We start from the raw sequence: 115,343 nt of genomic DNA, 5'->3' as shown, positions 1-115,343 counted from the left end.
GTTCTTTTTCCGGGATCTGTACATAGACACTGCCTGTTTCTTCTCCTTCCACGGATACCATAAATTTTTCTTCATAAGCATTTTCCTCCTTTTTCAACTCATAACCGTCTTCAAATACCTGTCCGCCACCTTTTGTCCAAGTCAGCAGTCCTCCTGTTATATTTCCTGCCAGAGCAACCACAAGAAACATCTTTCTGCCTTTTACCGTACCAATGTTTTCCACATGGATCCAACCTAAAGTACTGCATACGGTCAAAAGCAATAATATAACAAAAATGACAATATGGAGCCACATCAACTACACCTCGATTTCCACAATTCTTTTCCCCATCCAGTAAGCAGCTCCATATACTGTAAGACAGACTGTCATTGCACAGATTCCAAATGGATTTCCGTAGAGAATATCCAGAAATCCCGGTGATGCCAGCTGCAGATAAAGAATAATTCCTGCCGGCATAAGACTCATGATCATCTGTTCCGACTTCTTCGCAGCCAGAGTCGCTTCAATTTCTTTTTTTACATCAATCTTATCGCCCAGCATTCGAGCCACTTTCTGAATTACATTTCCAAGATCACCACCGCTTCTTTTTGCTGTATACAAAACTGAAGCAAAGTTTTCAATATCCTCAACCTTACAGCGCTGCCCAAGATCCAGAAATAATTCTTCTACCGGCACACTCACTCTCTGTTGTGTCTCTATATAACGAAATTCAGCTACAATATCTTCATTCTTCGGATATAGCTGCTCTAGATCACGCACACAGGCAGAAACTGCATTTTCCACAGAATATCCAGCCTGTACCGCCACACTCATAGAATTCAATGCATCCCGAAACTGATAATTAAGGCGCCGTTTTCTTTCTCTGATCATCTGTTTCTTCTTCCACTTCAGAAAGAACACAGAAACCGGAACCACAAGTAACATTACCCAAGGTGTTTGATAGAACAAATAATCTACAGCACCACACAATGCTGCACTTTCTCCTATATATTTTAAAATTTCTTTCTGAGAATATCTGTATTTTCCATAATCAACTTTCTGCCTGATCATAATTTCACCCCCGCCCGTTCCAGTTTTTCTCTGTGCAGGAGAGGCTCCACAGGCACCAGACCACACCCATCCTGCCATTGATACAATGGTTGTATCCTGATTTCACCATCCGCATACGCACATACTTCTGAAACTTCCAGAAGTTTTCTTGATTTATCGCGCATACGTCCCAGATGCACCAGAATATCTACGCCAGAGGCGATCTGCCTTCTTACCGCCTGAAGCGGCAGATCCAGTTCCGCCATCAATGTCATTATTTCCAGTCTGGCCAGCATATCACGGCAACTGTTTGCATGAGCTGTTCCAAGACTGCCTTCATGCCCGGTGTTCAGTGCCTGAAGCATATCCATAGCTTCCCCACCCCGTACTTCTCCTACGATTATTCGATCCGGTCTCATACGAAGTGCAGACTTAATAAGATCTCTTATACTTACTCCCGGTGCTCCGTTTATGGTCGCTGTCCGGGCTTCAAGGCGCACCAGATTTGCAATCCCTTGAAGCTTCAGTTCTGCATTGTCCTCAATAGTGATAATCCGTTCATCTTTTGGTATGTACTCTGACAAAGCCCCCAGGAATGTGGTCTTCCCACTTCCCGTTCCTCCGCCAATTACAATTGAATACCGGGCCCTTACCAGTTTTTCCAAAAAGGACGCGCACTCTGGAGTTATACTTCCCAGTTCAATCAGCTTTTCCATTGTAATTGGAGTATCCGGAAAACGTCTTATTGTCAGAATTGGACCATTTAATGCTACCGGAGCCACAACCACATTGACTCTGGCGCCATTTTCCAGTCTGGCATCTACTATAGGAGATGATTCATTCACAATGCGATTGCATTTTCCCACTATCTGTTGTATCACATCCTCCAGCTTTTCCTGATCTGTAAAAGACTTCGGCCACCTTGTCAGTTTTCCTTTTCGTTCTACAAAAATAGAATCCGGACCATTCACCATAATCTCAGTTACAGTTTCATCTTCGATCAATTCCTGTAATACATCAAGCTTCCTGACGGAATAAAACAGTTCCTGGCGAAGCTGCACTTTTTCTTTCAGGCTCACTCCTGATTCCCGCAGAGTGTTTACGATCAGCTCATCAATCGTTTCCAGAATTTCCTGGTCTGTAAGTTCCCGGTAAACATCCAGCTTCTCCATGAGCATTTGTCTCAGTTTGCGAAAGATTTCCTGACTCATTCCTTTTCCTTTCTCAGAATTTCCCTGACATAATCTCCAAGTTCACTCCACAGCAGCCCTTCAATATAATTCTCCGGTGCCACGTTTCCTCCATGAAAAGGCGGGCGTACCTTTACAGTTCTGGTAAGAATCTGCGGATAATCCCAGATTCTTATCAGGTTTTCGAATTGGGCAATCTTGGATATGGATACCGGATCAGACAGCACTGGCATATAAATTCTCCGGCACATATCCAGAACTTGAAAAGTCCCATCTACAGCCCCTCCAATATCCAGAATCACAAATTCGTAATTACTGTGAAGTACAATCTCCTGTATCAGTTTTTCCCAGTCTTCCCATGCAGTTCCTCGTATGTCCTCTGGCGTACGTACAGGCGGAATGAAATCCAGATTGTTTATTGTCTGTACCATACTGTTCATCTTATAAATCAGATTTCCATTTTCCTGCCGTACAAAATAAAGAAGATCACTTAAATTCTGTGCGAACCCTTTTCCCAACATTTCTTCAAAGCCGGAGTATTCCTCCAGATTCAGATAAAGAACAGCTCTTTCTTTTGCCAGAATCTGTCCTAATGTAAGTGCAAACGATGTTTTCAGGCAGCGCCCCAAAGGAGAATATACTGCATAAATTTCCGTGGTCTTTTTCAGTACAGGAAAAACAGCCGGAGCTACTGCTTTCTCGGCTCCGTAACACGCCATCACTTCCCGCACAACATCTGAAGAGGCCTGATATTTATACACACTTGGATAACGGTCCAGATCCGGTGGGTGCACGCCTTCCGAAAGTATAACAATTTTACCAATTTCCAATTCCTGCACCTGACGGCACATAGCCTTCTGGGAAATCAGCAGCAACTCTATGTGATTCATTTTCCCATAGGCGATCAGACTCTCTACGTTGGTAAATGCCTGAATCTCAAATGGGATATTTTTCTTATGATTAAGATAATCCATAAAATTCAAGGCATAATCCACCTCAAGATCACAGACAGCAAAAATATTCTTCTTCAATAGACACCTCCCGCATAAAGCAATGCACTTAAAAATATAGGAACTGTGAAATGAAAGTTTTCCAACGGCATACCGCTTTTGTAATAGGGTTCTCTTTTTCCTGTTTTGAAATAAACACTGATGTAATGTAATAAGTAAAGAATTCGCTGGCAGACAATGCCGCTTGAAATCATAAGAGCAGCTGATATGACAGCTCCAATCAGAAAGGAATAGGAAATGCAATTGAGAATTTTCGTCGGTCCGATCATGCTTCCAATAACACTCAAGAGCTTGATGTCTCCGGCTCCCAGCATTCTGAATATGAATAAAATCCCCAGAATCAGTATCGGTACCAGCAGACCGCATATCCAAGATCCGAGACTGCTAACATCCATTTTCCATATTCGCGTAAACAAACTGACCAATACACAAAAAAGCAGCCAGCCATTGTCTACCTTCGCTCTCTGAATATCCATCAGAGCGGCGCAGCCTGCCGCTATAGCAGGAAATATTCTGCAAAAAAGCATAGACGTACCATCCCTTCTTTTACATAGGTTTACTAATAACAGGAGGCTATCTTGAAGTATTTTAGAGCCTGTTTGAGAAAGGCTTTCTGTATTTTATCTTTCGTAGAATAGGGAATAGTCGATCTGAAAAGATGACCTTCGATACCAGATGACTTCTGGTGAGTCTTATTATAGGTTCTCTATCTCCATTTGTCCAGTCTTTTTTTTACAAATTTTTCTAAAAAAACTATAAACCTTTTTGTTCTTGCAGTATAATATTAACGGAGGTAAAATTATGACAATATTAACATGTCTTGGTGACAGCATCACCGATTGTGAACACTGCTTTTCCAGAGATTTCCTTGGCAATGGCTATGTAAAAATGCTGTCAGACTGTCTTAAAAGGGACGGCTCAGACTATCAGGTACGCAATTATGGCACTGACGGCTTTACTATAAACAGACTTCTGCAGAGAATTCAGGGTGATTCTGATTTTACAAGTGATATTATAACAATTTTAATCGGAATTAATGATATTGGATTAATAATGAATACGGACAGAACACCGTTTCAGCAGAGGAATATGCTTTTTTCTTTTTACAAATGCTATGCAGATCTTATAACAATATTAGCAAAATCGAACTCGCGCATTATTTTAATGGAGCCTTTTCTTTTTCCCTGGCCTGCCTGTTATAGAACCTGGCTTCCTTTTCGCCAGAAAATATCACAAATGATCCACCAGCTATCAGAACAGTTTCAAATTTCTTATCTTACATTGCATGAGGAATTGAATGAAAAGGCGCGTCGTTATGGATATTCAGAAATTACTACAGATGGGATTCACCTTACTGAGCAGGGACAAAAATTTCTGGCAGACAGATTGTATAAATTAATTTGCGGCTATTCACCGTACTAGTACATCGTTTTCGAAATAACTATACCACTCACTTGTCTGTGAATCCGATTGCACAGGTATAAAAGCCTCGGCGTAGCCCGCTACGCCTGCGTTTTTATACCTGCACACTCGAATTCACATCCTACGCGATTGGTATAGTTATTTACGAAACGATGTACTAGAGCGTGTTTGAAAAAGGCTTTCTGCAAGATGTGTAAAAAGCAATCTGTCTTATAACAGACTATTTTCAGTTGCATTGCTGGATACAATTATGTATAATGACCCTAAACTTATAAAAGAAGGTTTTTTTATGGATAAAATCATTAAAGAAATTGAAGATATGTCACTAAATGCATGGCCCTCCCATAAAATGGAGCTTTATGATGGATGGATTCTCCGTTTTTCCTATTTTTATACACATAGAACAAACAGTGTGGAGCAGTTCGGAACTTCTACCCTTTCCTGGAGGGAAAAGGTTTCTTTCTGCGAAGCAGAGTATGCCCGACTGGGCAGCCCTGCAATTTTTAAGATCAGTCCTCTGGTTTCTCCGGATTTTGATTATCTTCTGGAAAACCGCAACTACGAAATCCAGCATACAACAAATGTTATGGCAGCCTCACTGGATGGAGCAGATCTTTCTGCGCCTTGCGATCTGGTAACTCTTACTGACGATATTCCAGATATTTGGATTGAAAGTCTTTTTGATCTGAAAGGCACCATTAATCCTGTTCACCGTGCTGTAGTTCCATCCATGTATCATGCCATCGTAAAAGACACCGTATGCGCCTCCATCTGGAGTAACGGAAAAATTATTGCAACCGGGCTTGGCATTCTGGATCGAAATTATATTGGATTGTACGCTATCCATGTTCGCGAAGATTTCAGACACAAGGGTTATGCTCGTCAGATTTGTACTGCACTTCTAAAAGAAGGAAAAAAGAAAGGCGCAACTAAGGCCTATCTTCAGGTAGTAGAGGGAAACACTCCAGCACGTAATCTTTATGAATCACTTGGACTTCATTATCTCTACACCTATTGGTTCCGGGTTCAGACACATACAAACTGAAAACTTTTCAGAACATGTTTAAAAAAGGCTGCGATCAGTGTTTATCCTGATCACAGCCTTTTATTTGGGAATCGTATTTTTTGACTTATTCAACAAGTTGATTTCTCAAACAATCAACTTTCCAGTAAGTGCATTGCTTCATAATCCATCTTATGCCATATTATTTAATTTGGGGTTTTGTATATAATTCAGCTCCTGGACTGCTGCCATTTATACGGTCTTCTTCTCCAGCTTAGCAGGTCTTATGTTTCCTACAACCATGCCTGTAAGCGGGCTGAAATAAAGAAGACTGGTAAGTACGCAGTAGATTGGAGTCATGATTGCAAACTGTACAAGACGTCCTGGCATAATTGCATAGAAGTTTGCTCCGATCATTACCAGTCCTGCAGTGGTCAGTCCAAGTGTTCCCACTACGCCAGAGACTGCAATTGCGACACACATAACAACAGTCTTTACTTTTCTGTTCTTTTCAGCCATTAGTTTTCCAGCCAGTCCGGGGATCACACCCCAGGCAACTGCTGATAAAGTAATCAGTGGATTAACTCCATAGCCTTTCATAAAACATCCAATGATATCGGCAACAGCACCTTCTACACCACCAGCTACAGGTCCCATCCAAAGACCTGCCAATACAGTGGCGACAGTTCCCAATGTAATTCGATATACACCAAGATCAATTACCAGAACGCGTGACAGCACAAGCTGGATTGCTACCAGCAGTGCAAGGAATACAAGAGTCTTAACACTCCATGTCTGTTTGTTTTTACGCATAAAAAAAACACCTCCATAATGATTAAAATAACAGAGTAGTTACCATAAATAATAATCCCTCCACATTATGAGATGTTCTCACATGTAGCAACGGGTGCGGAAAATATATCGTAAACAGTCCTGCTGCTTTTCGTTTCACGGCGACTCCCCAGCCAATGAACACTTGACGCATAAATTCCTACTTCGCTATTATTTATTTAAAATGATTATAGCACAAAATATAGAAATTTCAATATGTATTTGTTATAATATTCACATAAATAAATTAGTCGTTACTGTTTACTGGTAATGTTCCGCGAGTGTTTTTTGTGAACAAAGTTCACAGAAAACCCGAGAATCTTAGCGCGAAATCATGCGAATGCATGATTTCTGTGCATCGCGAAGCGCGTTACTGTTCACTGACAAATGTTTGTGCATACTCTCCTCTTTTTCGCATATTCTAAGAATATCTTCCCTTATATAGGAAAAATATTTGACAAAAAGGAGTGTTTCTATGAATATAAAATCCACAAACAAATCATCCTGCCAAAAACAGTCGCCACTACAGAATCCTTACAATGTTTTTTATAATAATTACATGAATACAAATGCTACTACAGAATGTACAGGACTTGGCTATCGTATGCCAGATAACTCGGAGGAATGGAATGCATGCCGAGAGGTTTTCGATTTTCTTCCTGTACCATTTCCGGATTCGGAGGATACAAAGCAACAATGAAAAATTTCACAAAACTATTACTTGGCTCTTTGGTACTGTTCTCTCTGTCAGGATGTACTGCCGGTGATATAATCACCAGCTATACTTCTACTTCTGATCAGAGTGAAACCACCTTACAGAACACTTCAGAAACGCCCAAACAGCGTGTTTATATGGATGAAATCAAAGGAACCCTTAAGGATTTCACCGGTGCCACCCTGACTATGGAAAGTCAGGAACAAACTTACGTTTTTGATCTTTCTGAAGCAACTTTGGAATGCGAAGATGGCATGATCACTGGAGATGAAATCAGTGTCATTTATGAGGGTCAGCTCTCTAACAAGGATACCAGCACTGTAAAAGCATTGAAAGTAGTAGACGACTTTCACAAAAAGCATCAGCTGGAAGTACGAAAGGCCTATGGGGAAGTACAGAGTCTGACTCCAAATACCATTACCATAAAAAATAAAAAAGGCAAAACAGCCACCTATCCAATCACTGGAACTGAACAATATTATCAGAATGGCATCCGCACCGGTGTATGGGTATACATTCATTTTAAAGGCAAGTTTGCTTCCAGTCAGGATACCCAAAGTTCTTCTCTTAATGCCAGTCATCTGAAAGTACTAAGCATTTCAGATATTGATCCGCTTACACTTCCAGATCCAACACCAACACCAGATCCTGCACAAGTTTCTGCCGATGACTCAGCAAAAGAACAGCAGATTCATGCAGAAATTCAGAATATTTCCCTGAATACGCTCACAGTTCTTCCCTCTGGCTCTGACAGCACAATAAATGTGGACTTGTCTCAGATTCCTTCTTACTTTAAAGGTGGAACAGCACCAGGCTCCTATGTAACCATAACTTGCACTGGACAATTTCAGGGAAATTCACTGGATGGTGTTACTGTTACAGCAGTCACCGGTGATGATCCGGATTCTCTTGGAAGCCGGGAAATTACCAGCTCAGTCAGCGGTACAATTATAGGCCATACAGCAAATACCGTCACACTTCAAACTGGCGATGGCGCAACCATAACCTGCTTTACAGAAGGGGCAAAGGATACCTCCACCAGTAATATGGAATCCGGCGCAGGTATCTGCATTACCTTTGATCCTACAAAATCCAAAAATTCCAACATTTATACATCTATCAAGATTCAGGACGCCTGAAGGTGTCCTGAATCCTTTTCTCTCCATCTACCAGCCAGGCTCTCACATCCCCGGATTCTCCCAGAATGTCCATAAATGCCTGGTATTCATCCATTAAGCCCTTCCCATGTAAGACCATATAAGCTCCTGCATCACTTCCAAGAGCCACCTTTGCTCGGTACTTGTATGCCAGACGAAGGTTCTTTGCGGCCAGTTCTATAATAGGATCAAGCACTGATTCCTTATATCTTCCACATCCACGAAGATTTCGAATTGTCACAAGAGTAGGAACCCATACACTATCACTGTCAGCTAATTCTCTGATTGTTTCCGGATCAATATAATTTCCATGTTCTACTGAATCCACACCAGCTTCCACAGCTGCCTGTACACCATAAATTCCATTGGTATGGCTCATCACCGCCATCCCTTCTTCATGGGCAATATGTACCATCTCGCAGACTTCCTTCCTGTCTAAAGGCGTTCCGGTAATCTGTCCATGGTTATTAAAATCCAGAAGTCCTGTGGTCATAATTTTAATAAAATCTGCCCCTTTGTTTTTCGCTTCTTTCAAAAGGACATGGTATTCTTTCATAGTGTCAAAACCTTTTCCCACGATAGAGCCATAGTGTCCATTTTTATGGATGGCAAAAATAGGAGTACGATAATCAATTCCATATTCTGGTGCCAGTTTCCTGGCTCTTTCCGATACTCCTAATGCATCTCCACCATCTCTTACAAAGACAATCCCCAGCTCTTCATAAGCTTTCAAATGTTTCCGTATCACTTCATCGTTTACATGATCCTTATGAATAGAAATTGCATCTTTATAATTCAGTCCATCCATGATCAGGTGCGCATGACACTCTCCAAACATTTCTTCCTATAACACTGATTATCTTGAAAAATAATTCAGCTTTTCCTTTCTTCCGCAGAGCGTGTTTGAAAAAAGGACTTCTGCAAGATGTGCGTCACAATTTGTGGGAGATTTTGTCCGGAGGAGGGCATCGTAGCGGGCTATGACAACCGAATTCGGGCAAAATATACCGCAAAGTGGGGCGTACAGATTGTGGGAATGCTTTTTCAAACACGCTCTAATACGGATTTTTTTCAATCCTCTTTTATTATTTATTGCAACTATTCAGCGGGTGCTATTCCGCAAGGTGCTTTTGCGAAGGAACTGAACAACTGCTATTTATTTTCGAAAAAGGCTCGAATTTCTTTCTCGGAAGCCTGCACAGACCCCTGTACAAAGAAAGGCTTACCGCCTCCCCTGCCATTCAATACTGCATTCATCTCTTTTGTAAACTGACGTAAGTCTCCGTCTTTTTCTCCCATAGCATACTTATAGCTTCCATCTGCATTCCTGGAGAATACTGCACAACGCCCCTTACAAACCTGTAAAATTGCATCTGCAAGCTTCTGAACGCTTCCTGCTTCCATTCCTTCCTGGAATAAAAGCACATTCTCTTTTTCTTTCCATTTAGCAGCTTCGCCAACGATAAATTCTTCTTCTAACGCATGTACTCTTCCCTTCAGAGCAAAATTTTCATCCTGAATCCTTGCTACCGCTGACGCTGTTTTGTCCATTTTCGCAGACAGCTTCACGGAAATCTGACGATTCTGTTCATTTATCATGTTCAGATAATCAAGCACTCGCTTACCTGACAGCATTTCCATACGAACCCCCTCACGGAATTTCACTACAGAAAGCAGCTTCACCATTCCAATTTCTCCAGTACGCGTCACATGAGTTCCACAGCATGCGCAGGTATCTGCTCCCGGGAAGCGCACAATACGAACCCATCCGGAAAGCTCTTTCTTACTTCTGTAATCCAGATTTTTAAGTTCCTGCTCTGTAGGATAAAAAATCTCAACTTCCTGATTTTCCCAGATAATCTGATTCGCTTTCGCTTCGATTTCGGCCATTTGTTCTTCATCCAGCATTCCGCTGAAATCGATGGTGATCACATCGCTTCCCATGTGGAATCCCACATTGTCATATCCAAATGCTTCATGTACCAGCCCACTTACAATATGCTCTCCGGAATGCTGCTGCATAAGGTCAAATCTTCTGCCCCAGTTAATTTTTCCTATTACATCCATACCAACTTCCAAAGGCCCATCTGTATAATGAACTAACTCTCCATCCTTCTCATGAACTTCCTTAACATTTATTCCGCCTAATATACCGGTGTCACTGGGCTGTCCGCCTCCTTCTGGATAAAAAGCTGTCTGGTTTAAAATTATTTCATAGCCTTTCTTGCTCTCACGACACTCCAACACCTTGGCGGTAAATTCTTTTTTATATACATCTTCATAATATAACTTTTTTGTATCGTACATAAATGCTCCTTCTTTCATAAATTAAACAGCAGGATTTATTTCTATCTTTTATTCACGAAACTGATTATAGTCTATTTATGCTCTTCCCGCAATTTTTATTTTTTCTTTGTATTTAGTCATTTCAGGACGTGTTCAAATATACCGCAATCTCCCACAAAGTGGGGCGTGCAGATTGCGGGAATGATTTTTCAAACACGCTCTAGCCCATCCGATATCTATGAATTCTCTCATGCAAGCATGGCTCATTCATGGTTTCCATCCGGGACTTTTATAGTAAAAACACCTTGCAAAATAGTACCAGCTGAATAATTACAAAATTTTTATTTATTTTTGAAGAACTTTATCAGGCAGTCGCGTTATAATTAGAGAACGGACAGGAAGGAGGCTGATAACATTTCACAGGAAGAATATCTGGAATATCTGATTGACCAATACCAGAATCTGATATATTCCATATGTCTGAAATCAGTAGGTAATCCTTTCGATGCAGAAGACCTCACTCAAGAGGTATTCCTGTCTGCCTACAAAAGTCTCGCCCACTTCGATGGGCTTTATGAAAAAGCCTGGCTTAGCAAAATTGCAGTACGCAAATGCCTTGATTTCCTAAAAGCTGCCGGACGCCGTTCAATTCCAACGGAAGATATTTATTTCTCACAGCTTCCTGATCTGGAGAATCATTCTTCCCCAGAGGAACAGTATCTGCAGTCTGATTCGGAACAGCAGGTATTTCGGATATGCAGCGGCCTGAAAAGTCCTTACAAGGAAATTGCCATTGCTCATTTCTGTAAACAGATGTCCGTAACAGAAATATCGCAAAAAGAAGGCAAAAACCCTAAGACCATTCAGACACAGCTATATCGTGCAAAAAACATGTTGAAAAAAATGTTGGCAGAAAGGAGCGATTAAATGCATATCAATAGTAATGACCTGAATAATTTTCAAAATGAAGAGATGAACACTGATGAAATCATTGCATTTCTGGAACATATGAAGCACTGCGACTACTGTCTTAACCAGCTTGCGGACGAATATACAGATCATGCATCCTCAGCTCCCGCCTATCTGAAAGAAACAATTATGGAACGTGTTACAGCTCCTGATATTCAGATACAGAAAACAGCAGCGGATGCTACCTATAAAATGCGGTTTTTCTATGAGGGGCTCCGCACTGTAGTCGGAGTCGTACTTGCACTGGTTATGTTGTTCAGCCTTGGGCAAATGGACTTCGTCTCGCCTCAGCTTCCGCAGTCCACAGCCAAATCATCTGAAACGCGCCGGGAAATTAGAACTTCATTACGTAATTTTTCAAATGGAATTACAGATGGAATCTCTGATGCTCCCCAGAAAGTTGTCAACTACATTAATTCTATTTCAAATACAATAACAAACGGAGGTAACTAACATGCAAAAACAAAAAAAAGGATTCCTGCTTTTTATCTCTTCCCTGATTCCTGGTGCGGGAGAAATGTATATGGGATTCTTTAAGCAGGGAATCAGCATTATGACTCTATTCTGGGCTATTATCGCAATTGCCGGAGGGCTTAATATCTCCTCTCTGGTTATCTTTCTTCCTGTATTATGGTTCTACAGTTTCTTCCATGTTCATAACTTGAAAGAACTGCCGGAAGAAGAATTTTACGCGATAGAGGATAACTATATTCTGCATCTTGACCGTATATTTCAGAATAATATCAGGCTCTCGCAAAAACATATTAAAATTGCGGCAATTCTCCTGATTGTTTTCGGAGTTGCTGTTTTCTGGAATGGTTTCCGTGATCTGCTCTTCTGGATTTTACCAAATTCTCTGGCTATTATTATACAGGATATCATGTACCAGATTCCTTCTGTTATCATTGGAATTCTGATCATCGTTGCCGGTTATCAGCTTCTTACAGGAAAAATCAAAAGCATCTCTCCTGACGAAAAAGCTGATTGTAAAAAAGATGTGTCAGAACATTATTGGCAGCCATATCGTCCTTATCAACAGCCTGTTGATAACAGCGCTCCACAAATGAATACAAAATCAGCACCTACCTCAACAGTGTCTTCAACAACACAGCCAGATCAGAATGCGGATAATGTAATAAAGAATACCGATATCAAAATTTCGGATACTACTTCAGTTCAACCATTCATTACTGCTGAGCCAGACAATAATTCTGCAAAATAGAGTAACTATTCCAATAAAAGTCAGGTATCTGCCACATAATATTTCTAATAACTTTACCGCCGATAAATTTATTTTATCGGCGGTATTTTTATTGAGATTTCTCCAAAAGCCAGCTTACTCTGAGTGCCATCAGTCTCCTGAACCAGCAATTTCCCATCTGGACAAATCGCTAATGCTCTGGCACTTCTGCTGCTTTTATTATCTGTAATTGTAATTTCATTTCCTGGAACAATATTATGTTCCACGTATTCTTCCGACAATTTCAATTCCCGGTTTTCTTCCAGAAGATAGTTCACAATCTGCGCTGCAAGGCGGTTCCTGTCCGCAGTTCTGGAGGATTGTTCATCTTCATAGATTCCTCCGGCAATTTCCTGAAGCTCTTTGGGGAATTGTTCCTGCTCAACGTACAGGTTCAGCCCAATTCCTACAATTGCAAATTCTATATTTCCACTTTCAAAATCTGTGACCGCCTCTGTAAGAATACCACAAACCTTACGGTTATCCTTGTACAGGTCATTTACCCATTTAATTCCAAGTTTTACACCGCATACTTCTTTCACAGCCTTATACACTGCAGTAGCTGCTGCAGTAGTGATCAGAAGACTGCCCTCCAGTGTCCCCTTCGGTTCCAGAATAACACTGAGATAAATCCCACTGCCTTTAGGAGAATAAAACTCCCTGCCTCTTCGTCCTCTTCCTGCTGTCTGCTCCATGGCAACAACAAAAGAGCCGTGTCCAGCCATTCCGCTCACAGCCAGCTGCCTGGCCTCCAGATTGGTAGAGCTGATTGCATCAAATATTTTTATCTCAACCTGTGGATCCTCCAGAAAAAGTCTGATTCCCTCTGCTGAAATCAGATTACTCTCTCTTGCAAGCATATATCCCTTATTCGGTCCGGCCTCAATGGGGTATCCTTCCTGGCGCAGACTGTTCACAGCTTTCCAAACTGCGGCTCGTGTACAGGAAAGCTCCCTGCCAATATCCTCACCAGATAAAGTTTCACCTTTATGCTGTTCTAATAACTCCAAAAGTCTGGATTTAACCGTCATGCTTTTATCCTTCATAATTCTCCAGGGCTTTTCTTAAAAAATCCCGGTATTCTTTTCGCACATTCTCCGGTGAAATCACTCTCACGCTATTTCCAAGGGCAGCAAGCCAGCCATAAAACTGTGTACTTACATTCACCTGTACCCTGGTGACGGAGTGCTCATTGTCCTTGGACATAATCATAATATCCTGACCAAATCGATCAATCATTACACCAACAAGATGGTTCTCAAATTCCAGATTAACTTTCTCTTCACGGCCTCCAAACATTCCAAAAGTACCGGCAGCAAATCTGGCACTGTCAAATTTCCGGAAGAGTTCGGCACCATTTCTTGCTTCATTCTCTGTAAGGATCTTCAACATTTTATCTACGCGGTAATGCTTCACAATGCCACTCTTCTCATCGACTCCTATCAGATAATAATTACCATCCTGCCATATCATCTGCCATGGACTGATCTGATAGCGAGCTCCACCTTTCTTCAGATGTCTCTCCTTGGACACTGTCCATTCTGTATACTGAAAGCTGATCTGTCTGTTCTGTGAAATTGCTCTGTGTATCTCATCTACATTATAATAAATGCTCTCGTTTGTATTCTTCACCTGATCCAGTACGATTGCCTGCCGCTGCAGGTCTTTGGCCTGATAAATACTGGTAAAGTGCTCCAGTTTCTGGATCAACTGCCGCGATTTCCCAACAGTAAGAAATCTGGAAAACTGAACAGCATCTACAAGAAGCTTCAGCTCTGCAGTCTCAAACTCACGGCTTGCAAGATAAAAACCTGACGGTCTCTCTCTTCGATTCATAATATCCATTCCGAACACACGCAAAGTCTCTATATCGTCATATATCGTCTTCCGCTCTGCATGAATTCCCAGACTCTCCAGATAGGAAATCAGATCTTTCACACTCATGGGATGTGCCTCATCTGTTTTCTCAGAAAAGACTCGCATAAGATATAAAATTTTCAGTTTCTGCTGGAAAGATTTTGGCATATCCTTACTCCTATTTATCTGTCAATACTGCTACGACTCCAGAATATAATACCATAAAAGCAAAGAGCAGAGCAATAAGATCTGCACCATGAAAATCATAATTAAAGATCATAGCTCCCCCGATCATGAGCTCCAACGTAATAAAAAGTCCCAGTATCATGGCTGTGCTCCCGGAAAATTTCCTGCCGCGGCTCTCCTGTGTATCCTCCATATATCCCTCTGCAAGGGCAGCTCTTCTGCTGTTAATATTTCTGCCTGATTTCCACATAATATCTCCTCCGTTTCCCAAACTCCAATATCATCCGCCATCAAATACCGAACGTATTTTCCGAACATATTTTCTTTATGAGACTAGTCTACCACAATATAAGTCCTATAAAACGGTACGAATCAGTAATTTCCGAATATCTGTTCGTTTTTAAGTGATAAAAAAACGTCTGAACCTGTTTCAAACAGAATCAGACGTTTTACTTTTTACAAAATCTAAATGAACATGTCTACAGGCTTATTTATTCGCTATACTTTCATAGTAGTTAATCCACAAACATGTTTTTACATAAATCCAGCGAACACAGAAGCGGCAATAACAGTAAGAAGTCCGGCAACGGCAATTGCCAGGCTGCTCATAGCACCTTCTACAGGACCCAGTTCCATTGCCTTAGATGTACCTATGGCATGGGCTGAAGTTCCAAGTGCCAGACCTTTCGCGATAGGCTCCTCAATTTTTGCCACTTTAAGGACTGCCTCCGCAATCACATTTCCCAGCACACCAGTGATAATAATAACTGCAACAGTGATCGTAACAAGTCCGCCAAGTTCTTCCGATACACCCATTCCAATGGCTGTAGTAATGGATTTCGGAAGCAGAGTAACATACTCCGAATGGGAAAGTCCAAACAGCTTTGCAAAAATCAAGACACTGACCATACTTGCAAGTACACCGGAAACAATTCCTATAACGACAGCTTTCAGATTCTTACGAAGCAGAGTAAGCTGTCTGTAAAGCGGTACCGCAAGACATACTGTAGCAGGAGTAAGCAGATAACTGATATACTGACCGCCTGCATTGTAGGTCTTATAATCCACCTGCATAAACTGAAGCATTCCCATTACACATAGAATTGCAATCAAAAGAGGATTAAACAGCGCCATTTTAAACTTTTTCTTCAGCAAAAGACCGACCTCATATCCAGCCAGACTTAATGCCGCCCCGAAAAACAGGGAATTTTCTATAAAATTTATCATTTCTTATCTTTCCCCCTGTCCTTTCTGATCACAAACTGAGTACTGCGTCCAGTAACTACCATTACAATGACGGTTGTCAGAATTGTTATGAGCACAACAGGAAGCCAGATTGGTTGCAGATCACCCCACGCTTCCAAAAGTCCCACACCTGCAGGAACGAACATAACCGGCATAATTTCAACCAGAAAATCTGCTGCTTCCTCTACCTGCTCAAGTTTCAGAATTCCGCTTGCAAGTGCTCCAAGCATCAGCACAAGACCATATACACTGGCCGGTACCGGAAGAGGCAAAAGGATATGTAATCCCTCACCCAACGCTGAAACCAGCAAAATAATACAAAATTGCCTCAGATACTTCACTTTTTGTCTTCCTCCTCGCTGTCTCCACAAAGAAGTTCATTTGCAATTTCCAGATAAGGCTGAAGCTCCTCAAGAGAAGCCCTGCCATTTCGCTTCATCTTTGTAATCCCTGGATACTGTGCAGGGATGGATCTTGTCATATTTCTGTCACCGTAGATTTTCACCATATCTCCATTTTCCAAGGTATCCCCGGCAATTAATTTATCATTTTTGTTATAAATTCCTTCCTTGGGAATCGCTGCCTTGAAAACAGTTTTTTTATCCATATCTACGAATACCATTTCCTTCAGTATATCTCCGGCTTCCACATAAATAGCTCTTATGGCTTCATTTTCCAGACGGGCTTCCTCCTGTTTGTCTTTCTGTGCCTGTCTGGCAACCAGATTCCAGAACGAGCCGCCTACTACGCCAAAGATCACCAGAAGAATGACAATTCCTACAATGAATTTTACATCGATTTCTTTTTTCTCCACTGCAAATCCTCATTTCTTTCATGGCTTTTTCTTCTGCCCTATTATACATTATCTTGTTAAAATTGCAATGTCATCTTTCGACAATTCTCTCCCCTGTTTTTCCCAATTTTTCTACAACATAATTGTAAAACTGTGTTCTGGATATTCCTTTTTTCCACATTGCAACTGTTCAGAGCACGATTTTTTCCACCTGCCAGCTGCCGTTTTCCACGGTCATAACTGCCATGGTCACGTCTCCACCAAAGCGGCTTCTGCCGCAGCTTCCAGGGTTCAGCCACAGCCTTCCGCCAATTTCTTTTGCAAAATACTGATGACTGTGTCCAAAAATCACCACCTGGGTATCCCCTAACTCCCAGGCAACATCTTTCCTGTCATGAACCATAAAGAATTTCACATTTCCAACTGTAAAGTTCAAGCTTCTTCGCAGATTCTGTGCCCAGTATCCATCATTGTTTCCTCGCACTACATATAAAGCGCCCAATGATCTTATAGTATCCAGAAGCTCCGGTCTGTCCACATCTCCAGCATGAAAAATGCAGTCACAGGACTGTAATATGTCCAGAACTTCTGTCCGTAAAAGACCATGTGTATCTGAAATAATTCCAATTTTAATTCTCTTATTTTCTATCATTTCACCGTTCCTTATACCACATTCATCTATATTTTTTCAAAAAACAGCCTTTTCCTCAAAACAGACAGATTTTCCCATACTCGCCGTCAAATCCAGGTTTACAGATTACTTCTCTGTTTCTAAGTTTCCGAATGCCTGAAGCAATCATGTGACTACTTTCTTTCTCAATATCCGCAATGGGAATTTCCCTTAAAATATCAAATTCATTTCCCAGTTTCTGAAGCATCTTTTCATATTCACCAGTGACTATTTTGGTGGTTACAGCCTTTCCAACACAGGCAGAAATCACCTCAGGAAGAGGTACAATGCTCTCAAAAGGTCTGGCATTTTTTCTCACAAACCCATTTTCTCTATCAGCCAGATCCATAATTCTGTGATTCACTCCCATAGTCAGTTTTTTCCCACATATAGGACATATTCCATGATACTTTTCTGCTTCTTCCGGACTCAGACAGATGTGACATTTTCTGTGTCCATCATAGTGATATTTTCCCTCTTCCGGGAAAAATTCCAGTGTTCCAAGAAAACCTTTTCCATATTGGACAGCACCATAAAGTCCCTGATAGGACAATTCAATGTCCAGTAAGTTAGCCTCTCTTCCAAGCTTTGATGGAGAATGTGCATCTGAGTTTGAGATCAGCTGAAGTCCATCAAGTGCAGATAAACGCCAGTTCATAGGTGGATCTGAAGATAATCCCGTTTCCACAGCATGAACATATGAAGTAAGATCTTCAAAACATTCTTCCATGGTATCAAACCCTGATGCGGCACCAAAAAGCCCGAAGTGGGGAGTCCAGATATGTGCCGGAACCAGCATTCCATCGGCACAGTTTTCCAGTAAAATTTCCAGAAGATCGTGACAATCAAGTCCCAGTATTGGCCTTCCGTCTGAGTGAATATTTCCAATCTTTTCCAGTCTCCCAGCTATTTTATCTGCTTCTTCAAGGCCGGATAAAAGAAGTACATTATGCACCTTGCGGCACTTTCCATTCTTCTTATAGATAGAACTGATCTCCCCTGTAATTACGAAACGGGGAGCTCCCCCAGGAAGCATTTTCGCCTCTTCCAGCACATATTCATCTCTTAACCGATACAGTCCACTTTCTGCCGGAACCAGCTTTTCTTTCAGTTCCTCCCGCCAGGCAGGATGGGTAAAATCACCGGTTCCCACTAAAGAAATTCCTTTTTTTCTTGCCCACAGATCCAGATATTCCGGGGTTCCAAGCTTGCTTGTTGCCATGGAATATCTGGAATGAATGTGAAGATCTGCGATTATTTCCACTTAATTAACTCCATTTCAGTCATTTATATTTTGATTTGCAACTGCTCAAAATTCTCAAAACTATAGAAAAAAACACTTTCCAATGTGTTCTTTTTATTTCTTTTTATTTCTTTTTATACCAGTTTGTAATCCATTTTCCTGCTGCTGTCAGATTCTTTGAGGACCATTTTCCTGTATTACTGCAGCCGGATTTTATAAATGCAGAGCTTTCTGCCTTATTTGACAGGCTCCATGCCATATAGCTGATATTGTTTTTATCCAGGAAAGTCAGCCACTTTTTTGCTTCAGCTTTATCAAGTCCACCATTTCCAGAAGCATCACAAATACTAAACTCGGATACAAATAACGGCAGTCCTTTATCAAGGGCAGCCTGTGCTTTATCTCTCAGCCATTCCTTATGTGTTGCTGCGTAAAAGTGCAGGGTGTACATTACGTTTTTCCTGTATTTCTTACTAACCGGGGAAAGCGCAGCCTGATCTACATCCTGTGACCAGTTGGGCGTTCCTACCAGAATCACAGCTTTTTTGTCATAGGTGCGGATACCTTTTATAATCTTTTCAGCGTATTTTTTTATTGTACTCCAGGATGTTCCTCCATTTGGCTCATTACAGATTTCGTAGATCACATTGGTATTATTTTTGTATTTTTTTGCCATTTTTTTGAAAAACTTCAAAGCTTCTTTCTGATTTTGCTGAGGGTTTCCATCACTTAAAATATGCCAGTCAATAATCACATACATACCTGCATTTGTGGCATATTTTACACCGTTATCAATACACGCTTCCAGCTTACGCCGATTGGATGCATCCCCGGTACAATAGCCGTTATATTCAGCAGTATACATGGCAAGACGCACTGCATTTACCTTCCAGTTTTTCTTCATAAAAGTAAATGCACTTTGATTTACATACTCTGGATACCAGGACAGACCATGGGTGCTGATACCTCTAAGCTGTACTTTTTTCCCACTGCTGTTTACAAGCTGTGTGCCTTTTACCTGTAATCTGGGAAGCTTGGACGCAGCCGCTACCGGTACACAGAATGCACATAAAAATACGATTGCAATAAGCAAACCGAACCATTTTTTTCCTTTTTTTCTCATTAAAAACCCTCCTCCATTAATCTCCAGCCGTTGTCTTTCAGCCACTTTTGTCTTTCCCGGTAATCTGGAAGGATCTTCTCAACTTCTTTCCAGAATGCCTGGGAATGGTTCATTTCCCTACGGTGGCAAAGCTCATGGACCACCACATAATCCAGCACCTCAGGAGGTGCCAGAATTAACAGCCAGTTAAAATTCAGATTTCCATTTGCGGCACAGCTTCCCCATCTTGTTTTCTGTTGACGCAGGGTAATTTTCCCATAGCTTACCCCTAACTTTTCTGCATAATATGCCACTCGCCTTGGAATTACCACGCAGGCTTTATTCTGCAGATGCTGTCTTTCCAGGGCAGACAGCTTTTGTACGTTCTCCTTCTGTGCATCTCTTTTCTGGATTTTTTCCAGATTTTTCAGGATCCATTCTTGTTTTTCTTCCACAAATTTCTGAATTTTTGCTTCGGAAAGACGGAGAGGCGCGCGTACAACAACACTGCCATCAGCCTTAATTTCCAGGCTCATAGTTTTGCGGCTGCTGCGGATGATCTGGTAGGAAATCTGAGAGCTCAGCATAGGATTTTCTCCATGTAAGCGTTCATTTGCTGCTCCAGTATTTCCATCTTTTCCCTGGTGTCTTTCTCCTTATATTCCAACCGCTTTATAATCCTGGAAATGTAATCCTTTTCTTTCATGATCCGCCATGTTTCCTTAAAATTCAGGTCATAATACTGCGCTGCATAGGATACCCAGTAATCTACGGATGTAATCCTGTCAGGAGATGAAACTGCCTCTTTTCTCAGGCAGGATTCCCATACCTTTGGAGATATTTTGCCTTCTCCGGCATGCTCCTGAGGGACACCGATCATAGCCTCCACAGAATCCACCAGCTTCACTCTGCAATTGTCCAGCTTGTCTGCATCGCGGATCATTTTTGCGTGGAAAAGAGTTCTTTCGTCCTGAATTCCTTCCAGCCTGAAATCACTGTGTCTGGCAATTGCCACGCGAATGAGCTCATCATAGCTTCGGTCTTCTATGAATCTGCTGATCATCGGATTTTCTCCCTCAAATAACAGTTGTACACCGAATGCAGCGTGATCCATAGTGTCCGGTGAAAAGCTGTTATAAAGACGAAGCTGTTGGAATCTTCCAATATCGTGAAGCAGGGCAATAAGCTCCGCAAGCTGTTGGTCTTCCTCATTCAAATGCATTCTGTGACCAATTTCACGAGCACTTTTTACCACCCCATATGTGTGAATGATTTTTAATTTTATCTTTTCATCTTCTCTGTCATATCCATTTAAATAATCCTCGAAAACGCCTCTTGCATGTTTAAAATCTATCTTCAAAATGCCTTCCTTTCCGCTGTATCTTTTGCACATCCAGAGCGAATATTAAGTAACCGCTTTTGTCAATGTGCAGATACTGAACAGCAGCTCTTTTAATCCTTATTATAAACCACCTGGTTTTCTTTTCCAATAAAAGCGTCAGATTTTCGAAAATTTCTACAGACTTGCGAAGGTTTGACGCATAACGTATAATACAAGACAATGATAACATATATTAATTATAAGCAAACAAATTTCGCTATTGTTTACATTTCGTTACGGTTCACTGGTAACGTTCCGCGAGGCGTTTTTGTGAACAAAGTTCATAGATAACACAATTCTGCATGCTTCGTGAAGCTTGTGGATAATACTCATTTTCAGGGAGGATGCCATGGCAGATAAAATACCTGATATTTCACCAAACGTAGACGAAACCATGAAGGAGCTTGAAACCCATGGTTCTTTTGAGCTGCCAGTAGAAACTTATACAGATAATTGTGAGATTTTCCGCTCCTTATACAACCACTGGCATAAAGAAATGGAGATCATCTGTATTGACAAGGGAAACGGGCTTGCAAGGCTTAACCGGGAAACACTGCGTCTGAAAGAGGGAGATCTTCTCATTGTCAACAGCGGTGTTCTGCATGGAATCAAGTCAGATTCCAGACATATTTTATATTACAGAAGCGTGGTGTTTGACCTTAGCTTTCTGGCGGGTCCTGCAGGGGATCTCTGTCAGGAAAAAGTAATCTCCCTGCTTATGGAGAACCGGGCAGAATTCACCCATCTGATCACTCCTGCCAATGAAAATTATAATAATATTTTCCATCTTTTCTGCGAGATCCATAAATGCCACAAGGAAAAACCGCCCTTCTATTATATGAAGCTGAAAGGACTTTTCTATGGGCTTTTTTATGAAATGCTGGCAGGAAATTACATCATTACTACAGATGCCGAACAGAACAGGAATCTTTTATCTGTAAAAAAGGTCCTGGACTATATCAGTGCCCATTACCGTGAGCCTCTGTCTGTAAAGGAACTGTCCGGTCTTTCCAATTACAGTGAATTCTATTTTATGAAGCTGTTCAAACAGTATACCGGAAAAACAGCAGCAGCCTACCTGAATGACTACAGACTTGAAAAGGCAAAGTCCCTGCTTTTGCATACAGATGCATCTGTGACGGACATTGCTCTAGATGTAGGTTTTAACAATACCAGTTATTTTATAAAAAAATTTCAGGAAGCCAATCAGCTGTCCCCTCACAAATTCCGCAAAAAAATGTCATAACAGAACAGTTTTGTTGTATTTTTCTAAGAGATGCATATGCTAATATAACACCATCGAACAAAGGTGATGTCCACGGCATCAGGCATACCGGTGGATTTCAGACGAGCATCATTCACACGCTCTCGAAAGGAGAAAATAATTATGAAAGCTTTAGAAACTATGATCCAGAACATGTTCCACAAAGACTGCGCAGCATGTACCGACCAGGAAGTATACGAAGCACTTCTCACCTATACAAAAGAGCAGTTAGCTGCAAAAGGCTATCACGATGGCAAGAAAAAAATTTACTATATTTCTGCCGAATTTCTCATTGGTAAGCTTCTTTCCAACAATCTGATCAATCTTGGAATCTACGATGAGGTTGCAGAATTTCTGAAAAAAAATGGCAAATCTCTTGCAGAAATTGAATCCGTTGAGCCGGAACCATCTCTTGGAAATGGTGGTCTTGGACGTCTGGCTGCATGTTTCCTGGATTCTATTGCAACACTTGGACTTCCTGGAGAAGGTATTGGTCTGAATTACCATCTTGGACTTTTCAAACAGGTTTTTGAAGACAATCTTCAGCATGAAGTACCGAATCCATGGATCACTCCTGATTCCTGGCTGACTGCTACAAATGTAACTTATATGGTTCCTTTCAGAGGTTTTTCCCTGAAATCTACCATGTATAGTATTGATGTTGCAGGCTATGAAAACAAAGCGATCCACCTTAATCTTTTTGACATTGATCTGGCAGATGAGTCCATGGTTCATGATGGAATTACCTTTAACAAAAAGGATATTCTCCACAATCTGACACTGTTCCTGTATCCGGATGACAGTGATGAAGATGGACGTAAGCTTCGTGTTTACCAGCAGTATTTCATGGTCAGCAATGCCGCTCAGCTGATTCTGGATGAGGCAGTTTCCAAGGGAAGCAACCTTCATGATCTGGCTGATTATGCTGTTGTTCAGATCAATGACACTCACCCAAGTATGATCATTCCTGAGTTCATCCGCCTTCTTGGTGAGCGTGGAATTGACTTTGATGAAGCTGCTGAAATCGTTTCCAATGTATGTGCATATACCAATCATACAATTCTGGCTGAGGCGCTTGAAAAATGGCCAATCCATTATCTGGAAGACATTGTTCCACAGCTGGTTCCGATTATCCGCAAGCTGGATGAAAAGGTAAAAGCCAAATATCCGGCTGAAAATCTTGCTATTATTGACAGCAATAATCTGGTTCATATGGCACATATGGACATTCATTATGGCTTCTCAATCAATGGTGTTGCAGCCCTTCATACAGAGATTCTGAAGAACTCCGAGCTGCATCAGTTTTATGAAATTTATCCTGAAAAATTCAATAATAAGACCAATGGTATTACTTTCCGCCGCTGGTTAATGTATTGCAACCAGCCACTGACCAAGTTTATTTCTTCACTTATTGGAGAGGGTTATAAAAAAGATGCCGATGAACTGAAGAAGCTTCTTGCTTACAAGGATGATCAGAAGGTTCTGGATCAGCTGCTTGAGATCAAGACAAATGCAAAGAAAATCTGCAAGGATTTTGTTCTGGAAAATACTGGTATCGAGATCGATGAAAACAGTGTTTTTGATATCCAGATCAAGAGACTTCATGAGTATAAACGTCAGCAGTTAAATGCTCTTTATATTATTTATAAATATCTGGAAATCAAAGACGGAAAGAAACCGGAACGACCGATTACTTTCATCTTTGGTGCAAAAGCAGCTCCTGCTTATTACATTGCAAAGGATATCATTCATCTGCTTCTGACTCTAGAAACCCTGATTCAGAATGACCCAGACGTAGCACCTTATATGAAGCTTGTTATGGTGGAAAACTACAATGTAAGTGCTGCTGAAAAACTGATCCCTGCTTGCGATATTTCCGAGCAGATTTCCCTGGCTTCCAAGGAGGCAAGCGGTACTGGAAACATGAAGTTTATGCTGAATGGTGCTATTACTCTTGGTACTATGGACGGAGCAAATGTGGAGATCAGTGATCTGGTTGGCAAGGATAATATTTATATCTTTGGTGAGTCCAGTGATGAAATTATCAAGCATTATGAGAAGATGGATTACAATTCCAGAGCAATTTATGAGGGAGATGCTGATATTAAAAAGTATGTAGATTTTATTGTCAGCGAGCCGATGCTGAAGCTTGGTAAAGAGGAACATCTGAGAAACTTCTATAACGAACTTTTGAATAAAGACTGGTTTATGACTTTGCTGGATCTCAAAGATTATATTAAAGTTAAAGATCAGGTATTTGCGGATTATGAAGACCGCAACAGCTGGGCAAAGAAAATGCTCGTAAATATGGGAGAAGCCGGATTCTTCTCTTCTGACAGAACCATTGAGCAGTATAATAAAGATATCTGGCATTTAAACTAAAAAGTGCATCCCGCGGCAGTATATATAGCTGTCGCGGGATTTTTTTTAACAATATTCACATTTTCACTCTGAAGTATTACTTTTTTCCGTTACTGTCCGCAGAGTCAACAGTGATCTTTTTCCCATTACTGTTCCCCTAAGTTCGTACAAAATAAAGCAGCATAACCTTGCAAAATCGAGGATTTCCAATTACAATGAATACATCATTCATGAAAGGATTTTACAAAATGACAAAGGAAGAACTCGCTCTTGAAGTAATAGATCGATTAAAGAAAGAATACCCCCTGGCAGATTGCACTCTTGATTACGACGAAGCCTGGAAACTGTTGGTTAGCGTACGGCTGGCAGCACAGTGTACAGATGCCAGAGTCAATGTTGTAGTGCAGGATCTGTATGCCAGATATCCGGACGTAGCCGCACTTGCAGCAGCTACCCCTGAAGAAATTGAAGCGATTGTAAAGCCTTGCGGACTGGGAAAAAGTAAAGCCAGAGACATCAGCGCATGCATGAAAATCCTGCATGAAAAATACCATGACAATGTTCCATGTGACTTTGACGCTCTTCTCGCCCTCCCCGGTGTAGGACGCAAAAGTGCCAATCTGATCATGGGCGATGTATTCGGTAAACCAGCTATTGTCACTGATACACACTGCATTCGTCTCACCAACCGGATTGGCCTTGTGGATGGAATCAAGGATCCTAAGAAAGTTGAAATGGCACTGTGGAAAATCATTCCGCCGGAAGAGGGAAATGACTTCTGTCACCGCCTGGTAAACCACGGACGGGAAGTCTGTACTGCCAGAACCAGGCCTTATTGTGACAGATGCTGTCTCGCTGATATCTGCGCAAAAAACGGAGTAGACTAAAGCAAAGGCTTTCTGCAGGATATGCAGGTTTTAAAGCTCCCTATAAAAAGGAAGCATTTTCGCCCGGATATTTTCTCGAAAATGCTTCCTTTTACGGTTATTCTCCCACACTTCTTCTCAACGCAAACATAAAAATCTTCTCAAATCCCACACTCACTGCAATAATGACAATTGTCCATGCAAACAGGTCTGGTGTCTCCAGATACACCTTGGCTTTGTATAATTTTTCACCGATGGAACCAGCAGGAATGCCGATTACTTCAGCCGCAATTCCCGCTTTCCAACAGAGACCAAGTCCCAGTTTACAGGCAGTAACTGCATATGGCATAACCTGGGAAAGATAGATAAATTGTAATTTTTTTCCCACTCCCGCTCCAAAGGAATCTGCCATCTCCAGAAGCTGTTTGTCCGTCTGCCTGATTCCTTCCAGAATATTTGTATATACCACTGGAAAAACCATGAGAAACGAAATAAAAACGGATAAGTTTCTGGATGGGATCCAAATCAGGCACAGAATGATAAAAGAAGCAACTGGCGTAGCTTTTATCACCATGATCAATGGCTCCATCAGCACTTCCACAGCAAAAAAAGCAGAAGAAAGCGCCGCCAGAACCGTTCCCAGGATCAAAGCCAGAGAAAATCCCAGTATAATCCTTACGAAACTGAACACCACAGATTTCCAGAAATCTCCCATTACAATCAATTCGGTAAGTCTCTTTATAACAGAAACAGGAGATGCCAGAAGGATCTCCTGTTTCAGCCACATACTGGTCAGCTGCCATACCATAATCCATACAGCAGCTGCCACAATTTTATAAAATATCCGATATTTTTTTGCCTTATCAGCGTTTATAATAGAAGTCCTCATCTGGTAACTGACCTCCGATTGTTTCCGGATTCTGCTCATTTAGTGTGTTCAGATAGCCGGAAAGAATGGTCTGCATTTCGTCGCCCTCCATGAATACAATACTGCATTCCGGAATGGCTTTTGCTGCAACTTCTGCCGGAATAATATCATGGTTTCCAATGATCTGGGCAGCTGCTTCTGTATCAGAATTTACAAATTCTACAGAGTCCTTATATGCATCCATAAACGCATCAATATCTGCTTCATGCTCTTTCAGATAATCATTTCTGGCAATTACAACACCTGTTACCAGCCTGCTTCCATCTGTTGCAGAAGACTCCCAAAGCTCATTCAGGTCAAGGGCCACACGAAGGTTCTCATTCTTCATAAGTGCAGTGGTTACAAAAGGCTGTGGAAGAAGTCCAACTGCTGTCTGGTCTTCTGCAAGCGCTGCTACAACCTCTGCATGCTCAGACTTGTACTCAATGGTCACATCCTTCTCCGGATCCAGTCCATTAGACTTCAGAACAGAGTTTAACGCATACTCCGGAGTCGCACCTTTACCACTGGCATAGATCGTTTTTCCCTTTAAATCATCTACAGACTGGATGGAATCACCATTCTCCACCAGATAAAGAACACCAAGAGTATTTACTGCCAGAACGCTGACGTTTTTATCTGTTTTCTGATATAAAACGGAGGCTAAATTGGATGGAACAGCTGCTACATCTACCTGTCCCTGAACGATCATTGGAACAATTTCATCTGGAGATGCAGCAAGGGAAAACTCGTAATTCTCATCGTCCAGAAGCTGTGCCATTCCCATTGCAGTAGGTCCCTTCAGTGCCCCAATTTTCATTACAGAACTGTCTGAATCCGTCTCATCAGCCGGCTCTTCTGATGTCTCATCTGCCGCTTCCGTTTCTTCATTCTGTTCTTCTGCCAATACAATATTTGCGCTTCCAATACCTCCAGCCATTGTTCCAACACCAAGTGCAGCGGCCATAAACCATGATAATGCTCTTCTCTTCATAGAATGTCCTTTCCGGATCTTTACCTGATCCCATCAGTTCGTAATAGGTTACTGTTCACTGGTAACATTCCGCGAGGTGTTTTTTGTGAACAAAGTTCACAGAAAACCCGAGAGTTGCGGCGCGAAATCATGCAAAGCATGATTTCTGTGCATCGCGAAGCGTGTTACTGTGAACGGAGTGAACAGTAACCGTAATAGAAAATATACTGCTGCAACAGTCAGATATTTGTCTCTTGGATTTATAGTCAAACTATATGCGTCATAATCATTATCCAGATCAAAATATGGGCTTCAAAAAAGAGAAGTTCAGCTTTATCACAGTCAAAATGCCCTGGTTCTACCGATATTATGATTTATACTGTCTAAAGAAAAGGGTCAGACTGTCCAGGGCCTTGGCAAGGACAAGCGCTTCCTTCTCGTCCAGTACATCAAGCACTGCATCTGTCATTTTGCGGTGAAATTCCGCATGGTGATGATATGCCTTTCTTCCTTTCAGGGTGAGATGGATAAATACCACACGGCGATCCTGCTCACTTCGCTCCCTTGTGGCGTATCCCTTTTTTACAAGGCTGTTCATGGAAGTAGTCAGGGAACCTACGGTGATATTCAGTTTGGCCGCAATGTCGGACATTTTGTTCCCGCCAAGGCCTACAGCTTCAATAATATGCATATCATTATTCGTGATATCCTTATATTCTTCCGTAATGATCGCCTGCTCTTCCAGCTCCATAATCTCGTTGAACAGATGTACCAGTACATCATTAATAACTTCCCTGTTCTCCACTCTTTTCTCTCCTATAATGTGACAACATTATTTTCTATAAAACATTCAAGCAAATATTTACGGTAAGTATATCACAATTTGATATGTTTTTCTACAATTTTACAAATTTCTAAAACGAGTATAGCGCTTATTCAGTAATTTTTCCGGATCAAGCAACTGATAAGTTTCCAGGAATTCTTCTATTCTGTTTTTCAACTCTTCCATGGTATCTGCCATATTTTCTCTGGTAAGAGGCTGATTCTCAGGGATTACCTGCTCAATAATTCCAAGCTCCTTCAGATCTGCGGCTGTCAGCTTCATTACTTCTGCGGCTTCCTTTGCCCGTGTGCTGTCTTTCCACAAAATAGATGCAAAGCCTTCTGGTGAAAGAATTGAATAAATGGAATTCTCCATCATCCAGACCTGATCACCTACGGCAAGAGCAAGGGCTCCACCGCTGCCGCCTTCTCCGATTACAATAGAAAGCACCGGAACTTTAAGGCTGGAGAGCTCATACAGATTTCGGGCAATTGCCTCTCCCTGGCCTCGTTCTTCCGCCTCCAGTCCACAGAATGCCCCAGGTGTATCCACAAGGCAGATCACTGGTCTGTGGAACTTTTCTGCCTGCTTCATAAGCCGTAGGGATTTTCGGTAACCTTCCGGAGAAACCATGCCAAAATTATGGGCAATATTCTCTTTTGTACCATTTCCTTTTTCCTGGACAATCACAGTTACAGGCTTTCCTGCCAGGTATGCAATACCGCCAACCAGAGCCGGGTCATCACCAAAAAGTCTGTCTCCATGAAGCTCTGTAAAATAATCAAACAACCATGGAAGATAATCTTTTCCTGTTGGGCGTTCTTTGCTTCGTGCAAGAGAAACATGCTCCCAGGCAGATTTTTTTGCTGTGATTTTCGTCGTAAAATCCACATTCAATTTGCTGTTTACAGACATGCTATCAGCTGAATCAGATTTTTTTACAGAAATATTCTCTGCATTTTCCTGCCCGTCCAGACTTTCTGCGCAGTCATTTTTACAGTGCATTTTCAAGAGTCTGGCCAGTGTTTCTTTCATGTTCTTTCGTTCTGCAATCTGATCAATAAATCCATGTTCCAACAGAAATTCTGAACTCTGAAATCCTTTAGGAAGCTTCTGCCGGATCGTTTGTTCTATCACTCTGGGACCTGCAAAACCAATTAATGCACCTGGTTCTGCCAGGATAATATCTCCCAACATGGCAAAGCTTGCTGTCACACCACCGGTAGTTGGATTCGTAAGGACACTGATATAAAGAAGCCCGGAATCGCTGTGTCTTTTTAAAGCTGCGGAAGTCTTTGCCATCTGCATCAGGGATACAATTCCTTCCTGCATTCTGGCACCTCCTGAGCAGGCAAAAAGCACTACAGGCAGACGTTCCTGTGTTGCCCTTTCCACTGCTCTGGCAATTTTTTCTCCCACATTTTCTCCCATACTAGCCATGAGAAAACGGCTGTCACACACTCCAAGCACTACAGATATTCCGCCTATTTTTGCCTTTCCTGTGACAATTGCTTCGTCCAGGTTTGTCTTTTCCTGAAGCTTTTTTACCTTCTCTTCGTACCCTTTATAGGACAAAGGATTACTTATTGGCATTACCCTATCCCACTCTTCAAAGGTTCCTTCATCTGCCAGCATTTCGATTCTTCTCCTTGCATGAACACGGAAATAATTGCCGCAATGCGGACAGATATAGGCATTCTTTTTCACCTCATCTACAAATACAGCGGCCTTGCAGGCATTGCATTTCTTCAGCATACCATCCGGCACTTCTGGTTTCAGTTCTTTATCTGCACCTGCAGATTTGTTTGCAATTGTACGTTTAAAGGCATATCTAAGCTTCATTTACCTTCACTCCTCCGATCTGATGACTCTCCAGAAAGCCGATATCAAATACACCTTTCTGATAGTCCGGATCGTTCATAATTTCAAACTGATAGTCTACATTTGTATCAACACCCTGAATGATCATTTCTCCCAGAGCGCTTTTCATTTTTGCAATTGCTTCCTCACGGTTATTGCCGTGTACGATCAGCTTTGCAAGCATGGAATCATAATACGGTGGAATCTGATAACCATTGTAAATTCCTGTATCTACCCGGATTCCCTGGCCTCCGGGAAGATGAAGATCCGTGATTGTTCCAGGTGACGGGCGAAAATTTTTCCATGGATTTTCGGCATTAATACGACATTCTATAGCATGTCCCTGAATATGAATATCTTCCTGGGAAAAAGGCAGAGCTTCCCCGGAAGCAATCCTTAACTGCTCCTTAACCAGATCCAGACCGGTAACCCATTCTGTCACAGGATGCTCAACCTGAATACGGGTATTCATCTCCATAAAATAAAATTTCCCTGTCTTTTCAAGGAGAAATTCAATAGTTCCGGCATTTACATAATGTGCTGCTTTCGCCGCTTTTACTGCTGCAATTCCCATCTCTTTCCGCAGCTCTTCTGACACTGCCATAGAAGGAGATTCTTCAATCATTTTCTGATGATTTCGCTGAATCGAACAGTCCCTTTCTCCAAGGTGTACTACATTTCCATGACTGTCTGCAAGGATCTGAAATTCAATATGTCTGGGATGTTCCACAAAATGCTCGATATACATGGTTCCATCTCCAAATGCGATCTGAGATTCCTTCTGGGCTGTAAGAAATGCCAGTTCAAAGTCCTCCGGAGAGAAGGCAGTTCTCATACCTTTTCCACCGCCTCCAAGAGCTGCTTTTATGATGACCGGATAGCCAATCTGACTGGCCTCTCTTGCTCCTGTTTCCACATCCAGAATAGCTTTTGTAGTGCCGGGGATTACTGGAACTCCTGCTGCTTCCATGGTATTTCTGGCAATCTGTTTGTTTCCCAGATTCTGGATTACCTGTGATGGAGGTCCCACAAAAGTGATGCCGCACTGCTCACAAATCTGGGCAAATCTGGCATTTTCAGATAAGAAGCCAAATCCAGGATGTATTGCATCTGCACCGGATACTATGGCGGCACTGATAATACTTTCCATATTCAGATAACTTTTAACAGAAGGTCCCGGTCCAATACAGATGGCTTCGTCTGCAAGCTGCGTATGCAGGCTTTCTTTGTCTGCCTCAGAATACACTGCAACTGCTTCTATTCCCATTTCCCGACAGGCGCGGATGATCCTTACGGCAATTTCTCCGCGATTGGCAATTAATAACTTTCTGATCATAATTTCACCCTTCCGAGTATCGTTATATATATCTATCTAGCCCACCATAAAAGTAAGTTCCGCTTTCACTACAACCTTTCCATCCACAGTTGCCACAGCCTCTCCAACACCCATAGGCCCTTTCTGTTTCATGACTTTCATTTCCAGTTTTAGCTTATCTCCAGGCTGAACTTTCCCTTTAAACCGGCACTTATCAATGCCGCCAAAGTAAGCAATCCTGCCTTTGTTTTCAGGCTTGGAAAGAATCGCGACCGCACCTGTCTGTGCCAGTGCCTCCACGATCAGAACGCCTGGCATTACCGGCTCCTGGGGAAAATGTCCTTTAAAAAAATCCTCCCGGAATGTGACACATTTATAGCCAACAGCAAATTCTCCCGGTTCATAATCTTCGATGTAGTCAACCAAAAGGAACGGGTGACGATGAGGAAGGATTTCCTCAATTTGTTTTATATTTAAGTGATTCATATCTGCTCCTATTTCATTGAAAAACAAATGTATTTATCCTATTTTTGATAAAATGGTCTGCGTGTCAAAAGGGATTCTGACCTTTTAACATGGATATTATAAAATTTAGCTTCTTTCCATATCAACGGATTACAAATAACGGCTGTCCATACTCTACAGGCTGACCGTTTTCAACCAGAATTTCTGCAACTTCTCCATCAAAATCGCTTTCAATATCGTTCATCAGTTTCATAGCTTCTACAATAGCAAGAATCTGTCCTTTTTTTACTATATCTCCCACTTTTACAAAGGCAGGAGCATCCTCAGATGGAGCTGCATAGAATGTTCCTACCAGAGGAGATTTCACAGTATTTCCTGTTGGTTCTCCGTTGGAAATCATTGTATCTGAAGCCTGTTTTTTCTCACTTGCAGAAAGTTCTTTATCCGCCATTTTTCTATCTGGAGCCTGTTCTGAAATGCTATACTTTTCTCCATATACGAAACCTTTTTCTCCTGTTTCAGCACCAGATAATATGTTATTTTGCATGGTTCCAGGTATGATCACAGGTGCAATTTTATTATTTAAAGTCAGTTTCACTCCATCACTTTCATAGCAGAAAGACTCCAGATGAGAAGCTGATACATGGTCAACCAACTTTAATATCTGTTCAAATTCCATGATTTTTTCTCCTTATTTACAGCAATTTCTGCAGCAATTCATACTTTAAATGTAGCTGTTCAGTACCTTCAAAGTTACAGGCTTCGCAAACTGATATTACTCACTTTTACCTGTATTTTTTCATTAAAAGTACTGCGTTATGTCCACCAAATCCAAGAGAATTACTCATAGCATAATTTACTTCCTGCCGTGTTGGTCCGCCGATACAATAATCGAGATCCAACTCTTCTTCTGTCTCCTTTGTGCCTACAGTCTGATGAATAAAACCTTCCTCAATGGACTTCACACAGACAACAGCTTCCACACCTCCGGCGGCTCCTAAAAGATGTCCGATCATAGATTTAGTAGAATTGATTTTTACCTTCTTTGCCGCATCTCCAAGTGCTGCTTTAATGGCTCTTGTCTCAAAGAGATCGTTGTGATGTGTACCGGTTCCGTGCGCATTAATGTAGTCGATTTCTTCAGGTTGTACACCAGCTTCTTTCATGGCATCCGTCATAGCATGCGCCGCTCCGCTGCCGTCTTCAATCGGAGAAGTAATGTGGTAGGCATCGGCAGTTGCGCCATATCCCACTACCTCAGCATAGATCCTCGCACCACGTGCTTTTGCATGCTCAAGTTCCTCCAGAACAACAACTCCGGCTCCTTCTCCAATTACGAAACCGCCTCTTTCTTTATCGAATGGAATGGATGCACGATATGGATCCTGACTGGTGCTAAGAGCGGTCAGATTCGTAAATCCAGCCACACCAACCGGGCTGATCGCACCTTCCGTTCCCCCTGCGATCATAACTTCTGCATCGCCATACTGGATTGCACGAAATGCATCTCCGATACAATGTGTTCCAGACGCACAGGCAGTCACTACGTTGGTGCATTTTCCCCTTGCACCAAGCGCAATGGATACGTTTCCAGCGGCCATATTGCTGATCATTTTGGGAACAAGAAGAGGGTCAACCTTGGATGGTCCGCGCTGGATCAGTCTCTGATCTGCTGCCTCCATTGCAGGAAGGCTTCCAATGCCAGAACCCACAATTACCCCGATGCGGAAAGGATCTTCTTTTTCCATTTCAATTCCTGCATCTGCCATAGCTTCCTTTGATGCAGCCACTGCATACTGGGAAAACAACTCCATTCGTTTGGCAGCTTTAAAATCCATATAATCTTTTGCATTAAAATTTTTTACTTCTGCAGCAAGCTTCACCTTAAAATCTGCAGTATCAAATCTGGTAATTTCTCCGATTCCTACCTTACCTGTTTTTACACTTTCCCAGAAGGCCTGCACATTATTTCCCACAGGTGTTACTGCTCCAAGTCCAGTCACCACTACACGTCTTTTACTCATAACATTCCTCCGTCTACGCACAAAACCTGCCCTGTAATATATCTGGCTTCCGGTGATGCCAGGAATGCTACTGCCTTGGCTACATCCTCCGGTTCACCATAAGTTCCCATAGGAATATTCTTCAAGGTTTCTTCTTTTACCTTATCAGAAAGTACATCTGTCATGTCCGTTCTGATAAAGCCAGGAGCAACGGCATTTACGGTAATTCCTCTTGATGCAAGTTCCTTTGCTGCAGTCTTTGTGAGACCGATCACACCTGCTTTTGAGGCTGCATAATTAGCCTGTCCGGGGTTTCCGCCGATGCCAACAATGGATGCCATATTTACAATGCGTCCGCTTTTCTGCTTCAACATCTGTCTGGTCACATGACGAATGCAGTTAAAAGTTCCTTTAAGATTTGTATCTATAACCCTGCAGAAATCTTCCTCACTCATTGCCATCAGAAGCCCGTCTTTTGTAATTCCTGCATTATTCACCAAGATATCTATCTGTCCATATTTTTTTACTGTTTCTTTAATAAAAGCACCGCAGGCATCAAAGTCAGATACGTTGCACTGACTGGTTTCAGCCGAACCTCCGGCAGCAATAATCTCTGCTTTCACTGCCTCTGCTTTTTCTTTTGAACCATTATAATTTATAACTACAAATGCTCCCTTAGCAGCAAGTTCAAGAGCAATTGCTCTTCCGATTCCACGGGAAGCACCTGTTACAACTGCAATCTTTTTTTCTGCATTCATTCCTTGTTTTACTCCTGTAAAGTCAGGTGAATATCATATTTTTCCAGCACGACAAACATTAACTTTTCCTTTGTTAACCACTTCTGAATTTCTCCGTATCGGCTGCTTCTGATAATACCTGTATTATTTTAATTAACTGTTTTTGATCTTATTTTCTACTGTGTATAAGATCTGAAATCTGTTCAAGATCTTCCACATTCTGAATATTATAGGTCTTCATTTCCGGCGCTATTTTCTTCATAAAACCAGCCAAAGTCTTTCCGGGACCAATTTCTACGAAAGTATCCACACCCTCCTGAATCATCTTTTCCACACTCTGCAGCCAGAGAACAGAGGAAGAAATCTGCCTTGCAAGAAGATTTTTTGTCTCGCTGATGTCTGTCACATACTGGGCGGTTACATTGGTCACATAAGGAATCTTCAGACCGGAAAACTCTACTTTTGACAGTTCTTTTTCCAGTTCTTTTCCTGCATTTTGAAGCAAAGAGGAATGAAAAGGACCACTTACTGCAAGGGAAAGTACACGCCTTGCACCGGCTTCTTTCAGCTTCACAGAAGCTTCTTCTACAGCGGGTTTTGGTCCTGTGATAACAATCTGTCCAGGGCAATTATAATTGGCAATTTCAGCCTTTGTTCCTGCAATTGCGGTCTGGATCTTATCTGCATCAAGACCTATAACAGCTGCCATAGAGCCTTCTCCTGCCGGCACTGCGTGTTCCATAAGAATTCCTCTTTTTCGCACAGTTACTATGGCATCTTTCACACTCATTCCACCTGAAACAGCGATGGCACAGTACTCTCCAAGGCTTAATCCGGCAGTTATATCCGGATGAAGCCCACACTCCTCCACCACTTTTTCCATTGCAAGACAAGTGGTTACCAGTGCTGCCTGCGTATATTCTGTAAGGTTTAATCTGTCATTTTTTTCAAAGCAAAGAGCTTTCATATCCAGAGAAAGCCATTGACTTGCCTGGTCAAAAATCTGTCTGGCAGAGGGATACTTTTCATAAAAATCCTGTCCCATTCCAGCCTTCTGTGCTCCCTGTCCAGGGAAAAGAAATGCGATCTTACTCATAAATTCCAGTTCCTTTCAACAACGCATCCGTCTCTTTTACCAGCTTTCTGATCAGTTCCTGACAGCTCATCTGCTCCTTCACAAGTCCTGCACTCTGACCAGCCATAACGCTTCCCATTTTCACATCTCCGTCTACAACAGCACGGCGCAGGCTGCCAAGTGTCATCTGCTCCAGTTCCTCAAACGGAACTCCTTCTGCCTCTTTTTTCAAGTATTCTTTTGTCATCTGATTGCGGAGAGCACGTACCGGATGACCGGTGGAGCGACCGGTTACTTTTGTGTCAATGTCCTTTGCTTTCAGTATCATATCTTTGTAATTCTGATGTGCCCAGCACTCTGTGGTTGCCACAAAATGAGTTCCCATCTGAACGGCTTTTGCACCAAGCATGAAGGCTGCTGCAATCCCTCTTCCGTCTGCGATTCCACCAGCTGCAATAACCGGAATGTTCACTGCATCTACGACCTGAGGCACCAGAACCATTGTGGTTGTCTCACCGATATGGCCGCCGGATTCACATCCTTCTGCCACTACGGCATCCGCTCCGCATCGCTCCATTCTCTTTGCGTGAGCCACAGAAGCAATAACCGGAATGATCTTTACTCCTGCTTCCTTCCACATTTTCATGTATTTCTCAGGGTTTCCTGCACCGGTTGTAACCACTGGAACTTTTTCTTCCACAATTACCTGTGCAATCTCATCTGCGTATGGACTCATCAGCATAATATTCACACCAAAAGGTTTATCGGTCAGTTTTTTTACCTCCCGTACCTGCTGACGAACCCAGTCTGCAGGAGCGCTTGCGGCTCCAATCAGCCCCAGTCCGCCAGCTGCTGAAACAGCTGCTGCCAGATGATATTCTGCCACCCAGGCCATGCCGCCCTGAATGATCGGGTATTCAATTCCAAGTAATTCTGTAACTTCTGTTTTCATGAAATTCTCCATTCTGTAATTCCGTTATACCATGCCCGCCTATGGCAAATACATGCCGGAATCATCCTTTAAATAACTTATATTTCCTGACATTCCGGCTGATTATTTCTGTATACTGCCAAAGTCTGAATACAAAATTTTCAAATTACTGGCGACTCTGAAGATAGCTTTCCACATCACCGATGGTCTTAATATTCTCAAGATCTTCAGTAGGAATCTCTACCTCAAACTCTTCCTCCAGTGCCATTACCATCTCAAAAAGATCAAGGGAATCTGCTCCGAGATCTTCTTTGAAAGATGTTTCTGCTGTCATTGTACTTACGTCTGCTCCTAATGAATCTGCTGCGATTTCTTTGATTTTTTCTAACATTTTTTTGTTCTCCTTATTTTGTTTTTTAGATTTTCAAATCCATTTTCAACTTTTTATGATTCAAAGCTTTACTTGGTTGCTGTTCACTTTATATGACCCGAGTGTGTTGAAAAAGACATTCTGCAAAATATACTGCAAAATAGGCGCGCAAATTGCGGAAATGATTTTCAAAGCGCTCTCTAACAACCTGTATTTATCAGCCTGAATTACCTGATTTCCATGGCAAAGCAGCCTTTTTTATCTGCTATAGTTTTATTTTTCAAAGCCCTGATACACATTTTTACCACTGAAGCAGGCTGGCTCCATAGGTAAGTCCACCGCCAAATCCTGAAAGGATAATCCAGTCTTCTGAATTTAATCTGCCTTTTTTATTCCACTCATCCAGGAGAAGCGGAATGCTTGCGGAGGATGTATTTCCTAAATTTTCTATGTTCATCGGATACTTTTCCAAAGGTTCGTTCATGTGTTTTGCCACTGAAGCAACGATCCTTTTATTCGCCTGATGAAGCATGTAAAAGCGGATTTCTTCTTTTGTTTTTCCTGCTTTTTCCAAAACCTCCATAATCACTTCCGGAACTTTGGAAACTGCAAATTTGAATACTTCTTTTCCATCCATCTGCATGTAAGTTGAAGAAATATCTGCGTCTTTTTCTATAAATTGCTGCTGATTGCGGCTGACACAGGTAAGGGCTTCGCCTCTGCTTCCAATAGAATGAACAGCCTGGGTATAGACTGCATTTTCTTCCGCTTCCAGCACCACCGCACCGGCGCCATCGCCAAACAATACGCAGGTACTTCTGTCCTTCCAGTTTGTAAGATGGGAAAGAGTTTCTGAACCGATTACCAATGCCCTGCGATAAATCTGCTGCCCCAGATAGGCTTGAGCTGTATTCAATGCCAACAGAAATCCTGTGCATGCACCGTTCAGATCAAAGCAGGCTGCGTTCACTGCACCGATCAGTTTCTGCACTTCACAGGCAGCACATGGCATAATCCTTTCAGATGACATGGTAGACACCAGGAGCAAGTCAATCTCTTCCGGTCGCATTCCTGCATCTGAAAGAGCTTCCTCAGCCGCACGAGCCGCCATATAAGCAACGTTCTCTCCACCGCTTGCAATGTGTCTCTGACCGATTCCGGTTCGCCCACGAATCCACTCATCACTTGTATCCATCATGTGGGACAGTTTGTCATTGTCCCACACCTGAACCGGCCTGTAGGAACCGGTTCCCTTTATTTTTCCAACCATAATACCCTCCAGGTATGTTGTGTAGTTTCTTGTTTTTATTTTAAAATAGTTTGATTATCAAAGTATATCATATTTTTGGGCTTTGTCAATAAAAAAATACTGTCAAAACCAAAACTTTATTTTGTTTCGGTTCTGACAGTATTTTGGGGTTATTTCTTTACTTTGACTTTGCAGGTAATTTTTTTGTTTCCTGACTTCACTGTAATTGTAGCTGTTCCTTTCTTTTTCGCAACTATTTTTCCTTTTGAATTTACTGCTGCTACTTTGGAATTGGAACTTTTATAAGTTACTTTTTGCTGGCTGGTGACTGGTGTGCGAGTAACTTTCAGCTGAAAGCTTTTTCCTTTTCTGGCAAGGATTATATTCCGTTTATTCACGGAAACAGCCGTTGTTTTTACAATGCCTTTCTGCACTTTTACCCGGAAAATCCTGCGGCTTCCGTTGGTATAGGTGATGGTTACCGTTGCTTTTCCGGCTTTTTTCCCAGTGATTTTGCCCTTCTTATCCACTTTGACAATCTTCTTATTGGTGGTGCGGACTGACTTTATTTTACCACCTGACTTGTAGGTTTGTTTTACCCGTAAGGTAAGTATGGTGGTAGTTGGTATAGGTGTCGCAGTCGGTATTGGAGCCACGCTTACAGTTGGTATCGGGGCTACACTCGCGGTGGGTGTCGTTTTCGCACTTGCCGTTGGCGCCGGTTTCACGCTTACAGTCGGTGCCGGTTCCGCACTTGCAGTCGGGGTCGGAGCCACACTTACGGTTGGCGCCGGTTTCACGCTTACGGTCGGGGTCGGTTCCGCACTTGCAGTCGGAGGCGGAGCCACACTTACGGTCGGCGCCGGTTTCACGCTTACGGTCGGGGTCGGTTCCGCACTTGCAGTCGGAGGCGGAGCCACACTTACGGTTGGCGCCGGTTTTACGCTTACGGTCGGGGTCGGTTCCGCACTTGCAGTCGGAGTCGGAGCCACACTTACGGTTGGCGCTGGTTTCACGCTTACGGTCGGGGTCGGTTCCGCACTTGCAGTCGGGGGCGGTCCCGCACTTACCGCCGCAGTTGGTGTCACTGTAGGCGCAGATGTAACTGCGGGCTCATTTTTCCCCTTATTATCCGCATAACTCTCTTCTGCCAGAACCGGCAAAATAAACACAGGACCAGCCGTTTCTGCTGAAGTAGTAGAAAAACTAGTATACTCCACACGTTCCTCACCAATGGTAATATATTGCCCCTTTGTAGCCCTTCCTACCAGCAAATACCGTGAAGATGGAGGGGTTCCCACATCATCCCATGTGGCATCCACCAGATACCAGTTTCCATCATCCATCTGTACATAATTCCACATGTGCGCTCCAGGAATTCCTGAAGAAGTTCCCCTGGCTGTTCCGCTGATACATGCACAATTTATTCCCATATAATAGCAGAAAATTTTCATGGATTTCGCATAGCCCTCACAGACAAATGCAGGATCTGCATCCAGAAACAACGAGGCGGCAGAATGCACCCACAAAGTATTATCGTTCCTGTAAGTAACTCTCTGACAGATATAATCATGAATCCGCTTTATTTTCTGCTCCATATCCATGCCCAAAGTCTGCTCATTCAGCTCTGCAACAGCATTCTGAACACCATCCATAAAATCCCCCATTCGAGTATGGGCATTCTCACTGATTTCCCTGTTCGCCGGTTTAAAGGTGAAATTCTTAAAGGTTCCCCTGTATCCGGTAGAAGAGGACCCATCCCGAACACAGCTGACCCGGTATCCATAGTTGCTGCCCCTGAACCAGAAAGCTTGTGGATAATCATAGGAAAAAGCATCTGAAGCTGCCTGAATTGCTGTTTTCACATCATCGGTAGCCTGTACATAGCTTTCTCCTTTTCTCTGAAAACTGCCATCCTCAACAACTGCTTCAAATGTAATGGTATCAGGAAATTCAAAAGGAAAATCAACGCTGTCCAGATACTGGCTGTAATCCACCACATAATTCTGCACCAGAAGATCGTACAAGGCCTTTGCATTTCCATCCAACTGAGCACCATAGCTGTCCGTGTAATAGTCCAGAGAAAAAAGGCTGATGCCGCTGTCAACGGAATCTCCTGCAATAGCACCGGAGATGATCTCACCAGATTCTTCTGCCTCAATCCTGTCATTTTCCTCTGTGGAAATTTCAGCCTGAAAGCCATTTAAATCCTCATTCCCCACTTCAGGAGCAGCTGAAAATTCCTCCTCGTTCTCCTCGTCAGCCCATATTTCTTCTACTGCCCCAAAGCCTTCTGCATCCTGCATTTCTGCGGCAACGCACAGGGGCTGAGCAGCCATGACAAATGTTGAAAGTATAACCAGTAAGCGCTTCCGTTTCTTCATTTATCCCTCTCTTTTCTTATAAATCATTGCATATTTATTTCCGATTCGTTATAATATTTTAACATGAAATTTTATTTTTGTGTGAATAGCAGAGCATATTTCACAAATATTTTTTACACAGGAGATTCTATATATGAATAAAGAAAAGAAAATACCAGGACATATCCTCTCGCTTTTTATCATTCTTCTCTCTATCAGTGGTGTATGTCTTCTTATGTATAAAGCCCAGTTTCGTTTTAACCTTCATCAGCCCATTGAGTACGTTATGATGACAACTCATAAACCTACAGGTACCATAACCTTGTCCTCGGATTCCCCCGTTCTTACAGAGACGTTTACCTGTACAGTTCCTGAGTTAAAGATGTTTACACTTGAGGGCACTGCAAAAAATAAAAATTCCAATGCCCGCCTTTTCATCACTCTGGCAAATGCAGATTCTGGAGAAATTTATTATCAGGCAGAACACGCACTTTCCGTTTTCCGAGCAACAAAAAAGAAAGAACTGACCTGCGATCTGCCCCAGCCAGTAAGTGCCTCTGAAAATGCACATTTACAATTAAAACTGGAATTAATAAATGGGGACAAAACGGTTCTTTCTTTTACATCAAATGAAAAACAGGCCCTGGTTCAGGAGTTTAACAACGATACAAACAGTCATACAAATATTATTTATTCCTTCACTTACGGCGACAATAATTTCATGCTTTATTTTTATATTGCGCTGTGTGTGATCTTGCTTTTATTTATAATAATGACATTTTATCTGATCATTATCCGCCAGATGACTGTGCAGAAATTTTATGTTCCTGTAGCTTTATTTCTGGGACTGATTTTCCAATGCCTGGTTACTGTTCACGGAGTTCCGGATGAACCAACGCATTTTGATGCAGCTTACAGCCTTTCTAACAAAATGCTGTTTGTAAAAAATACGGAAACCCCAGGCAGCACCATATATAAACGGCGTTGTGACGCTCAGTTAAGCGATATGTTAAGCAATGGACTGGAGACGAACTCCTACTACCAGCTTCTGTTTCACAGCCTTGAGTTTGCTTCGGATACGGATCTGATCGAGATTTCCTATGTAAGCACATCAAGTCTGGTTCCTGCAGTCGTTTATGTTCCGGCTGCGATAGGACTTAGTATAGGCAGGCTGCTACACCTTTCCCCCATGCTTACTTTCCAGCTGGCAAGAATCTGCAGTCTTTTGGTATTTATTCTTCTGGTCTATTTAGCCATTTGCATTGCACCATTTGGAAAAAATCTTCTGGGAGCACTTGGGCTTTTGCCTATCACACTGCAGCAGGCAGCTTCTGCTTCCTATGATTCTGTGATAAATGGGTTCATTTTTTTGTTTACGGCGCTGTGTTTTTACAGTTTACATAACCCCAGACGAAAAAAAAGTTACCTGATTGCTCTTGGATTTCTGGCACTGTTCATTGCAATTGTGAAAGGCGGGGTTTACCTTCCACTTTTGTTATTGTTGCTCATGTGTTTTTCCCATGTGCCCCATCATCACATGCATAAAAAGATGCGCTGGATCGTTCCTTTATGTATCTGCGTGGGAGCTGTCCTTTTAATTGCAGTTACTTTAATTAAATTTATGCCTATGTTTTCTGCAATGTTTGCCACAGATATTTCTGCGGATCCGGAAAATACTATTTATCCGATTTCATATGTATTCCAGCACCCGCTCCAAACCATTTATATTTTATGGAATACGGTCATCCAGTGCAGTGACACCATTCTACGAGGCTTATTAGGTGGAAAATTATCCTGGCTGGATATTAATATCAACTGGTCCCTTTTAATAGTATTCCTGATCATTCTTTTACTGCTTGTAAACGTAAAAGGAGACGCCCCGGTTTTCACCAGGAAAAACCGGACATTTATCGCCTTTAGCTGTCTGGGATCTTTGCTGCTGATCATGTTTTCCATGATGGTCGGTTATACCACAATGGATTGTGATCATATACAGGGCATTCAGGGACGTTATTTTCTTCCTCTTGCTCCAGCGCTGTTTTCCCTGTTCTCTACAGCTATGGTGTCTGTGGATCATAACCGCAGCTGTAAAATATGGGAAACTATGATGGTGATTGAAAGTCTTGTTGTTGTACAGGCTATAACAATGATCATATAACAAAAAGTGGAAGCCTTTTTTGTGCTTCCACTTTTTATTATTTCTCCAGGCAGACATATCTTCTCTAGAGCGTGTTTGAAAAGGGCTTTCTGCAAGATGTGCGTCACAATTTGTGGGAGATTTTGTCCGGATGAGGGCGCCGTAGCGGGCTACGACAATCGAATTCGGGCAAAATATACCGCAAAGTGGGGCATGCAGATTGCGGGAATGATTTTTCAAACAGGCTCTAGCGTTACTACCATATATGAACGTTCGTGCTTCGCACTGCTGTCCAGAACTTTCATAATAATTTGTTATACTGCTCCTGTATTCTCTGCAGTTCCATTTCAAAGTCCTGCCGGTTCTTCTGAACCATTGTCTGCAGGACCAGTCCGGAAAACAATGACTGAATTGCTCCCAAAACAGCAAAACCACATACGATCAGAGTAGGAATTTTTCCCACGCGTCCGGTTTCAAGGAAGGTTACAAATACCGGGATAAAGAATCCAATTCCAAGGATCAAAAGCACTGCTGCCACCAGTCCGAAGAATGCCATTGGCTTATAATTGCGGTATAATTTGGCTATGGTTTTCAGTACCCGGAAGCCATCTGAATATGTATTCAGTTTGGATTCACTGCCTTCGGGACGATCTCTGTACTCAATCACTTCATTTTCGATATACATGTTCTTATCAACTGCGTGAATGCTCATTTCAGTCTCAATCTCAAACCCCTTGGATAATACAGGGAAGGACTTTACAAACTGGTAGCTGAATGCTCTGTAGCCTGTCATGATGTCGTTTATCTGGGTTTTAAACATAATGTTAATGCATTTACGCACCAGACTGTTTCCAAAATTATGGAATGGCCGCTTATTCTCTGTAAAATAAGTAGATGACAGACGATCTCCCACTACCATATCAACCTTTTTATTCAATACCTTCTCAACCATTGAGGGGGCAAACTCTGCGGGATAAGTATCATCTCCGTCTGCCATGATATAGCACTGTGCATCAATTTCACGAAACATCCTGCGAATAACGTTTCCTTTGCCCTGCTGATATTCATATCTGACTACAGCACCTGCTCTGCGGGCAATTTCATCTGTATGGTCAGTGGAATTATTATCGTATACATATATTACCGCTTCCGGCAATACTTTCTTGAAATCTGTTACAACCTTTTCTATGGTTTTGCTCTCGTTGTAACAGGGGATTAGTACTGCTATTTTATCCATTTTAAATGTTTTCCTTTCCGGTGATTCTTAAGTAAGTTTTCTTTACGCAAAAAATCCGTCGATTGTCTTGTAGCTTTATTTTACTACATAGGCAATCGGCGGGCAAGGGGATTGTTCCCCAAACTATCCGATCAATACTTTTTTCCCCTCAATGTGAACCTCCAGAAATTTTCCGCCTAAAACTCGCACCACAGCCGCAGTTGTGGTGCATTCCTTGTCTATTCCTTTGTTTCTCTCTCAGTTTCTTCCACATTCAGGAAGTTCATTATCTCCTCATAAGACCGTCCACTCTTTACAATTGCTGACAGGATTTCATCTTTCCTTATCGTATCCCGCTTGTCCAATAGCTCTTTCAAAACTGCGGTTGCATGGTCATATCTTTTCTTCGCTGCGATCACATCCGCTTCCACTTTGTAAAGCGTACATTCGCAATCCGCTTCTCTACTTGCTCATGAACGCAGTCGCTTCGCGATCTGTCAGTGGGAGCTTTCAATTCCCACTGACAGAAGCATCCCCCTCACCTGCTGCTTAGTGCTCCGCACACTTGAAGCGGGGGAATGCTTATCTGCGTTCAATCTTTTCATCCAGGGCTTGATCTCCTACTTTTTACTGTAAGCTTTTCCGTCACTGTAATAAATATGAAAGTTCCTTTTTTTCGTGTCTCCCTCGCATAAAAAACGCTTCACTATCATACCGTATACATCATACCTGTCAACATATTTCCCCCGGCTGTTCTCAAAACCGCCCTGATTTTCCTCTATGATTCCACGGATAAAGTCCTTCATTCCCTTCTTTTTCCGACGTGTGATTTTTCGTAAGTGACTCAAAACCACTATATTACATTATATCAGGAGAAACGTCTGGAGTCACTACACCATGTTTTAAGACACTTACAATCATTTACACTGTAACAACATTTTAACTAAAGAAGAAGTTTCATTTTGCAATTTTTCTATAATTAATTTTTCAGATGGCATTAACAATTTTTCTACAAGACATAATAGCAAAAAGCAATATATGTATGCTTGAATTGTAGTACTTATAGTTATTGAAATGTTGAATATACCAAGAATCTGCGGAACCAATTCCTTTATTATAAATTCATTTCCACACAAATACAAAGATGCTCTTCCTAATCGTTCCAATATTTCTACACCCGATAGAAAATACGAAACTCTAAGAACTAAAAATATAGAAGGAAGCGGAGTGATAATTTCAAACATCTTTCCAATTATATCATTTAATCCAATTATTTTAGACAATAAATTATTTTTCCAAAATAGGGAAAACGAATATATAAAACATAATAGCAGAGCAATATTTGAAATCCATTTTACAAGTGATTTCTTACTTCTAAAAAGTTTAAGGACCGGCTCATATGTAATAAATCCTATACAATAAAAAATAGTATAGTATAATGCACTATCAATATTCCAATACCAACTTGGTTGTACGGTGGGAGGTGGAGAAATCAAAAACTGTGAGAACATAAATAAAATTAAGCATGTAATAAATATAATAATTTTTTTATTCATTTTCTTTATAAAAGAAAATAATATTTCAATAACAAACAGACAAGAAAGAAACCATAATCCGCCCCCAAAATTTATATGATTTCGAATATCCCCTTTTAATAAAAGCATTAAATTCTCGTGTATATAAACATTTGTATTTCTCAATACAGCATTATATAGAATGCCTAATATAGCAAAAAAGAAAAAAGGAATTAAAATATTAATAACCTTTTTTTGAATATTTTCTAATATTGTTTTATGATTAAAATTTTCAAGGCATCCAGACAAATAAAAAAATAAACATACGTGAAAACTAAAAACCCAATTATATGCATTTCCTGTCACAACTCCATAGTGTCCTAAATAAATAAAAAACATTCCAAAACATTTTGCAACATCAATTCATTGAATACGTTGCATATAATAAATTTGTGACTATAAATAGTAAGTGCAGTCTGAAACGCGTTATTGCCAAGATTTACAAATCTGCCCATGAAATAACCCCTCCATAATAACAAACCGCCGATTACCATGTAGGTTTATTTTACTACATTGGTAATCGGCGGGCAAGAGTGGAAAAATGTTCTTTGGGATGATATTCTCTATACGAGTTGATATTCACCAGCATATCGGGATCAAATGTCAAATTACATTCTTCAATTATCATTCCAACCCCTATCGTATAATTAATCAAATTATTCCATATCAGCATTGTATTCTAATTCATGTAAACATAGGAAAAAGTGTACTACTTTCAAGATTTACAGAGCTATCCATAATAACCAGCGTCGATTACTAAATAGTTTTTACATAAATAATCGACGAACAAAAGTCTAATATAATTATGCATTTTCTATAATCTGACCAATATTTTCTTGCTTAACTGCTGCATCGGCTTTTCTACGCATAAAAAAGAAAGCAGCGCTATTATGCATGTAATGCCAATACAAAATACCAATAACCAAATTTCTCCTATTACAATGCTGCTTTTATTAAACAGATATACTACGATCTGCTGCACAAAAAAACCATATAAATATAATCCATATGATATATCAGCCTGCGAAAAGCATTTTGCAAAGGTCGGTTTTTCCACCAATGCAAAGGAGAATATTGTATATGAAAATGTCACATATTTTAATATACAAAAGGTAAGCGATCCTGGGTTCAGACAGGACAACAGGAAGACTGCCAAAATACTTACCTGAATATTTAACAATTTCTGCATACATGGAAAAGTGAATAACACTCCAATCAGATACCACGGAATCAGTTCCATCGCAGCCCATATATCTGTCCCATATATGACACAACGCCATTCAGGATGATACAAAAGTTTTACCATTTGTAGACAACATAATACAACGGTAATCACAGAAACAAAAGCAAAAGAATATCTCTTCTCCTTTTTTTTTCCTGCAAGAATCAAAATAATCGGAACCAAAATATACATTGCGAATTCTATAGGCAGAGTCCATAATGAACCATTTACTGCATTGGGATATGGATTTGTTTCAAACACTCCTGGCAGTGAATATGCTGGAAATAACAATATATTTCGCAGATAATTTCTAACCAGTGGTGACTGAAAATATTCGTTGATTGTAAGTGTTGACAGGATTGGTCCAATCACATAAGCAGCAACTAATGTAAATGCAATAAGCGCAGGAAAAATTCTAAAAACTCTTTTCGTCATATACCGTACCGGATTAGAATCTGATTCCCAGCTTTTCGCAATAAGAAATCCACCAATCAAAAAGAAGATTTTTACTCCGAGCGCCTGAATTCCTTCTCCCCATAATGTAGGAAGGGTATAGCCACCAATATATGCCATATGTCCAGCCATAACCATTATTGCAGCAACAAACCTAATGATATTAAAATTATTGTCTCTTTTCTCCCTCGCCATTAAATAATTTCTTTCTCCATTTCCTCTTATATTTCACTTATGTGGATACATCACTTTGATTTTCTTTCCTGTTCTAATGCATCCGCACATTCTTTCCAGCCTTTTTTCGCACTTTCTAACGCTTCCGCACATTCTTTCCAGCCTTTTTTCGCATTTTCTAATGCTTCCGCGCATTCTCCCCAGCCTTTTTTCGCATTTTCCAATGCTTCCGCACATTCTTTCCATTCGGTACGGGTTTCTTCCAATGCCCCTGCACACTTTTTCCACTCAACACGAGTTTCTTCCAGTGCGGCTGTACTTTGCGCCAATTTATCCTCTACATTTTTAAGCTCCGCATTTTTTTCACTCACCATTTGCTGCGATTGCTCTAATGCTTGCTTTAATTCATCAATGTCTCTCTGATTTTTTTCCTCAAAGGCTTTCGCTTTCTTTAACTCATCTGCACACTTTTTCCATCCTTCTTCTGATACAAAGACTTGCTCTTTTAAAGTTCTTCTCTCATTTGGAAGCATTGAAAAATCCTTTTCCTGCAAATCTGCACCTGAAAAATCAAGCACCTGATTCAGCTTTCCTACAAGATTATTACCCTTTTCCTGTAAAAGTCCTTCTAGATGATTGGTGTTTGCCTCTTTTTTGTTTTTATAATAGGTCAGTACAAACAAATGCTGAATCGCATTAAACCATGGATTTAACTGAATCAGTTCATACACGTTTGGATACTTTTTCTCCACTTCCTGCATAAACTCGGTTTCCCCGAAAGTACTTCCTATATATTCACAATCCAGTGCAAAGTCTGCTGTACTATTAATATCTTCGATCCACTCAATAAAAGAATGTCTGGTAAAATATTTCGTGTGTGTATTATCCAGCACACCCGCTTCGCGATAATTAAAATGATCATTAAGCAAATTTAAAAATATATCTGCATTATTCACATTTGGAACACTGATCAGGATTTTCCCTTTATCTTTCAAGTATCTGACTGAGTTTTCAATAACCCTTGTAGGATTTATTACATGTTCAAGAATGTCGATCAAGGCAATATAGTCAAATTCAAAAGACAGACTTTCTAATTCTGCAAATCCTTCATCCGCATAATCAGGCGCTTCAATATTTGTGCAGAATATCTTATTATATTTATATTTTTCCGATGCATTTCGACATGCTTCTGAATCAATATCGATTCCATATAATTGGCATTTTTTATTCAGTAGCATAGCACCAAATTTGCCCTCACCGCAGCCAATATCAAGCACTGTACTTTCTGCATTTACCTGGCGTGCAAGTATCGCAACATTTACATTGTCATTATCTTCATTCACTTTGAATTCCTCATTATGATATCTGTTTTCAGACGAGCGCCATACTAACTGATTCTTTTTTCCATTTCCGAATTCCACACGATCACATCCTTTTATAATGTTATTTCCCTGTTGTCATTAAAATTTTATTTATTTTCGTGCTATCGCCATAAATAATCTTGGAATCATAAGGTCTGTCAGGAAATGCTCCATATTTCAATTTAATCGGAAGTCCCTTTTCTTTAATGAATGCTTCCACCTTATCTTTCAGAGCAACTGGATTTCCTGTGCAGACATTTATAATTCCAGTAATTTCATCCTGTGTGCTTGCAGCTACGATTTCCATTGCAAGATCTTTTATGTCAATGAAATCATATTTGTTTTCACCTGAAGTAAATGGAAATTCTTCTTTTCCATCTTCTACTGCCTGAAGCAGCTTTGTGAAAATAGAACTGTTTCGTCTGTCATCTCCCAGAATGTAATATGCTCTTAACCAGTAAATCTTCACATCTGAATTCTGGGTTAGCAGTAAAAGAGACTGTCTCAATGCATTTTTTGCAATACCATACTGTGATAATGGATTACACGGAGTATTTTCATCCACTGCACCTTCCCAGAATCCAATCTCATGCATGGTTCCCATAACTGCGATTCTTTTGCAGCCGCCATCAATTAAATTCTTCAGAAATGTAAAATGCTTTGATAAGTTTTCCATATGCTTTGGTGAATTATGCACAAATCCATCCTGCCATGCTAAATGAATACATAAATCAGGACATTTTACCTTTTCATAAATTCTGTCATCACCGGAAAATATATCCACATCCAGAATTTCAGCTCTTGAGTCAATTTCCTTATGGTTAAAGTCAATTGCATAAACCTCATGACCTTTTCCCAACAATTCTTTTACTACATATTTTCCCATATAGCCAGCAGCACCAGTTACCAATACTTTCATTATCTTACCCTCCTGATCTAAAAATACCCTTTGTTATGTAGTTTTCTCTTTTTAAAACATTTTTTCAATGGGAAAATATTCAGCAGCGTATTCACCCATCCTTTGGTTTTCACCCGCCGTTCAAATTCCCCTTTCACATTCACAACATCGAGCAGTCTTTCATCTTTAAGTTCCCACACGATTTCCGGATCTGAGTTAATGAAAAATACTCCCTCTTTCGTCTCCAGGCCGTTATGTACACAATCCTCTAACGTAAGTACTTTTTTCTCTCCGTTTGTAAACCAGATATCCACACTGAAATTTTTCAGCATAAACAGTCCTTCTTCACATAAATCGAATCGCATTGCTGTTAAATCATTTGTTTTTTCTTCAAATAGAAACCAGATGTCAAATTGCGGTGCTTCTGCCTTATTCACGGCCTGAATCACCTGATTATTGCTAAACCTTTCACCTTTACTGAAGAAAAGTTGACTTACCATTTCGCCATTGGCATTTACAAGATTCTGAGCTGCACCAGCTGTTGACAGCTCTATGATTCTTCTGATATTTCCTGCCGGCAGAATAATATTCTGACTGTTGTAAGTCTCTTGTACAGAATGATACGTTGCATCCCAATTTTCCTGATCATGCAAGGTGGCAGATGTTTCAATGTTTTTCCAGAATCTGTAGATTGCTGTCGGTGCTTCAATATCGGAAACGCCGCATAAAAAAGCGGTTCTCATAAAATATTCCCAATCTTCTGTCACATTAAGGCTTTCGTTGAATATAATTCCTGCCTTCTGAAAAATATTTACAGGAAACGCCAGAGTCATCAATGGGCATCTGTTAACAGATAACTGATTGATCAAATTAAAGGGAACACAGTAGTTTGCAGACGGAGCAGCCACTGCACAATATCCCAGTTTTTCCAGATTTTCCCAGTCCTGTGCAAATGCAAAAGAATGAAGAATACGGCCCTCGTTTTCTTCTGCACACTTTTTAAATTCCTCTACCCAGTTTGAGAAAAGAATATCATCATCATCAAAAACAGCTGCATACTTGCCCCACGCATGGGAAAAACCATAATTCAGCGGAGTTGTTCTGGTTCCTTCATTCAGACGAAAGAATCTTATTTTCTTTCTGAATTCCTCTTCCTGATCTTCCAGAATTTCTTCGATCAACTTACCATGTTCTTCATCAGCTTTATGCGCAATCAATAATATTTCAAAGTCCTGGCATTCCTGCGCCTGCAGACACAGCAGGGCTTCGCGCAATCCCTGCTCTCTCTTTCCCTGCGTACGGATAATAACGCTTAAAAAAGGAGAATTTTCCTTTTTTTCACCTTGAATGACAGGAAGATATTTCTCTTCGTATAATTTCTGGTTTTCTTCTGTATTTAAATGCTCTAATCCTTTTAAATACAGCCCAACATTACTGTTCGCTGAAAATTCACCAATAATATCTTTCCAACTATTATTATTTTTATTATTCATACTCATTTCCTCAAAGCAATTAGTGATTAAACTTAAATCGCATCTTACAATATTCATCCCCTAAAAATCTTCCGATTTTATGTTCTGGATCTATCATTTGGGGTAAAGTACCCTCTTTTTCTCTTTTACGATATTCCTGCGCTGCTTTTTTTTCGCTTTCACCACCATGAGTCAGATACTGCTGGCAAAGCTTTTCTGCCCTTTCCGGATTTGACCATTTATAGGCAAGAAGCATGGCTGCTTCTGCAGAATAATATATTTCTGCGGATGTAGGCTGCCAGGTTCCTGATAAGGACAGATTTTTAGCATGATATACAATAGCGGATGGCATATAAATGATTTTATAACCAGCCAAGCGCACACGCCAGGAAAAATCCAGGTCATCACAATATAAAAAGAAGGTTTCTGCATCAAAACCATTTATTTTATTGTATACCTCTGTTTTAAACACAGTACAGGCAGTAGATGCCCATTCCGTTTCTCCTGTTTTTGTATTATATTCCTTTGCATGCTCCAGCGGAGTCTGTCTTGCCTCCACCATTCCAACCTCTTTCAGTTTAAGAGGTTCCATCAGCTTACACAGACAGGTTGGCTCCAAAATAACATCTGGATTCATGATCATCATAATATCAGCATCTGTATTCTCAGCCATCAGATTATGACCTTTGGCAGTTCCGGAATTAAATCCAAATACTTTATATTCAAATTCAATTTCCGCCTTCAGCATTTCACGGATATCTTTCTGTGTTTTTTCATCCAGAACAGGAGTTGGTGTAGAGTCACCATAAATAAGCCTCACCTGCAGATCTCCCACGCGTCTGTGATAGACTTTTACAGCCTGCTGAAGGGCTTTCATTGCTTTCACCAAAGCGTCTACCTGATTTCCATAAATTACAGATTGAATTTGTAATTTCATTATTATTTCTCCCATATTCGTTTTTTTCCATATACAGCCAGTCTTGCTGCACTCACAGGAATCTCATAGGATTCGTGTTTTTTTCGTACTGTTTTTAATGCCTCGTCTAATTGATGCTGTCGTTCTTTCTGAATCTTCTGTTCAAAAGGAACTCTATACAAAGATGTTGTTTTTTCCACACAAATATACTTTGTCCTTTGTGCATACCTTACCCATAAATCCCAGTCCTCCAGATAATCCAGTGAGCTGTCAAAGCCCCCAAATTCTTCATAAAGACGTCTCGAGAACATAATGCATTGTATTGGTATAAAATTATGATAACACAGCTCTACTTCATCAAATGCAGTCGTATATCGCTTATTATAAGCTTTAATATGGTATTTGTACGGAGAGGTGCTTTCTACAACAACCGGAGTCTCAAATCCAAATGCATATGCTGCAAGATATTTTCTGTTCTGCGCCAAAGCCTGTACCAGGGTTTCTACATGATCCGCAAAAAAGATATCATCATCGTCCAGAAAATTAATATATTCCCCGGCTGCTTTCGATAATGCAAGATTTCCCGCTTCTGAACGTCCGGCTTTCTTTCCGGTGGAATAATATCGGATATTCAAATCTGAAAATTCTTCTACGATCATTTTTTCAGCAGAAGCCTCACCATCTTCCACCACTATAACCTCTATATTGGAATACGTCTGATTTCGGATGCTGATCAACGCTTCTCTTAAAACTTCTGCACGCTGACAGGTTCGCACAATAATGGAAACCAAAGGACAAAATTCACAATCCTTCTGTGTTTGGATTTTATTGTCACGCGTAATTTCATAATCCCACTCCAGGAACTGTCCCACCTGCGCCCTGGCATAACTTTTATTATTAAAAGAAGAGATACATGAAAAATGTGCCGCAAAAGCCTGAAGCAATTGTTTTTTTGCTCCCGGATAGGGGGCCCGATGTAAAAAAAACACTATTGCAAACTGAAAATAGCCTCTCATCACATCGGAAAAGCTGCCAAAACGATATCGCAGCAGCAGATTATTAATCAGAGAATTTACATACTGCGCCGGCTTCACCGCTCCAATGCTTTCGTACGAATAATGCATTATTTTCACAGTCGGACAATATTTAATTTTGTAATCGGATGCTCTCAGACGCCAACTGAAATCCACGTCCTCCGCATACATAAAAATATTTTTATCAAACCCCTGAAGTTTTTCAAAAATTTCTCTGCGTACTGCAAATGCTGCTCCGGACATCCAACTTGTAATGCCAGTAACAGGATCATAAATTTTGGGATGCTCATATGGCAGCTGTCTGAATTCCCAGGCTCCGATTTCTTTCGATGACTCTGCAATTATCTCTTCCAGCCGCTTAAAAGTATCTTCGAATACCTCTGTATCAACGTTCAAAAAGCAAACAATTTCATCCTTTCCAAAGGATGCTCCTAGATTGTTAGCATTTCCAAAACCCTGATTCTGTTCCTGCTGAATAATCTCAAAACGGCTGAAGTCGTCTTTCTTTTCATAAGCAGTCAGCAATTCTACCGTCTGATCACTGGAATGATTATCCACAAAAAACAACTTCAGATCTGAAGAAAGTGCCTTTGCCTTCAGCAGAGAATCCAGGCACCTTTTTATCCATTTTTCAGAATTATATGTAACAATTACAATATCCATATTTTACCCACAAATTCTATAGAAACATTACATTTTCCTGTCGATTGGAAAAGGCTCTGATCTTGCTTGGAATTTCAATATAAGAAGAATTGTAACCTTGATTTACGACTTCCAGTTCCATAATACCATGAAGCCAGGTAAGCATTTCATGCTTAGACTGTGTACCCTGACCTACCGCTGCTCCTACCAGATAAACACCATTCATGATACGCGGCAATGTATATTCGTACACGATCTCAATAATGTCATTTTTCTTTCCGTTGACCACTTCGCCCTGATTAATAAAATTGTTAATATCAAACAGAGGAAGTCCTTTATTATTCTCCAACACAAATCCAACAATCAGGCTTGGTGCATCTTTCATACACTCAATTACTACATGAGTTCGATAAGTTTTATCAACGTACAGTCGATTTACCGCTTTATCTTCGGAATCTGTAAAAAACAGAGAACGGATTGCCACACTGTCATTGTGAAAACGATCCTCCACAAAACTGATCTTGGGATATTTTCTCTCTTCATCAATTTTTTCCATGAAGACATTCCCTGCAACTTCATCCTGAATATGTCCGGCCACATATTCTGCTGATTTTCGCTTTTCGTCCATATACATATCACAAATATGCGCAGCTTCGCCAAAGGCTCTGACCGTACCATGATCAAGCCATAAAACTCTGGAACACATCTGGCGTACACTTCCGATATCATGAGATACAAAAAGAATCGTAACGCCATTTCGTTTTAACTCATCAAATTTTTTAAAACACTTGTTCTGGAAGAAAATGTCTCCAACACTCAGTGCTTCATCTACAATAAGAATATCTGGTTCCACATTAATCGCAACTGCGAAAGCCAAACGTGCAAACATACCGCTTGAGTAAGTTTTCACCGGCTGATTGATAAAGTCTCCAATATCCGCAAATTCTACGATTCCGTTAAGGCGCTCATCCATTTCCTTACGTGAATAACCCATCATACGGCCATTCAAATATATATTTTCTATTCCAGAATATTCTTCATTAAAGCCAGCTCCAAGTTCCAATAAAGCAGAAACCTTACCTTCTATCTGAATATTTCCTGCTGTCGGACTTAAAACTCCGGTTACAATTTTCAGCAAAGTAGATTTACCGGCACCATTCGTTCCGATAATCCCCACTGTCTCGCCTTTTTTCACATTGAAGCTTACATCCTTAAGCGCCTCAAAAGTTTTACTCTGCTTCTTGCCAAAGCCTAACGCTTCCTTTACACGATCAGACGGTTTATTATATAAGCGATATGTTTTATTCAAATTTTCTATATTCACTGCATAATTTTGCATTCCTAATATCCTCACTTCTATAATACGTCAGCAAAATGCTGTTTTAATTTTTTGAAGCAGCTCATTCCTATTAAACAAAAAGCCAACGCAATCAGCCAATAATACAAATTCCATCCGAATCCATATTCCCAAAAGCATTTTCCACTCATCAATGCGTCACGATAGCCTCGTACCGGATAAAACAAAGGATTAAAGTTCAGTGCCCACTGTACCTTTTCATCAAAAATACTCATCTGCCATACAATCGGTGTTATCCAGAAAACAATCTGTAGAACAATGGATACGATTTGAACGACATCCCTAAAAAAAACAAAAAGTGATGCAGTGAAATACGATATTCCAATGCATACAAGAAGCATGTAGACAATATAATAAACTAACTGTAACCAATACACACTTGGCATCTGTCCATATACGATAAATAATATCGCTGTAAAACCAATTAAAAATAATTGTACAAAAAACACAGATACAACTCTTGCAACTGGCAATATATTAATATTAAACAAAACCTTTTTTACAAGATAACTGTATTCTACTAAGCTTGAAGTTGCATTTGTAATAGAATCACTTACAAAAAACCATGGCAATAAGCCGGATACCAGCCATAATATGAATGGATAGCCGTCTACATCTCCATTTTTGAATCCAATCTGAAAGATGAACCAGTATATTAATACCGTAATAACCGGCTGAACAAATGCCCAGAAAAATCCCAACACAGAACCGGCATATTTTGTTTTAAAATCATCCAATGCAAACTGACTAACAAAAAATAAATTTCCTTTCAATTTCTCACACCATTTTTTCATGTATTCCACCTGATCATTTCAAATATTTGTCCTTTTAAATCGAAGTTATCTTATCATATATGTATATAAAACGCAAGAAAACCACATGAAAAAGTATCTCTCAGACTTACTCTTCTCCCAGCATCTCCAAATAAACCTCACACGCCCCCACAGTCTTCTCCATCATAAACCGAATCCGCTTCTTTTCTGTCCCATAGCTTTTCTTGGTTGCTGCACCGCTTTCATGTTTCACCGACATGGAAGGATCATACACAATATTATAGCCTTTTCGCTGACAGCGCAGCGCCAGTATATATTCTTCGTAGAAAAACCGGGTTTCCGGCTCAAAGGCTTTTTCTTCTTTTTCGACAAATGATGGAGTAAAAATAAGACAGGCGCCAAAAGGGACAATATTTTTCTGAAGCTGACTATAAAGTGTCATATGTTGTTTCTGATTTTCTATCTTGTTTTTTTCCGCTTTTTGAAGCATATGGTAAACAACAGGATACATGACTGGATAAAAACGTAACGCCAGGCGGTTCATTTTTATAGTATATTCTGCTTCTTCTTTGGTTCTAAGTCTGGTATCCATTGGGTTCTGATGTTCACCGGTACTCTGCCTGATCACATCGGGACCCAGAACATAGCATTGATTATTTACATAACTTTTTTCCAGTCTGCTGATAAAGTCTTTTTGTGTAAATTCAATGTCATTATTCAAAACAATGATATAGCTTTTCCCAAAATGTTCTCTGGCGTACTGATACCCTTGATTATTTGCATAAGAAAAGCCGCCATTTTCTTTTATCTGCAAAACCTTGATTCTGGAATTCCCCTGATATTTTTGGAGCAGTTCCTGTCTGTCTTTTTCTTTTTTCTGAATGTCGTTGTCTACGATCACAATCCGGATACGTTCCTGCTGTTCCATTGCCAATATAGACCTGACACAGGTATCCGTTACTGAATAATCTTTATAATGTAATATCACAAAGCTTACGTATTCCATTTGTTTTCCTCTTAATATTTCTACTGAAATTTTACTTCAACATTTAAAATATGAAGCATTGGAAATAGCACGCCACACAATCTTTTTTGTTATTTTTTTTTACTGATCAGCCAGCCAAAGGGCCTAAGAAGTTTCGTTTTTAATAAAAGAATCAATACTTTTACTGCTGCTTTCTGCGTAAATGGAATGTCCACCTTTGCATTTAGCTTTGCTTTACTGTTTTTCCAATAAGCTGGAAAATACATATTTACCGTACAGCTGATATAATCGCACAATTCCCTGATTTTCTCCCATCTTGCTCCCGGGGCGAGCTGAAACAGACAGGTTGCAAAAATCCTCATAACAAACAGCTCATAGAATTCCGGACTGTTCTGAATTCCAATTTTATTTACTCTGGTTAAAGTATTTTCCAGGCCTTTATACGGAAGAGAGTATTTTTCCAAACCTTTGAAATTGTGAATCGCTGACGATGCGTGCTGCACATAATAATACCCGCATTCCGGCAAGGTAGCGATTCTTGGACATACAGCAGAAAAAAACAAAGAAACCGGCATATCCTCCCCTCGCTCACCGCTTTGAAATTTCACGTCATACTTTTCCCACAGTTCCCGTTTGTATAAATGGGAACATACTGCTGAAATTCGGAATGTCCACTCCTCATTTTCCAAACGTTTATACACACCCGGAATAATCTTATTCAGCTCTTTTCCACCTTCGTCCACATAAGTCAGGCCACATATTACCATATCAAGAGTTTCTTTTTCCGCAAGACTGTACATTTTTTCAATATAGTCTTCCTGCAGGTAATCGTCTCCATCCACAAATGTAAGGTATTTTCCGGTCGCTTTCTCTACACCCAGGTTTCTGGCTGCTGCCACGCCTTTATTTTCCTGTTCTAACAGAATAATCCGGCTGTCTTTCTGCGCCAATTTACGCAGAATTTTCCCGCTTTCATCTATACTCCCATCATTGATTATAATGATTTCCAGTTCGGGTAAAGTCTGCGCCATAACCGAGCAGATACATTTTTCTACATATTTTTCACTATTATATACTGGAATAATGACAGATACTTCCGGCATGATTTTCTCCTTAATTCTCTTCACACCTCATTAGATTCTTCACTCTTCTGGTAAACCTTCTCAATCATTTTCGCAACCCACCCCGGCCAGAATTTCCGGAACATATATAAGTCTTCCGCTCTTCTTCCGTTTTCCTCAATCAGTTCCGAGGTTGTGGATTCCTGATGGATCCGGTGCTCCATTCCTGCCCTTGCAGTGTATGCAAACTCGCCTTTTCGCCTGGAAATTTCTTCCCATGCCTGCCAGTCAATGTTGCTTTTCATGTTATTTTTAAAGGAAAAACTGTCCAGATTTTCTTTTACAAGGGTGACTGCAGGGCAACAGATAGCCGATCCTATAGAGAGAATTCTCCTCCGAACAAAGCGGTTTTTCCAAAAGACTGTCAGTTTCAGAGGAGTCAGAAGCAGGCGTTTTACCTTAAGAAGCCGGTTAGTTGTCACTGTTTTTCCATTTCGAAGTTCATTGTAGTCTGTAAAAATAATAAGAGGATGACGACATTTCTTCGCAGCTGCCAGTACATCCTCCGTGTAGTTTACATAATATCTGTCATCCTGATGAGCGAGGGTTACAAGCGGTGTTGTTGCACAGCTATAGGCAAAATTCCAGTCTCCGGCAAGACCTTTTTCACCGTGGTTTATATGAACAGGTATTCCATACTTCTCACCAATTCCATATATATATGAATTGGGAGTTGAAGTCGCGATCAGAATTCTGGTTCTGACCTTCTGCGCCAGAAGAGACTGTACACATTCTTCCAAATACGGACTCTCACCGTACGCGCATACCGCAAATGTATGAAGATTTATTTTATCACTATTATCAAAATTCTTTAATCCCATATTTTTCATTTTCTCTATAAACTTTTAGATATATTCATTCCAGAACATGTTTGAAAAAGGCTTTCTGCAAAATATCCCCCAAAGTTGGGAGTACAGACTGCTGGAATGATTTTCAAGGAAACCATTGGTCATCTTCCCTCTCCAATACCAATTTCAGCCTCTATCTCCTGCTTTTCTACTTCTTCCCGTTCCAATAACGTCTCTTTCTCATCTACTTTATCAATCTTCTTATTCTCAGCCTTGGAACGAAGCGCAACTTCTGCAGATAACACTCCAATCTTGTCTTCCAGCTGAGATACAATAATAGATAAGGTAAATATTTTTTCCACCAGCAGGAAAATGATCACCAGAAACACCAGATTACTTGGTGACATAATTCCGAATATACGACACAATTCATAGGAAATTTCCGGAAAGATTGCCAGCAAAAGTAAAATGGCCGCGAAAAAAATCCAAAAAATAGCGTCCTCCATTTTGACTTTATTTTTTCGGATTTTCCGAAGAATCCATCCAACAGTCAGAACAGAGGCAATAATAAGTAAACCTTTCAGCGTGTCGCTCATTTTTTGTCTCCTTTCTCTCGTTTACGCACCCATTGAAAAATAAAAATAGAAAAGAACATTTTCATCATATACCAAATGGAATTTTTGAAATCCAGGTAGCTGGTTCCGGCAATTCGCTCGTGCATTTCTACCTGCACTTCTTCAATCTTTACCCCGCAATTCAAAAGGTATGCCAGAGTATCCGGTTCCGGACTGTAATTGATATCGTAGCCAAAGCGTTTGATCATGCGCTTATTAAAAAGGCGCATTCCGGAAGTTACATCTCCAATATATTTCCCGCCTGTGGTTATCATGATGGCGTAGGTAAGCAGCTGGCTTCCAATCATTCTGGAATTAACAGGCTTGCGTTTGGTCTTAAATCTGGACCCAATCACAATATCACAACCGGTCCGCTCCATCTCCGTAATCATATCCTCTATATACTTGGGATCATGCTGACCATCGCCGTCCAGCTGGAGAACGTAATCATATCCATAATAGTTCGCATAGCGCATACCGCTTTTGATCGCGCCGGAAAGTCCGGTGTTTACAGGAAGATCCATGAAATTATAACCGCGGCGGGCACATATCTTACGGGTGTCATCGGTGGAGCCATCATTGATCACCACGTAATCATATTGAGGATAATTCTTTTCCAGGTTGTCTACTACCTTTTCTATACATCCAGCTTCATTGTAAGCTGGTATAATGATCAGAATTTTTGATATTGTTTTTATTGAAGCCATGAATTCTCCGTTCTGTGTTTCTCCACAATCTCCACCAGTTCCCGTGCTCTCGCCTCAAAAGAATATTGCTCCTTAATCAGCGGCCACTGCTCGTCGACTTTTGCTTTCACTTCTTCATAGTTGTTCTCAATTTCCTTCACGCACTGGTGAAATTCTTCTTTATTGCTATAGTACAGCACTGCTTCCGGAAAGATTTCCCTGAGCTCATCGCAGCAGTCAGATATTACCGGGAGACCGCAGGCCAGGGCATCGAAAATGCGATTATTCACAAACTGATAATCCAGCATGTCTTTCCAGTGGTCGTTCAATGTGACGCGGGCACTTCGGTAAAGGACGGGAATCTGGCTGTTTTCGATGAAAACGTCCTGTACCATGGTCTTGTCCGGGCCTAACATGGCTTTCCAGCCGGCACCCCAGATTTTCAGTGGAAGCTTATCCTGGGCTGCCCAGAGTACGCAGGGACGGGCTACGCCACGGGAATTTCCGATGAATAAATAATCTTTTCCACGGCTGCATTCAGCTGCCTGATCCGGGTAAAAAAGCTCAGTGTCTGTACACTGAAGCAATGGATAAACAGGAACCGTAAGCTTCGCGTGAAGCTCCCTGGCATAATGGCGGGAACCTACGCATACAATATCATAGAGCTGGTATTCTTCTTGAGTAACCATCTCCGGGTGGCTGATATTCCACATAATGTAGAGGCATTTGGTGTTCCGGCGATCCGGACGGTAAAATTCGCAGCCTCGAAGTACAAGAACCACATCTGCGTTCACTTCACAGTCCCAGTCTTCGTGCAGGTCAATTATAGTGTACATTCCCATTCGATCCAGGTAACGTTTCAAGGCAACGGCATACGCATAATCGCCCCAACGGATCTTTTTTTCCTCAGGAGCAGGACATTTGATCACCCAGATCTGGCGTTCTTTCGCTTCACGCAGCACCTGTGCAGCCCGTTTTCCCCAGTCGTCCCGGCGATGCAGTTCCTGTGACACATATTCCTTCAGCTCCAGCATGGACTGGCTGTTTTTCTGAAGCTCCAGGAGGATTTTTTCCTGGCGTCTATTCTCTTTTTCCAGTTCACGCAGCTTATTGTCCATATAGGTGCGGCTTACCGGAATAAAGCTTCGTAATTTCTGTTTCAGGGTATTCCAAAAGCTCATATAGAAACTCCTTGTATAATAAGTTGTCAATCGGTAAAAATCTGTTTTTGAGTCTTTGGCTTTTATTATAACGAAATATGACAGGAAACGCAACTCCCCACAGCAAATCACCAAACAGGACAGTAGCGCAGCGTTACTGCTCACTGGTAACGTTCCGCGAAGCGCGTTACTGTGAACGGATTGAACAGTAACAGCGCAGGCGCTCTGCAATTTTCTCCTGAAACAGTAACCCTTCACAATTTTTTCACGTTTTTTTCTACCATTTATCACTAGGAAAGTAATTTCGAATTTGCTATAATAGTTTCACGACATCAGAGCATGTTTAAAAAAGGCTTTCTGCAAAATGTGCATCACAATTTGTGGGATATTTCATCCCCATCTTTATTCAACAAACGCATCAAACTTTTCTGACATTATAAATCTTAGGAGGATACCGAATTCATGCGAAGAAAAAAGAGCTTACTAATACCGGCTGTGCTGGCTTTTTCCCTTTGCACCGGTGCTGTTGTCCCAGTACTGGCGGAGGAGACCTCACAGACAGCTGATGCAGCAGATAATGAACAAGAGGCACATACACAAAGTGCTACAGATACTTCTGATTCCTCTTATGAAAAAGGCACCATCACAGACACTGATTTTCAGAGTGAGTGGCTAAATCTGAAATTCACACCGCCGAAAACAGTTGTCATGAATACAGAGGAAGAGCTCCAGTCTGTTATGAAGCAGGGCCAGACTACTCTGGAGGAAGCTTCCGGGGTGGAGCTTGGAGAGGATGCTTTGTCCGGCACTGTTTATGAAATGATGGCTTCTTCCATCTCTGGTTTTCCTAATGTTTCCTTAGTTGTCGAGGATGCCGCTCTGGAGAATATGACTGTCGACCAGTATTTTCTGGCTGCACAGCAGATGTTGGATGCTACCGGGATGGGCTATACTTATTCAGACGTAACAGATATACAGATTGCCGGGCAGGATTTCCGTGTTATGGAAACAAGTGTGGCAGTCAATGACTATGAAGTTCTTCAGAAATATTGTACCCGCAAACAGGGAGGAAAGTTTGTCTCCATTATTTTATCATACACCACAGATACCACAGCAGAAGCAGATGAAATTCTGGCAGCTTTTACTCCATTAAATACAGACACGGAGGCTGCGCCTGCAGAATAAACTATGGTCTATACTCCCTTAACCATAAAAGCCATAAAAATTGCATATAAAGCACACGAAGGACAATATGACCAAAGTGGGGTTCCTTATATTCTTCACCCGGTTCATCTTGCAGAACAAATGACAGATGAAACTACCACCTGCATTGCCCTGCTTCATGACGTTCTGGAAGATACTGCCCTGACTCTTCCTGATCTGGAAGCGGAATTCCCAAGAGAGATCACAGAGGCAGTCCAGCTGCTTACACACGCTCCTTCCGATGATTATCTGAATTATGTGCGCAGACTTTGCGAAAATCCGCTGGCTCGTAAGGTAAAGATTGCGGATCTCGCCCATAATTCAGATGAAACACGGCTTTCTTCCGTCACGCCGGATCCAATGCAGCTAAAGCACTGGCGGACGAAGTATGCAGCTGCAAAGGAGATCATACGGGAATACGAGAATATCCCATAAAGTAGAACTCCAGACTATGTAAAAAGGTACTCTGTTATATTGGTATCAACATAATTGATATCAATATAACAGAGTACCTTTATTATATTTTGCAAAAGCAACTGTTAGATTTCTATTATTTCACCCGCAAAATCGACCTCACCAGTTCCAGATGCGGTCTGTCTGCATCCTTCTGGAACACGGCCACATGGTTCAGGTCTGCGCCTCCATCTGTATATGCCGGAAAAAGAAAGCCGCACTCCGGCTCACCTGGCTCGTATTCATCTGCAAGAGGACAAATTACACAGATCAGATATTCAAAAACAGCTTCTGATTCCCCCAGCCGCTCCTTATCTGCTGCCTTTGCCGGAATATCATATCTGTCGTGGAAAATATAAACTGCATAAGGTCTCCTGCTTTTATAATTCTCCATTACAAGATCATAGAAGCTGTCCATAAGAGCATCGTTTTTCAGCCCACATTCCCGGATTGCCATCAAAAGCTGCCACACGGTTCCTGGCCTTCTGTCTGCATCTGCAAATTCATAACGTTTCAGATTTACATTTGTTGCTGCAAAGGGAACTACCTTGGCAAGCTCAATGTTTTTCTTCTTTTCTGCGGCAGACAGCTTTAAAAAATTCACGTTAAAGCTGCCGTCAAAGTCCCCGTCCTTATCCACATAACATCCCGCAATCCTTGTAAAAGAACTCCGGGCAACATTCATCCTCCTGGTCAGCGCCAGCATATCTTCACGGTCGATTTTGTTGGTCATGGTTTTCTCCTGTGTATACGCAAAATGTTTTTTCTATTTTACCATTCCTATGCGCTATACACAACAAAAAGTAAAAATATCTCCATTTAAAGTGCTTTTCTAGTTACTGTTCACTGGTAGCATTCCGCGAGGTGTTTTTTGTGAACAAAGTTCACAGAAAACCCGAGAGTTGCGGCGCGAAATCATGCAAAGCATGATTTCTGTGCATCGCGAAGCGTGTTACTGTGAACGGAGTGAACAGTAACACGCTTTTCTAATCCGCTCCAACGCCTCCGTCAGCGTTGCCCTTGGACACGCCACATTAATCCTCTGGAATCCTTCGCCTGCTTTTCCGAAAATCTTTCCACTGTCAAGCCAAAGTCTGGCCTTGTTAAGGATCAAATCCTCCAGTTCCTCAACAGTCAGGCCTGTCTCACGGAAGTCCAGCCACACCAGATACGTGCCTTCCAGATCTGTCATCTTCACCCCAGGCAGATATTTTTCCACATACTCTTTTGTGTAATTGATATTCGCCTCCACATAAGCATGCATTGCCTGGTACCACTCTTCACCTTTGGAATAAGCAGCCTCTGTTGCCACCAGTCCCAGAACCCCGAGCTGGCTGGTTCCTGCCGCATCCAGCTGCTTCCGGAATTTTCGGCGAAGCTCCGGATTGGGAATAAAAATATTGGAAATCATCATACTTGCAAGATTGAAAGTTTTACTTGGGGAAGTGCAGGTAATGGAAATATCCTGAAACTCCTTTTTCAGACTGGCAAACACCTGATGCTTTCCCTTAAAAACAAAATCCTGATGGATTTCATCACTGACAACGGTCACACCATTCTTTACGCAGATATCTCCTATTTTTTCCAATTCTTCTGCGCTCCACACTCTTCCCACCGGATTGTGCGGATTGCACAGGAAAAACAGTTTTACATTTTCCTCCACGATTTTCTTTTCAAAATCCTGAAAATCGATGTGATAGCGGTTGTCTTCTCCCTGATAAAGGTTGCTGCTCACCACTTTTCTGCCATTGTCCTGAATAACTTCTGAAAAAGGATAATAAACGGGAAGCTGGATCAGCACACTGTCTCCCGGCTGCGTGTATGCTTTTACCGCCATCGCCAGGGCAAAAACAACTCCTGGTGTTTTGATCAGCCAGTCCTCCTGTATCTCCCAGTTGTGGTGAAGCTTCATCCAGCTTGCCAAGATTTCAAAATAAGGGGTCTGCACCTCACTGTATCCGAAAATTCCCTCTTTTGCACGCTCTACCAGCGCATCCTCAATATAAGAAGAGGTCTCAAAATCCATGTCTGCGACCCAAAGAGGCAGCACATCTGCCGGTTTTCCCCTTTTTACGGCAAAATCATATTTCAGACATCTGGTATTTTTTCTGTTAATCACTTTATCAAAATCAAGATTTCTTTCCGCCATGTAATTCTTCCTCTGTTTCTGCAAATACTTTTTCAAATTCATCAAGAAGATCCTGTGTATCCTCGATTCCAACAGAGAGGCGAAGGGTTGCCTCTGTAATTCCGTTGCGTTCCCGTATCTCCTTCGGCACATCCGCATGCGTCTGGGTAGTTGGATATGTGATCAACGTCTCCACGCCGCCAAGACTTTCTGCAAACTTGATCATCCGCACTTTTTCCAGGACAGAAAGGGCAAATTCCTTGCTTTCCAACTGGAACGTAAGCATGGAACCAAATCCTCTGGCCTGCTTTTTCATAATCTCATATCCCGGGTGATCTGGTAATCCCGGATAGATTACTCTGGTCACTGCGCTCTTTGTTTTCAGCCATTCTGCGATTTTGAAAGCATTTTTCTGTGCCTGCTCCATGCGGATTCCAAGAGTTTTGATACCGCGGAGGATCAGCCAGCTGTCAAAAGGAGCCAGGCCGGAGCCTGTGGTTTTAATAAGAAAACGAAGCTTTTCGCTGATATCCTCTCTGTTGGTTACCAGAAATCCTGCCAGGGTATCATTATGTCCGCCCAGGAATTTGGTTCCGCTGTGCACTACAATGTCCGCTCCCAGTTCCAGCGGATTCTGGAAATATGGAGATAAAAATGTATTGTCTACTATGAGAAGGAGATTATGTCTTTTTGCAATTTCCGCAAGTGCCGCAATATCAGTGACATTCATCATGGGGTTGGTTGGAGTTTCAATATAAATTGCTTTTGTGTTTTCGTTTACATAACTTTCCACATTTTCTTTCCAGCAGTCGATTCTGGAAAAATGGATTCCGTTTTTCAAAGAAACATTGTCAAAAAGCCGGATGCTTCCGCCGTACAGGTCTGCATCTATAATCAGATGGTCTCCTGGTTTAAACAGCTCCATTACCAGAGTGATTGCTGCCATTCCAGTGGAAAAAGCCAATGCGTCAATTCCGTTTTCCAAGGTTGCTACAATTTTTTCCAGATGCTCTCTGGTTGGGTTCTGCAGTCTGCTGTAATCAAAGCCTGTGCTCTGACCTACTGCCGGATGCTCATATGTTGCTGTCTGATAAATCGGAAAGCTGATAGATCCATAATTGTTACAACAGCCTTCCTCTTCTTCCAAATGTAAACACTTTGTATTGATTCCTCTTGCCATGATTTTCCTCCAGATTCGTATGATCGCGTTCAGAGAAATGTTTTCTCTCTTTTTTGTCTGAAGATATCATAGCAAGATAAGCGGATTTTGTATAATTCATTTTACCTTGAGTTCGTTATAGAATATTGCTATATCTGATTAGATACGTTAGATTTGGTGTATTGCCAATTTCAGCGCGTGTTTGAAAAAGGCTTTCTGCAAGATGTGCGTCATAATTTGCGGGAATACTTTTTCAAACACAGTCTAAAACACCCTCTGCACCAGCAGCATATACAAAATCGTTCCACCGCCAATACTAAGCAGTGTATTCTTTTTCCACTTATGCAAAAATACGATAAACAAAATCGCAATGGCTTCTGGCAGCCCATAAGGTCCGCTTCCGTTCCTTCATAGTTACACTCTTCGCGATGCACAGAAATCATGTTTCCCATGTTTTCGCACCGTACTTCTTGGGTTTTCTGTAAACGAAGTTCACAAAATATCTCTTGGGATGATATCTGCTGAATAGGAGCAGGCATTAATTACCGGCCAGTTCCCTGATAGCATCTGTCAAGGTCGTGTACTGCTCTTTCACCTGCGCGTAAAGCTCATCACTTCCTGCGGTTTCTCTTCCTCTTAATACCTCCGTAAGCTCTGCACTGACCTTATACAATTCTGTAAATCCAAGGTTCAGGCACACACCCTTCAGGGTATGGGCTGCACGGAATGCTTTCTCTCCATCCTGTGCGGCAAGACCATCTGTCAGCTCCTGAAAACTTGGATCATTAAGAAATTTCACCGCAAATCTTTTCACAAGCGCTTCGCTTCCCAGTCTTTTCAGAACTCCATCGTAATCTGAGCCAACTTTCTCATAACATTCTTTTATTGTCATTCCAGCCTCCTTAATTTTCATTCCGGTTCCCTATGTAACTGCTTTCTGCACTTTATTATATTAAATTGAAAGAAATTTGTCCACAGGTTTCTAGAGCGTGTTTGAAAAAGGCTCTGACATTACGCATCAGACCTGGAATAAGCATTCTTCATCTGATTACTCAGCTCATAAAGCACTTTATTCAGTGTGTCAGAAGCCTCTTTTTTCACCATATCCGCAATTTCCTGGTTGGCCTGATGGCGAAGGGACATTCGCTTCGCTGCGTCAGACTCTTTTTCCAGAAGAGCGTCATATTTGCCAATCAGCTGGTGGCCTTTTGACATTACACGCTCCTGATAACGTTCAATATGGAAAATGGAGCTCTTATAAGAAGCATCTGCCATGGCACCGATCATGCGGCTTACCCAGTAGAAGCTGTCAGTGGTTACTTCCCTGGTGGTGCTGGAAAAATAGTCCGGAGTGGTATCAATTGTGGCATAAAACGGCACCAGCACATTAAATGCATTGGATGCAAATGCAACCCATTCCAGAATATTGCAGTCCTTTTCCATGCCTGGTCTCATCTGGATCAGAGACAGGAAATCTGTACGGTTCACACCGATAGAACGGAATGCTCCGCGCTGTTCTTTTTCTCCATAGGAAGCATATGGATCATAAGAGGTTCCCTGATAATGGGAGGACAATACATATTTCACATCCTCTACAGTAATCTTTTTTTCCGGAATCATGCACCATGGCAGATCATCAGAATATGGAGTAAATTCTGCATTTACGCCATCCCAGATTTTTGTCTTCGGGTTCAGGGTCCTCAGCATATACCATGCACGTGGAGTATTATAAACATGGTCGGAATCGTCATGGCTTCCGAACGCATCTCTTGGATTCAGTACACCATCCAAGGAAAGATCCAGGTGATTTTTGCTGATAAATTCTTTCAGGTCAGCAGAACACATGTATTCCAGATTCGCATATTCCTCACATGTGCACTGATATTTTTCCTGATCCCGCAATGCCTTTTCCAAGTCAAATTTATCAATTCCAAGCTGATTTGGCATTACTACATACGCCTCATCCGGAACCTTTCTTGCCATCCAGTGATGACCGCCGATGGTTTCCAGCCACCAGATTTCGTTTTGATCCTGGAAAGCAATTCCATTCATCTCATAGGTTCCGTATTTCTCCAGAATGCTTCCAAGACGGACCACACCTTCGCGGGCGCTATGAATGTATGGAAGAACAATGGATACAATATCTTCCTCTCCGATTCCACCGGCTGCTTCCTCCTTACCGTCCTGGGCCGGCTGATAGATTACCAGAGGATCCGCACCAAGTACCCGGGGATTGGAAGTAATCGTTTCTGTAGCAGTCATTCCCACATTTGCCTCATTTACACCGCTAGCTGCCCAGATTCCTTCGCCGTCTACTGCATTTGGCACAGATGTATAGCCCATTGGATCATCTGGAAGATCAATTTCCACATGAGAAATCACAGATTTATATTTCCGCGGCTGTTCCTGTGGATGAACCACCACAAATTTTTTGGGCATATAATGTCCAGAACCGGAATCATCATTTCTTGCGATCATGGTAGAGCCATCATAAGATGCCTTTTTTCCAACTAAAATTGTAGTACAACCCATTTAAATTTCCTCCTGAAAATATTTCGTAATCTACTATGCACTATGTTAGCACAATCGGGCATTTTATGGAATACAGAATTCCGGAAATCAATTATTTAACGGTTGTATTGCCTGCCATTAAGCTTTATACTTATGTTATTCCCGGAGCAAAATGATGCGAAAAGGAATCCTGCCTGTCAGGGCTTTTCTATAACTTAAAGGAGTATTCCTTATGCAGACATCTAAAGATTATTTGCATGTTTTTCTTGATATGGGCGACGCACTGTTAAACAGCGGCGCAGAAATTTTCCGGGTGGAGGACACCCTGAACCGGATGGGTTATGCCTGTGGTGCTACCCATATGAACGTTTTCGTCATCACGTCCAGCATTGTTATTACTATGGAATTTCCCGGAGATGGCGCACGGACGCAGACACGGCGCATTCATGAATGTGGGGGGAATGATTTCACCAAGCTGGAGCAGCTCAATGACCTGAGCCGCCGTTTCTGCAGTCATCCGGTTTCTGCTGCGGAGCTGCGAAATGAATTTGAGAAGATCAATGCAAACAGACCTAAGCCTCTTTGGAAACTGCTTGGAAGCGTTCTTGCAGCCTGCAGTTTTGCCCTTTTCTACGGCGGCACTATTCCGGATGCCATTACTGCCGGCATTGCTGCAATCCTGATATGGAGCCTGCAAAAATATCTAAGACCAGTATGTATGAACGAGGTTACTTTCCAATTTGCAGCGTCTTTTCTCACAGGCTGCGCCATTTGCGGATTTACTTTGCTCTGTCCTTTCCTTCACATGGATAAGATTATGATTGGTGATATTATGCTTCTGATCCCAGGACTTATGTCAACTAATGCGATCCGCGATGTACTCATTGGTGATACACTTTCGGGTATTATCAGGCTGATCGCCGCGTTACTTCTTGCAGCAGCACTGGCGCTTGGTTTTATGGGCGCAATTATTCTTTTTGGGAGGTTTGGACTTTGATCACAATGACGGTTATACAGCTGATTACCGGAGCTATTGGATCTGTGGCTTTTGGTCTTCTTTTTCACATGAAAACCAAATATCTGCCTCTGGCTGCTGCCGGCGGTTTTCTTAGCTGGCTGGTCTTTCTCTTTGGGAAGAGTCTGTGGGGAAATGTTTTTCTTCCGGCACTACTGGCTGGTTTTATTGCAGATGTGTATGCGGAAATCCTGGCAAGAATCTGCAAGGAAACTTCCACTTCTTTTTTCGTTACTTCCGTGATTCCGTTAATTCCCGGAAGTACCCTTTATTACTGCATGAGCAGTATTGTAGAGGGAAATCCCATGCAGGCACTTAACTATGGGAGAGATACCTTTCTCTTCGCGTTCGGAATCGCCGCTGGGATGAGTATTGCGTGGGCGATCTGTTATTTTCTGAGAAGTGTTAAAGCACGATAGTTTCTTACTCACAGTTTTCGGATTTCCACCTTGCGATTCCGCCAGCCCTTTTTCCAAACCATGAGAAAAACCTGAAAATCCAGGCTGTCCCTGGCGGTTGTAAAAGGCTCTTCTCTTAATACCTCCGCATGGATTCCGTCCCGGGTCAGTTTTTCCTGCAGTTTTCCCGCTTTTGACAGCAGGCTTTTTAACTGCTGATCAGCCTCATTTCCAAAATTCCGGTCAGGATAAGCCGCCGCTGCGCTTTTTATTTTTCCGGTAAGAAGATCAATCACTGCACTATGCTTATTCTTGTGTAATGCCCTGGCAAAAATCCTGGCGATAAATGGAGCTGGAAATTTCTTATAAACATGCAACAACCGAAGCAGAGAAAAATCCCGGGCTTCTTCTGCCAGCCCTTCCATTACCTGAAATGCTGCTGCAGACGGCTTCCAGGGGTCTTCCTTTGGCACAATATACTGTTTCGGCACTGCCGGATAACAACAATAATTCAACGGTGGAAAGTCCGCCAGCTGCACAAGTGCCCTTTCTTCTTCTGTACAAAACTCTTCTCCCAGATATTCCAGCTTATCTCTTGCAATGGCGATCCGATATTCCAGCTGACGCAGATATTCATATCCAGGCACCCAGAAATGACCGATCTCCCCATAGTTATAAAGATAAACCTCCAGATCCAGCATTCTGAAAAACAGGGTGACTACGTTCTCCCCCTGCCATACTACCAGTATATATTCATCCCCTTCCTGACTTAAGGATGATTTCAGAGGGCCTTCATAATTCTCCAGATAAGAGCCTGTAAGTCTGGCGTCCCGGAAAATGAGAAAGCTTTCTACGGCATCATTCATCAAATAAACAAGGCGGATATCACCTGGATTTTTCTCTTTTCCCACTCTGGCAAGGCTGTCTTTTTCGCCCTGTTTTCTCTCATTATTTTCATATGTCTCATAACATTCCCATTCAGCCTGTGCTCCGTTTTCTTTCGGAAACAGCAATTCAAATTGCTCCTGTTCCAAAAGCTCCTCCAGCATTTCAAATGTATCCTGCATCTTATGATTACCTCAAACTGTTCGATTCCTGTTTCCAATTTCACTTTTTATTATATGGGTATCTGACAGAAATGTCAAAATAACGACAACAGATATATAGCTATAAAATAAATAGCATACAATTTACAGCTTACATTTTTCATATATTTTCTATATACTTTATATTATGGATAAAGAAGCTGTCGTTCCATAATATAAGAACCCGCAGGCAATCAGGAAGCGGTGAAACCGTTCCATAGATTGCCAGAGCATGTTTGAAGAAACTGTTTGAAAAGGGTTTTCTGCAAGATGTGCGTCAGAATTTGCAGGAGATTTTGTTCAAATTGGAAAGCAGCTTAAATACGTGTAAAATCACAGGTAAGCCAGTTCGGCACCTGTTAAAAAGATTGGAGAACGAATATGAATCAGATTGATTACGAAAACTTAGGATCCCGAATGAAAGAACTGCGAATCAAAATGAAGCTTACCCAGGCAGAAGTTGCCAAAGCTCTGAATGTAACTCCTGGCTACATCAGCAACGTGGAGAATAACCGTACTGCAATGTCCCTGCGTATCCTTATTTATTATGCAAGGCTGCTGAACATCTCCCTGGATTCCCTGATTGGCAGAATTGATTCTGAATACCGTGAAACTGCCCTGGACCGCGAGCTTTCCGAGCAGGTACATAAAATGAGTATTCCAGAGAAACAAAAGCTTCTGAAAACCATGAAGGTATGGATGGAAGAAGATTGATTCTGAACGTAAAAGGGGCTGTCTATTTCCTGACAGCCCCTTTTGTAACTTTATGGTGTTTATAGTATTATATCAGATTTTATTCCCCATTTCTGTGATATTATCACATACTTTTCTTTTTTGCCTTGCGGACCAGTTTTCGGATCAAGACTACAATAAGGATAATAATTACAAGGAAGAGCAGGCAGATCAGCACGATCATTACTGAGAATCTATTGGGATTTTTCACCAGATCAATAATATTTGTGCTGTCATCTACAACCTTACGGTTATGAGTGACTGCATAATATTCCGGTACATTAGCAATTCCATCCCCGTCTGTATCTTCAAAAGACTGCATGTATCTTGCAATAGCATCCCACGCTTTCAATTCCCTGCCATCTTCCATGATTGCTTGATCTTCCAGATTTTCAATTGGATTTCCGTTCTTATCCTTTGGTTCAAGAGACAACAGACCATAGGACATTTTCATTACAGAGCCAAGCATTTGTCCTGTATACAAGTCAGTCACAACATGGTACAGTTTATCATCCTGAATTTCAATTCTTTCTCCATCTTCTCTGGTCAGATAACAGTCCGTCACCTTATTCAGAATCATTCGATGAGGATTATATGTAAAATTCAGTCCGCTGCAATACAATCTTGCAGTTGTCATAAAATCCGAAACAGAAGCGTCTACTTCTGCTGCCAGCTTCAATTCTTTTCCTGTCAGATATGCATTGATAAGAGGATATCCTGCCACACCGTCTTTTCCAATTCCCAGAGAAAAAGAATTGTAAACATCCTCTACTGTAATATTGCCTTTTGTATATGTGTCACGGACCGTTCCGCTTGGTACAACCGCTACGTCTACCGGATTTCCATCGTAATACTCTGAATTTTCCACAGCATATACGTACGCATCAGACATAATATCGCCAAGATTCAGTTCTTCATGCTTTGTACCCATCTCTTCCAGACTGTTAAATTCAATATCGTTCTGAGCCAGAACTTCATCCCTGGTGTACCCAAAATCTGCAAGATAATTGGTGTCTACTGTATCCATTAATTCATCAATCCGTTTCTGTGTTTCCTGATCCGGCTTGATCTCATCAGACACAGGAATCAGCTCATAGGAAGTCATTTCCCAACGCCCGTCCTCCTTCTGTGTCATTGAAAGTGATCCAAGGTTTCTCCCATACTCACCGCAGGATACAATATATGTATTCCCATGCTTAATGGCTTCATTCAGCTCTGTATGGGAATGTCCACTGATGATCAGATCCAGATCCGGCACCTTTTTTGCAAGGATTTCATCCTCTGACTTATCCTCGTCCTCCCAGGTTCCGCCGTGAGACACACATGCGATCATATCCACATTCTCATTTTTCTTAATCTCAGCTACCGTCTGCTTTACTGCTTCTACCGGATCTTTAAACAGCAATTCACATGTAGGCGCACATTCCAGGGCATCTTTTCCAAATACACCAACCACAGCAATTCTCGTATCACCCTTTTGAACCACAACATAATCTTTCACGCCGTACGCTTCAAACGCTTCTTTGATCTGCTTCTGCCCATCATTTAAACCATCTTTTTCCATAGCGTCCCAATCCACGTTGCACACTGCGATTTCCGGCACTGTCTCACCGGAATTTATGGCTGCCTTCAGCATATTTGCCAGTCCCTTTGACCGATAGTCATATTCATGATTTCCAAAAGTAGTCACATCATACCCCAGATATCCCAGCATTCGAAGCTCCGCTGCCTCCGTATCATATACGGTCTGGATCAGTGTACCCATGGAAAAATCTCCGCCATCCAATACCAGGGTATCTGGATTGTCTTTCTTCTTTTCATCCATCAGGGTTTTTATTTTCGCAAAACCGCCAACCTCTTTTTGCTGTCCATCCACAATTGTTGAAAAGCTGTCCAGATGGGAATGTGTATCATGGGTAAACAAAACGTCTACCTTTTTCGTCCCGGCTGCTGTCACAGGAATATCCAGTACAAGCAGAAGCAGTATTGCAATTGTTAATACAATTGACAAAATTCGTCTCCGTGTCTTCATAATTTCTCCTTTTCGTTCAAAAAATTTTCTTCTGATTTCTACAGCATTTCTTCTGCCAGCATCTCCTGATATCCGGCTGTCCTGAATTTTCTAATCAGCGCTGCCACCGGCTTTAACCTTTCATCCGTTATCCGTTCCAGTATTTTCAACCGCTTCGGTGATATAACCTCTTCAGACTTGCACCTTTCATAGTCAGCAGCTTCCATATGCCAGTAATAAAATTCGCCCTTATAATACTGCGAAAGTTTCTGTGCGATCAACACACCTTCCGGATCCAGATCTCCTGCATAATAAATCCGTGTTTCGGATTTTGCAAGTAAATCCAATGCCATCAAACCTGCCAGTCTTGGCTGACCGTTCATGCACATATATGCTTTTTCCTTATGATCTGTTTCTTCTTTTCCACAAAGCATGGCAAAAACCGAAGGATTTTCCACAATATATATTTCTTTTTGGAAACAATGAAGTGACTCCCATTCTGTGAGCACAGCAAGAGGAACCTGTACAATATGCTGTTCTTTCGCAAAACCTGCCATACCTTTATGATAAGTTCCATCTTTTTTCATGGCCTGCACCTGATACAGCATTGTATAATTGGAAACGTCATCCAGCATAATCCCTGCCAGCAGATAACTTTTCTGACGCTTATACGCAGGAAATATTGCAGATGTCTCTACTACTATTCCTCTTCTTCCCAGATCCATCTGTATGATCTGATATAAAAAATTACCATCTGCTGTTCCAATATCAAACGCATGCGGATTACCTGTCCGCATAGCTGCAAATACGGCAAGGTACATCTTTGTGTTGCGATATGGTAGATTGTTATAGATTTCTGCTCCAAGCCGCAGCGTCCTGTCCCATTTGGCCAGCTCCTGATTCCCATTGTCTTTCACAATGCTTCGCAACGATTCTAAGGCAGTCTCTACAGGAGTTCCTTCATAATCTCTCTGAAAAATCTCCCATATACGCTCTTTTTCCTGTTCCCGTAAGGATTTTTGCTCCTGTCTTCCAAGCAGTGGCTCTTCAAAAAAATTCTCCAACAGGCATTCCGGCGTTATCTCTTTATATCTGCTTGTTTCCAGCGCCTGTCTGAATTTTTCTGAGGACACCGTTACACTTTTCTGACTGTGAAAAGATTTTCCAAAAAATCCTTCCAGTTCTTCAATATCTGTTGGTTTCAGATTCTTCAGAATTACTTTCCCACCAAACCTTCCGTAAGAAATATATTTCTCCCGGAAGCCTTTCAGAACCTTCTCCCAGACCGGGCTCAGGTGAAAATAAGCCAGACAGTCTTTCATTTTATTTTCAGATTTATACTCCTTCTGCCTGTCCAAGCTCTATTCCTCTCTGTTCAACTTCTTCCTCGTGTTCTAACAATTCTTTCCTGTGACCATTCCATAAATAAGGCATAACGGTTACAAATTTCGCATTTCCCGGACGGATTAACTGATAGATTGCCAATGCGTCCAACGTATCACAATCTCCCCACAGAACCTGTGAGTTAATAATAAAATCAAACCGGAATTCTGTCATCAGACGGAACATATCACGAATATTCTTATTATCTACTCCGGCAAATGCCTCGTCCAGAGATATCAATCTCGGTGCATCTTCCCTTCCTCCCTGATACTTGGCCACAACTGCAGAAAACAGCGGTACATACATGGACATTGCTTTTTCCCCGCCACTAAAGGTTCCGAATACACTATTTGTCAGCTCCTTCTGACGTTCCCCGTTTTTCTGAGAAAACAGCTGAAATTCAAACCATTTACGGTAATCCAGCGTATCCTTCATAATCTGATAGAAGGATACCATTCCCGCACTGTCTTTCGCATTTCTTCGTGCTTCTACCACCTTGGAACGGAAATGGGCAGACAATCTGGCTGCCTCATCTTCACTCATCAGCCGATAATCTTTCTTCAGTAATTCTACCAGTTCCTTCGTATCCAGCTGGTCTTCCTGTTCTGCAGTCTTACTTCGCCATCTAAGGCTAAGCTTTAATCCGCTGGAGGTATTCATACCGTTCATCAGGGAATTCATTTTCTGTACCCATGTATTGGAACTGTTAATCTTTCCACGGATTTTTCTGCTTACCGTATTGGCAAGAATGTCTTCAAACAACTCCCGGTCTCCATCTTTGATCAGATTCTCCAGCTCTGTGATATCTTCTTCAAGATGCAAAAGAAGACTGGCAAATGATATCTTTACGCCTTGGTATCTGGCTGAAATATCCAGTCGCTTTGCAGGAAATTCCGTTTGTTCTTCTTCAGTAAACAGCTCATTCTGCATTAAATGATAGTCTGTAAGAAAGCCTCTGTTTTCAAAGTATACTTTATTCAGATCACGGATCACACTGTCTTTGTCCAGCGCTTTTACATCTGATTCCAGATAACTTCTGATATGTGCGGCATCTTCCGGTATCTCTTTTGGTATTTCCACATAATGCAAAGCCTTTTCCATATCATAGCATTCTGAAAAATATTTCGTTTTCTTTTCATATTCTTCAATTTTCTTCCGGGTTTCATCTAAGCGCAGTGTCAGTTGTCCCACTTCGTCTTCTTCATGTGTCTGTCTGCTTACGCATACACGTAATTGCTCCGGATACTCCTGCAGCCAGTTAATACATGCATCCAGCCGTTCTTTAATTTCTTCGTAATCAGTCAGACGCAATTGTTCCTGAATGGAAGCCTGTTCTTCTGTCTTTCTCCTGATTTCTTTTTGAATCTCCTGCAGATCATACCGTATCTGTTCCATATCTGCATCCAAATCTTCCAGATGTTCTTTTCGCTCTCTCAGATACATCAGACTTCTAAGATACATTTCGTGTGCGGCAATCAGGCTGATCAAATGCTTTCCATATTCTTCTGCTGCTTTTTTTGCTTCTTTAAATATATCATAAGAACAGGTCAGATATAATGCTTCTGCAATTTCCAGTGCTTTCTTTTTCTTTTCTTTCAGTATCTCCACTAGTTCACGGATCTGACACTCCAATTTATCACTCTCGCGCTTCAGCTGTTCGCACTCTCGTTCCTCGGCTTGCAGCATCCGAAGGGCTTCTCTCATGTCTGTGTCTTTCGGAAGATTCTCGTATTCTTTTCTGAGAATAGCTTTTCTGTCAGACAGCTTTCTATGCAGTTCCTCCAGCTGCTGTAATGCAGTTTCCAACTCTGTGATTCTCTGTCTGCACTCTTCTATCTTTGCCTGTCTGTGTTTTTCACGGGCCTTTGTTCCAAGGAATCCTGCCTCATATTCTCCTGTTACAGTTCCGGCAAGCACTCCCATTCCGTAGGTTCCATCTTCTGCAACGGTAAACAAGCTCTCACTATCATATGCAATGCTTCCCAGGATTCCGGTGAGACGCTGATTGGAAAATATGTCATTCACTTCTTCATTCAGTTCCAATACATCCAACAGACTTCTGTCTGGCTGCAGATTCTTCTGACTGTTCTTGCAGATAAACAGATAATGATCTTCACATCCTTGTTCTGTTTTCAAAACCTGCTCTTTGTATTGCTCATCTATTACCAGTGCATCCAGAATTCCCATCTTTAATAAAGCTTCTTCCAAACGGTTACAGGCTTCTTCTTCCAGATTATCTCCAAATTCTATAACCTTGTAAAATTCCTGATATGGAATTCCAAGAGCATCCAGTCTCTTGCGGTTACATATGACTGCCTCTGAACGTTCCGGCTGTGGTTCTTTCTGATTCTCCCATTCGGCCAGATCTGCCCTTACTTCTTCCAACTCTTTTTTTGTATTTTGGCTCTCTGTATCATTTACCGAAAGTTCAGATTCGATTTCCCCATTTTTCTTGATCCATACATCTGCAATCCTCTGACGAATCTCGGCAAAATCAGAGGATTCCTTATACGTTTCGGCAAATATACTTAATTCTCTTAATAATTCTTTTTCTAATGCCAGCTCCTGGTTTGCACCGTTCCACTGATACAATGCTTCTTTCCATTCATTCTGTGTCTGCACAAATACAGATTCCAGTTCTGACACTTTTCTCTGAAGAGTATCCAGTTCACGAATCCGTCTTTCTCTTTCTTTTATCAGATCATCCTTCTGTCTTTCCAGACGATCTGTCTCTGCCAGTATCTCTGTTCCCTCATTAATTTTTTCTTTTGTGTTATCAAATTGCTGCTGGTGTAAATTGAATTTGTATGGTTCTTCCGGATGTTTTTCCAGCTCTTCCTTCATAAATGCATGCTCTTCAAAGGCCATGGTATCAGCCTCATCCTGCATCTCTTCTATAAGCTCTTCCAGTTCTTTTTCTTTCTCATATTTCCTGTCTTCTTCTGTTTTGATCTGATTCTGTGCATCCTGATATTGAGTCTGTTTCTGCTCCAGGAATCTCTGCTTTTCTCCCAGGTTTTTCTGTTGTCCGTTTAATTCTGTAATCAGCTCCGCTTCTCTTCGCTTCAATGCTACCGCGTCGCTTTTGTTCAGAGATTCTTTCTCTTTCTCCATGGACTCACGTTTCACATCCAGATTCTGATGTTCTATTTTCAAGTCTTCTATCTTCTGTCTGCATTCACGTAGCTTTTTCTCCTGTTCATTTTGCCGCGTCCTTGCATTTTCCAAATTTAGTCCAGCCTGTTCGCAGCGTTCTGCTTTTTCATATAATAATTTCTGATTATATTTTGAAAATACTGCCTGGATTTTTTCTGCTGCCTGTCTGGCTTCTTTTCTGTTTTTCAGATTCATGGTCATGGTATCCATATTTTCAATGGCTTCCGACATAGGACGCAGGTCATCATCAGACAGGGGCTGAAGGGAATCACTTAAAATATCATTGATTACAGATGGCTTAAAATCCTTGGAAAGCTTCGGTGTACGCAGCTGAATCAAAAGATCTATCATTTCCTTATATTCTTCTGTTGTCTCAAATCCAAAAATCTGACGGTTCACATATTCCATATAATCAACCTGTCTGTCAATAACGCGGCCGCCATCCCAAATCCTGTTTTCCAGCTCTTTTTTGGAAAGTGTAACCTTTTCTCCTGAATCCTTGTATAAAAAGAAATCCTTACCGATACGTCTTCCATCGGTCAGGCTAAAATACCATTTATCCAGATTCTTTCCTCTTCTTGCGCGGATACCCATTCCGATGGTCAAATATGTATCACTGTTTTGTCTTTTAAGTTCCAGATACAAATAGCCTGTGCGTTCTTCACGTCCGTCATCTTCTTCCAGAAGATAGCTGCTCATCTTACGGTCCCTGGAACCGAAGGGATCCAGTCGTTCCGGGCTCATATTTCCATCCAGAAGAAGAGGCACCACACTCTGCATAGTTACTGATTTTCCCGATCCGTTTGAACCTCGAAGGAGCATTCTTCCCTTCACAAACGGGAATTCCTGTTCGTCATAATACCAGAAATTAATCAGTCCGATCTTATTTGCCTGCCATCTGCTATTCATCATTTCTTCCTCCCATATAATCCTCCGGATAGCTTCCCTGTATTTTTCCGGTGAGCGGACATATTTTTATCTGATGAGCGAGTTCTTCTTTTCTTATGAACATCCACAACTCCATCTCATCCAACACACTTTTTACAAATTCCCCTTCCGGCATCTCGCGATAATTTTTCGAAAATCCACTTCCATATTCCTGTTTCATTTCTTTTATCATATTTTCAAATTCAATCTGATCTATAAGACAGGTTTCATCCAATCCGGTCTTCCATTGACCCTTCTCAATTTTCTTGCGTATTTCACGAAAACACAAAAGCAAAATATCGGATATGGAATTATTGCCGGGAAATACCGTTCCCATCCTGCAGTCGTCTCCGGATAGCAGATATGCACTTCCTTTATGAATGTGCACATGACAGTCAAATATCTGCTCCAGTTCTTCGCTTAATCTGCGTCCGTAATATTTCAGATATTCAAAATCCTCCGATGAGCCATCCGCTTTGTACATACCAGGTGCAAAAATCAGTCTTTTATAAACCCTGTGTCTTCTTGCAAAGCCTCGGTCTTCATCCACTTCAAACCAGTCACTTTCCTGAAAATCTTCCGGTTTCGTATATTCCATAATGTCTTTTGAAAAGCTCTTCATAAAATACCTGGACGCACCTGTGTTTTCATAAAGCACTTCTCCTCCTTCGTCATCCATGAATGCCTCGTCTTTTCCATCCGTAACTCCAATAAGCCCCTGATCTGCTGCAAATCTCATTACACGGATCAGCTTCCTTCTATTCGTATACAATGTCCAGTCGGAGATTTCCCCAGGCAGATTTGCTGTAATATATTCCGTCAGCTGTGATATGATAAACTGCTCCTGTGCATCTCTGTCTTCCAGAAACATCAGCAGAATACAGAGATATGCATATTCTTCTTTTGAGGAAAATTTCTGGATCCCCATAAAGCTTTCCGGTATCACCGGAATCTTCTCCATCTTTATCAGAAGTGAATTGTCAATGATCTGGCAGCCCATTTTCTCTGTAGTAAATTTACGCAGTTCTCCAAGGGCATCTCTTAATTTATAATAGGTTTCCTTATCTCTGGATTTTAATACCCATCTTTTATTTAACAGGATCTCCAGTTCCTTCATCACGTTTCCTCCTGAAATACAATTGACAAATCAGGCATAGTAAAATTACCATCCAGACAATGCACAACACAGGTCTCATCTGCCCGGCTTCTGTCTAATATGTATCTTCTTCCATCATCCGTTCTTGCAGAAAAATCCGCAGATTCCATGGCATCCGACAGCCATTTCAAAAGGATCTCTCTGATTCTTGGTTCCAGCACCGGTAATTCTCCAAAATGAATCCTTCCATTTACTTCCAACGCCTGCAATTTTTCCATTTCTTCTCTCTGTTTTTCCAGCATTTTACGTCTTGTTTCCTGCTTTTGCTCTGCTGATTCGCGGATCGCACTTCTTCTGGATTTCTCCCTGTATGTACGTATCCTTGGCTTTAAACTGATTTCCATGGGTTGTTCTTCGTATACTCCGATATTCATGCTATCCGTTTCACGTACCAGATCTCCGGCAATATGCTGCGGGCACTCCATGCCAAATACCATTGCAGACATTTTGTGGGCTTCTTCCATATCCTGGCATTTCAAAAATAATTCTGCCACTTTGCGGTATTCTTCTTTTCTGTTAGCACCTAATGCATTCTTTTCACTTAACTGCGCTGCATATCTTGTGATCCTGCGAATAATATCATTTGTTGCATCAAAAAGCTTTCCCGCTTCATTCTCCTGACCTTCCTTTCCTACAAACCAGTCATAGATACTTTGATAACGGCCCTTTACTTTCTGCCAGATCATTTCCTTCGATACTTCCACATCCATTCGCGGTATCGACAATTCATAATCAACTACTTTTTCAAATACCTGATTTTTCATCTCTTCCTTCTGCATGCATAAGCTTTCTTCTATCACACCTACATTTCTCTGTAATCCCTTAATAAAGCTGCGCAGATATTCGATCAACCGGTCTTTAAACACCAGAAACTGTTTCGTATGCATCATTTCTTCTGCCCGCACACTGTTCAGATCTCTGATATAGTCCTGATAATTCTGATTCAGACGTACAAAATCATTATTCAGATCTGTCCACCAGGTATATACTTCATTTTTATCTCTTTCCACCATCTCCGGAAACCGTTCTATACCTCTTCGTATCCGCTCCAATAATGTGGGCTCTAAGGATGCACCTTCAATGAACAGGTTCTCAAGTCTAAGCACCAGACGTTCTATCTCTACACTATATTCTGTCATCTGATAGCGGTACTTTTTGTTCTTAAATTCTTCAATGGATGCCACCTTTTTCGTATCCTGGATCGTATTCAGATTCTTCCATTCTGTCAACATTGTGAGATCCTGCTGACACTGCTCTGGTCTGTAATCTGCAAAAAAAGGATCCTTTATCATTTCTTCGTAAACCTCTTCCTGGTACAGCCAGTATTTCAGTTTCTCGTAATGTTCAAAAAAAATACGCATAATACAGCGATATCTGCTTACATTATCTGCATTTAAATATTTCGCTTCTGTCAGTGGTTTGATTAATTTATCTGATACCTGCATGAGGCCTCTCCTTCTTTTCATACATGGGGTTACTTATATATAATGTCGGAGGCAAAAGTCCCCGACTACGATACTTGCGGATTGTTTCACCGATTACATTGTATCAAGACGTTGGCCAGTCGACCAGTCCTAATCTGTAAAAGCTACTATTTTTTTGCACGAAAAGAGGCTGCAGGAATTCTATCCTACAGCCAATTTCGCTTTTTTGTTTATTTCACTTTTTTATTCAAACTCGGCAAATCCGGAGATGACATTAAATATATTTGTTTAGTTTTCATTTCTTTTCTGCCGTTATTTTATCTCTGTTACATATATTATTTTGGCTCGCTGATTTTCTGTTGCCAATTTGTTGCCACTTCATTATAACTGGCAGAAAAATGTTTGACAACCTTTATTTTAAGAAACATATATATATTCTATCCCATCCAATTACATTAATGCCAATTTTTTATAATTTGGATCAACGAACTCCTCCATATCATACTTTAATAAAGCAAAATCTCCACTCTTGGCTTTATCTTCATCAAGATAATAAATCGGCTTGTTCAATTCCGCAAAATAATTCAATTCATATTTACACCACACGGACTCAATAGAGTTATGTGTTCTTAGGAAAATAATAGCTTTTGATTGCTGCAATCTCCATTCTATCACTTTTAATGTTGCTTCACACAAAAGATTCCTTTTCAAATAGTCTGAATCATTTATCCAATCACAAAAAATATTCTTCCCTATAGAATTTTCATATGTAATTATATCTTGAACGAGTTTGCTATCTTTACTACTGTGCGAAATAAAATAATCATATGATTTTATTTTCTGTTCTTTGCCGTTTTCTATTCTATATTCAAGTTCGTCTGGATTATGGGGAATAGAATATGTTTCATAAGGATAAACTTTTTTTAGATATTCTTTACGTTTTTTTCTCTTTGTATGAACCTGCATATATTTTTGTCGTCTAAGTCTGGGTTGGTAATTAAAGCTCTGTAAATGATAAAATGCAATTTCCCTTAATTGTTTATTTAACTCAGTATCATTCAATTTAAAAAAGAACTTAATCACTTTTGGATTATAATATTTTTTCAATTCATGAATAATATACATTCTATCTTTTTGTGAGGTATTGATTCTATTATATAATCCAATTAATTGATCTAAAAAAACCGGAGTAACCATTTGTGTTTTTGCTTTAGCATTAGAAATTTTCGTATCAATTCGAGCTATTTTATTTTTTCTTTCTCTCCACAAAGCATCTTTATTCTTTTTCCAAATATCTTCATCAAAGCTACTGCTATAATTACTTTTTGTCTTATCAGAAAGTAAATATTTAAACTTTACATTATTTCGAATTATTTCTTCGGCAAATGGCATTTTATACCTTGCTTTTCCAAATCTTTTAATCAAGTATTTATCCTTTTGATCATAATACTGTTTTTTATATTCTACCGATTTCCATTCATGCGGATAATATTTTTTCAACAAATCAATAATAATATCCTCATTATATGTGCACGGCAATACCTTTTCTATTTTTTTTAATTGACTATTCCACATAATATTAATATCAATAATTTCTCTATCATATATGTGTTTTGTAACGCCTGACATAAGGAAAAATCACCTCTACTTTTCAAATGCTATTCTTTCCATAAGCTTCTTATATTCAATCATTCTTGTATTGGTTTCAATTAGATTCTTTTTTAATTCTTCATAATCCGGATACATCATCTGTATCTGCTGCGGTGTTTTTTCTTTATTATCGTTATCATTTATACTGTCACCATACCATTTTCTAAATTTTGCTTGCCACATTGTTAAATGCGGGCGCAATCCTGTATTTAATACCTTCTCTGTAAGTTTAATCAAATCATTTGAATATGGTAATCTACTTACCGGAATCTCTTTTAACAATTCTCTTGCGATTTTGAAAAAATCATACCAAGAATTATATATTTCACTTATAACATCATTTTCTTGATCAAATGGCAATCCTATTTTTCGTGTACTTAATTCTACCCATAATTTGTATGCAATTTCTTGGTCCTTTTTATTATATACAAGTTTCACACTGGTATCTCCAATACCTAAATTGACCTCATCAATAGTAATAGAATGTTTTTTTGCTATATTTGCACATTTTTTAATCATAAATGAAACAATCAAAATTGCAATTACTAAAATGATTACTGCAACCCAATTCAACTTAACATAAATGATGTTCCAACTTTCTAATCCAACATTAAATATATTCATTTTCGTTTTCTCCTTATAAATTTAAACTCAATTGTATAAATTGGAGATATTTCCAATTTATTAAGGAAACATACTAACTTATAGTTTAACTCTTCCACACATCCATTCTTTCATCATATATTGATACAATTTATTAGAAATATTTTGCTCGCAGCAATAAATTATTTCCTTATCCATATGATGACTATACGCAATATACTCACACAAAAGTATCAACATATTTTGATATGCCTCTGGTAAATATTTATTTTCCACAATACTCTTAATATAATTACTTGTACATCCTTTTTGAGAAAGTTCTCTCATTCGAACCAACAATTCCCAAAACACTTTTTCTGACTCTATTTTTTCCAATCCTATCTTTTCTGTATTCACGTGAGTTTTTTTCTCAATATCAATACTACATTCATTATTAACATACATATGCAAACTATCGCTAATATGCATATACTCACCAACATCCACATTTAACCAACCAGCAATAATTTCCTGTAAAAAAGTAAATTGTAAAAAATTATATGGCAATCCAAACACTATATCATTACTTCGCATAATCTGGGTCCACAGCAATTTGCCATTTCTAATTTTTAATAATGAACAAATATTACATGGTATATCATCATTATTCGGTATTCCCGCACTATGTGGTAGATCTATATCTGGCTTCCAAATTTCCATCACTACCTGTCTTGATTCTGGATTATTTTTCAAAACATCGTAAGCTCTGTTTATCTGATCGAATCCAAAAGAATACCTCAATCGTTTGCCATATGCCCCAGGATATCGATCATATTTCCCTTGATATTTTGGAAGTGCTGGATTCCATGCATTTAATAGTGCGGCCTCATCACTTCCATTCATAATCATAACTAATTCAGCAATAGCAAAAGCAGGACTTATCGCCGGTTTCCGTCTTTCCACCCAACGTTGCGTTGGATCAGATATGGACATACATACATGTGTTAATTCTTTAGTTTGTCCATTACGTCCAAATACATTTTCACCAAATGTTTTAAGTTTTTGATATATATCACAATACACTTCATCTGCTGTTCTACAAAAAGCGCTCTCATTTACTCCCATAAAATTCCTCTATTTTATCATTTATTCCCCATTTTGGAGGATAAAAATAAGCTATTTTATCTTCTCGCATTCTATATCTTTGTTTAATTCTCGTTCGCCCATTACAATCTATAATCTCTGGATACTTAACACGAGAATACTTATCCGTTTCGCAAAAAATATTTTGACAATCTATAAGCTGAAGTTTCCGTCCCCCAAGAGTTGAAAACTTTAAACCTAAACGTTGAAATTCTTCTTCTTGGTGTTCACACATATATCTTATAATATACTCTTGCGAATACTCATCCGAATTGCTAAAACTTTTTCGTATTCCAGCTTTTGCCCCAGGTCCAGCAACTACAAATTCCATTTCATCAAAATTCACCAATTCTGAATAATTAATATCAACAGCATATTGGTATGCTAGAAAAGTTCCAATAGTTGGATATGCCAACAACGTATTATAAAGTTCTTCTAAATTTCGGCAATGCATAATTTTTTTGGTAATATGATTTTTCATCATATAATCTATTAACATTAAATGATTCATAAACTTACGTTCATACCCAAACGCCGACTTTCCTGATGCCATTATATATGCACCCGAATACAATTTTTCTCCTTGTTCGAAAAAAATATTCAAGACTTTACCATACTGATCAACATCAAAGTTTTCGTAATTAAGTCTCCCGAAAATATTTTCTAGCTTTTCCCATGTTTCTATTTTATTAAATATTTTAAAAAGCAAAATTCGAAATATAGTATCTTCTTCTGTATACCCTCTTTGATAAATGACATTTTTTATTAAATATTGGCTTACTCTATCACTCGCCCTATAGGTATTTGTAAACTTATACTCTCTTAAAATAATATCTTCCGTAAGGTTATCTTTTTCTCCCATCAATTTACGCATAAAAATATTCTGGCGCTCACATGCAAATTTCCAATATGTATCGTATACTTTAGTCTTTTTTAATCCTTCTTTTTGTATATTTATAATCATTGCTTTTCGCCTTCAAACCTAACAAACTGTCCAAATTTCTTCCACTTATAAGGCAGACCATGCTGTCCCATCTCATAATAATTTCCAACCCAACTAGTAATATCTGCACAAATATTATTTTGCAGTTTTTTATATGCCCTTCCAGTAGCAATTGCCTCTGTGAATTTTGGGGGAAGTTCTATAGCATTTTCTCCAAAATACCAATAGTGAAAAGATATCAATACCCGATCTATCCTTGTATCATGAATAAGATTATTCTTATTTATTCCATCAGCATAACTGTGATGTGAATTTTCTTGCATCCATTCGTTACCAATGTGATGATAAATATTGTCACCATAACATTGCTGATAATTTCCATCAAAACGAGGTTTTTTCATAAAAAATCTAGGATCTACCCAATACTCATCAAATGTACATATTTCATCAACTTGCATTAAAAAAACCATTTTATGTGTTATTGCTGTATTTGCACCTCCAAAACCAGCAATCCAATCGCCTTTTAATGCTCGTTCTCTAATTTGAGGTTTACATGTTGCCAATGAACAAATATTCCAAAATGGATTTGGTGCAAATCCGTAATCTCTGGTAATTACATATGAATATAAATACATTTATACCTCCCCTATTTTAGCAGGTTACTCTTTCCGTCCCCCAATTTCTACTAGGTCCATTCCATGTATTATCGCCATTAATCCCAGAAATAATACTTTCTCCATTCCATTTTTGAAGTGAATTTCCATATTTATTCAATGCTTCCGGAAGTTCACTATCACTTTCCCCCGGCAAATAAACACCCACAATTCGTTTTCCTTTTCTAGCTGCATGCTCAATTTCCCAGTTTACATATTCGCTTTTACTCGTATCTTTACCTATTAGTACAACTGTAGTTCCAGCCCAATCAATTCGTGGTCGAATAATGGATTTTATATATTCTTCATTATGAGCATTATTGGGATTTTTACTCTCATAGATTGAACTATCCTTCATTGTCATACCATGTTTACCTAACAACGACTTTAAATCTTCTATTCTTTCTGCATCTGTATGATAATGCGAAACAAAAATATTTTTTATATCATCCATATTTTTTCTCCTTCCTGCGGTCTAATTTTCAAACATAATCCACTTTCGTATCTTTTACTGTCTTATATCATCATAAATCTAAAATATTTTACTATCTCGGTCCCATAAATCGATCGCCATTCAGATGTATCATATGCTCCGGCATTTCAGCAATCCAAACTTCCGTCTCCCAAGCCAACTCTTCCGCAAATTTTTTATATGTCTTGAAATCCAGAAATGCTGTTACAAATATTTTTCCTGCTGTTACATCTTTCGTCATTTCTGTAATTTCCAATATACGCTTTGGATCCATCGGACCGACCGATGTTACCGATTCCACAAAATAGATCCAATTCTTATCCTCACGATATAGTACTACATCAGGCATTTTATCATGTAACGTAATTTCAAATCCCAGTTCTTTTAATTTTTCTACATTCTTTACCAAATCTTTTTCTATTGTATCGCCAACGTACAAGCACTCCGAATTTGGTGCAAATCTCGGTGCAAATTCCTCGATAATGGCTTTTTGCAGCTCATTATGCTTACCTGCTGAAAATTTAAAGCTTTCACCATTTATATTTACTGGCATCATTGTCATCTTCTTTTTAGAAGCGTACAAATCAATTAACTTTTCATGATAACAAAGAAACCGCTTTATAGATTCTTTCCATGCTGGTGTTTCCATCGTTCTCAGTATTTTAATTGTTTCTTCCGTCAATCTGTAGCGATAGTTCGGACTGTTGGTTGCTTTTCCATTATCCTCTATCAAAGCAGCTGTCCTGAATCTGTGCAGAGCCTGCTTTCTAAATGTTTCTCTGCTGTTTTCTGCATAGCTCATACCGTAAAATGTGTTAACAAACTGAATAATATCATGAATACGAATCCACTCATTTGTTGCTTCACTCCATGACATAGCCGGCTTTATTCCTGCCATAGCCAGTATCACATAGCAGCATATATCTGCCTGCTGTGCTTTAGGCATACCTATTGTTTGCAGAAATTCTCTTGTTTCCTCTGTTTTCTTATCCACAGTATCCCTCCAATATCAAATTGCAATTTGCCTCCGAATAATCCTTACTTTTAAGCACTTTTCTGCCCATTTCCTGAATATCCTCTAACTCTGGCACAGGCATTGCATTTATCTCTGTTGAATTAACCTGTGTAGACCCATTTAAAATACGATAATATTCATCATAAAGTGTAGAATTAAATAATACATACAACCCATACACCAGACATTCTGACATTTCCGTTAATACACCGTCCACAAAATTAATTTTATTCTGTGTACTTATCTTTTGGTACTGCGGAAATCTTTTAGCTAAATATACTCCACACTGTAATCTTCGTGGTTCTTCCTTTGCTGTAAATCGCTTTACAAATAGATAGTTCTTGTTATCTTGCATTAATCCCTTTTGTTCTGTCACCACATATTCATGTTCTTTCTGGATTGGAAATTCTACCTTTCCTTGCTTTATATGCTGTGAATAAAATAAAGGTATTGCCCCTTCTTCCGCTTCATCCCTCAAAATATCACGATTACGGAAATCTACGGTCAATCCCGTTTTCATTTTTACTCCTATTGCTGGAAGTGTCTTATCAAATTTATGCAATTTCTTTAATACTTCCACTTCATTTTCATCTGTCACAAGATAAACATAATAATCTGATCCTGCTACAACCAGATCATACGGAACTGTTAATGATGTCAGCTCCCCAAAATCACTATTTGATTTCGAGGATGTAATCGTAACGTTTTCTGGCTTTTCACTCGTCTTTCTTACTTTAATAATAATTGTTTCCTGTAACACACTTTCTTTGTCGAAAACCTTATTTCTGCTGACAAAAAGATGAATATGTTCCAATTTTCCCTCTGTCAGAAAATATTCCCGAAAACGTTTAAAATACGCTCCTGATGTCCATGATCTCGGAATGATGTAAACCATCTCTCCATTTTCACATAAATTAAATAATCCCATAGATGCAAAAATAAAATACAAATTCGGCGCACCATAACATACCTCTGGCATCGCTGTTGCTTCTGGCGCATCTTTCGGAATTTTCATATACGGCGGATTTCCAATCACAAAATCATATTTCTTCGGCTCCGCATTTCCTCCCAACATATGATTAAAATCCAGATACTGACTCAGAATATAATTATCTTCAATGATATTAACCGTAAGCTTTTTCTTTGTCTCTTCTTTACAATATTCCAAATTTCGTTTCAACAATGGTAATACATTTTCATCGTTCTCATAGCAGGTAAGTTCAATCTCCTGAATAGAATCTATTGTTTCCAATCGTTCAATAAAGGCACATGATAATATGCCTGAGCCAGCCCCCGCATCAAGCACCCTTACTTTTCCTGTTTTCTCATCGAAGTTATATAATCCAGCCATAAAACGGGCAGTTTCCATACTGGTAAAAAACTGTCCATATTTTTTACGTTCTTTTTTCGGCATACTCTCTATATATTCGTTTGTAAGTTCTATAATTTTTTCTAGCATATTCCACCTACCTACAAGCCTTCTACTTCTTTCTATTATACTATAGCACAGACCCTTTTTCAATGTTTTTAGAACATATGTTCTATTCTTTTGTTTCCGTTGTATTATAATCATTATCATCTATATCTATAACATCGTCGTCACTCTCACCTTTGACAGAAAAGTCTCCTGTCATAAACCATTTGTATGCGCGATCTGCGATAACCTTCGTTTCCACTAAGTCCAATCCGCCACCCACAATAGCCCCTACTCCTGGTAGCATCTTTCCAAGATTTACAATGCCTTTTGAACCAAATTTCGTAATAAATCTGAAACCAACCTTCTGATTAATCTTTGTCAATACCTTTCCTGGTATCTTTTTTATAACACCATTTGCAAATTTTACGCCAAATTTAATCCCTGCCTGTTTCAACAAACTATTCACTGCCACTCCTGCAAGACAAGCATATACAAAAGTTTGCGTCTGATCACTGTTCAAATCATAATCTGCCATGTATGCTGTGCAGGCTATCATTCTCATTTGCACATAAATTACACTTCCGATATTCGCAGGTATCGCAACTGGCATTGTTATAAATCCACCAAATCCTGTTACAACTCCAGATGTTGTGCATTTTGCGATTTGATTCTTCAGCATAGCTCTACAAGCTTTTCCTTTGTCTCATGCTTTGATAAGTAATCATTTGCCATATCTTCAACGCCTGGACTGACCATCGGTATTCCATTTAAACATTTTTCATAGCAAGAGTCTAACAGTTTCATAATATCCTCTTGTGTTACTTTTTTCTTTTCCATTCTATTTCCTCTAAAATTCTTATCTTTTCATTCTTTATAGGCACAAGAATTCTATCTAAAACATCATTCATGCACTGGTATAATTCTATTTAAATTTTACCACAGTTACGATAATTGCTCCATCATATTTTCACAAATATGCTCCAACTACACCTTAAGAAAGGTGGCAAATATAGCCACCTCTACTCTTTATCTATATACGATTTTTTTCAATATCACTTCCTCCGCACAAGCCCGGATATTATTCATTCTCCCAACCCATGCCATCTGATCCTGCATCTTCAGTTCTTCCGTCACGCCTTGCCTTTCTTTCATCTGCTCCACCAGTCTGTCCATCATCTGATTACACTCTTCGTCAATCTGATGCAAATGTTTATTTAACTTTCCAGCAAGCACCAGCTCCAGATATAGTCCTTTCCGATGCTCCTGCAAATATGTCTTTCTCAACATTCCATACTTTCCAATCGGATACTCTGTCTCTTCCGGAAGATATAGGTCTGGATAATACAGACCGTCCTCTCCTAAAGTATAACTGATTCCATTTTCTCCCATAATGTGTTTCTCCATGATTGTCCTCCTATCTTGCTCCCCGATTTTTGTTCTGACTACGGGTATGCTGTTTATTTTTCTGTTCATTCTGTATTTCTTGTTTCTTTTCAGCCAGCTTCGCCATAATACCATGTGCTACTGGCTCTTTTCCTGTTTCTTTCTTCCATTTTTCTATTGCAGTTCGATATTGGCTATACTCAGATTGAGAATCCTTAAAATCTTTTAAAAATTCCTGTACACTTCTATATCCGATTTTCTGCACAATCCTTGGAAGATAATCTTTCATATCTCTAATCTGACTTTTCAATTCATCAATTTCATTCTGCAATTCTTTTTTCTTTCTTCCTTTAAACCATCCCTTTACCTCTGACAGTTCTTTCTTTTTTTCAGAAAGCTGTTTTTGTTTTTTCTGAATTGCACTATTTTGTTCTTCTAGTTCTTTATTCACCTTAAAAAATTTTGAATATTTTGATGCAAGCCTTGTCATTTTGGGTTGTTCCGGTTCTGACTTTTCATCTTTTGTTACTTTAACTGCTGCCATACTATTTTCAGCAATATGCTCTTGGTGTTCGGCTTCCGTTCGCCCTGCCTGTGCCACGTTTGTCTGCTCTGGCACTTCCCTGGGTTTCTTAAACAGCACACTTGCTATCAAAAACTCCAATGCCTCAACAGCCACTGTTACAATTCTGGAAAATAATCGTGGTCTGTTTCCACGCCGGGCAATTGATTCCCTGATCGGCTCCGTGATTTCTTTCCGCTTCACTTCCATCATCTTCGGTTCCGGCACTCCACTAATCAATGCCATATCAACAGCTCTGTTCCATTCCTGGCGTTTTTGGTTATCCGCTTCTATTTCCTGTGCTTTTGGATTATTTTTGCCGATTTTCTTTGTTGCAAGATACACACTGCCACGCTCAAACACCTGCAACTTCTGACTCTCGTCCTGCACATAAATATTGATTAAATCTGTATAAGAATGCTTTACCTCATCCAGAAACGAATTACTCTTGAAGCGTTCATCTTTCGCAGTAAACAACTTCTTCTCATAGACTTCTCCTTTCTTCACAATACTACAGCCTTCTCGGATCTCGCCATCTTCTCCCAATATTTCTTTCTTGGTTCGGACATGTTTTCCATTTTCATCATAAAACATATTTCTACTGGCAGTCTTAATGATTGGTTCATCCAGTAGTTTCCGTTCTGCAAATATCAAATGAATGTGATAATTGTTCTTTCTTTTATTGTGGTGCAAAGCAGCAATACACTCTGTTCCATAATTCTGTTTAAAATGATTTGTAAAAAGTTGCAACAATCTGTCTGGCTGGAATTCTGTAAAGCTCTCTGGCAAAGCAATGATCAATTCTCTTGCCTCAATGCATTTCCCTTCTGTCCCGCTTTTTACAAATTCGTCCTGATTACATTTTGCAAGTTCCCGCCAGAATTTCCGTTCTGTGGTTTCATAAACTGCATAAAGATTTTCCTGTTTTGCATGACTGGATATATAAGTGATTCTGCCTTTTACATTGCTTAGTTTTGTCATTTGAATAAATGAATTTCTTCCGATAGGCACTCCCTCCTTGTCTTCGGCAAAATAAGTTCTGCCATATTATTTGTGAGTGGATGCATTGGCATCCGTTTACGAACTTACTGCCGTTTCCGGCTATAATAGCCCCCTGCAAGGGCGAAATACGCAGAGCATAAACAAAGTTTGTGCGATGGGTGTATTTCGCTCTCAAACGCCGAGGGCTTTGTGAGATACTTCACGCGTCTGCTATAGTTTAGCTTTAGCTTTTTATTTTGGGCGTATCTGCCCTCTTTTTTCAGCCCGTATCCGGGCTTATTTTTATCACTAACAACCAATCGGCTATTTCTCTATCTGTCTGCTTTATTCCGGTATCCTTGCCCGTACATACTCCAGATCTCCGCAATACGGTGTTCCCGCCAAATACCATTCTCTCGCCAGATTCATTTCCATTCGTGTCTTTACCCACTGATCATCAATCAGAACCTCCAGACATTCTCCGCAGTGAAATCCTGGATCAATCCATAAGTCTGATGATAATAAGCCATATCTCTTGTTATAACTGTTGTAACCTAATCTTCCTTCTTTCATTTGATTATTCTCCCTTCATTTATCGTTCCTGCAAGGACGCCCTGAATCAGGGCTCCCTTTTGAAAATCTCCTTACTTCGCCAGCCAACTCCCGACTGCCCCTTACCGGCTTTCTCCTTGTTTGCTATCTACAGGTGCGTGCCACGCTCCTGTTATTAGGTAATCAGGCAAAATCTTTACCAACGAAAGTTCTCATGCATTCCACACTTATCCAAATACTCTTGTCTTGCCTTTTCCCGTTCTTCCTCGGTTGATGCTGTTTTGAATGTTGTATATAACTGACGTTTTACCATACTGTCTAATTTTTCCATCAATGCTTTTTCTATCTCCGGCAAATATTCCTCATTCCTGGCAAGATGATACTGGAACAATGCCAGTAATAAATCTTTTGGTATCTGCACCTGTAATTTTCTTTCCATGTTTCTCCTTTCCGTGACGGTCGTGACGATAGTGACGATATTTTCACTACCGACACGCTATATAAAATACCGTCACAACCGTCACATATCGTCACGCTTGTTTTCCAACAAAGGCTAATCTGATCTTTCTTCCATCATGTCCTCGTTCCGCTTTATACTGGATTCCATATTCCAGAATCAATCGTTCCAGGCTGACATTTAATTTTCGTGATAATGCGTTCGGCTGCATTTCCATCTGCAATACTTCCACAAGCTCTGTTGCTGTTCCTGCCCACTCTGGCGTAGTTTCTGTTACAAGTTCTTTGATTTTTTCCAACACTGGATCTTCTGGTTCTTTCCAAAGTTCTGTTTCTGTCTTGGTAAGTTCCCAGACACATCTCTCCCGATTAAAGTTCAACCACAGTTTCTGATCCTGCTGGTCACGCCCTGCCACTTCCAGAACTGCCTTATTATCTGTCCGTTTTTCTTTCTGCATGACGAATGCTCCATCCGCAGCTCCAAGCAATCCATTCGTGCCAGAAATCATATCAAAACTATCTGAAGATTCCATTTTTCTTGTATGATGCACAACCAGAAAACAGATACCATATTTATCACTGAATGCTTTCAGCTTCGTTACAATCTCATAATCACTGGCATAACTGAATTTATCTCCACCAACCTCACGCACTTTTTGAAGAGTATCAATGATAATCAGTCTTGCGTCTTTATGCTCCGTCACAAATGTTACAAGCTGCCTTTCCAGTCCGTCATTGAGCGATTTTGATTTTGTAGCGAAATAAAAATTCTCACTGCCTTCCATTCCAAACATCTGTGATAACCGCTTTTGCAACCTTGCATAATCATCTTCCAATGCCAGATACAGAACCGTTCCCGGTCTAACTGAAAATCCCCACAATGGAAGTCCTTTACTGATGTGATACCCGATCTGTGCCATAAAGAATGATTTTCCAATTTTCGGCGAACCAACAAACAGGTAAGTTCCGTTATACAGAAGTCCATCTATAATCGGCAATTTTGGTGGATATGCGGTATCGTATAATTCCATCATGGAAACTGTTTCCAGATCATCTGGATTCTTTTTATTTGCTGATTTTGCTGTATTTTCCGCATTATTTGTGGCTTGCAGATTGCCCTTACCGGGCAAATCTGCTATACTTTGGTTGGTTAATTTATTACTTGATGACTGTTCCACATCTGCGCCAACAGATGCAATCGGAGCAGTCATTTTTTCTTTTGCTGTCATTCATTTTCCCCTTTCAATCCATACAATGTCTCTGCGACCAATCTCAGGGTACTTAGCAACTCTTCATTTTCCTCACTGCATTTTTCCAGACGCTTCAATTCTTCATAAATCTCTGCCATCTGATTTCGCAATGCTTTATACACTCTTGGATTTCCTTGTACCACAATTTCTCGATCAGTTAATCGTTTTGTGATATAGTCCTGCTTGCTAAGTCCTGACAATCGGACACATGCATCAATTTGCTCTGCCTCTTCCGGGGATACCCGGAATGCTACGATTTTGTTTCTCCATCTTCCTTTACTGTCCAGATTCTTCTCCATTTGATTTTTCCATCCTTTCAATATCCAACTGTTCTGCCATCTGTACCTGCTCACTTGGAAACAAATGTGCATATCGGTAAGTGATATCAATACTCTCATGTCCCATTCGGTCTGCGATTGCCAATACCGTAAATCCCATATTGATCAATAACGATACATGGGAATGTCTCAAATCATGCACACGGATTCGCTTCACCCCAGATACTTTTGATCCTCTGTTCATTTCATGATGCAGATAAGATTTGGAAATTGTGAAAATCCGTTCGTCCTCTTTCGGCTCATACAGCATTTTCAGATAATCCTGTATCTCATCACACAAAAACTGCGGCATCTTAATGGTTCGATTACTTTTTAACGTCTTTGGTGGTGTAATCACATCTTCCCGGTGCAGTCTCTGATAGGACTTGTTAATCCGTAGTGTATGCGTTTCAAAATTGAAATCTGCTGGTGTAAGTGCTAATAACTCACCCATGCGAAGCCCACACCAGTAAAGTATTTCAAATGCATAATAGGAAACAGGCTTGTCCATCATGACATCTGCAAATTTCAGATATTCTTCTTTTGTCCAGAACAACATTTCCCGGTGCTCCTCTTTTCCCATATTTCCTGCTTTCTGCGCTGGATTAGATGGAAGATGGTAAAAATTAACTGCATGGTTGAAAATAGCACTTAACTGACTGTGAATTTTCTGCAGATAAGAAGCAGAATACGGTTTTCCATTTGGCTGACGGATCGCAAGCAGTTCATTCTGCCATGCAATAATGTCCCTGGGCTCAATTTCTCCTATTTTACGCTTTCCGAAATAAGGAAGAATTTTAGTTCTGGCAATATTTGTTTTCGTTCCCCAGGTATTATCACGAATTCGATTTTGCATATCCTCCACATAAATCTCATAAAAGCTTTCGAAAGTCATATCCAGTTTGGCTTCTTTCTTCAGCAATAGCTCTCGTTCCCACATCTGTGCTTCTCGTTTTGTAGGAAATCCTCTTTTGGATGACTGGTGCGTTTCTCCTGTCCAATCGGTATAACGATAGACTACTCGCCACTTTCCAGTGGCATTATCTTTATGAATACTCATACAAATTCTCCTCTCTTTCTCTTACATTTCGCTGTAACATACTTTTTTGCGGAAATAATTGGTGTTTACTCTGCCAGCTACCGTAAGATAACCCAGCTTCTGTAATTCTTCATTTAGCTGTTTGACAATCTTATAAGCATAAGACTTGGAAACTCCCAGTTCCGCTGCAACTTCTTCTACGGTCATAAAAGTTCTGTTCGTCACATCGCATCTCTCCTTTCTGCCTTAACGCATTTTGTTTAGGTTGTTACATTTGCATGATACTAAACATTTTAATTTAAGTCAAGCGATTTTATGCGAATATTAAATTCTTTTGTTTAAGTTCTTCTTGCTATCCGAAATTGCTCATGCTATACTGAACCTAAACAGAATTGTTTTATTTTCTATCACAATTAATTATGGCAACACGAATGACCACTATAAGGAGGCAAACAAAAATGGCAATCGGACAACGTATCAAATATTTTCGCAACCGCAAAGGCATGACACAAAAACAACTCGGAGAACAACTGGAATTCAAAGGAAAAACCTCAGATGTCCGCATGGCTCAGTATGAATCTGAAGCCAGAGTTCCTAAGATTGATCTTGTAAAACAAATGTCTCAGATCTTTGATATCAATACTCATGCCTTAACAGTTCCAGATATTGATACTCACATAGGTCTGATGCATACACTATTTGCACTGGAAGATATGTATGGTATGAAGGTAAGAAATGTAGATGGGCAGCCTCATATCTGCCTTGACTCTTCCATATCTGCTCCCGGCTCATCTGTTGATGAAATGCTTCGTTCATGGATGGAACAGGCTGACAAATTGGAAAACGGTGAAATCAGCAAGGAAGAATATGATGAATGGAGATATAAGTACCCGGAACTGGATACTTACCAGAAACGTGCTAAGGTACCATCTCAGGAGCTGAGTGATTACCTCATAAAAGAATTGACTAAAAAAGAAAAATAAAAGAAGAGAATAGAAAAACCTTACCGATATTCAGTTTTTTACTTCTGAAAATCAGTAAGGTTTCTTTATATACGTTATGAAATAAAATTTCTATCTCTTGAATAATCACAAAATGTTGCCATTTTGTTGCCAATTACTAAGCAAATTTGTTTGCAATCCGCATAAATACTGGATTCTTATGATTGTGTGGATTATTCAAACTCTACAAAGACTAACGCTTTTTGTTTAGGAATTATTCTCTGTAATGTTTCTCGTTCTTTTGATTATTTGATATATCCATATTATCCTGCCTATACGAGCTAATGTTATCATTTTGTTATCGGCATTGATAACACCTACTCGATAACTGTGGATAATAACTATATGTAGCATGTCAAATTATAAGCTATTTTGCTTAGAGATTCAACACAAAACTGAAATTTTACTTTTCCTTATATTCATCTGGTATTGCTATTTGAAATGTTTCACACAACAGCATCACATCATGCACATCATTTTTATCGTGTTCATATCCCAAATGAAGCATTACCTGACTCAATGGTTCAATACAAGAAACAGTTATATCTCCAACTTTTCCAATACCGGAAAAAGTTTTTGATGGAAATATATCTCCCTCATAAACAATTCCGTCATCTGTAAATTCAAAACAATGTAAATCAATGATTCTTTGTTTATCATCTTTCCAGACAGTATGACCATCCGTTGTATAATCAGTATTTACTTCCTCAAATCCATGCTGCTTAATCACATAAATATAATCATGATAATGTTTCAGTTCAACAAACAAATCAATATCATTGTGTATTCTTGATTCTCTTTTAAGAAGTGCATCAACACCCCATCCGCCATCTAAATATACTTTAATTTCGTTTTGCAAAGCATATTTTATAATTTCACATGCATCTTCTGTACGTACCATAATCTATCCTCCAAATTCAAATCTTTGTATGCTTTCCAACTCACTAAAAGCCTGAAATTTGTCAGTCTTTCATCCTTTTTGTTATCAATCACCAATTAGCTGTAATCCATTAGGATTTAGCTGATATATTTTATCGCACACCTCTTCAATATACTTTCTATCGTGAGAAATGCTAATGACAGCCCCCGGAAATTCTCGGAGCATTTTTCTTATTACCGGACCGGACAATGGTGAAAAATTTCTTGTCGGTTCATCCAGAATAAGAACATTTGCACCACTTAAGCTCATCCTCAAGAGAAGCACTTTCGCCTTTTGTCCGCCTGATAACTCCCGAATCGGATGCTCCATTTCATCTGGTGTGTATTTAAGTGAACCAAGGTATGTTCTAATTCTTGTACGCTCTTCTTTATCTCCTGTTTTATCAAGGTAATCAACCGGTGTAACATCCAAATCCAGCAGGTCTTCATAAGTTTGAGGCATATATTCTGCTTTAATGTCATTCCGATTTAGGAGTTCTTCCGCTATCTTTTTTAGAAGAGTCGTTTTTCCTGCCCCGTTGGCTCCTATCATACAGATTTTTTCTGAACCTTTTATTTTTAAATGAATTCCTTCTGCTAAAATTCTTTTGCCATCCGGAGTCACAAGCTTTGAAAGTTCATATTCTATGACCGTTTTTCCTGCGGGAATGTGTGAGTTTTCATCCCCTAATTTGACAAAGATTGCTTCTTCCTGTTCCGGCATCTGAGTCATATTTTCATCTTCTTTTTCAAATCTTCGTTCCATTGCCTTAACCGTATGCATTTTGTCCTTTAAGTTTTTGGCAACAGACGGTGCTTGTCTGGTACAACTTCTTAATGCACCTTGTACACTCTGCATAACTCTTTGATATTTTTCATCGCGAATCTTTTTCTCCCTACGGTCACTCAGTGCCCGCTGTTTTTGGATTTCAAATTTATGAAGCCGTTCTTCCACATAGCGTCTATAGGGAAGCTTTGCCACGGTATATCTCGCCTTTGTTTTTCGTATAATCTGCTCGATATGTATCACCATGTTGGCAGTACGCTCTATCAGCGTTTCATCGTGTGAAATAAAAAGCACAATGTGCTTCCAGTCATTTATGATTTTTTCCAGTAATGTAAGCGTCGCAATGTCGATGTCATTGGAAGGTTCGTCCAACAACAGCACAGAAACATCGCGAATGAAAAGCCTCATAAGTTGTGTCTTGACTTTTTCGCCTCCTGAAAGACTACCCATTGTCTGGTTACTGTAGAAAAAATCATTTTTCATTCCAAATTTTCCCGCAATAACAGACAATTCTTTAGGCGTTTTCTCCCAGAATATTTCCTCTTCAGAAAAATATTCGTATATTGTTTTTTCCTTATCTTCATCGAGCATCTCCTGCGGAAGATAACCAAGACGTTCGTGTCCCATTATCCTTTCCCCATCTGCTTCTATATAGTTTTCTACAAGCGACGGATTGTATATCCACTTCATTAATGTCGATTTCCCATTTCCCTCTTCTCCAATAATAACTGCCTTATCTCCATCATTTAGCACAAGGTTGAAATCATTAAGAATTATTCTCAGGTCTTTTTTATGTGTTAAATTTAATTTTTTTATCTGCAACATTAAAGTTTCTCCTTTTCGAAGTCTGAGCCAATTATTATTTTGAACACACAAAAACGAGTCTTTTTTGCATACGCAAAAATAGACTCGCTAAATAGACCCTTATTTCTTTTCCAAAAGGAAAACAAAGGAAATGCCTCTTGCGATAATCCAACTTAAGCGTACACAAAACAAACCTATTCTCTACAGGCTCAATAACTATATGTGTCTTACTTAAATCAAATTATCTATTAATCATTTCCTCACCTTACACAAAATGTGCCTTTCTTTCTTCTAATGGCAATACTATCATACTGTATTTTTTGTGTCAATACATTTCACCTTATGGAAGTGCAAATTAAAATTTTCACTTCCTAATTATACATCCAACCATTACGAAATTCAATCTTTCACAACCTCTTTACAACCACAACCACAGCACTCCAGCAAACGCAGGAGCACCATACCGTAAAACGCTTATGTGTAAATCAACTCCGTTCCTACAACTTCCCTCACACAAGCCTGAATATTATTCATTCTTCCAATCCATTCGTAGGGATTATCTTTCTTTAATTGTTCCGTCACATCTTGTCTGTCGGCATATTCCTTTACCAGTCGAAGAAACATATCCTCTGCTTGCTTATCGACTTCTGCAAGATAACTATGCAGCTTTCCGCTTGTCAGCAGGTTCATATATAACACTTTATAGTGTTCCTTTAAATGCCTTGCATGTCGTTTCCCCCATAAACCAATCGGCTCTATTTCTTCTTCGGCTGGTACTGTGATGTTCGGCAATAAATAATCACCCACCTGTCTATAAGTTCCGCCCATTTCTTCAAAAATTGTCTTTGTCATTTTCCTTTTCCTCCTGTGATTTTTGTCTATCGTGATCGTGTATTATCACGCTTGCGACCTTTAACTGTTCTTGCCTGCTCCAACAAATCATCTATCTGTTTGCGACCAAAAACCTTACGGAGCAGGCTGTAATCTTTATTTTCTGCTTTTAGGATTTTGTTTTCTTCGGTCAATCTTTCATTGACTTTCTCCAAACGCTGATTGGTGCGGTATAACTGTGCATTCGCTGTATTCAGCCTATGATAGTTGTCCCACCCCTCAAAGCAGCGGGCAAGCACCGTTTTGACAAGTTGCTTCAATTTCCTTACAACCGGCTCTGCCATTTTGGTTTTATATGCCTTTGCAGTCATAAATTTCTCTGGTTCTGGCAACTGATATTTCGGTGCAGTATCAAGCTCTATTTCAAGATTTGACAGCTCGTCTTTTGCCTTATCATAGTTCAATACTCGTTCCGACAACACATCAAATTCAATCTGTTTCTGCTCGATTTTCGCACCTAATGCCGCCACTTCTTTTTCTCTTTCCTGCTTTTTATAATCCAAAACAGAAAGATGTTTTTCGTGTGTGCCTAAATGTTCCCACTCAATCCCATAACGTTCCATCACCGCCGCAAGCTGTTCTTTTTCGGACTGTATCCATTGCGACCACTCCGTATCGCCACGACTGCCGCCCTTAAAACCTTGCGTTGCAAGAGCCTGCTTTAGTGACACTCTTGTATCAAGTCCACGCTTGCTGCCTGTGGTAAAAGGTACAAAATCTATGTGCAGATGTGGTGTAGCTTCATCCATATGCAGATGAGCCGAGAACACCCGAAGCTGTGGATTTCGCTCCTGAAAACCCTGATAGTATTCATCTAAAATCTGCTTTGCCAGTTCTCCGTTTTCCGTATCGGCGTTCATATTTCCCTTACCGCCCACCTGTAAAATGATTTCGTGGAACGGTTTTTCCTGCTTGGAACTTCGGATTTTTTCATAATAATCTTTTATCTTTCGGTCTGACCTTATCTGCTTGGCATTGTATCTTTCCAATGCTTCATCAAACAATTCGTGATAAACTGTCTTTATATTTTCATTGCAGTAGTCGATATTGAGATGAGTACGAGTTCCGTCTACATTTTCTGCTCGGAACTTTCGGCTATTGTGATTGACCGAGCCTTTACCGACCATTGCACTTATCGTTCTCTGCATTTTTTCATCTCCCATCTGTAAATTTCAACATTCTCAGGTTTTGTTACTTTTGTCAAAAGTAACGCAAAAGCACTTTTGACGGGTACACCCATCAAAAATGCGACCTGTAAACAGGTTTTGCGTTCTCCGAAGGCTCTCCGAGGGGTGAGCGTGTGCCGGTGGCACACACGCCTGCGAACCGACCGAGCCAGCAGGCGAGACCAAAGAGCCGCCTTTGAAAAGGCACTCTCTGCACACTCCCCTAAACTTTATCCGGTGTCAAAGTGTGACGATGGTGACAATGTTTTTCACAGCGTGCTGCTCTCAAAAACATTGACACCTTTGACACCGTTTGTCACGCCGTCTGCTCGGTTTCTTTCCAAAGTGAAACCTTTCTTCCGTCGTGTGTGCGGCTGTTCTGATAACGGATACCGTAATCACGAAACAGCCTGCTTGCGTTGATACTGAGCCTTAAAGAAAGTACATTCGGCTTTATATCCACCGCAAGCCTTTCGCAAAGTTCCGAAGCAGTTCCTTCCCATCTGTCACTTTCCGAAAAGAGCGTATCCGCTATCTTCTCAAGCAGAGGTTCGGGCGGTTCTTTCCACATCTCCGTTTCCGATTTTGCAAAGTTCCACACCAATCGCTCGCTGTCCCTTACAAGATGGATTTTCATATCCTGCTGGTCTCTGCCAGCAACATCAAGTGTGGCATTGTTGGAAGTACGCTTGTCCTTACTGAGAACAAATGCACCGTCTGCCGCACCCATCAGACCATTCGTGCCTGAAATCATATCGAATATATCTTCCGATTTTTGTTTGCGTGTATGATGAACAATAAGCATTGAAACCTTGTAACTGTCTGCCAACGCTTTCAGCCTTGCCACAACATCATAATCACTTGCGTAGCTGTAATCTGCTCCGCCTGCTTCACGCACACGCTTTAAGGTGTCTATGATAATCAAGCCTGTGTCTGGGTGTTCCCTCATAAACCCTCTTATCTGTTCTTCCAGTCCGCCATTGACCGTTTTACATTCCGTTGCGAAATACAGATTGCCTGTCTCCTTTGCACCGAACATCTGAAACAATCGCTTCTGCAAACGTGGGTAATCATCTTCAAGGGCAAAATAAAGCACCGTTGCCTTACGCACCTTATACTCCCAAAGCGGTGTGCCTGTGCTGATATGATAGGCAAGCTGTGCCATCATAAAGCTCTTTCCCACTTTCGGGGAACCTACGAAAAGGTAAGTTCCCCTTTGGAGCAGACCGTCGATAAGTGGTGTCTGAACCTCAAACACCGTATCATACAGCGTTGTCATTGATACTGTTTTCAGATAGGAAGGGTCTAACTGTCTGAGTATTTCCCTTTGCATTTCTTCAAAAGATTGCTCGTACCCCTTGAAATCCGTATCCTGATTGACTATACTATTGTCAGTACATTTGGAAAGTGACTGTTCCGCATCTGTTGCCGCAGATACATTTGGAATAGTCATTTCTTTTTTATTCTCCATTCGCATCCTCTCCTTTCAAACCGCCGAGAATAATGGAAATCAGTTCTATTACACTCAGCAGTTCATCATCCACACCTTTTCCTGCTTCAATCCTTTTCAGTTCCGCAAGGACTGTGGCAAATTCCGTTTTCAACGCCTTATACACTCTCGGATTGCCCTGTACCACCACATCCTGATTTAAGCAACGGCGGTAACAATACTCCTGTTTTGGCAATCCTGATAGAGCTACAGCTCTGTTAATGAGTTCGTTTTCTTCGGGCGATACTCGAAACCCTACTGTGATATTCCTCCAACGATTTTTGTTATCTCTGTTCTTAGCTGACATTTTCAAAATCTCCTTTCCCTAAATCATCTAATTTTTCTGCCATCTCAATCTGCTTTGACGGAAAGAGGTGTGCGTACTGATAAGTAATATCAATACTTTCGTGACCAACTCGGTCAGCAATCGCCACCGCAGAAAAGCCCATATCAATCAAGAGTGAAATGTGGCTGTGACGGAGATCGTGAATGCGGATACGCTTCACGCCTGCCGCCTTTGCCCCTCTGTCCATCTCGTGATGAAGATAGCTTTTCGTCACCGTAAAGATACGGTCTTTCTTCTTCAATCCGTAAAGCATACCGAGATATTCTTTCATTTCCTCACACAGAAACTTCGGCATTTTAATCGTGCGGTTGCTCTTTTTCGTTTTCGGAGAAGTAATCACATCCTGCCCTTTCAAACGCTGATAGGATTTATTGATTGTGACTGTTTCCTTATCAAAGTTGAAATCTGCCGGAGTCAAAGCTAACAGCTCGCCCTCTCGGATACCGCACCAGTAAAGCATTTCAAACGCATAAAAGGAAACAGGCTTGTCCATCATCTCAAAAGAGAATTTCTTGTATTCTTCCTTTGTCCAGAACAGCATTTCCTTGTGTTCCTCACGTCCCATATTTCCCACCTTTGCCGCAGGATTGGAACGCAGTTCATAGTAGCGGACAGCGTGATTGAAAATGGCGGACAACTGATTGTGCAGCGTTTTCAGATACGTCTGTGAATAAGGCTTTTTCTTCTCATCACGATAGGCAAGCATTTCATTCTGCCAAGTAATAATCTCCTTTGTGGAAATCTCGCTGATTTTCAGTTTCCCGAAATACGGAAGTATCTTTGTGCGTATGATATGCTCTTTGGTAAGCCACGTGTTTTCCTTCAAACGGTTCTTCACATCATTGATATAAAGCTCCGTAAAGGCTTCAAAACTCATATCAAGGTCTGAAGAAGTCTGCAATTTGAACATTCTTTCCCATTCCTGTGCTTCTCGTTTGGTAGCAAAGCCACGCTTGCATTTCTGCTTGCGTTCCCCTTTCCAGTTCACATACCTTGCCATCACATACCAAGTACCGTTATCTTCATTCTTAAATACCGGCATTTACATTTCCCCCTTTCCTGCTCCGTAGAGCCTTTCGTAAAAATACTGGCGATTTACACGCCCTGCAATCGTAATAAAGCCCTTTGCTTTCAATTCCTCATTTAATTGTCTGATGAGTTTATATGCATAAGGTTTTGATACGTTTAGTTCCTGAGCCACATCTTCGGCTCGGATAAATCTGTTTTCCATATCCTTTTTCTTCCTTTCTTAAAATAATTTTTTGCTTGCCGCTTTCTCCGTGTTAAAGTTCCAACAGGCACTCCTGCTTGTCGGCAGGCGCTGTGCTGTCCCAATGCACCGCAGTACATCAGGCGCTCGCTCGTATAGGGGTTCCCGAAAAGTCGGAGACTTTTGGGGAAGAGGAGGAGCAGTGCAGCGAATGAGCTTTTGTGCTTGCACACAAGCGAACGATACGGAACTTGCTCCGACGAGGTCTTGGCGGTTTGGCTTTTCGGACGGTCATTCAGTTGTCGCATTAAGCATATTTGTTTAATTCGTAATTTATTTTACTAAACATATTTGCTATTGTCAAGTGGTTGCAAAGAAAATATTAAACATTTTTGTTTCGGTTTTTCTTGACTTCCACTAAACATTTCTGCTATACTTATTTCACTAAATATAAAAGGAGCGTATCATTATGGCTATCAGCGAAAGAATACATTTTTTCAGACTAATGCGTGGTATGACACAAAAGTATCTCGGTACAGCAATCGGTTTTCCAGAAAAGAGTGCTGATGTGCGTTTGGCACAGTACGAAACTGGTACACGCAAACCGAAAGCAGACCTTACAAATGCATTGGCACAGGTGCTTGATGTTTCTCCACAGGCTCTTGATGTTCCTGACATAGACAGCTATATCGGTCTTATGCACACTCTGTTTACCCTTGAAGATATTTACGGTCTTACTGTCAGTGAAGCAGACGGAGAGGTATGCTTAAAGGTCAACAAGGACAAAGGCAGAGAAGCATATGAACTCCTCAAAATGCTGTATGCTTGGAAAGAACAGGCAGACAAGCTATCTTCCGAAGAAATCAACAGAGAAGAATACGATAACTGGCGTTACCATTATCCAGAGTTCGACACCACACAGCGTTGGGCAAAAGTTCCATCACAGGAATTAAGTGACGCTCTCGTGGAAGCATTCAAAGACCACTTGAAAGATAAATAAGCACCTACAGGACCTGCCACTGGCAGCTCCCTACAGATGCTTTGGCAACGACAAAAAAGCCCTTAACTATGGTTATTAACCACAGCTAAGGGCTTAGTTTATAATATGGAATTTGTTCAGAGCCAAGCTCCGAACTTTAGTCTGCAAGCCACCTGTTAATTGTTCCGTTACCCATAAACCACTGGATAACAAGAATAATGGCACTTGCTATGACTGTTATCAATTTGTTATCAAAAGACTAATCGAAATCGCTGAAACCCGCATAAACACTGGCTTTTTTAAGCAACTCGATTTATTCAAACTCTTGGGCGGAGAGATTTACCTGGTTGTTTTTTGATACACATTTGTGCATTTTATTCTTCATAGTCTTCTTATTTTGCAATTTTGTGTACCTCGTCTAAATTTTTTAGAGCCAAAATGGAGCCATCACGACTACTACTTATCATAATACATTCATAGTTTTGCATATACTCAAGGTTCTCCTAAAATACCATCCTGTAAATCCATTTTAAACTTAAGTTGTTCTGGCTTGGCAATCAAATCATCTATTCGTGCTTTAACTTTTTTATTTAAATCATCTGCTACCATTTCCAAAAAAGAAACACATTTTCCCTGCCCCCACAGATTTAAATCTATATCGCTCTGATATTTCTGTAGCAAAATCGGGACTATTTCCATATACAATGACAAAATACAAGTTGCTATCATCTCATGTCGAGGAACCTGAACAAGTTCTCCAAGATATTTATCTTCATCAAATCCTATTGTATTTCTATTATTTAGAGATATTTCCATATTCATATGATTTCTATAAGATAACGCTATTGTAATCTGATTTAAGTTTCTACTTTCAATTAAAAATGATAACGCACTAATAATATTCATAACAGATTCACCAGACATAGATACTTTCGCCAGCAAATCCTCCGTATCACCTTTAAATCCTTTTATTGAATCAATAATCAAATCACTTAATTCTTCATTTTCACTTGATATGGTATTCTCTTTACCATATACTTTGCTAATAAGCCACACAAATAAATCTCCAGATAACTCTAAGGTATTACTTAGAATTTCTCCTTTTCCAGAATAAAACAACATCTTCCGAAGTAAAGTCTGTGCATATGTATTTTTACTTATAATATAACGTACTTTTCCCGCACTGAAATAAGGAATAACAAAACCACGTTTAGTATAGGTTCCATCATCCGATATTTCTTCTCCCCCTGGAATTTGATCTACTGAAAATGTATAATAATTATATGTTATCTCTCTGCCATAAAAAACATCTTTCTTATCCTTGTCGAATACTTTCTGTATTTCCCAATTAATATATTTAGTTCCACTCTCTGGCACCTCATTTGGATGCGGCGAATCTAACAATTTTTCTATATCTTCAAGATTTGTTGTTTTTTCATCTACCCATCTTGTAACTGTTATCATCAGTTTATACCTCCTACATTTTGAATCATAATTCCATTAGTTTCAAATTCTAGTCCAATTTTCTTCTTAACTGTTGGCTCAAGAACTATAGACGCATCAGTTGCCTCATTCCGTATAAAAGATAACTTCATTCGTGTTTCTGTATGCACTTTCTTCTTATTATCATGTTCTGGCAATAACGTAGAAACATTCCATTTTATTTGATAAGCTTCTTGTGTAATATTACTATTAGCATCCAATTGTGCAGAAAACCACTGTGGTATATCTAAACATACTTCTGTTCCTAAAAGCTTTTTATAATCACCATTAAGTATAATATGACACCACACACTTGCCACACCCATTGAATTTTCACTCATCTGTATACTAGGTCTAGTATGGCTATCTTCATGCCGTTCATCTGTATAAAAAGTACACGTTATAGTAGCATTAGCTTTCGCAATAAAATATTCCGCAAGTTCAGCAATTGCTTCCAAAATTGCCATATACAATGCTAATCCTGCTTCAAATCTGTAATCTTCTGGAATAAATATAACATAATCACACAAATTCCATTTATTTAACATAAACATTGCTATGAACGGAAGAACTATTGCTTTAATAAGAATTTTAATAATTGAGGAAGGTCTCAAGCTATCACCCTCCTAACAACATTACAAATTTCTGTTGCCACGAGATCATATGCATTCTCTGTAACATCAAAAATCCCATTTACTTGCAGACTAAGCAAAAATCCATTTCCCTGCTTGCTTTTGATACTTACTTTTTTGATATCAATTGAATCATATTTACTCAAAAAGGAAAGTTTATCCTTAAGTATTTCCCAATAAGCACCATTATCTTTCATTTGTCCTATAATCTTTTTAATTTCTTGATTTAATTCTTCATCCTCTACCAAAAATTCAATTTCAGTTACAATTGAATTATACTTTAATAAAAATTCTTCTATAAGAGCTATCATAACAGAGGATGTAAAAATACTTTGCTGATATCCGTTTTTTGAAGCATTCTGAACTACATAATAGTAGTTTTGTTGAGGATCATATAAAAAACATTCAATATCTCTTGTCTGAATGTTTTGAAATACCTTTCCACATATATTACGCATTTCTTCACCTTCTTAATGTTATATTTTTAAGTCTGTTATATTATACACTTTTCCTTTTTAATTCTATCATATAATCAAAAACTTTACTACATCTTATAATATATCATAATAAGATTTTTTAACTCTCATACCTAAAAAACTCCCTAGCCATCATCTCCGCCGTAGCCCGATTGTACCCTTTCTTCAAATACCCCTGCACAATCGTTCCAAACATTCCTTTAACCATATCATCCTCGATAGCACAATATGCCTGCATCTCCCCGGATAGTGCCATCGCCACATATTCTATCGGCTTTTCATCCAATAATTTATGTAACTTTGCCAGTGACTGCTCTGTTGTCCTCAGAGCAGCCTCCACTTCTTCGCACTTTATCCGCAACATATTTCCATCTGTAAACCACACCTCAACATAGCCGTTATCCATGTTATGAGCACATTCTACGATATTATCCATTCGATTATCTTTCATCTCATCAATCCATCCTTCCCATTATCTTGTCCCATAAGACTTGTCATATCGCCTTATCTGCTGTTCTGTACGCTCCTGTTCCTTTACCTTACGAATAATCGTATCAATCTGCTCTGCACCGGCATATCTCTTCACACGCTCCAGATCATCAGCCTTTTCCTGCAACAGCTCTGTCCTATCACTCATATTCTTAATCTTGCCCTTGTAAAACTCCACATCATCTGACAATCTCTTCTTTTCCTTTCGAAGCTGTATTACTTCCTCTTTCAGCCTTACACATTGGATTGTCAGATTCTTTATCAATGACTTCAGCTTATTCACAAATGGTATAACCACCTTATCCCGAAATGACTTAGCACTTGCAAATGCTCCCGGCTCCGGCAACTGCCACTCCGGTGCTTCATCATACTTCCTTACATCACGCTGTAATAACTGCTCCGACTGCATCATCTGCTCTATATTGTGCTTAAGCTCATTCTGTTGTCTTTCAAGTAGAACATTATTCTGTTGCAAATCATTGTATTTCTGTCTTAATGCCTGATTATCCAATTGCAACGCATCATTCCTTTGCTCCAGAGTGTGATTGTCAGCAGATAACTGATCATTCACATTCTCCAATTTACTATTCGTATATTGTAAATCTTCATGCCTTTGTTCCAGTTCTTCATTATCGGTCTGCAACTGTAGCCGCTTTTGCTTCAAATCATGATTATCCATACGAAGTCTATCTTTGCGACTCTCAAGCCTTGCATTTTCCATCCTCAAATCTTGATTACTTGCAAGCAATACTTCCTTCTCCTGTTGTGCTATAGTTCTCTCTTCATTTGCCTTCTGTGTAGCTTCCTCAGCCAGTTCCTTTTCTATAGTAACATTTTGCAATTCCTGTTTCTTTGCAGAAACCGCTTCCCCAAGTTGTAAAACCACCGAAGATATTTCCTGTTTTTGGCTATCCAGCTCAGCTACTTCTTTTGCTCGCTCTTTCTTTTCAAATTCAAACACCGACAAATGCTTCTCATGTGTTCCCTTTTTCAGCCATTCCACACCATATCGCTCCATGACTGTAGCAAGTTCCTGCTTCTCTGATGCAATCCACTGATTTAATTCGGTAGCACCTCTAGTGCCACCGGTGAAGCCTTCTGCCGCTAGTGCAGATTTTAATGATACCCTTGTATCAAGTCCTCGCTTACTTCCTGTAATATATGGTACAAAATCAATATGCAGATGCGGTGTTTCTTCATCCATATGCAAATGTGCCGAGAATACATACAAGTTCGGATTTCTAGCTTGGAACTCATCCATAAATTCCGTTAAAATCCTTTTTGCCAACAATCCATCTTCACTTTTGGCATTCATATCATCTTTATTTCCGATTTGAAATATCACTTCATGAAATAACTTTTCCTGCTTACCCCTCCTGATTTTTTCATAGTAATTATCAATCATGCGATCTTTCCGTTTCTGTTTTGCATTATATCGTTCCCGTGCTTCATCAAACAATTTATGATAAACCTGCTTAATATCTTCCTGGCAAAATTCCACATTATCAGCACTTCTGTTTTTATCTACATTCTTAGCTGTAAATGCTCTGGTATTATGGTTCACAGAACCTTTTCCGATCATTGCACTTATCGTTCTCTCCATAGGCAATCTTCCCCTTTCTTTTATCTGTCATACTCGCACCGGATATCGGCATAGAGCGAGGTTCCCTCGCTCTGGCTTTGTTACTTTCGTCGAAAGTAACGCAAAAGCACTTTTGACAGCTACGCCATCAAAAATGCAGACCTGAAAAGAATAGCAAGCTATTCTTAATCAGGTTTTGCGCCCTGCCGGGAGCTTTTCTGCCTGCGGCAGTCAATGTCGCAAGCCTCCACGATTTCAATCATATCATCACATTTTCCTTATCCATCCTAACGGAAGCGTGACACGCAGCCGTTATATACGTTTAAGAAAAACTACCATCGAAAACTCTCCGGCACACCACGTCTATCCAGGTATTCCTTTCGTGCCTTTTCTTTTTCTTCTTCTGTTGGTGCGGTCTTATATTTTGTATATAATTCTCTCATCACCATTGCATCCAGTTTCTTTTCTAAGCCCTGCTTTATCTGCGGTAACATTTCCTCCTGCTCCAACATAAAATATCTCATTATCACAACGAAAAGTTCTTCTGAAATCTGTACATTTTTCATATCAATCCACCATTACTTTCCAATTCATTCAAGACCGCAACACTGCAAAGTCTATACAATTTGCAACCTTGCAAAATCTATCTCCGCAATTTCTATATAGACTGCAATGTTGCGTTCTTGCCTTATCCCTGCTTTACTGCATCCAGTTCCCAATGCCATGAATTATTGATTTTCTTTGCCCGGATGCCCAATTCTTTCTTGGCATTTTCCAATGTTCTCTTTGAAATGCCCTGTTCATCAGCCATTTCAAATATTTCATTACTCTGCACCATATTGGTTGTTTCTGCCAATTCACGAATCATTTGCTTTGCCTGCTCCAGCTTATTTGCCTTTGGTGCAATTCCACCAAGCACTTCATCCGCTGTAATTTCATAATCTCCTAACCAGTGAAATCCTGACTCCGATAACATAAATGCTTTTGGATGTCCAAATGCAGCGAGATTATTCTTTATCTGAACAACAGCTCTCATATTAGGTTCTCCTTCTATTCTGCCGACCAGAAGCACGCTCCTGGCTACTGCGAAGAAATCAATAGACCCCATACCTCTATATGCGGCTTTATTTCCTGATGCCTTATTCATATGACCGATAAGAAGAATTGCACATTGGTATTTCTCTGCTAATGCTCCAAGTTTCTTTGTCATATCTCTTGCCTCATTTGCCCGGTTCATATCCATTCCACCACCGAGATAAGCCTGTATCGGATCAAGTATCAATACTTTTGCCCCAGTCTTAACAAGTGCCTCTTCAAGCCTTTCATCTGCCATAGACAGGGATTTATCACTTTCATCAATAACAAGTATCTTTTCACAATCCGCTCCGGCAAGCTCAAGTCTTGGCTTTACTGTATCTGCCAGTCCATCCTCTGCTGTCTGATAAATGACATTTACCGGCTCCTGCACATCCATATCACTGTCGAGACATTCTCCCTTTGACAGCTTTGCTGCTATGTTTAACACCAATGTGGTCTTTCCATCACCCGGATCTCCCTGAATAATTGTCAGCTTCCCATATGGTATAAACGGATACCACAGCCATTTCACTTCCTGTGACTCAACCTCCGACATCCGTATTATCTTTAATTCTGTCTTCTGTTCCTCCATAAAGTCCTCCATTTTCCAATCTTTTATTTGCTCCTAAGAAGAACCTCTGCTATACTCTAGTTGTATTTACAGGTGTAACAGAGGTTTTCTTTTGTTACCGCAAGTCCTAACAGTTGCCGCTGTCAGGACTTTTTTCTTTATCAATCTGTACTCCCTGCCAGAGATACTTGGCACCATCCAGCATTGCAATAATCGCCTGTAACATATCCATACAGTCATTTCGCATATCTTCCAATCCATCAGCAGTAAGTGTTATCTCTTGCTGTTCCAGTTGTTTTACCAGTTCTGAGAGATTTGTCTGCATATTCCGCAATTCCTCTACAAGCTGGTAAATGACCTCTTTCTTTCCTACAACACATATTCTACTATAAATGCAGGAACGTACAAAATAATCTTTCTTCTGCATACCGCTTGCAAGTATCTTGGCTTCAATCATTTCCCGCTCTCTGTCCGATACACGAAAGCTGATTGTTGGATGTTTGTGTACTCCGCTCATAGATTGTCCTCCTCATTCTCCAGTTCTAGCCTGTCTGCCAGTTCTGCCTGCTTATTCGGATATAAATGTGAATAAGTATTTAATGTTGTTTCTATCTTTTCATGTCCCAACCGCTCCGCTATTGCCAATGGCTGAAATCCAAGCTCCACCAGAAGTGATGCGTGGCTGTGGCGCAAATCATGAATACGGATTCTCTTAACTCCTGTTTCCTTTATGCCTCGTACAATCTCATGCTCCATATAAGATTTTGTAAATCGGAACATTCTTTCATTTGGCATAATTCCATATAAATGACTGCAATATTCTTTTAGCTCTTCTGCCAAAAATGGTGGAATAATAATCTTACGATTGCTCTTTGGTGTCTTAGGCGGTGTAATTATATCTTTTCCATCCAATCTCTGATATGATTTAGAAATGCTTATAATTCGTTTTTCCAAATCAATATCTTCATAGGTAAGTGCCAGTAATTCACCTATACGCATTCCTGTCCAATACAGAAGCATAAATGCCATTCTCGCCTCCGGTTTCTTGTCCATAGACGGAAGAAACTGCTTAAACTCCTGTTTTGTCCAAAACTCCATATCATCAGCCTTGCTTTTTCCGATACTTCCTGCTTTCCTGCAGGGATTATCTTTCAAGTCATAATATCTGACCGCATAATTGAATAGTGCTGCCAACTGGTTATTAATACTTTTAAGATAAGTCGGTGCGTACCCCTGCTTAATCAATTCATTCTGCCAAGCCCTGATATCTGAAGTCTTAATCTCACACATCTTTTTCTTTTTGAAATATGGTGTAACTTTCAAATCAAACACATATCTTTTATTCTTGATTGTGCTTTCTCTAAGCCGGTTCTCCACATCAGCGAAATAGCTTTCAACAAAATTCTCAAAGTTAATATCCAAATCTTTTCTCTGCTGTTGCCGGAAGTTACGCTCCCACTCCTCTGCTTCTGCCTTTGTCTTAAAGCCTCTTTTGTTCTTTTTATGGCGTACACCCTGCCAGTCCTCATAATAGAACTGGCAGCGCCATGTTTTACCATCTCGTGTAGCTGGCATATCATCATCTCCTCTCCATTAACCAACTGCCATACCATAAAACTTTTCTTCAAAATACTTTGTAGGTACCTTGCCTGAAATCACTCGATAGCCTTTTTCTTTCAATTCATTATTAAGACCACGAATGATTTTGTAAGCATATCCTCTTGATACTCCAAGAATCTGTGCTGCTTCATCTGCTGTTACATACATCTTCATCGTATTCTCCATATTGTGTTCTCCTTCCCGTTTTCATTTCGGTACACTTTTGTGACCTTATTTATCCGTATTATATAGTACACATTTGTGTCTGTCAAGTAATTAAATCAACTTTATATACACAAATGTGTCCCATTGTGATAGAATAGGGGTAACAAATCATAAAGGAGCATTTTTATGACTACTGGAGAAAAGATTAAATATTTTCGTAATATGCGTGGAATATCGCAAGATACGCTTGGTCAGCTATCCGGCATAAACTCCGCAACCATAAAGAAATATGAATACGGAATCCGAAATCCAAAGCCTGACCAGCTTTTAAAGATTGCCAATGCATTAGGCATCAGTATTAACATTTTCATGGATTTTGATATAGAAACAGTTTCTGATGTATTATCATTGCTGTTTAAATTAGACGATCAGATTGATATGAAATTTGAAGCAGATAAGGACGATGAGGGCAATTTCAAGCCATCAACTGTAAAGCTGTCATTTAAGAACAACCTCATCAACAAGAAACTTTGTACCTATATGAAAGCTTTGGAAATTCGTGAAAATATGATAAATGCGAAAGATGATTATTCTGAAGAAGAATATAACGCCAGTTTACAGCGTATTAATGAGAACATTGAAGAAATCAAGCAGCATCTGCTTGATGACAACATGGTTGTGTCGAAAGGAACTGACAAGCTTACTGTAAAAATTTTTCCAAATTAGCGAAACCTCATGAATTATCAGACATAAAATGATAATATCTAATTAAACAGAAAGCACCCACTCCAAAGGTGGATGCTCCGAGTTTAGGTTAATGAATGTCCTTAAGGACACCGCCTATCCTGTGGATCAGACAGGATAGGCATTTTTATTTTCGCTTGTTTCTCTTATCGAGAAAGGCAAGCAACGCTACAATCAAGCTACCAAAGGACATCAACAATGCTAATATCCCAATGAAAATCGAAATGATCGAGACCGTTTCAAGTTTTGTGTAAACGTTAAAAACTGATATAAGATTTGTGAATAGTTACAAATGGGCAGAGCT

General features: G+C 40.2%; 122 protein-coding genes, 3 pseudogenes and 1 riboswitch (1 of these 126 running past the window's edge). Of the genes and pseudogenes, 22 read left to right on the top strand and 103 right to left on the bottom strand.

Annotation, left to right across the window (positions count from 1 at the left end):
* The 5 genes from ACESTK_RS07065 to ACESTK_RS07045 all read right to left on the bottom strand — a co-directional run.
* On the bottom strand, nucleotides 1–223 hold the 5' end (the start) of the coding sequence (locus tag ACESTK_RS07065; protein WP_373119290.1) for a type II secretion system F family protein. Its footprint begins 722 nt before the window's first position; only the first 223 of its 945 coding nucleotides appear in the window; the start codon lies at nucleotides 221–223; its stop codon lies beyond the left edge, outside the window.
* A gap of 75 nt (nucleotides 224–298) precedes the next feature.
* Nucleotides 299–1,051, bottom strand: a complete 753-nt coding sequence (locus tag ACESTK_RS07060; protein ID WP_173719046.1) for a type II secretion system F family protein — start codon at nucleotides 1,049–1,051, stop codon at nucleotides 299–301.
* On the bottom strand, nucleotides 1,048–2,241 hold the full coding sequence (locus ACESTK_RS07055; RefSeq protein ID WP_118578010.1) for a CpaF family protein: 1,194 nt from the start codon (nucleotides 2,239–2,241) through the stop codon (nucleotides 1,048–1,050). The genes ACESTK_RS07060 and ACESTK_RS07055 overlap by 4 nt, the downstream gene beginning before the upstream one ends.
* Complete coding sequence (locus tag ACESTK_RS07050) at nucleotides 2,238–3,251, bottom strand: hypothetical protein (RefSeq protein ID WP_118578011.1); 1,014 nt, start codon at nucleotides 3,249–3,251, stop codon at nucleotides 2,238–2,240. The genes ACESTK_RS07055 and ACESTK_RS07050 overlap by 4 nt, the downstream gene beginning before the upstream one ends.
* On the bottom strand, nucleotides 3,248–3,757 hold the full coding sequence (locus tag ACESTK_RS07045; protein ID WP_373119288.1) for a prepilin peptidase: 510 nt from the start codon (nucleotides 3,755–3,757) through the stop codon (nucleotides 3,248–3,250). The genes ACESTK_RS07050 and ACESTK_RS07045 overlap by 4 nt, the downstream gene beginning before the upstream one ends.
* A gap of 274 nt (nucleotides 3,758–4,031) precedes the next feature.
* On the opposite strand from ACESTK_RS07045, the gene ACESTK_RS07040 reads away from it, so the two are divergent.
* Both ACESTK_RS07040 and ACESTK_RS07035 read left to right on the top strand, forming a co-directional pair.
* Nucleotides 4,032–4,652 (top strand): GDSL-type esterase/lipase family protein, encoded by a 621-nt coding sequence (locus ACESTK_RS07040; RefSeq protein ID WP_173719044.1) that lies wholly within the window; start codon nucleotides 4,032–4,034, stop codon nucleotides 4,650–4,652.
* 289 nt (nucleotides 4,653–4,941) lie between these two features.
* Nucleotides 4,942–5,697, top strand: a complete 756-nt coding sequence (locus ACESTK_RS07035) for an N-acetyltransferase (RefSeq protein ID WP_118578831.1) — start codon at nucleotides 4,942–4,944, stop codon at nucleotides 5,695–5,697.
* Nucleotides 5,698–5,907: 210 nt separating this feature from the next.
* Here the strand turns inward: ACESTK_RS07035 and ACESTK_RS07030 are convergent, their stop codons facing one another.
* Nucleotides 5,908–6,468, bottom strand: coding sequence for a folate family ECF transporter S component (locus ACESTK_RS07030; RefSeq protein WP_173718422.1), 561 nt, complete (start codon nucleotides 6,466–6,468; stop codon nucleotides 5,908–5,910).
* 86 nt (nucleotides 6,469–6,554) lie between these two features.
* Nucleotides 6,555–6,656: riboswitch (THF riboswitch) on the bottom strand.
* A 526-nt stretch (nucleotides 6,657–7,182) separates the two neighbouring features.
* Here ACESTK_RS07030 and ACESTK_RS07025 point away from each other — a divergent pair.
* Complete coding sequence (locus ACESTK_RS07025) at nucleotides 7,183–8,340, top strand: hypothetical protein (RefSeq protein ID WP_173770905.1); 1,158 nt, start codon at nucleotides 7,183–7,185, stop codon at nucleotides 8,338–8,340.
* Here the strand turns inward: ACESTK_RS07025 and ACESTK_RS07020 are convergent.
* The 3 genes from ACESTK_RS07020 to ACESTK_RS07010 form a co-directional block, all read right to left on the bottom strand.
* A complete protein-coding gene (locus tag ACESTK_RS07020; protein ID WP_373119287.1) occupies nucleotides 8,321–9,196 on the bottom strand; it encodes an amidohydrolase family protein in 876 nt (291 codons plus the stop codon). The two genes, ACESTK_RS07025 and ACESTK_RS07020, sit on opposite strands and share 20 nt — an antisense overlap.
* 18 nt (nucleotides 9,197–9,214) lie before the next feature.
* Nucleotides 9,215–9,406, bottom strand: a complete 192-nt coding sequence (locus tag ACESTK_RS07015) for a DUF6783 domain-containing protein (protein ID WP_325064492.1) — start codon at nucleotides 9,404–9,406, stop codon at nucleotides 9,215–9,217.
* Between the two features lie 104 nt (nucleotides 9,407–9,510).
* The gene (locus ACESTK_RS07010) at nucleotides 9,511–10,665 is read right to left on the bottom strand and encodes an alanyl-tRNA editing protein (RefSeq protein WP_226836617.1); all 1,155 of its coding nucleotides are present in this window, start codon (nucleotides 10,663–10,665) and stop codon (nucleotides 9,511–9,513) included.
* On the opposite strand from ACESTK_RS07010, the gene ACESTK_RS07005 reads away from it, so the two are divergent.
* The 4 genes from ACESTK_RS07005 (at nucleotide 10,657) to ACESTK_RS06990 (ending at nucleotide 12,835) form a co-directional block, all read left to right on the top strand.
* Nucleotides 10,657–10,974: a DUF6783 domain-containing protein gene (locus ACESTK_RS07005; RefSeq protein WP_373119321.1), complete on the top strand. Its 318-nt coding sequence runs from the start codon at nucleotides 10,657–10,659 to the stop codon at nucleotides 10,972–10,974. The genes ACESTK_RS07010 and ACESTK_RS07005 overlap by 9 nt on opposite strands.
* A gap of 84 nt (nucleotides 10,975–11,058) precedes the next feature.
* Nucleotides 11,059–11,571: an RNA polymerase sigma factor gene (locus ACESTK_RS07000; protein ID WP_118578819.1), complete on the top strand. Its 513-nt coding sequence runs from the start codon at nucleotides 11,059–11,061 to the stop codon at nucleotides 11,569–11,571.
* Nucleotides 11,572–12,066 carry a hypothetical protein gene (locus ACESTK_RS06995; protein ID WP_187566129.1) on the top strand — a complete coding sequence of 165 codons (495 nt, stop codon included), beginning with the start codon at nucleotides 11,572–11,574 and terminating at the stop codon, nucleotides 12,064–12,066. It begins immediately after the preceding gene.
* Nucleotide 12,067: 1 nt separating this feature from the next.
* On the top strand, nucleotides 12,068–12,835 hold the full coding sequence (locus ACESTK_RS06990) for a hypothetical protein (RefSeq protein ID WP_373119285.1): 768 nt from the start codon (nucleotides 12,068–12,070) through the stop codon (nucleotides 12,833–12,835).
* Between the two features lie 68 nt (nucleotides 12,836–12,903).
* Here the strand turns inward: ACESTK_RS06990 and ACESTK_RS06985 are convergent, their stop codons facing one another.
* The 11 genes from ACESTK_RS06985 to ACESTK_RS06935 form a co-directional block, all read right to left on the bottom strand.
* Nucleotides 12,904–13,899, bottom strand: coding sequence for a biotin--[acetyl-CoA-carboxylase] ligase (locus ACESTK_RS06985; RefSeq protein WP_373119283.1), 996 nt, complete (start codon nucleotides 13,897–13,899; stop codon nucleotides 12,904–12,906).
* Entirely contained in the window at nucleotides 13,889–14,878 is a 990-nt protein-coding gene (locus tag ACESTK_RS06980) for a WYL domain-containing protein (RefSeq protein ID WP_347088682.1), read from the bottom strand. The genes ACESTK_RS06985 and ACESTK_RS06980 overlap by 11 nt, the downstream gene beginning before the upstream one ends.
* Before the next feature lie 10 nt (nucleotides 14,879–14,888).
* The gene (locus ACESTK_RS06975; RefSeq protein ID WP_148462181.1) at nucleotides 14,889–15,146 is read right to left on the bottom strand and encodes a hypothetical protein; all 258 of its coding nucleotides are present in this window, start codon (nucleotides 15,144–15,146) and stop codon (nucleotides 14,889–14,891) included.
* Nucleotides 15,147–15,430: 284 nt separating this feature from the next.
* The gene (locus ACESTK_RS06970; protein ID WP_118578809.1) at nucleotides 15,431–16,123 is read right to left on the bottom strand and encodes an LrgB family protein; all 693 of its coding nucleotides are present in this window, start codon (nucleotides 16,121–16,123) and stop codon (nucleotides 15,431–15,433) included.
* Nucleotides 16,120–16,482 (bottom strand): CidA/LrgA family protein, encoded by a 363-nt coding sequence (locus ACESTK_RS06965; protein WP_118578807.1) that lies wholly within the window; start codon nucleotides 16,480–16,482, stop codon nucleotides 16,120–16,122. The genes ACESTK_RS06970 and ACESTK_RS06965 overlap by 4 nt, the downstream gene beginning before the upstream one ends.
* Nucleotides 16,479–16,955 (bottom strand): hypothetical protein, encoded by a 477-nt coding sequence (locus ACESTK_RS06960; RefSeq protein ID WP_118578805.1) that lies wholly within the window; start codon nucleotides 16,953–16,955, stop codon nucleotides 16,479–16,481. The genes ACESTK_RS06965 and ACESTK_RS06960 overlap by 4 nt, the downstream gene beginning before the upstream one ends.
* Nucleotides 16,956–17,124: 169 nt before the next feature.
* Nucleotides 17,125–17,586 (bottom strand): metallophosphoesterase, encoded by a 462-nt coding sequence (locus ACESTK_RS06955; protein WP_373119281.1) that lies wholly within the window; start codon nucleotides 17,584–17,586, stop codon nucleotides 17,125–17,127.
* Between the two features lie 55 nt (nucleotides 17,587–17,641).
* Nucleotides 17,642–18,868 carry an endonuclease Q family protein gene (locus ACESTK_RS06950; protein WP_373119279.1) on the bottom strand — a complete coding sequence of 409 codons (1,227 nt, stop codon included), beginning with the start codon at nucleotides 18,866–18,868 and terminating at the stop codon, nucleotides 17,642–17,644.
* Between the two features lie 103 nt (nucleotides 18,869–18,971).
* A complete protein-coding gene (locus tag ACESTK_RS06945) occupies nucleotides 18,972–19,970 on the bottom strand; it encodes a glycoside hydrolase family 5 protein (protein WP_118578801.1) in 999 nt (332 codons plus the stop codon).
* On the bottom strand, nucleotides 19,970–20,536 hold the full coding sequence (locus ACESTK_RS06940) for a M48 family metallopeptidase (RefSeq protein ID WP_226814855.1): 567 nt from the start codon (nucleotides 20,534–20,536) through the stop codon (nucleotides 19,970–19,972). The genes ACESTK_RS06945 and ACESTK_RS06940 overlap by 1 nt, the downstream gene beginning before the upstream one ends.
* A complete protein-coding gene (locus ACESTK_RS06935; RefSeq protein WP_306467726.1) occupies nucleotides 20,530–21,309 on the bottom strand; it encodes an HD domain-containing protein in 780 nt (259 codons plus the stop codon). Before ACESTK_RS06935 ends, ACESTK_RS06940 begins: the two co-directional genes overlap by 7 nt.
* 370 nt (nucleotides 21,310–21,679) lie before the next feature.
* Between ACESTK_RS06935 and ACESTK_RS06930 the strand changes: the two genes are divergently transcribed.
* The 4 genes and pseudogenes from ACESTK_RS06930 (at nucleotide 21,680) to nth (ending at nucleotide 25,842) form a co-directional block, all read left to right on the top strand.
* Complete coding sequence (locus ACESTK_RS06930) at nucleotides 21,680–22,576, top strand: AraC family transcriptional regulator (RefSeq protein ID WP_226836606.1); 897 nt, start codon at nucleotides 21,680–21,682, stop codon at nucleotides 22,574–22,576.
* Nucleotides 22,577–22,711: 135 nt separating this feature from the next.
* A complete protein-coding gene (locus ACESTK_RS06925) occupies nucleotides 22,712–24,976 on the top strand; it encodes a glycogen/starch/alpha-glucan phosphorylase (RefSeq protein WP_373119319.1) in 2,265 nt (754 codons plus the stop codon).
* Nucleotides 24,977–25,049: 73 nt separating this feature from the next.
* Nucleotides 25,050–25,229 (top strand): annotated as a pseudogene (locus tag ACESTK_RS06920) (hypothetical protein); the annotation flags it as partial.
* Nucleotides 25,204–25,842 carry an endonuclease III gene (nth, locus tag ACESTK_RS06915; protein ID WP_187566123.1) on the top strand — a complete coding sequence of 213 codons (639 nt, stop codon included), beginning with the start codon at nucleotides 25,204–25,206 and terminating at the stop codon, nucleotides 25,840–25,842. The pseudogene ACESTK_RS06920 and the gene nth, both read left to right, overlap by 26 nt.
* Before the next feature lie 97 nt (nucleotides 25,843–25,939).
* On the opposite strand, the gene ACESTK_RS06910 is transcribed toward nth, so the two are convergent.
* The 14 genes from ACESTK_RS06910 to ACESTK_RS06845 all read right to left on the bottom strand — a co-directional run bounded on the left by ACESTK_RS06910 (nucleotide 25,940) and on the right by ACESTK_RS06845 (nucleotide 40,913).
* Complete coding sequence (locus ACESTK_RS06910; protein ID WP_148462177.1) at nucleotides 25,940–26,710, bottom strand: ABC transporter permease; 771 nt, start codon at nucleotides 26,708–26,710, stop codon at nucleotides 25,940–25,942.
* Complete coding sequence (locus tag ACESTK_RS06905; protein ID WP_237963715.1) at nucleotides 26,685–27,722, bottom strand: ABC transporter substrate-binding protein; 1,038 nt, start codon at nucleotides 27,720–27,722, stop codon at nucleotides 26,685–26,687. Before ACESTK_RS06905 ends, ACESTK_RS06910 begins: the two co-directional genes overlap by 26 nt.
* 346 nt (nucleotides 27,723–28,068) lie before the next feature.
* Complete coding sequence (locus ACESTK_RS06900; protein WP_330602502.1) at nucleotides 28,069–28,506, bottom strand: MarR family transcriptional regulator; 438 nt, start codon at nucleotides 28,504–28,506, stop codon at nucleotides 28,069–28,071.
* A 99-nt stretch (nucleotides 28,507–28,605) separates the two neighbouring features.
* Nucleotides 28,606–30,366, bottom strand: coding sequence for an acetyl-CoA carboxylase carboxyltransferase subunit alpha (locus tag ACESTK_RS06895; RefSeq protein WP_237963824.1), 1,761 nt, complete (start codon nucleotides 30,364–30,366; stop codon nucleotides 28,606–28,608).
* Nucleotides 30,356–31,720 carry an acetyl-CoA carboxylase biotin carboxylase subunit gene (locus tag ACESTK_RS06890; protein ID WP_148462174.1) on the bottom strand — a complete coding sequence of 455 codons (1,365 nt, stop codon included), beginning with the start codon at nucleotides 31,718–31,720 and terminating at the stop codon, nucleotides 30,356–30,358. The genes ACESTK_RS06895 and ACESTK_RS06890 overlap by 11 nt, the downstream gene beginning before the upstream one ends.
* Before the next feature lie 36 nt (nucleotides 31,721–31,756).
* Nucleotides 31,757–32,185, bottom strand: a complete 429-nt coding sequence (gene fabZ, locus ACESTK_RS06885) for a 3-hydroxyacyl-ACP dehydratase FabZ (protein ID WP_118578791.1) — start codon at nucleotides 32,183–32,185, stop codon at nucleotides 31,757–31,759.
* A 121-nt stretch (nucleotides 32,186–32,306) separates the two neighbouring features.
* On the bottom strand, nucleotides 32,307–32,843 hold the full coding sequence (accB, locus tag ACESTK_RS06880; RefSeq protein ID WP_118578789.1) for an acetyl-CoA carboxylase biotin carboxyl carrier protein: 537 nt from the start codon (nucleotides 32,841–32,843) through the stop codon (nucleotides 32,307–32,309).
* 106 nt (nucleotides 32,844–32,949) lie between these two features.
* Nucleotides 32,950–34,188: a beta-ketoacyl-ACP synthase II gene (fabF, locus tag ACESTK_RS06875; protein ID WP_227200596.1), complete on the bottom strand. Its 1,239-nt coding sequence runs from the start codon at nucleotides 34,186–34,188 to the stop codon at nucleotides 32,950–32,952.
* Nucleotides 34,185–34,925 carry a 3-oxoacyl-[acyl-carrier-protein] reductase gene (gene fabG, locus ACESTK_RS06870; RefSeq protein ID WP_227200587.1) on the bottom strand — a complete coding sequence of 247 codons (741 nt, stop codon included), beginning with the start codon at nucleotides 34,923–34,925 and terminating at the stop codon, nucleotides 34,185–34,187. The genes fabF and fabG overlap by 4 nt, the downstream gene beginning before the upstream one ends.
* Nucleotides 34,926–35,073: 148 nt before the next feature.
* Nucleotides 35,074–36,000 carry an ACP S-malonyltransferase gene (gene fabD / locus ACESTK_RS06865; protein WP_227200586.1) on the bottom strand — a complete coding sequence of 309 codons (927 nt, stop codon included), beginning with the start codon at nucleotides 35,998–36,000 and terminating at the stop codon, nucleotides 35,074–35,076.
* On the bottom strand, nucleotides 35,993–36,931 hold the full coding sequence (gene fabK, locus ACESTK_RS06860) for an enoyl-[acyl-carrier-protein] reductase FabK (RefSeq protein WP_118578783.1): 939 nt from the start codon (nucleotides 36,929–36,931) through the stop codon (nucleotides 35,993–35,995). Before fabK ends, fabD begins: the two co-directional genes overlap by 8 nt.
* 145 nt (nucleotides 36,932–37,076) lie before the next feature.
* Entirely contained in the window at nucleotides 37,077–37,301 is a 225-nt protein-coding gene (gene acpP, locus ACESTK_RS06855) for an acyl carrier protein (protein ID WP_118578781.1), read from the bottom strand.
* 280 nt (nucleotides 37,302–37,581) lie between these two features.
* Nucleotides 37,582–38,550, bottom strand: coding sequence for a beta-ketoacyl-ACP synthase III (locus ACESTK_RS06850; protein WP_373119272.1), 969 nt, complete (start codon nucleotides 38,548–38,550; stop codon nucleotides 37,582–37,584).
* A 149-nt stretch (nucleotides 38,551–38,699) separates the two neighbouring features.
* Nucleotides 38,700–40,913: an Ig-like domain-containing protein gene (locus ACESTK_RS06845; RefSeq protein ID WP_373119270.1), complete on the bottom strand. Its 2,214-nt coding sequence runs from the start codon at nucleotides 40,911–40,913 to the stop codon at nucleotides 38,700–38,702.
* 133 nt (nucleotides 40,914–41,046) lie between these two features.
* On the opposite strand from ACESTK_RS06845, the gene ACESTK_RS06840 reads away from it, so the two are divergent.
* Together ACESTK_RS06840 and ACESTK_RS06835 are read left to right on the top strand one after the other, a co-directional pair.
* Complete coding sequence (locus tag ACESTK_RS06840) at nucleotides 41,047–43,050, top strand: DUF2142 domain-containing protein (protein WP_373119268.1); 2,004 nt, start codon at nucleotides 41,047–41,049, stop codon at nucleotides 43,048–43,050.
* Nucleotides 43,051–43,146: 96 nt separating this feature from the next.
* Nucleotides 43,147–43,233: pseudogene (locus ACESTK_RS06835) on the top strand (DUF6783 domain-containing protein); the annotation flags it as partial.
* A gap of 97 nt (nucleotides 43,234–43,330) precedes the next feature.
* On the opposite strand, the gene ACESTK_RS06830 reads toward ACESTK_RS06835, so the two are convergent.
* The 19 genes from ACESTK_RS06830 to ACESTK_RS06740 all read right to left on the bottom strand — a co-directional run bounded on the left by ACESTK_RS06830 (nucleotide 43,331) and on the right by ACESTK_RS06740 (nucleotide 61,869).
* Nucleotides 43,331–44,266 carry a glycosyltransferase family 2 protein gene (locus tag ACESTK_RS06830; protein WP_148462165.1) on the bottom strand — a complete coding sequence of 312 codons (936 nt, stop codon included), beginning with the start codon at nucleotides 44,264–44,266 and terminating at the stop codon, nucleotides 43,331–43,333.
* A 218-nt stretch (nucleotides 44,267–44,484) separates the two neighbouring features.
* Nucleotides 44,485–44,664, bottom strand: a complete 180-nt coding sequence (locus ACESTK_RS06825) for a hypothetical protein (protein ID WP_226836596.1) — start codon at nucleotides 44,662–44,664, stop codon at nucleotides 44,485–44,487.
* 201 nt (nucleotides 44,665–44,865) lie between these two features.
* A complete protein-coding gene (locus ACESTK_RS06820) occupies nucleotides 44,866–45,051 on the bottom strand; it encodes a hypothetical protein (RefSeq protein ID WP_148462163.1) in 186 nt (61 codons plus the stop codon).
* 111 nt (nucleotides 45,052–45,162) lie between these two features.
* Complete coding sequence (locus tag ACESTK_RS06815) at nucleotides 45,163–46,182, bottom strand: acyltransferase family protein (protein WP_373119318.1); 1,020 nt, start codon at nucleotides 46,180–46,182, stop codon at nucleotides 45,163–45,165.
* Nucleotides 46,183–46,633: 451 nt separating this feature from the next.
* Nucleotides 46,634–47,689 (bottom strand): acyltransferase, encoded by a 1,056-nt coding sequence (locus tag ACESTK_RS06810; protein WP_148462161.1) that lies wholly within the window; start codon nucleotides 47,687–47,689, stop codon nucleotides 46,634–46,636.
* Nucleotides 47,690–47,739: 50 nt separating this feature from the next.
* A complete protein-coding gene (locus tag ACESTK_RS06805; protein WP_187566111.1) occupies nucleotides 47,740–49,089 on the bottom strand; it encodes a methyltransferase domain-containing protein in 1,350 nt (449 codons plus the stop codon).
* Nucleotides 49,090–49,111: 22 nt separating this feature from the next.
* Nucleotides 49,112–49,948: an NAD(P)-dependent oxidoreductase gene (locus ACESTK_RS06800; RefSeq protein ID WP_148462159.1), complete on the bottom strand. Its 837-nt coding sequence runs from the start codon at nucleotides 49,946–49,948 to the stop codon at nucleotides 49,112–49,114.
* A 17-nt stretch (nucleotides 49,949–49,965) separates the two neighbouring features.
* A complete protein-coding gene (locus tag ACESTK_RS06795) occupies nucleotides 49,966–51,420 on the bottom strand; it encodes a glycosyltransferase family 2 protein (RefSeq protein ID WP_195380266.1) in 1,455 nt (484 codons plus the stop codon).
* A 19-nt stretch (nucleotides 51,421–51,439) separates the two neighbouring features.
* Entirely contained in the window at nucleotides 51,440–52,336 is an 897-nt protein-coding gene (locus ACESTK_RS06790) for a glycosyltransferase (RefSeq protein ID WP_187566109.1), read from the bottom strand.
* A 2-nt stretch (nucleotides 52,337–52,338) separates the two neighbouring features.
* Entirely contained in the window at nucleotides 52,339–54,012 is a 1,674-nt protein-coding gene (locus tag ACESTK_RS06785; RefSeq protein WP_148462156.1) for a glycosyltransferase family 2 protein, read from the bottom strand.
* A gap of 16 nt (nucleotides 54,013–54,028) precedes the next feature.
* Nucleotides 54,029–55,330 carry an ABC transporter ATP-binding protein gene (locus tag ACESTK_RS06780; protein WP_148462155.1) on the bottom strand — a complete coding sequence of 434 codons (1,302 nt, stop codon included), beginning with the start codon at nucleotides 55,328–55,330 and terminating at the stop codon, nucleotides 54,029–54,031.
* Nucleotides 55,331–55,347: 17 nt separating this feature from the next.
* Nucleotides 55,348–56,142, bottom strand: a complete 795-nt coding sequence (locus tag ACESTK_RS06775) for an ABC transporter permease (protein ID WP_148462154.1) — start codon at nucleotides 56,140–56,142, stop codon at nucleotides 55,348–55,350.
* A gap of 106 nt (nucleotides 56,143–56,248) precedes the next feature.
* The gene (locus tag ACESTK_RS06770; protein WP_148462153.1) at nucleotides 56,249–57,127 is read right to left on the bottom strand and encodes a glycosyltransferase family 2 protein; all 879 of its coding nucleotides are present in this window, start codon (nucleotides 57,125–57,127) and stop codon (nucleotides 56,249–56,251) included.
* A gap of 89 nt (nucleotides 57,128–57,216) precedes the next feature.
* The gene (locus ACESTK_RS06765) at nucleotides 57,217–58,209 is read right to left on the bottom strand and encodes a glycosyltransferase (protein WP_148462152.1); all 993 of its coding nucleotides are present in this window, start codon (nucleotides 58,207–58,209) and stop codon (nucleotides 57,217–57,219) included.
* A 20-nt stretch (nucleotides 58,210–58,229) separates the two neighbouring features.
* Nucleotides 58,230–59,048 carry a glycosyltransferase family A protein gene (locus ACESTK_RS06760; protein ID WP_187566104.1) on the bottom strand — a complete coding sequence of 273 codons (819 nt, stop codon included), beginning with the start codon at nucleotides 59,046–59,048 and terminating at the stop codon, nucleotides 58,230–58,232.
* A gap of 128 nt (nucleotides 59,049–59,176) precedes the next feature.
* The gene (locus ACESTK_RS06755) at nucleotides 59,177–59,611 is read right to left on the bottom strand and encodes a DUF2304 domain-containing protein (RefSeq protein WP_148462150.1); all 435 of its coding nucleotides are present in this window, start codon (nucleotides 59,609–59,611) and stop codon (nucleotides 59,177–59,179) included.
* On the bottom strand, nucleotides 59,608–60,336 hold the full coding sequence (locus ACESTK_RS06750) for a glycosyltransferase family 2 protein (RefSeq protein ID WP_373119263.1): 729 nt from the start codon (nucleotides 60,334–60,336) through the stop codon (nucleotides 59,608–59,610). The genes ACESTK_RS06755 and ACESTK_RS06750 overlap by 4 nt, the downstream gene beginning before the upstream one ends.
* Entirely contained in the window at nucleotides 60,324–61,496 is a 1,173-nt protein-coding gene (locus tag ACESTK_RS06745; protein ID WP_373119262.1) for a glycosyltransferase, read from the bottom strand. The genes ACESTK_RS06750 and ACESTK_RS06745 overlap by 13 nt, the downstream gene beginning before the upstream one ends.
* Before the next feature lie 322 nt (nucleotides 61,497–61,818).
* Nucleotides 61,819–61,869, bottom strand: a complete 51-nt coding sequence (locus ACESTK_RS06740) for a DUF6783 domain-containing protein (protein WP_373119316.1) — start codon at nucleotides 61,867–61,869, stop codon at nucleotides 61,819–61,821.
* A gap of 68 nt (nucleotides 61,870–61,937) precedes the next feature.
* Between ACESTK_RS06740 and ACESTK_RS06735 the strand changes: the two genes are divergently transcribed.
* Together ACESTK_RS06735 and ACESTK_RS06730 are read left to right on the top strand one after the other, a co-directional pair.
* Nucleotides 61,938–62,660 carry a hypothetical protein gene (locus ACESTK_RS06735; protein ID WP_373119260.1) on the top strand — a complete coding sequence of 241 codons (723 nt, stop codon included), beginning with the start codon at nucleotides 61,938–61,940 and terminating at the stop codon, nucleotides 62,658–62,660.
* A gap of 3 nt (nucleotides 62,661–62,663) precedes the next feature.
* Nucleotides 62,664–63,113, top strand: a complete 450-nt coding sequence (locus ACESTK_RS06730; RefSeq protein ID WP_373119258.1) for an HD domain-containing protein — start codon at nucleotides 62,664–62,666, stop codon at nucleotides 63,111–63,113.
* Nucleotides 63,114–63,228: 115 nt separating this feature from the next.
* On the opposite strand, the gene ACESTK_RS06725 is transcribed toward ACESTK_RS06730, so the two are convergent.
* The 7 genes and pseudogenes from ACESTK_RS06725 to ACESTK_RS06695 all read right to left on the bottom strand — a co-directional run bounded on the left by ACESTK_RS06725 (nucleotide 63,229) and on the right by ACESTK_RS06695 (nucleotide 68,950).
* Nucleotides 63,229–63,864: a DUF4317 family protein gene (locus tag ACESTK_RS06725; protein ID WP_330382746.1), complete on the bottom strand. Its 636-nt coding sequence runs from the start codon at nucleotides 63,862–63,864 to the stop codon at nucleotides 63,229–63,231.
* A 219-nt stretch (nucleotides 63,865–64,083) separates the two neighbouring features.
* On the bottom strand, nucleotides 64,084–65,280 hold the full coding sequence (locus ACESTK_RS06720) for a MalY/PatB family protein (RefSeq protein WP_373119256.1): 1,197 nt from the start codon (nucleotides 65,278–65,280) through the stop codon (nucleotides 64,084–64,086).
* Nucleotides 65,261–66,439: a PLP-dependent aspartate aminotransferase family protein gene (locus ACESTK_RS06715; protein ID WP_373119254.1), complete on the bottom strand. Its 1,179-nt coding sequence runs from the start codon at nucleotides 66,437–66,439 to the stop codon at nucleotides 65,261–65,263. Before ACESTK_RS06715 ends, ACESTK_RS06720 begins: the two co-directional genes overlap by 20 nt.
* Nucleotides 66,440–66,554: 115 nt before the next feature.
* On the bottom strand, nucleotides 66,555–66,665 hold the full coding sequence (locus ACESTK_RS06710) for a DUF6783 domain-containing protein (RefSeq protein ID WP_368370790.1): 111 nt from the start codon (nucleotides 66,663–66,665) through the stop codon (nucleotides 66,555–66,557).
* 17 nt (nucleotides 66,666–66,682) lie between these two features.
* Nucleotides 66,683–66,817: pseudogene (locus ACESTK_RS06705) on the bottom strand (AzlD domain-containing protein); the annotation flags it as partial.
* Between the two features lie 139 nt (nucleotides 66,818–66,956).
* The gene (locus ACESTK_RS06700; protein ID WP_148462144.1) at nucleotides 66,957–67,310 is read right to left on the bottom strand and encodes an Hpt domain-containing protein; all 354 of its coding nucleotides are present in this window, start codon (nucleotides 67,308–67,310) and stop codon (nucleotides 66,957–66,959) included.
* 119 nt (nucleotides 67,311–67,429) lie between these two features.
* On the bottom strand, nucleotides 67,430–68,950 hold the full coding sequence (locus ACESTK_RS06695) for a C69 family dipeptidase (RefSeq protein WP_373119252.1): 1,521 nt from the start codon (nucleotides 68,948–68,950) through the stop codon (nucleotides 67,430–67,432).
* Between the two features lie 211 nt (nucleotides 68,951–69,161).
* On the opposite strand from ACESTK_RS06695, the gene ACESTK_RS06690 reads away from it, so the two are divergent.
* Both ACESTK_RS06690 and ACESTK_RS06685 read left to right on the top strand, forming a co-directional pair.
* Nucleotides 69,162–69,926 (top strand): threonine/serine exporter family protein, encoded by a 765-nt coding sequence (locus tag ACESTK_RS06690; RefSeq protein WP_173715802.1) that lies wholly within the window; start codon nucleotides 69,162–69,164, stop codon nucleotides 69,924–69,926.
* A 5-nt stretch (nucleotides 69,927–69,931) separates the two neighbouring features.
* Entirely contained in the window at nucleotides 69,932–70,363 is a 432-nt protein-coding gene (locus tag ACESTK_RS06685; protein ID WP_195699653.1) for a threonine/serine exporter family protein, read from the top strand.
* 8 nt (nucleotides 70,364–70,371) lie between these two features.
* Here ACESTK_RS06685 and ACESTK_RS06680 read toward each other — a convergent pair whose 3' ends face one another.
* Nucleotides 70,372–71,409 carry a DUF3878 family protein gene (locus ACESTK_RS06680; protein ID WP_373119250.1) on the bottom strand — a complete coding sequence of 346 codons (1,038 nt, stop codon included), beginning with the start codon at nucleotides 71,407–71,409 and terminating at the stop codon, nucleotides 70,372–70,374.
* A gap of 267 nt (nucleotides 71,410–71,676) precedes the next feature.
* On the opposite strand from ACESTK_RS06680, the gene ACESTK_RS06675 reads away from it, so the two are divergent.
* Both ACESTK_RS06675 and ACESTK_RS06670 read left to right on the top strand, forming a co-directional pair.
* Nucleotides 71,677–71,748 (top strand): DUF6783 domain-containing protein, encoded by a 72-nt coding sequence (locus ACESTK_RS06675; RefSeq protein ID WP_373119314.1) that lies wholly within the window; start codon nucleotides 71,677–71,679, stop codon nucleotides 71,746–71,748.
* 60 nt (nucleotides 71,749–71,808) lie between these two features.
* Nucleotides 71,809–72,141: a helix-turn-helix domain-containing protein gene (locus ACESTK_RS06670; protein WP_173715800.1), complete on the top strand. Its 333-nt coding sequence runs from the start codon at nucleotides 71,809–71,811 to the stop codon at nucleotides 72,139–72,141.
* Nucleotides 72,142–72,244: 103 nt separating this feature from the next.
* On the opposite strand, the gene ACESTK_RS06665 is transcribed toward ACESTK_RS06670, so the two are convergent.
* The 23 genes from ACESTK_RS06665 to ACESTK_RS06555 all read right to left on the bottom strand — a co-directional run bounded on the left by ACESTK_RS06665 (nucleotide 72,245) and on the right by ACESTK_RS06555 (nucleotide 96,856).
* Nucleotides 72,245–74,191 (bottom strand): bifunctional UDP-sugar hydrolase/5'-nucleotidase, encoded by a 1,947-nt coding sequence (locus tag ACESTK_RS06665; RefSeq protein ID WP_373119248.1) that lies wholly within the window; start codon nucleotides 74,189–74,191, stop codon nucleotides 72,245–72,247.
* Nucleotides 74,192–74,229: 38 nt separating this feature from the next.
* On the bottom strand, nucleotides 74,230–75,528 hold the full coding sequence (locus ACESTK_RS06660) for a TIGR02679 domain-containing protein (protein WP_373119247.1): 1,299 nt from the start codon (nucleotides 75,526–75,528) through the stop codon (nucleotides 74,230–74,232).
* The gene (locus ACESTK_RS06655; RefSeq protein ID WP_373119245.1) at nucleotides 75,506–79,621 is read right to left on the bottom strand and encodes a TIGR02680 family protein; all 4,116 of its coding nucleotides are present in this window, start codon (nucleotides 79,619–79,621) and stop codon (nucleotides 75,506–75,508) included. The genes ACESTK_RS06660 and ACESTK_RS06655 overlap by 23 nt, the downstream gene beginning before the upstream one ends.
* Nucleotides 79,611–80,753 (bottom strand): TIGR02678 family protein, encoded by a 1,143-nt coding sequence (locus ACESTK_RS06650; protein ID WP_368361356.1) that lies wholly within the window; start codon nucleotides 80,751–80,753, stop codon nucleotides 79,611–79,613. The genes ACESTK_RS06655 and ACESTK_RS06650 overlap by 11 nt, the downstream gene beginning before the upstream one ends.
* The gene (locus ACESTK_RS06645; protein WP_173715796.1) at nucleotides 80,753–82,237 is read right to left on the bottom strand and encodes a TIGR02677 family protein; all 1,485 of its coding nucleotides are present in this window, start codon (nucleotides 82,235–82,237) and stop codon (nucleotides 80,753–80,755) included. The genes ACESTK_RS06650 and ACESTK_RS06645 overlap by 1 nt, the downstream gene beginning before the upstream one ends.
* A 429-nt stretch (nucleotides 82,238–82,666) precedes the next feature.
* Complete coding sequence (locus tag ACESTK_RS06640) at nucleotides 82,667–83,845, bottom strand: TIR domain-containing protein (protein ID WP_147585321.1); 1,179 nt, start codon at nucleotides 83,843–83,845, stop codon at nucleotides 82,667–82,669.
* A gap of 15 nt (nucleotides 83,846–83,860) precedes the next feature.
* Nucleotides 83,861–84,490: a hypothetical protein gene (locus ACESTK_RS06635; RefSeq protein ID WP_147585320.1), complete on the bottom strand. Its 630-nt coding sequence runs from the start codon at nucleotides 84,488–84,490 to the stop codon at nucleotides 83,861–83,863.
* A gap of 78 nt (nucleotides 84,491–84,568) precedes the next feature.
* A complete protein-coding gene (locus ACESTK_RS06630) occupies nucleotides 84,569–85,573 on the bottom strand; it encodes a thymidylate synthase (RefSeq protein WP_147585319.1) in 1,005 nt (334 codons plus the stop codon).
* Nucleotides 85,560–86,555, bottom strand: coding sequence for a nucleotide kinase domain-containing protein (locus tag ACESTK_RS06625; protein WP_147585318.1), 996 nt, complete (start codon nucleotides 86,553–86,555; stop codon nucleotides 85,560–85,562). The genes ACESTK_RS06630 and ACESTK_RS06625 overlap by 14 nt, the downstream gene beginning before the upstream one ends.
* Nucleotides 86,552–87,169, bottom strand: coding sequence for a hypothetical protein (locus ACESTK_RS06620; RefSeq protein ID WP_373119242.1), 618 nt, complete (start codon nucleotides 87,167–87,169; stop codon nucleotides 86,552–86,554). The genes ACESTK_RS06625 and ACESTK_RS06620 overlap by 4 nt, the downstream gene beginning before the upstream one ends.
* Before the next feature lie 16 nt (nucleotides 87,170–87,185).
* The gene (locus ACESTK_RS06615; protein ID WP_147585316.1) at nucleotides 87,186–87,641 is read right to left on the bottom strand and encodes a TIR domain-containing protein; all 456 of its coding nucleotides are present in this window, start codon (nucleotides 87,639–87,641) and stop codon (nucleotides 87,186–87,188) included.
* Nucleotides 87,642–87,732: 91 nt separating this feature from the next.
* Entirely contained in the window at nucleotides 87,733–88,653 is a 921-nt protein-coding gene (locus ACESTK_RS06610; protein ID WP_373119240.1) for a BsuBI/PstI family type II restriction endonuclease, read from the bottom strand.
* Entirely contained in the window at nucleotides 88,646–90,133 is a 1,488-nt protein-coding gene (locus ACESTK_RS06605) for an Eco57I restriction-modification methylase domain-containing protein (protein ID WP_373119238.1), read from the bottom strand. The genes ACESTK_RS06610 and ACESTK_RS06605 overlap by 8 nt, the downstream gene beginning before the upstream one ends.
* An 82-nt stretch (nucleotides 90,134–90,215) precedes the next feature.
* The gene (locus tag ACESTK_RS06600) at nucleotides 90,216–90,770 is read right to left on the bottom strand and encodes an EcsC family protein (RefSeq protein WP_373119236.1); all 555 of its coding nucleotides are present in this window, start codon (nucleotides 90,768–90,770) and stop codon (nucleotides 90,216–90,218) included.
* Nucleotides 90,764–90,928, bottom strand: a complete 165-nt coding sequence (locus ACESTK_RS06595) for a hypothetical protein (RefSeq protein WP_373119234.1) — start codon at nucleotides 90,926–90,928, stop codon at nucleotides 90,764–90,766. Before ACESTK_RS06595 ends, ACESTK_RS06600 begins: the two co-directional genes overlap by 7 nt.
* Nucleotides 90,929–91,117: 189 nt before the next feature.
* The gene (locus ACESTK_RS06590; protein ID WP_373119232.1) at nucleotides 91,118–91,495 is read right to left on the bottom strand and encodes a TnpV protein; all 378 of its coding nucleotides are present in this window, start codon (nucleotides 91,493–91,495) and stop codon (nucleotides 91,118–91,120) included.
* A gap of 10 nt (nucleotides 91,496–91,505) precedes the next feature.
* The gene (locus ACESTK_RS06585) at nucleotides 91,506–93,017 is read right to left on the bottom strand and encodes a MobA/MobL family protein (RefSeq protein ID WP_373119230.1); all 1,512 of its coding nucleotides are present in this window, start codon (nucleotides 93,015–93,017) and stop codon (nucleotides 91,506–91,508) included.
* Nucleotides 93,018–93,362: 345 nt separating this feature from the next.
* Nucleotides 93,363–93,590 carry a DUF5348 domain-containing protein gene (locus ACESTK_RS06580; protein ID WP_373119228.1) on the bottom strand — a complete coding sequence of 76 codons (228 nt, stop codon included), beginning with the start codon at nucleotides 93,588–93,590 and terminating at the stop codon, nucleotides 93,363–93,365.
* A gap of 175 nt (nucleotides 93,591–93,765) precedes the next feature.
* Nucleotides 93,766–94,008, bottom strand: a complete 243-nt coding sequence (locus ACESTK_RS06575; protein WP_373119226.1) for a complexin-2 — start codon at nucleotides 94,006–94,008, stop codon at nucleotides 93,766–93,768.
* A 91-nt stretch (nucleotides 94,009–94,099) separates the two neighbouring features.
* Complete coding sequence (locus ACESTK_RS06570) at nucleotides 94,100–95,254, bottom strand: AAA family ATPase (protein WP_373119224.1); 1,155 nt, start codon at nucleotides 95,252–95,254, stop codon at nucleotides 94,100–94,102.
* Nucleotides 95,251–95,574, bottom strand: a complete 324-nt coding sequence (locus ACESTK_RS06565) for a hypothetical protein (protein WP_005340449.1) — start codon at nucleotides 95,572–95,574, stop codon at nucleotides 95,251–95,253. Before ACESTK_RS06565 ends, ACESTK_RS06570 begins: the two co-directional genes overlap by 4 nt.
* The gene (locus ACESTK_RS06560; protein ID WP_373119222.1) at nucleotides 95,552–96,652 is read right to left on the bottom strand and encodes a tyrosine-type recombinase/integrase; all 1,101 of its coding nucleotides are present in this window, start codon (nucleotides 96,650–96,652) and stop codon (nucleotides 95,552–95,554) included. Before ACESTK_RS06560 ends, ACESTK_RS06565 begins: the two co-directional genes overlap by 23 nt.
* Nucleotides 96,653–96,673: 21 nt before the next feature.
* Entirely contained in the window at nucleotides 96,674–96,856 is a 183-nt protein-coding gene (locus ACESTK_RS06555) for a helix-turn-helix domain-containing protein (RefSeq protein WP_022250156.1), read from the bottom strand.
* 233 nt (nucleotides 96,857–97,089) lie between these two features.
* On the opposite strand from ACESTK_RS06555, the gene ACESTK_RS06550 reads away from it, so the two are divergent.
* Nucleotides 97,090–97,614: a helix-turn-helix domain-containing protein gene (locus tag ACESTK_RS06550; RefSeq protein ID WP_373119220.1), complete on the top strand. Its 525-nt coding sequence runs from the start codon at nucleotides 97,090–97,092 to the stop codon at nucleotides 97,612–97,614.
* A 421-nt stretch (nucleotides 97,615–98,035) separates the two neighbouring features.
* On the opposite strand, the gene ACESTK_RS06545 is transcribed toward ACESTK_RS06550, so the two are convergent.
* The 8 genes from ACESTK_RS06545 to ACESTK_RS06510 all read right to left on the bottom strand — a co-directional run bounded on the left by ACESTK_RS06545 (nucleotide 98,036) and on the right by ACESTK_RS06510 (nucleotide 105,264).
* Entirely contained in the window at nucleotides 98,036–98,533 is a 498-nt protein-coding gene (locus ACESTK_RS06545; RefSeq protein ID WP_009247521.1) for a nucleotidyltransferase domain-containing protein, read from the bottom strand.
* Nucleotides 98,534–98,617: 84 nt separating this feature from the next.
* The gene (locus ACESTK_RS06540; protein WP_009247522.1) at nucleotides 98,618–100,162 is read right to left on the bottom strand and encodes an ATP-binding cassette domain-containing protein; all 1,545 of its coding nucleotides are present in this window, start codon (nucleotides 100,160–100,162) and stop codon (nucleotides 98,618–98,620) included.
* Between the two features lie 453 nt (nucleotides 100,163–100,615).
* Entirely contained in the window at nucleotides 100,616–100,993 is a 378-nt protein-coding gene (locus ACESTK_RS06535; protein ID WP_009247523.1) for a TnpV protein, read from the bottom strand.
* A gap of 26 nt (nucleotides 100,994–101,019) precedes the next feature.
* Nucleotides 101,020–102,180 carry a plasmid recombination protein gene (locus tag ACESTK_RS06530; RefSeq protein WP_009247524.1) on the bottom strand — a complete coding sequence of 387 codons (1,161 nt, stop codon included), beginning with the start codon at nucleotides 102,178–102,180 and terminating at the stop codon, nucleotides 101,020–101,022.
* A 334-nt stretch (nucleotides 102,181–102,514) separates the two neighbouring features.
* Nucleotides 102,515–103,669, bottom strand: a complete 1,155-nt coding sequence (locus ACESTK_RS06525; RefSeq protein WP_009247525.1) for an AAA family ATPase — start codon at nucleotides 103,667–103,669, stop codon at nucleotides 102,515–102,517.
* Nucleotides 103,659–103,994: a hypothetical protein gene (locus ACESTK_RS06520; protein WP_009247526.1), complete on the bottom strand. Its 336-nt coding sequence runs from the start codon at nucleotides 103,992–103,994 to the stop codon at nucleotides 103,659–103,661. The genes ACESTK_RS06525 and ACESTK_RS06520 overlap by 11 nt, the downstream gene beginning before the upstream one ends.
* Nucleotides 103,984–105,075: a site-specific integrase gene (locus tag ACESTK_RS06515; protein ID WP_009247527.1), complete on the bottom strand. Its 1,092-nt coding sequence runs from the start codon at nucleotides 105,073–105,075 to the stop codon at nucleotides 103,984–103,986. The genes ACESTK_RS06520 and ACESTK_RS06515 overlap by 11 nt, the downstream gene beginning before the upstream one ends.
* The gene (locus ACESTK_RS06510; protein ID WP_009247528.1) at nucleotides 105,076–105,264 is read right to left on the bottom strand and encodes a transcriptional regulator; all 189 of its coding nucleotides are present in this window, start codon (nucleotides 105,262–105,264) and stop codon (nucleotides 105,076–105,078) included. It abuts the gene before it with no gap.
* A gap of 448 nt (nucleotides 105,265–105,712) precedes the next feature.
* On the opposite strand from ACESTK_RS06510, the gene ACESTK_RS06505 reads away from it, so the two are divergent.
* Nucleotides 105,713–106,243, top strand: a complete 531-nt coding sequence (locus tag ACESTK_RS06505) for a helix-turn-helix domain-containing protein (RefSeq protein ID WP_009247529.1) — start codon at nucleotides 105,713–105,715, stop codon at nucleotides 106,241–106,243.
* 471 nt (nucleotides 106,244–106,714) lie between these two features.
* Here ACESTK_RS06505 and ACESTK_RS06500 read toward each other — a convergent pair whose 3' ends face one another.
* From ACESTK_RS06500 to ACESTK_RS06455, 10 genes are all read right to left on the bottom strand, one after another.
* On the bottom strand, nucleotides 106,715–107,686 hold the full coding sequence (locus ACESTK_RS06500) for a hypothetical protein (protein WP_373119213.1): 972 nt from the start codon (nucleotides 107,684–107,686) through the stop codon (nucleotides 106,715–106,717).
* Complete coding sequence (locus tag ACESTK_RS06495) at nucleotides 107,686–108,318, bottom strand: hypothetical protein (protein ID WP_373119211.1); 633 nt, start codon at nucleotides 108,316–108,318, stop codon at nucleotides 107,686–107,688. The genes ACESTK_RS06500 and ACESTK_RS06495 overlap by 1 nt, the downstream gene beginning before the upstream one ends.
* Nucleotides 108,315–108,794: a hypothetical protein gene (locus tag ACESTK_RS06490; protein ID WP_373119209.1), complete on the bottom strand. Its 480-nt coding sequence runs from the start codon at nucleotides 108,792–108,794 to the stop codon at nucleotides 108,315–108,317. Before ACESTK_RS06490 ends, ACESTK_RS06495 begins: the two co-directional genes overlap by 4 nt.
* 118 nt (nucleotides 108,795–108,912) lie before the next feature.
* Nucleotides 108,913–109,263 (bottom strand): DUF6061 family protein, encoded by a 351-nt coding sequence (locus ACESTK_RS06485; RefSeq protein WP_373119207.1) that lies wholly within the window; start codon nucleotides 109,261–109,263, stop codon nucleotides 108,913–108,915.
* A gap of 21 nt (nucleotides 109,264–109,284) precedes the next feature.
* Entirely contained in the window at nucleotides 109,285–110,904 is a 1,620-nt protein-coding gene (locus tag ACESTK_RS06480) for a plasmid recombination protein (RefSeq protein ID WP_373119205.1), read from the bottom strand.
* A 311-nt stretch (nucleotides 110,905–111,215) separates the two neighbouring features.
* Nucleotides 111,216–111,449 (bottom strand): complexin-2, encoded by a 234-nt coding sequence (locus ACESTK_RS06475; protein WP_373119203.1) that lies wholly within the window; start codon nucleotides 111,447–111,449, stop codon nucleotides 111,216–111,218.
* A gap of 122 nt (nucleotides 111,450–111,571) precedes the next feature.
* Nucleotides 111,572–112,552, bottom strand: a complete 981-nt coding sequence (locus ACESTK_RS06470; protein ID WP_373119201.1) for an AAA family ATPase — start codon at nucleotides 112,550–112,552, stop codon at nucleotides 111,572–111,574.
* Between the two features lie 106 nt (nucleotides 112,553–112,658).
* Entirely contained in the window at nucleotides 112,659–113,048 is a 390-nt protein-coding gene (locus ACESTK_RS06465; RefSeq protein ID WP_373119199.1) for a hypothetical protein, read from the bottom strand.
* On the bottom strand, nucleotides 113,045–114,106 hold the full coding sequence (locus ACESTK_RS06460) for a tyrosine-type recombinase/integrase (protein WP_373119197.1): 1,062 nt from the start codon (nucleotides 114,104–114,106) through the stop codon (nucleotides 113,045–113,047). Before ACESTK_RS06460 ends, ACESTK_RS06465 begins: the two co-directional genes overlap by 4 nt.
* Before the next feature lie 18 nt (nucleotides 114,107–114,124).
* Nucleotides 114,125–114,316: an ICEBs1 excisionase gene (locus ACESTK_RS06455; protein ID WP_116444116.1), complete on the bottom strand. Its 192-nt coding sequence runs from the start codon at nucleotides 114,314–114,316 to the stop codon at nucleotides 114,125–114,127.
* 165 nt (nucleotides 114,317–114,481) lie between these two features.
* Between ACESTK_RS06455 and ACESTK_RS06450 the strand changes: the two genes are divergently transcribed.
* A complete protein-coding gene (locus ACESTK_RS06450; protein WP_373119195.1) occupies nucleotides 114,482–115,021 on the top strand; it encodes a helix-turn-helix domain-containing protein in 540 nt (179 codons plus the stop codon).
* A gap of 145 nt (nucleotides 115,022–115,166) precedes the next feature.
* Here ACESTK_RS06450 and ACESTK_RS06445 read toward each other — a convergent pair whose 3' ends face one another.
* Nucleotides 115,167–115,235: a putative holin-like toxin gene (locus tag ACESTK_RS06445; protein ID WP_373119312.1), complete on the bottom strand. Its 69-nt coding sequence runs from the start codon at nucleotides 115,233–115,235 to the stop codon at nucleotides 115,167–115,169.
* Between the last annotated feature and the right edge of the window lie 108 nt (nucleotides 115,236–115,343).

The sequence above is a fragment of the Ruminococcus sp. Marseille-P328 genome (assembly GCF_964249465.1).
Lineage (GTDB): Bacteria > Bacillota > Clostridia > Lachnospirales > Lachnospiraceae > Blautia_A > Blautia_A faecis.
Note: the sequence above shows the minus strand (reverse complement) of the source record. Positions and strands in the feature narration are given on the sequence as shown.

Bases quoted from the DNA above. Each gene is read 5' to 3' on its own strand.
- ACESTK_RS06510 (WP_009247528.1), bottom strand. From the start codon at position 105,264: ATGGAAAACAGATTTATCCGAGCCGAAGATGTGGCTCAGGAACTAAAC.
- ACESTK_RS06775 (WP_148462154.1), bottom strand. From the start codon at position 56,142: ATGAAAAAATGGTGTGAGAAATTGAAAGGAAATTTATTTTTTGTTAGT.
- ACESTK_RS06890 (WP_148462174.1), bottom strand. From the start codon at position 31,720: ATGATCAGAAAGTTATTAATTGCCAATCGCGGAGAAATTGCCGTAAGG.
- ACESTK_RS06845 (WP_373119270.1), bottom strand. From the start codon at position 40,913: ATGAAGAAACGGAAGCGCTTACTGGTTATACTTTCAACATTTGTCATG.
- fabD (WP_227200586.1), bottom strand. From the start codon at position 36,000: ATGAGTAAGATCGCATTTCTTTTCCCTGGACAGGGAGCACAGAAGGCT.
- ACESTK_RS06980 (WP_347088682.1), bottom strand. From the start codon at position 14,878: ATGCCAAAATCTTTCCAGCAGAAACTGAAAATTTTATATCTTATGCGA.
- ACESTK_RS06940 (WP_226814855.1), bottom strand. From the start codon at position 20,536: ATGCTGAGCTCTCAGATTTCCTACCAGATCATCCGCAGCAGCCGCAAA.
- ACESTK_RS06975 (WP_148462181.1), bottom strand. From the start codon at position 15,146: ATGTGGAAATCAGGCAGAAATATTAACAGCAGAAGAGCTGCCCTTGCA.
- ACESTK_RS07025 (WP_173770905.1), top strand. From the start codon at position 7,183: ATGAAAAATTTCACAAAACTATTACTTGGCTCTTTGGTACTGTTCTCT.
- ACESTK_RS06840 (WP_373119268.1), top strand. From the start codon at position 41,047: ATGAATAAAGAAAAGAAAATACCAGGACATATCCTCTCGCTTTTTATC.
- ACESTK_RS06985 (WP_373119283.1), bottom strand. From the start codon at position 13,899: ATGAAGGATAAAAGCATGACGGTTAAATCCAGACTTTTGGAGTTATTA.
- ACESTK_RS06820 (WP_148462163.1), bottom strand. From the start codon at position 45,051: ATGAAGGACTTTATCCGTGGAATCATAGAGGAAAATCAGGGCGGTTTT.
- ACESTK_RS07010 (WP_226836617.1), bottom strand. From the start codon at position 10,665: ATGTACGATACAAAAAAGTTATATTATGAAGATGTATATAAAAAAGAA.
- ACESTK_RS06910 (WP_148462177.1), bottom strand. From the start codon at position 26,710: ATGAGGACTTCTATTATAAACGCTGATAAGGCAAAAAAATATCGGATA.
- ACESTK_RS06650 (WP_368361356.1), bottom strand. From the start codon at position 80,753: ATGAAGGAACTGGAGATCCTGTTAAATAAAAGATGGGTATTAAAATCC.
- ACESTK_RS06530 (WP_009247524.1), bottom strand. From the start codon at position 102,180: ATGCAGAGAACGATAAGTGCAATGGTCGGTAAAGGCTCGGTCAATCAC.
- ACESTK_RS06515 (WP_009247527.1), bottom strand. From the start codon at position 105,075: ATGCCGGTATTTAAGAATGAAGATAACGGTACTTGGTATGTGATGGCA.
- ACESTK_RS06715 (WP_373119254.1), bottom strand. From the start codon at position 66,439: ATGGCAAGAGGAATCAATACAAAGTGTTTACATTTGGAAGAAGAGGAA.
- ACESTK_RS06930 (WP_226836606.1), top strand. From the start codon at position 21,680: ATGGCAGATAAAATACCTGATATTTCACCAAACGTAGACGAAACCATG.
- ACESTK_RS06720 (WP_373119256.1), bottom strand. From the start codon at position 65,280: ATGGCGGAAAGAAATCTTGATTTTGATAAAGTGATTAACAGAAAAAAT.
- ACESTK_RS06535 (WP_009247523.1), bottom strand. From the start codon at position 100,993: ATGACAAAGACAATTTTTGAAGAAATGGGCGGAACTTATAGACAGGTG.
- ACESTK_RS06730 (WP_373119258.1), top strand. From the start codon at position 62,664: ATGGTCTATACTCCCTTAACCATAAAAGCCATAAAAATTGCATATAAA.
- ACESTK_RS06505 (WP_009247529.1), top strand. From the start codon at position 105,713: ATGGCTATCAGCGAAAGAATACATTTTTTCAGACTAATGCGTGGTATG.
- ACESTK_RS06760 (WP_187566104.1), bottom strand. From the start codon at position 59,048: ATGGGATTAAAGAATTTTGATAATAGTGATAAAATAAATCTTCATACA.
- fabF (WP_227200596.1), bottom strand. From the start codon at position 34,188: ATGAGTAAAAGACGTGTAGTGGTGACTGGACTTGGAGCAGTAACACCT.
- ACESTK_RS06485 (WP_373119207.1), bottom strand. From the start codon at position 109,263: ATGAAAGATAATCGAATGGATAATATCGTAGAATGTGCTCATAACATG.
- ACESTK_RS07040 (WP_173719044.1), top strand. From the start codon at position 4,032: ATGACAATATTAACATGTCTTGGTGACAGCATCACCGATTGTGAACAC.
- ACESTK_RS06670 (WP_173715800.1), top strand. From the start codon at position 71,809: ATGAATCAGATTGATTACGAAAACTTAGGATCCCGAATGAAAGAACTG.
- nth (WP_187566123.1), top strand. From the start codon at position 25,204: ATGACAAAGGAAGAACTCGCTCTTGAAGTAATAGATCGATTAAAGAAA.
- ACESTK_RS06680 (WP_373119250.1), bottom strand. From the start codon at position 71,409: ATGCAGGATACATTTGAAATGCTGGAGGAGCTTTTGGAACAGGAGCAA.
- ACESTK_RS06790 (WP_187566109.1), bottom strand. From the start codon at position 52,336: ATGAAATTACAAATTCAATCTGTAATTTATGGAAATCAGGTAGACGCT.
- ACESTK_RS06450 (WP_373119195.1), top strand. From the start codon at position 114,482: ATGACTACTGGAGAAAAGATTAAATATTTTCGTAATATGCGTGGAATA.
- ACESTK_RS06735 (WP_373119260.1), top strand. From the start codon at position 61,938: ATGCGAAGAAAAAAGAGCTTACTAATACCGGCTGTGCTGGCTTTTTCC.
- ACESTK_RS06905 (WP_237963715.1), bottom strand. From the start codon at position 27,722: ATGAAGAGAAGAGCATTATCATGGTTTATGGCCGCTGCACTTGGTGTT.
- fabZ (WP_118578791.1), bottom strand. From the start codon at position 32,185: ATGAATCACTTAAATATAAAACAAATTGAGGAAATCCTTCCTCATCGT.
- ACESTK_RS06745 (WP_373119262.1), bottom strand. From the start codon at position 61,496: ATGAGCTTTTGGAATACCCTGAAACAGAAATTACGAAGCTTTATTCCG.
- ACESTK_RS06545 (WP_009247521.1), bottom strand. From the start codon at position 98,533: ATGGTACGTACAGAAGATGCATGTGAAATTATAAAATATGCTTTGCAA.
- ACESTK_RS06725 (WP_330382746.1), bottom strand. From the start codon at position 63,864: ATGACCAACAAAATCGACCGTGAAGATATGCTGGCGCTGACCAGGAGG.
- fabK (WP_118578783.1), bottom strand. From the start codon at position 36,931: ATGAAAACAGAAGTTACAGAATTACTTGGAATTGAATACCCGATCATT.
- ACESTK_RS06570 (WP_373119224.1), bottom strand. From the start codon at position 95,254: ATGACAGCAAAAGAAAAAATGACTGCTCCGATTGCATCTGTTGGCGCA.
- ACESTK_RS07030 (WP_173718422.1), bottom strand. From the start codon at position 6,468: ATGCGTAAAAACAAACAGACATGGAGTGTTAAGACTCTTGTATTCCTT.
- ACESTK_RS06830 (WP_148462165.1), bottom strand. From the start codon at position 44,266: ATGGATAAAATAGCAGTACTAATCCCCTGTTACAACGAGAGCAAAACC.
- ACESTK_RS06525 (WP_009247525.1), bottom strand. From the start codon at position 103,669: ATGGAGAATAAAAAAGAAATGACTATTCCAAATGTATCTGCGGCAACA.
- ACESTK_RS06655 (WP_373119245.1), bottom strand. From the start codon at position 79,621: ATGATGAATAGCAGATGGCAGGCAAATAAGATCGGACTGATTAATTTC.
- ACESTK_RS06490 (WP_373119209.1), bottom strand. From the start codon at position 108,794: ATGCGTAATATATGTGGAAAGGTATTTCAAAACATTCAGACAAGAGAT.
- ACESTK_RS06520 (WP_009247526.1), bottom strand. From the start codon at position 103,994: ATGTCAGCTAAGAACAGAGATAACAAAAATCGTTGGAGGAATATCACA.
- ACESTK_RS06795 (WP_195380266.1), bottom strand. From the start codon at position 51,420: ATGAATAATAAAAATAATAATAGTTGGAAAGATATTATTGGTGAATTT.
- ACESTK_RS06895 (WP_237963824.1), bottom strand. From the start codon at position 30,366: ATGAAGCTTAGATATGCCTTTAAACGTACAATTGCAAACAAATCTGCA.
- ACESTK_RS06475 (WP_373119203.1), bottom strand. From the start codon at position 111,449: ATGAAAAATGTACAGATTTCAGAAGAACTTTTCGTTGTGATAATGAGA.
- ACESTK_RS06595 (WP_373119234.1), bottom strand. From the start codon at position 90,928: ATGGAAAAGAAAAAAGTAACACAAGAGGATATTATGAAACTGTTAGAC.
- ACESTK_RS06955 (WP_373119281.1), bottom strand. From the start codon at position 17,586: ATGATAGAAAATAAGAGAATTAAAATTGGAATTATTTCAGATACACAT.
- ACESTK_RS06850 (WP_373119272.1), bottom strand. From the start codon at position 38,550: ATGGTTGGAAAAATAAAGGGAACCGGTTCCTACAGGCCGGTTCAGGTG.
- ACESTK_RS06645 (WP_173715796.1), bottom strand. From the start codon at position 82,237: ATGCAGGTATCAGATAAATTAATCAAACCACTGACAGAAGCGAAATAT.
- ACESTK_RS06945 (WP_118578801.1), bottom strand. From the start codon at position 19,970: ATGAGAAAAAAAGGAAAAAAATGGTTCGGTTTGCTTATTGCAATCGTA.
- ACESTK_RS06580 (WP_373119228.1), bottom strand. From the start codon at position 93,590: ATGAAAGAAGGAAGATTAGGTTACAACAGTTATAACAAGAGATATGGC.
- ACESTK_RS07055 (WP_118578010.1), bottom strand. From the start codon at position 2,241: ATGAGTCAGGAAATCTTTCGCAAACTGAGACAAATGCTCATGGAGAAG.
- ACESTK_RS06560 (WP_373119222.1), bottom strand. From the start codon at position 96,652: ATGAGTATTCATAAAGATAATGCCACTGGAAAGTGGCGAGTAGTCTAT.
- ACESTK_RS06600 (WP_373119236.1), bottom strand. From the start codon at position 90,770: ATGCTGAAGAATCAAATCGCAAAATGCACAACATCTGGAGTTGTAACA.
- ACESTK_RS06500 (WP_373119213.1), bottom strand. From the start codon at position 107,686: ATGATAACAGTTACAAGATGGGTAGATGAAAAAACAACAAATCTTGAA.
- ACESTK_RS06575 (WP_373119226.1), bottom strand. From the start codon at position 94,008: ATGGAAAGAAAATTACAGGTGCAGATACCAAAAGATTTATTACTGGCA.
- ACESTK_RS06565 (WP_005340449.1), bottom strand. From the start codon at position 95,574: ATGGAGAAGAATCTGGACAGTAAAGGAAGATGGAGAAACAAAATCGTA.
- fabG (WP_227200587.1), bottom strand. From the start codon at position 34,925: ATGAATGCAGAAAAAAAGATTGCAGTTGTAACAGGTGCTTCCCGTGGA.
- ACESTK_RS06470 (WP_373119201.1), bottom strand. From the start codon at position 112,552: ATGGAGGAACAGAAGACAGAATTAAAGATAATACGGATGTCGGAGGTT.
- ACESTK_RS06455 (WP_116444116.1), bottom strand. From the start codon at position 114,316: ATGGAGAATACGATGAAGATGTATGTAACAGCAGATGAAGCAGCACAG.
- ACESTK_RS06585 (WP_373119230.1), bottom strand. From the start codon at position 93,017: ATGACAAAACTAAGCAATGTAAAAGGCAGAATCACTTATATATCCAGT.
- ACESTK_RS06615 (WP_147585316.1), bottom strand. From the start codon at position 87,641: ATGGATGATATAAAAAATATTTTTGTTTCGCATTATCATACAGATGCA.
- accB (WP_118578789.1), bottom strand. From the start codon at position 32,843: ATGGAATTTGAACAGATATTAAAGTTGGTTGACCATGTATCAGCTTCT.
- ACESTK_RS06800 (WP_148462159.1), bottom strand. From the start codon at position 49,948: ATGAAAGTATTGGTAACTGGTGCTGCTGGCTATATGGGAAAATATGTA.
- ACESTK_RS06755 (WP_148462150.1), bottom strand. From the start codon at position 59,611: ATGAGCGACACGCTGAAAGGTTTACTTATTATTGCCTCTGTTCTGACT.
- ACESTK_RS06665 (WP_373119248.1), bottom strand. From the start codon at position 74,191: ATGAAGACACGGAGACGAATTTTGTCAATTGTATTAACAATTGCAATA.
- ACESTK_RS06625 (WP_147585318.1), bottom strand. From the start codon at position 86,555: ATGATTATAAATATACAAAAAGAAGGATTAAAAAAGACTAAAGTATAC.
- ACESTK_RS06700 (WP_148462144.1), bottom strand. From the start codon at position 67,310: ATGACAATAAAAGAATGTTATGAGAAAGTTGGCTCAGATTACGATGGA.
- ACESTK_RS06970 (WP_118578809.1), bottom strand. From the start codon at position 16,123: ATGATAAATTTTATAGAAAATTCCCTGTTTTTCGGGGCGGCATTAAGT.
- ACESTK_RS06635 (WP_147585320.1), bottom strand. From the start codon at position 84,490: ATGAATATATTTAATGTTGGATTAGAAAGTTGGAACATCATTTATGTT.
- ACESTK_RS06590 (WP_373119232.1), bottom strand. From the start codon at position 91,495: ATGGAGAAACACATTATGGGAGAAAATGGAATCAGTTATACTTTAGGA.
- ACESTK_RS07060 (WP_173719046.1), bottom strand. From the start codon at position 1,051: ATGATCAGGCAGAAAGTTGATTATGGAAAATACAGATATTCTCAGAAA.
- ACESTK_RS06690 (WP_173715802.1), top strand. From the start codon at position 69,162: ATGCAGACATCTAAAGATTATTTGCATGTTTTTCTTGATATGGGCGAC.
- ACESTK_RS06550 (WP_373119220.1), top strand. From the start codon at position 97,090: ATGGCAATCGGACAACGTATCAAATATTTTCGCAACCGCAAAGGCATG.
- ACESTK_RS06770 (WP_148462153.1), bottom strand. From the start codon at position 57,127: ATGGAATACGTAAGCTTTGTGATATTACATTATAAAGATTATTCAGTA.
- ACESTK_RS06480 (WP_373119205.1), bottom strand. From the start codon at position 110,904: ATGGAGAGAACGATAAGTGCAATGATCGGAAAAGGTTCTGTGAACCAT.
- acpP (WP_118578781.1), bottom strand. From the start codon at position 37,301: ATGTTAGAAAAAATCAAAGAAATCGCAGCAGATTCATTAGGAGCAGAC.
- ACESTK_RS07035 (WP_118578831.1), top strand. From the start codon at position 4,942: ATGGATAAAATCATTAAAGAAATTGAAGATATGTCACTAAATGCATGG.
- ACESTK_RS06460 (WP_373119197.1), bottom strand. From the start codon at position 114,106: ATGCCAGCTACACGAGATGGTAAAACATGGCGCTGCCAGTTCTATTAT.
- ACESTK_RS07045 (WP_373119288.1), bottom strand. From the start codon at position 3,757: ATGCTTTTTTGCAGAATATTTCCTGCTATAGCGGCAGGCTGCGCCGCT.
- ACESTK_RS06620 (WP_373119242.1), bottom strand. From the start codon at position 87,169: ATGTATTTATATTCATATGTAATTACCAGAGATTACGGATTTGCACCA.
- ACESTK_RS07020 (WP_373119287.1), bottom strand. From the start codon at position 9,196: ATGTTTGGAGAGTGTCATGCGCACCTGATCATGGATGGACTGAATTAT.
- ACESTK_RS06540 (WP_009247522.1), bottom strand. From the start codon at position 100,162: ATGTTGCAGATAAAAAAATTAAATTTAACACATAAAAAAGACCTGAGA.
- ACESTK_RS06765 (WP_148462152.1), bottom strand. From the start codon at position 58,209: ATGCCGGAAGTATCTGTCATTATTCCAGTATATAATAGTGAAAAATAT.
- ACESTK_RS06780 (WP_148462155.1), bottom strand. From the start codon at position 55,330: ATGCAAAATTATGCAGTGAATATAGAAAATTTGAATAAAACATATCGC.
- ACESTK_RS06640 (WP_147585321.1), bottom strand. From the start codon at position 83,845: ATGTCAGGCGTTACAAAACACATATATGATAGAGAAATTATTGATATT.
- ACESTK_RS06685 (WP_195699653.1), top strand. From the start codon at position 69,932: ATGACGGTTATACAGCTGATTACCGGAGCTATTGGATCTGTGGCTTTT.
- ACESTK_RS06990 (WP_373119285.1), top strand. From the start codon at position 12,068: ATGCAAAAACAAAAAAAAGGATTCCTGCTTTTTATCTCTTCCCTGATT.
- ACESTK_RS06750 (WP_373119263.1), bottom strand. From the start codon at position 60,336: ATGGCTTCAATAAAAACAATATCAAAAATTCTGATCATTATACCAGCT.
- ACESTK_RS06785 (WP_148462156.1), bottom strand. From the start codon at position 54,012: ATGGATATTGTAATTGTTACATATAATTCTGAAAAATGGATAAAAAGG.
- ACESTK_RS06995 (WP_187566129.1), top strand. From the start codon at position 11,572: ATGCATATCAATAGTAATGACCTGAATAATTTTCAAAATGAAGAGATG.
- ACESTK_RS06605 (WP_373119238.1), bottom strand. From the start codon at position 90,133: ATGCTAGAAAAAATTATAGAACTTACAAACGAATATATAGAGAGTATG.
- ACESTK_RS06630 (WP_147585319.1), bottom strand. From the start codon at position 85,573: ATGGGAGTAAATGAGAGCGCTTTTTGTAGAACAGCAGATGAAGTGTAT.
- ACESTK_RS06465 (WP_373119199.1), bottom strand. From the start codon at position 113,048: ATGAGCGGAGTACACAAACATCCAACAATCAGCTTTCGTGTATCGGAC.
- ACESTK_RS06695 (WP_373119252.1), bottom strand. From the start codon at position 68,950: ATGGGTTGTACTACAATTTTAGTTGGAAAAAAGGCATCTTATGATGGC.
- ACESTK_RS06810 (WP_148462161.1), bottom strand. From the start codon at position 47,689: ATGGCGAGGGAGAAAAGAGACAATAATTTTAATATCATTAGGTTTGTT.